We start from the raw sequence: 110,766 nt of genomic DNA on the forward strand, positions 1-110,766 counted from the left end.
CAACCCGGAGAAGATCCTCTACGGGCGTATCCCGGGGTATCACCTATCCTCGCGCGGGCATTCCATGGCGGCGCGGACCGCAGAGTCCTTTCGCGACCATGATGTGACCTACCTGGCGGCCTCGCCGCTGCAGCGCGCCCAAGAGACAGCGCGGCCGATTGCGGAGGCAACGGGGTTGGACGTGGACGTCGATAAGACGCTTATCGAGTCCGGCAACCGCTTCGAGGGCCTGCGCACCAAGGGCCTGCGTTCCGCGCTGTGGAATCCGCGCCGCTGGCCGCTGCTGGTCAATCCGCTGGAGCCATCGTGGGGTGAGCCTTATGAGCGCATCGCCGAGCGCATGCTGGGGTCCATCGAGCGCGCCCGTACCGCCGCGGCCGGCCACGAGGCGATTTTGGTCAGCCACCAGCTGCCCATCGTGATGGTGCAGCGCACTGTGCTCGGCCAGCGTTTGCCGCACGCGCCGTGGAACCGCGAATGCGACTTGGCCTCGGTAACCTCCCTGCTTTTTGAAGACAACCAGGTCACCGATATTTTCTACTCTTCGCCGGCGCAGGAGATTTAATGGCACTACGACGCAAACGCGCTGTTGGCGCGGTGCTGGCGGCAGCGGCCGTGGCACTTGCTGGGTGCGCGCAGGATTCCGATAACGCCCAAAACGCGGTTGCTACCGGCGGTAATTTCGAATTCATCACCCCCGGCGGCGAGAAGGTCATCAATTACGAGGAATCTGAGCGCAAGCCGCTGCGCACGTTCTCCGGCGAGGATGTGCGCGATACGGATAAAACCATCTCCTTGGAAGACTATGATGGCGAAATCGTCGTGCTTAACTCCTGGGGCCAGTGGTGCGCGCCTTGCCGCAGCGAGGCCGATGACCTCCAAGAGATCCACTCCGAGCTGCAAAAGCGCAAGATCGGCACCGTCTTGGGCATCAATGTGCGCGACTATAACCCGCAGGTGTCCAATGACTTCCTCGAAGACAACGGGCTGAAGTATCCCTCCATCTATGATCCGCCGTTTAAGACCGCCGCGGCCCTAGGTGGCGTGCCGACTTCCGTGGTGCCCACCACCATCGTCTTGGATAAACAGCACCGCCCGGCTACGGTCTTTTTGCGTTCCATCACCGCTAAAGATGTGATGGATGTAGTGGACAAGTTAGAAAAGGAATAAATGGACAACGCAGCGAGCTTCGGCAACTCCTTTGCCGAGGCCGTGACCTCCGGCCCACTTATTTTGGGCCTGCTCGCGGCCGCCGTGGCGGGGCTGGTGAGCTTCGCCAGTCCGTGTGTGATCCCGCTGGTCCCCGGCTATATTTCCTACCTGGCCGGCGTGGTAGGCGGTGAGGTTACCTTCGATGGGGAGTTGGGGGTGGGCGTCGGCAAGCGCAGGCAATGGGCCGTGGTACTGGCCGCCGCCTTGTTCATCCTGGGCTTTACCGTGGTTTTCCTGCTGGCGACGGTTTCGGTATTCGGCGCGATTTCCGCGCTGCGGCTCAATGAAGAAATGCTCATGCGGGTAGGCGGCGGCGTGACCATCCTGATGGGTGTGGTCTTCTTGGGCGCGATTCCAGCGCTGCAGAAAGATACCCGCCTGGCGCCGAAGCGCTGGACCACCTGGCTGGGCGCGCCGCTACTCGGCGGGGTATTCGCGCTGGGCTGGACGCCGTGCCTGGGACCAACGCTGGCCGCCATCATTTCCGTATCGGCCGGCACCGAGGGTATGACGGCCGCGCGCGGCGTGCTGCTCATTATCTTTTATTGCCTGGGCCTGGGCCTACCGTTCCTTCTGGTGGCGCTGGGCTCCGCGCGGGCGATGCGCACGATTTCGTGGGCCCGCAAACACTCGCATACCATCCAGATAATCGGCGGCGTGGCCATGATCCTCGTCGGCCTGGCACTGGTAACCGGCCTATGGGGCGAATTTATTAGCCTCATCCGCCAGTGGACCGGCAACTACGGCGCAACCCTTATTTAGGAGAGACGTGAAATATTTCCGCAAAGCCTGGCATTGGCTGACCAGTATGCGCACCGCGCTAGCGCTGCTTTTCTTGCTGGCGCTGGCCGCGATTCCCGGTTCTTTGCTGCCGCAGCGCGATCTCAACGAGCAGAACGTGCAGGACTTTATCGAGTCCAATGGCAACGTGGCGAAGATTTATGACAAGCTGCAGCTTTTCGACGTCTTTTCCTCCGTCTGGTTCCAGGCCATCTTCGTCCTCTTGGCGATTTCCCTGGTTGGCTGCATCCTGCCGCGCTCCTGGGATCACTATAAGGCGTGGAAGACCCCGCCGACGCGCGCGCCAAAGTACCTCCACAAGCTGCCGCTGGCGGCCGAGGGGCACTCGGAAAAGAGCGAGGAAGAGCTATCCGCGGAAATCAAAAAGCGCCTGAAAAAGTGGCGCGTGGCCGAGTACTCCCCGGAGAAGGACCGTGCCGGCGTGCATACCTTCTCCGCGGAGCGCGGCTACGGCCGCGAGCTAGCCAACCTCATTTTCCACGTGGCGCTGGTAGCCATCCTGGTCACGGTTGCCGCCGGCAAGCTGGTCAACTACGAAGGCCAGGTCATCGTGGTCACTGAGTCTGGCTCGCAGGGCGGCGACCAGACCCTGGATCAGTCTACGGAGTTCTGCAATACCTCTACGTCTAACTTTGACTCCTTCCGCGCCGGCCCGCTTTTCGACGGCACCGGGCTCCACCCCTTCTGCCTCATCGCCCATGACTTCGCGGCCGAATACCTGCCGAATGGCCAGGCCGAGATGTTTACCTCCAACGTCTCTTATGCCGAGGGCGAGGACATCTACAAGGATGACTCCGAGTGGAAGGATTATGAACTCAAGGTCAACCATCCGCTGCGCCTGGCGCATAACCGCGTCTATTTGCAGGGCCATGGCTACGCGCCGACGGTCACCGTGGAATGGCCCAATGGGGAAAAGCGCACCCAGACTATTCAGTTCCAGCCGAATGATACGACCTTCTTCCTGTCCTCCGGCGCGATGCGCTTTGACCCGCCGGCCGGCATGCACCCGGACCTCTATGAGCGTCGTCAGAATCAGATCGCCATTCAGGGTCTGTTCGCGCCTACGGCCGAGTGGGCTGGTGAGAACGGCAAGCTGCTGCAGTCTTCGTACCCAGGTTTGCAGGATCCAGCGATGGCCATCGATATCTACCGCGGTGATGCCGGCTTGGATACCGGCACCCCGCAGTCCTTCTTTTCGTTGGATCCGAACCTGGTGCACTCCGGCCAGCTGCGAAAGATTGACCGCGTGAACCTCAACCAGGGTGAGGATGTCACCCTGGACGATGGGACCAAGATCACCTTCAACGGCGCCAGCGAGTTTGCCAATTACCAGGTCTCTTATGACCCCTTCCAGAAGTGGGTTCTGGTTTCCGCACTGGTAATGCTCATCTCCTTGGTGGGTTCGCTGGTGATTAAGCGCCGCCGCGTCTATATCCGCCTGCGGCCGAACGCGGCCGGCGGCACCGATGTGGAGATGGGTGGTCTCGCCCGCACCGACCGCGCCGGTTGGTCGGAGGAGTTCCACGAGCTGCACCGCGCGCTGCTGGAGCTGCCAGACCCAGACGAAGTCGAAGAAGACGAGCTTTATACCGATGATTAGTACGTCGGCCTAGTCCAACAAAAGTTGGACTAGGCCGTTTCGCTGAGTAAGGTAATCAGCACTATCCCCGCACGTGTATTCGCTAGGAGCGTTCATGCAGATTGATCAGAATCTGTCTAATTTCTCGGATATCGCGGTGCAGACCGCCTTTGTGGTGTACTGCGTCGCGCTCTTTTTGTCGCTGTTCTACTACGGCCGCATGCAGGGCATCATCGAGGGCCGCCGCGCCGTGAAGTCCGAGGCCGCGAAGGTCTTGGTGGGGGCGGGCGCTGGGGGCGTCGACAAGCAGAGCTATGCCGGCGAGGTTGCCCAGTCTTCTTCCGGAATCACGGCCGATGAGCTGAAGGAAAAGGAGCGCAAGGCCGATAAACTCGGCGGCATGACCAGCTCGCTGATGTGGGTAGGCATTGCGCTCCACGCCGCGGCGATTGTGCTGCGTGGCCTGGCTACCGGCCGTTTCCCCTTTGGCAACCTATACGAGTACGTGCTGATGGTGAGCTTCGGTGTTCTGCTGGTGGGCAATATTGCCATGCAGCGCAAGGAATGGCGCCCCGTGTGGCCATGGCTGCTCACCCCGGTGTTGGCGCTGATGTTTTATGGCTCCACCAAGCTCTATGCTGAGTCTGCCCCGGTGGTGCCGGCGCTGCAGTCGCACTGGCTGCCCATCCACGTCACCGTGGTGTCCTTGGGCGCGTCCATTGGTATTATTTCCGGCATTGTCTCGCTGCTGACCCTATTCCGGATGGCACAGCCGAAGCATGCCGAGCATGGCTTTTTCGGTGCTGTAGCCCGCCCATTGCCTTCGGCCGCGAAGATTGACCAGCTGGCCTACCGCCTGGCCGTGATCACCCTGCCGACCTTGGGTCTGGGCATCATCTTGGGTGCTATTTGGGCCGAGTCCGCGTGGGGCCGCTTCTGGGGCTGGGACCCGAAGGAAACCGTGTCTTTCGCTACCTGGATCCTTTATGCCGCCTACCTGCACGCGCGTGCAACGCCAGCGTTCCGCAAGGCTGCGCCGTGGATCAATGTCATGGCGATGGCGCTGATGGTGTTCAACCTCTTCTTCATCAACATGGTTGTCTCCGGCCTGCACTCCTATGCGGGGCTGAATTAAATGGCGGAGCATACGAGCCCGCGCCATAAGCTCGGCAAGCCGGCTGGTGATAACGCGGTGATTTTGGGGCTGGGCGCGCAATTTGCGGAACGTCGCCGCGAGTTGGGCATTTTGCAGCAGCAGCTTGCCGACGCCGCCGGTATCTCCCGCTCCACCCTCCACACCATTGAGCACGGGGGCGCGGGCGTGCGGTGGGAAAAGATTACCGCCGTGGCCGAGGCCCTCGGCTTGGAGATGCGCTTCGTGCCGAAGGAATCCTAATCCTTCTCGCCGTCGGTGTCGCGATTGCGGCGCTGGCGGCGTTTTTCTTCCTCTGCCTCCTGTGCGCGGCGTTGCTTGAAGCGCTCCTTTTCTAAGTTCCAGAGGAATTCCTCATCATCGTCGGGGCCCTTGATAGCGCGGGGTTGTTCCACCTCGCGCTTTTTCCATGTGGAGGGCCCGAAGGCCTTCCACACCAAGTAGGCGGCGAGGACAAAGAGTAAAAGGAGGATGATTCGGCCCATGCGTGGAATTCTACCTGCACCGCGTACAATCAACCCCCATGACGCATAACCCTGAGCCACCCAAGCCGGACCCAGAACTGCGCCGCCGTTCGCGGGCGGCGCTGTGGAAGTACGGGCTCGCCCGCGTAGTACTTTTTATCGCCTTGACCGTGGTGATCGAGCTGCTATCTATCGCCATCCGCTTTCCCATCCCGGTGCTCGTCTCGGCGCTGTTGGCGCTCTTCGTGGCGCTGCCGCTATCGATGCTTATCTTTAAAAAGTGGCGCATCGAGGCCACCCAAACGCTGGCCGAGTACTCCGCCCAGCGCAAGGCCCACAAACGCTGGGTCCAGGCGGAGCTAGAAGGGCGCGCCGCGCAGGACTAGACGAGGATGAGTGCGGCGGCCTCGATAATCGCCCACAGGAGCATCGCGCGGCCAGTCAGGCCGAGCACGGGGATAAGCTTTGGTCCTTGAGCGCCGCGATTGACGGTGCGAATGGCACGCAGCGCGAAGGGGAAGTAGACCAAGCCGGCGAGTGCGAGCCAGCTGCTGAAGGCAATGCCAATGGTCAGCAGGAATGGCAGAAGGAGCAGCACCGTAAAGAGCAGGCGTGCCTTCTCGTTTCCGAGGCGTACGGCGAGCGTAATCTTGCCGGTTTCGGCGTCGGAGGGAATATCGCGGATATTATTGACTAAGTTCACCCCGGAGCTCATCGCGCCGATGCCCACGGCCAGCGCGAGGCCCGACCACGACAGGCGGCCAGCTTGGGTGAATTCGGTGCCGAGCACGGCGACGAGCCCGAAGAAGATAAAGACAGCAACCTCGCCGAGCCCGCGATAGCCATATGGATTCTTGCCGCCGGTATAAAACCATGCTCCGGCGATGCACAGCGCGCCGACGAGGATGAGCCACCAGGCATGCGCCGCCAAGGACAACGCGATGCCGGCGAGCCCAGCCACCGCGAAGGCGGCGAAGGCCGCGAGTTTCACCTGCTGCGGACGGGCTAGGCCGCCGCCGGTGAGGCGCTGCGGACCGGTGCGGTCGTCGTCGGTGCCGCGGATGCCATCCGAGTAATCGTTGGCGTAATTGACACCGATGATGAGCGCCCACGCCACCACGAGGGCGAGAAGCGCGCGGCCGAAGTGCGCGCCGTCGGCAGCCGCTGCGGCACCAGTACCAGCGATGACTGGGGCGAAGGCATTAGCCCACGTGTGCGGGCGTGCGCCTTGGAGCCAGTCTTTGGCAGTTGCGGGATAGGCAGAAAGTGACATGTCAGTTATTGTGCCACGCCACCGCGGGCATGCTGTGCACAAGGGACGCACACGGCGGATATATAAAAGCCACGGGTATGGCGGAAGCGCGTCGTACGTACCCAAGAAAGGACGGCTGTGGGCCACACCCGTGACAAAAGTTCAATGCGTTGAACTTTCTTAAAGTTATCATGTGAATCGCTCGCGGGGCAAGGCCTTTACTACGATGAATGTCATGCATTTAAGCGATCTCCCTGAACGTACCCAGGACTACCTCAAAGTCCTGTGGGACCTCTCCGAGCACTCCGGCGGCGCGCCCATCGCGCTCAAGGAGCTGGCGGGGCGATTGAACCAAAAGGTGCCCACGGCGTCGGAAGCCGTAAAGCGTCTCGTTGCCCAAGGGCTGGTGGAACATGAGCGCTACGCTGGCGTTTCGCTGACCCCAGAGGGCCAGGCACTGTCCATGGGCATGGTCCGCCGCCATCGTCTCCTCGAGACCTTCTTGGTCAAAGAGCTGGGGTACACCTGGGACGAGGTTCACGAGGATGCCGATCTCCTCGAGCATGCATGCTCCGATCGCTTCATCGATCGACTCGATCAGCACCTGGGCCATCCTCAGCGCGATCCCCACGGCGATCCCATCCCCGACGCGCAGGGCAGCATCGAGGACCTTGGCACGCTCACGCTTGACGACGTCCCCCTTCACACCCCTGTCACCATCGAGCGGGTATGCGACGGAGACACCGAGCTGTTGCGCTACCTCGACAGCCATGGCGTCGGCCTGGGCGTCGAGGTCGTAGTCGATTCCCGCGTTGCGGGCCTGCTCAACCTGCACGCAGGGGACGAGGAGTTCTCTCTTGCGGAAGTCGCGGCCGCCGACGTGACGGTGCGCGCTAACGAAGTCTAATCAGTTCTTAAAGAGCCCTGCGACACCACGACGGTCCACCTTGCCGGGGCCGGTCAGCGGCATCTCAGCAATGCGGATAATCTCGCGCGGAATCTGCCACCGAGGCAGGTCATCGAGCGCTTCGAGGATGTCGGTGCGCGAGGCCCAGCCGGTGTAAGCTGCGGCGATCATCTGGCCAAGACGTGGATCAGGGATGCCCACCACGCATACACTGTCGACGCCCGGTACCTGCAACAAGAGCTGTTCCAGTTGTTCTGGGTGCAACTTCAACCCGCCCGAGTTGATGATGCTGTCCAGACGTCCAGTGACGGTGAGTTGACCGTGGGCGTCGAGCTCCCCGGCGTCGGAAGTTGCGAACCAGCCACCGACGAAGTCGCGCGATTCCACATTGCGGTAGCCCTGCGCAATGGTCGGCCCGCCCAGGAAAATGCGGTTATCTTCCCCGATGCGCACCTCGGTGCCGGGCAGGGGAGTGCCGTTGTAGACGCAACCGCCCGCAGTCTCCGAGGAGCCATAGGTGGTTACCACGGTGATGTCGAGCTTGCGCGCAGATTCCAATAGCTGGGGATGTGGCGCTGCTCCACCTACCAGGATGGAGTTGAAACGGCGCAGTGCTTGGATGCCGTCCAGCGAATCGAGTGCCTTGTGCAGCTGCATCGGTGTGAGCGCGGTGTACATGCGGTCCTCGGTGTGGGCGAGTTCTTCTGCTGCGCGGGCGAACTCGGTGATGTTAAAGCCTTGGGACAGGTCGAGGCACAGTGGCTCCACACCCGCCACCAACGAACGCACGAGCACCTGGATGCCCGCGATGTGGTGGGCGGGCATGGCCAGTAGCCATTGGCCGGGGCCACCCAGGAAAGAATGGGTGGCATCCGCACTCGCCACCAGGTTAAGCGGGCTTAGCTGCGCACCCTTCGGTGTGCCCGTGGAACCCGAGGTGGACACCACCAAAGCAATGTCCTCAGCAATCGATTCGCCCGCGCGCATGTGGTTGCGCAGCAATTCCGTCCGCGTGCGGTCCGCTGCGGGAAGGGGTAAGAGCGTGGTCTGCCCAGCGATGGCCTTCTCGAGGTCATCCAAAATTCCTGCGGGATTGCGGGGATCGACTGGGAGTGGGGCGAGGATATGAGTCACGAATAATCAGGTTACCCGGGCATATCGCTCGTCCCGGGAGGCGGCGCGCCGGGCGTTTAGAGCAAGGCGCGCAGCCCCATGCTGAGCAAATAGAACACACCCGCCAGCACCGCGATGCAGCCGCCCGCCGACAAACTGAGTGCGGCCGCCAGCCAGAGCCCGCCGCATGCCAGCGCAATGCCCGCGATACCGGCACCGAGCATGAGCTGGGTCGGGCGCTTGATCCACGGCTGCAACGCCGCCGCCGGGGCTACCAGCAGCGCCAGGGACAAGATAGTGCCCACTGCGGGAATCACCACCACCATGGTCACGCTGATAAGCGTGAGGGTAAGCAAGTCATAGCGGCCGGGCTTTCCGCCTTGTGCGCGGAAGGACGTCTGGTCGAAGTAGAAGGAGACTAACGTCCGGCGAAATGCCACCAGCACGCCAAGGCTGACCACCACCAGGGCGCCGACAAACCAGACATCCTGCGCATTGACAGTGGTCAGCGAGCCCACGAGAAAGCTATCCACGTGGATAGGTAGCGGTTGGAACCAGCGCAGCAACAAGATGCCCAGGGAAAATCCCAAGGTGAGCGTCACGCCGGCGGCAGCGGTCGAAGAAATGCCCTCGACGGTACTCAACCACCGCATAAGCCAGGCCAAAGGCAGGCAGAACAGTGCCGCCCCCACCATCAAACCCGTGGAGAGATCCAAGCTCAGAAGGTTGGCCACTACTACACCGAGCACCGCGCCGGGGAAGATTCCGTGCGACAGGCTCTCAGCGAAAAAGACGCGCTTGCCCATGACCATCAAGGTTCCAACTAAGCCAGATAAACATCCCACAGCGATGGCCTCAAGGAGGGGCATCCGCAGGATCTCTGGATCAAGATGAGACAGTCCCATTAGCTAAATACCCCCTTCAAGCCCGCTAGCGGCACGGTGGCAACCAGCATCAAGCTGACGATTGCCTGCGGCGAAATCTGGTGCGTGGTTTGGGACAGCATGATGGCAAATCCAACCACCACTGCCAGCGTGGACAAACCCGCAGCCCAGAAGCACATGCTGCGCGGGGATCCTGCGATCAAGCGCGCCGAGAGGCCTGGAATGACAATAAAACCGATAACCAGCAACACACCCACTGCCGAGCTAGCCGCCACCACGATTAGGCCAACCGCGATATTCGCAATGAGCTCATAAGCCGCCACGTTGATGCCCATGGCGCGGGCCGCTGTGGTATCGAAAGCGACGAGAATCTGCATGCGCCAGGTTGTCAGGATGAGCAGTGCCGCAATCACGCAGAGCGTGACGGAGGTTGCCAGCCTGGACTGCGTGACGTCGAGAAGCCGGCCAAACATGAGGGCCTCCAGCTGCCCGGACTTGTCGCCATAGGCCAAACTGATGACCACGCCGATGCCGTACATAAAGGTCAGCACCACGGCCGTTCCGGCTTCCATATCCAGCTTCTGCGCTGACTGGCCCTGCCCAGAACCCAGAGAAGCCAGCACCAGCACCGTCACCGTGGCCACCGCGGCCGCACCCGGCACGATGCCCGGGATGCCGCCCACGATGAGCCCTACCACGATGCCCGGAAAAACCGAGTGCACGAGGGCTTCCACCGTAAATTCCATGCGGCGGAGATTAACGAGGACGCTAATGGCAGCTCCCGCAATCGATAGGCACAGCAGGAAGAGGAAAGCATTGCGCAGGTACGGGGCGAAGAGAATCTGCTCTATCACAGTCGCGCGCCTTGCTCCATATAGGTTTCCACTGCTTCCTCGGTTCCCATGGTGCGGACCTTGCCGTCGATCACAAACGCCGCCCAGTCGCAGGTGTGCTGCGCCAAGATGGGGTCGTGAGTGGAGACGAGCAGGGCGATTCCTGCTTCCTTGAGATCCGCAATGATCTGAATCAGGATTCGGCGGCTTTCTTGATCAAGCCCGTTGAAGGGTTCGTCGAGAAGCACCAGCTCCGGGGCCGAAACCAACGCGCGCGCGATGAGCACGCGCTGGCGTTGCCCACCCGAGAGCTGGCCAAACCGCGTCTCGGCGAGGTGCTCCATCCCCACTTGTCGCAGGGCATTGAGTACGCAGTCGCGGTAGCTACGCATGCTCGTGCACCTGTGCCACCAGCTCACTGAGGGCAAAAGGCCCATTTCCACGACCTTGTAAGCCGTGACGGGAAAGCTCAGGTCGGAGTCTTGGTACTGCGGGACGTATCCGAGCGAGGCGTCGATGGTGGCCATGCCGCGCAAGGCAGCCAGGCCAGTGATTGCCTTGAGCAGGGTAGATTTGCCCGCGCCGTTGGAACCTAGGAGCGCCACGGCCTCGCCCGCGCGGATCTCAAGGTCAACGTCGGTGAGGATATCCCGGGCGCCATAGCCGCAGGTGGCATTGTGCAGAGTGACTAATGGGGAAGACATAAAGAGCTACTTTCGCTTGGCGACGTCGAATTCCTGCAGCGATTCTGGCAACGGTTGCTGCTTGGAGTCCCAGGCGCTGACCAGGGTGTTGATGTTGTGGACGATGGATCCGATGTAGGTCTCGCCCTCACTGCCTGGCACACCTAGCGAGTCGCCGTACAAAGCGTCGTCGGATGTAACCGCCTTGACGCCTGCGGCGCGGGCGATGGCCTCGATGGACTTCGAGCTGTTGGAATTCTCCGCAAAGATGGCCTTGGCACCGGACTCGCGGACCTTCTTTACCTGCTCATCGATGTGGCTCGAGGTGGCGTCCTGCTGGTGGTTGAAGTCAGACAGTGCGGAGCCGATGAATTTCACGCCATACTCGTTAGAGAAGTAGCCGAAGGCGTCGTGGGAAGAGAAGAGCACGCGGTCTTGCTCAGGAACTGCGGACATGGAATCGCTGGCCCACTTGTCGAGGTCCTCCAACTGGTCGGTGTACTTCTTGCCGGCGGCGGTGAAGGCGTCCTTGGCCTGCGGGGAGGCCTGGGACAACGTGTTGACGATGTTGTCGACCTGAATCTTGGCCTGCTTCGGGGAGGTCCACACGTGCGGGTCGTACTTGAATTCTGGGGCCTCGCCGTCCTCCCCCGGGAAAGGCCACGGGCGCGGGCTCACGTGCTCGATGCCCTCGTCGATGGTGTACTTGCCGTTGCCATCGCCCATACCTTCGCTCTTGACGCCCGAGGTCACGGCCATGACGCCGTGGAAGCCGGAGGAGTCCACGGCTTGGTCGAGGAAGTGCTCGAGGTCGACTCCGTTGACGAACATGTAGTCGGCCTGGGAGAGCGCCTGCATCTGCTGCGGGGTCATCTCGTGCTCGTGGGCGCTGGCGTTGGGGGCGAGCAAACAGGTGAGGTCGAGGGTCACTGGGCCCTCGCCGGAGTTGGTCTCCGCACCCTGGGAGTCGACCTTGTGGAGCTTGAGGCCGCCGGCGGCTACCTGGGTGAGGTAGTCGCAGATCTGGGTAGTCGTGGCCACGGCCTTGACGGTGTCGCCGTCCTTCGGCTTTGCAGCGTCGATGGATTCCTTCGAGGCGCTGCAAGCGGCGAGGCTGGCGCCGAGTGCGAGGGCGCAGGTGCCTGCGAGAATGCGCTGTAGGGGCCGGCGTGGGGTGCTGTGATTTGAGTTCATAATGAACTTCCTTTGTATTAGGAGAAGTGAACTCAACAAACACTAGCACCCTTGAACTAGATTGTTCAACGTAATGAACTTAGGTGGTCCTATCTCTTCCTTAAGCTGCCAAAATTTAAAAATGCCTCTCACTTCAATGAGTGAAGTGAGAGGCTAGGAAGCGGTGGCCTTATTTGGCTACTTTTGCCTTTTTGCTGAAGGGGAGCTGATCCAGGGAGCGTATGCCGGGGCCGGCGGCGAGCATCAGGCCCGCGACGGCGACGGTCCATTCGGAGAACTTTTGCCAGCCCTGGGCGATGAGAATTACGCCCAGGGCGACGCGTGCTGCGAGCATGACGAATGAGTTGCAGAGTTTCATGTTCGACACTTTAAGTATTAACTATGGGTATGTCCACAATTGCTTGAGATGTCTCACTCCGGTCCGAGGGCGTCCCACGCCATTTACTCCGCTACATGTATGGATTGCGCGGGGTGTCCTCCTGATCGAAGGGACGCTCCCCGCTGTCCTGCGCATCCTTGATACGCTTGAGCATCCACACTCGCGAGACGATGACGCCCGCCAGTGCAAGTGTGGCCAAGCCGATGGCGAAAATCCACATCGTGCTAACTCCTGGCTAGTAGTAATACGGGAACTGCTCCCACTGCGGGTCGCGCTTTTCGAGGAATGCTTCTTTGCCCTCGACGGCCTCGTCGGTCATGTACGCCAGGCGGGTCGCCTCGCCGGCGAAGACCTGCTGGCCCATGAGGCCGTCATCGGTCAGGTTGAAAGCGAACTTCAGCATGCGCTGGGCTGTCGGGGACTTGCCGTTGATTTCGCGGCCCATCTGGATTGCGGCGTCTTCCAAGTCGGCGTGATCGACAACCTCATTGACCGCGCCCATCTCATACATCCGCTGGGCATCATAGGTGCGGCCCAAGAAGAAAATCTCGCGGGCGAATTTTTGGCCCACCATCTTGGCTAGGTAGGCCGAGCCATAGCCGGCGTCGAAGGACCCTACGTCCGCGTCCGTCTGCTTGAAGCGCGCCTCCTGGCGGGAGGCGACCGTCATATCGCAGACCACGTGCAGCGAGTGCCCGCCGCCGGCCGCCCAACCATTGACCACGGCGATAACCACCTTGGGCATGGTGCGGATGAGGCGTTGGACCTCGAGGATATGTAGGCGGCCGCCTTCCACCTTCTCGCGGGCGGTGTCCACGGTGGATTCATCCGCGGTGGCGTCATCATGGGCGTGCTCGGTGGCGTAGCGGTACCCGGAGCGGCCGCGAATGCGCTGGTCGCCGCCCGAACAAAAAGCCCAGCCGCCATCCTTGTCGGAAGGACCATTGCCGGTGAGCAAAATCGTTCCCACATCCGGCGTGCGGCGGGCGTGGTCGAGGGCGCGGTAGAGCTCGTCTACGGTATGCGGGCGAAACGCATTGCGCACCTCCGGGCGGTCGAAGGCGATGCGCACGATGCCGTTCTTGCGGCCCTCGCCGTTGAGCCGGTGATAGGTGATATCCGTCAGGTCCTCAAAACCTTCTACGGCATGCCACAATTCCGGGCGGAACGGATTATCGGTGCTGTATTTTTTCTGCTCGCTCATGATGGCCAGCTTAGTGGCAAAAGAAGAATAGTCCCCATTCCCAACCCTCACCCACACACACTGCCCAGCAGGCCGGTAATAATCAATACGCGATACTGCGAGGTTGTTGCCCCGCACAATACCCGTGTACGCCATACCAGCGCGGTACTCCATGCCATGGGGAGACTCGAACTCCCCGCCCCTTAAAGCGCTAAAGGGGGCCAGAGTCCCAGGATTTTCCCCTCCAGGGTGGGGGCCTGCTCGCTGCAGGTGTGTGGGCTACCATCGCGCGCTCTATGCGGCGCGCGACATGACTATCCGTTTTTCAGTTCGGTATTCCAGTTCAGTTGCTGGATGCGGGTATCCAGCTCGCGATACTGCTTAGACAAATCATCGACACGCTTGCGCAGATCCGCCACCGGGATGGTGGAGACAAACTTAATCTCGGTGCGGGAATAGCGGTCCGAGCGGGTGCCCGCCCGCTGCGCCAGGTCGTGGTAGATGCGGCGCTTGCGCAAGAGGCCGTCGCGAAGCGCGAGGGCTTCCATCAAGTTCCTCTTCTCATCAAAGGCGGTGGCGATATTCGTCGCATTAATGGCCTGCACCAGCTCATCGATGCGCCCGGCCACGCCATCGAGCTCGCGCAGCAGCTCCTGCGGATCCTCATCCGGGGTATCGCCCTCCTGCACGCGGGCCACGGTGAGCAACCGCTCGTGCAGGCTATTGAGGCGCTCCTGTGCCTGGGCGCGCTCCGCCAATGCCTCAGCTAGCAGCATAATTCCTCCTTTATTGGTATGGGTTCCCAAAATAGCGCAGAGCGGGGGAGGGGTCAATGGCCGGCGGGCGCTACCATGAAGGCCATGCATATCGATGACGTCCTCGACCGCGCCCACGTAGTCTCCCTCCCGCTCGCCGTGCGTTTCCGCGGCATTACCACCAGGGAAGCCTTGCTCATCGATGGCCCGGCCGGCTGGGGCGAGTTCGCGCCCTTCTTGGAATACGGCCCGGCCGAGTCCGCCGCGTGGCTGCGCGCCGGGCTCGAGGCCGCCTACGAGGGCTTTCCAGAGCCGGTACGCGATTCCATCGAGGTCAACGCCACCATCCCGGCCGTGCCCGCCAGCGAGGTCCCGGCCGTGGTGGAGCGCTACCCCGGCTGCCGCACCTTCAAAATCAAGGTGGCGGAGAAGGGGCACACGCTTGCCGACGACGCCGCTCGCGTCCACGCCGTCCGCGACGCCGTCACCCAACGCGGCGATATCCCCATCCTTCGCGTGGACGCCAACGGCGGCTGGAGCGTCGATGAGGCGGTCGAGGCCGCGCAGATGATGATGCCGCTGGACTATATGGAACAGCCCTGCGCCACCACTGAGGAGCTCGCCCAGGTCCGCGGCCGCCTTATGCGCGCCGGCCTCTTTGTGCGCGTCGCCGCCGATGAATCCATTCGCAAGGTCGCCGACCCGTATCGCGTGGCCGAGTTGCAGGCCGCGGACGTCGCCGTGGTCAAGCCTGCCCCGCTCGGCGGCGTGCGCCGCGTCCTCGAGGTGGCCCAACACCTGCGCCAGCGCCATATGGACATCACGGTGGCTTCTGCGCTCGATACCTCCATCGGCATCAATATGGGCCTGGCGGCCGTCGCCGCTCTCCCGCGCATCTACGACGATGAAGACATCGACGTCACCCCGGCCGCCGCTGGACTTGCCACCGGCTCCCTCTTTGCAGAAGACGTCACCGCGCCGCGCCCGCTTGTCGATGGCCACCTTCCCGCCGATATCCTCGCCCCCGACCCAGACCGCCTGACCGCCCTCGCTGCCCCCGCCGACCGCCGCGATTGGTGGTTCGACCGCCTGCGCGCCTGCTGGCCGCACCTGGACTAGGCTCTAGAGCAAGCTTTGGTGGAACCGCCACGCCGGAGTCGCCAGCGCCCACCGCACCTTTGGCGGACTGCTCTTTAGCCCGCGCACGCTGCGTCGATGCGCCACCGTTCCTTGCACCGTCTCCACCACCAGCTTGAGGTGGTAGTCGGTGCATTCATCTGTAAATTTCAATGGCGCCCACCCATGCTGCACCGCATGATTGGTCTTCCACATCCCGATGAGAAATTCTCGGTGATTATCTTCCGGCGCGTGATAATAAAGCGAGTCCAAGTCCACCACCGTCGTTCCCGCTTCGAAGCCTAGATCCCAGGTATATGGTCCTAATCGAAAATTTGGCACCGGCTTGAGACCCACCCGCCGCATCTCGTGGTACATCCGCTGCTCCCACTTCGAGGCCGTCCCCACCGGCGCCCGCTCCGCCAGCTCGCGAACCGCGTCCCTTTTCTTGCTGATCACCTGCTCTATATCGGCCGCGAACCTCCCCCTTCCGTTGAGCCCGCGATACGCCTGCGCCAGTGCATCCTTCAGCAGCCACTTGCTGCAGTGCTCAAAGCTCAATGCATCTGCTACCGCCTGCGCCGGCAACGCCATCTTTACACCCTTGACCCGATTCGCCGGCACCGGCCGCGACCTCACCGTATGTACCAGATCATCCGCCCGGGCTCGGCAGTTATTATCCACCCGGATCACCGTCGGCAGCTGCACCTCGCATAAGCCATAGGCCGCGAGCGCCGCCGTTCCCGAAAACACCGCATCCGGATAAAGCTGCGCCACCGCGTTGAGCTTATCTTTCGCGCTCGCCTCCGCAGCGACATAACAGTTGCGCCTAAGCCGGAGGAGTCTGCCCTCTGCCACCTCCTTTTCAATTCGATATTGAGTCATTCCTTCTTCGAACAGGTCTTTTCGCGTGTACATAGTCTTTTAGACTGCTGCGTTGAGGAGTCGGTTCCGTGAAACATCAGGGATCACGACTTTCGTCCATACAAACCCCCAAAACCGTCGACGAAATCTCTGGTTTAGATGGACGAAAATCGCGATCGACGGCGGAAATCCAAGATCGAGCTCGCTGCTCAGCCCGCCACCTGTGCGTACGCTAGAGGACATGTCTACTATCAAGGTCCGCGATGCCCACCTGCACAACCTGCGCAACGTCGACGTCGATATGCCCCGCGGCAAACTCGTCGCAGTCACGGGAGTGTCTGGTTCGGGAAAGTCTTCGCTGGCCTTCGGCACGATTCACGGCGAAGGCCAGCGTCGCTACCTTGAATCGGTAGCACCCTTCGCCCGCCGCCTCATTAGCTCGGCCGTCGATCCGCAGGTCAGCCAGGTAGAGGGCCTACCGCCGACGGTCGCGCTGCAGCAATCGACCTCCGGCGGCGGAGCGCGCTCCACGGTAGGTACGGTCTCCGCGCTCTCGAATAGCGTGCGCCTGCTCTATTCGCGCGCCGGGGATAATCCGGAGGGCTTGTACTCGGATTCTTTCTCCCCGAATACCCCGGAGGGAATGTGTCCGCAGTGCCACGGCACGGGCGTGGTCCACGAGCCGACTGAGGACTCGATGGTTCCGGATCCCACCCTTTCCATCGAGGAAGGCGCCATCCAAGCCTGGCCGGGCGCCTGGGCCGGCAAGAATTTCCACGACATCCTGATGAACCTGGGCTATGACCTGGATTCGCCCTGGCAAGAGCTGTCACAGAAAGACCGCGACTGGATTCTTTTTACCGAGGAGCGCCCCGTCGTCACGGTCAAGCCCCTGCGCGGCAAGAACCAGATTCAGCGCAACTATGAGGGCACGTGGCGTTCGGTGGCCAGCTACTTGAATAAGACGCTGGCGGAGACCCAATCGGATACCCTGCGCAAGCGCACCCTGTCCTATATGGAATCGCGCGAGTGCGAAACGTGTGGCGGCCGCCGCCTCAACCCGGCTGCGCTGAAGGTGACCTATGCGGGCATGCCCATTGATGAGCTGGGCGCGCTGCCGCTGGATAGGGTTCACGCGGTGCTGAGCAAGCAGAATCCGGAGGAGAACTCGGCCGAGGATTTGCTGCTGCGGCAGATTCTGCCCGCCTTGACCTCGGCGCTCGAGCTTGGCTTGGCGCACCTGAGCCTGGATCGGCCGACGCAGAGCCTGTCCGGCGGCGAGATGCAGCGTATCCGGCTGGCGGCGCAGCTGCGCTCCGGTCTCTTTGGCGTGGCCTATGTGCTCGATGAGCCCTCGGCCGGCCTGCACCCAGATGAGCGCGACGCCGTGATGGACATGTGCCGCCGCTTCATCGCGGCCGGCAATTCTGTGCTCTTGGTAGAGCATGACATGGATTTGGTCGCGCAGGCGGACTGGCTCGTTGACGTCGGCCCGCTGGCTGGCGAGCGCGGCGGTAACGTCGTCTATTCGGGTCCAGTCGCAGACTACGACGCGGATACCCCCACCGCCCATGCCTTGGCCAATCGCACGCTCGCGCTTGCCGACGACCCCCGCACCCCCTCTTCCCACCTCGCCCTCCGCGGCATCAAAGCCCGCAGCATCGACAATCTGGATGTGGACTTTGGGTTGGGCCAATTCACGGCGGTCGCTGGAGTATCCGGTTCCGGCAAGTCCACCCTGGTCAGTACGGTGCTTGCTGGTCTACTGCGACAGTCCGCTACGGCCGTCTCCGATGAAGAAGAGACCGAGGAGAAGGGCTGGTCCGTAGAGAGCACGGAAGGCTTTGACCAGGTTAAACGCCTGGTACAGATTACACAGAAGCCCATCGGCCGCACCCCGCGCTCCACGCTGGCAACCTATACCGGTCTTTTCGATAATGTCCGCAAACTCTTCGCCTCCACCGACGAGGCCAAGCAACGCGGGTGGACTGTCTCGCGCTTTTCCTACAACGTGAAGCAAGGCCAGTGTCCCACCTGTGGCGGCGCGGGCAAGATCGAAGTGGAGCTGGTCTTTTTGCCAGGCTCGTATACCACCTGCCCAGAGTGCGGTGGTGCCCGCTTCAACGACGAGACCCTCGAGGTGACCTGGCAGGACCGCACCATCGCGGACATTTTGGAGCTCACCGTCGACGAAGCCGCAGAGGTATTCGCCGAAGAAGAGAAGATTTACCGCGCCATCGCCACACTGCAGGCCGTTGGTTTGGGCTACCTTCGCTTGGGCCAAGGCGCACCGGAGCTGTCCGGCGGAGAGGCCCAGCGCATCAAGCTCGCCACGGAGCTGCAGCGTTCTCGTAACTCTCGCCGCGGCCACACGGTCTACCTGCTCGATGAGCCCACCACGGGTCTGCACCCGGCTGATATCGATCTGCTCAATACCGAGCTGCATAAGTTGGCGGATGCGGGGCATACGGTGATCGTCGTTGAGCATGATCTTTCGGTGATGGCACACGCTGACCGCATTATTGAGATGGGCCCAGGCGCCGGTAAAGATGGTGGCCGCATCATCGCGGATGCCACCCCGGCGGAAGTAGCCAAGGAGGATACCGCCACTGGCCGAGCCTTGCGCGCGCGGCAGGCCCACTAAGCAGCGAGTCTTTTCCTCACCCCGTTAGCTATGGGAGAACTCTCTGGGATCTCACAGCAAAATGGGGTAGAGGTAGAAAGCATGACTACTAGAGGCCCCCATCGCGGAAACCAAGGCGATAGAGATGAAACCCGCAGCTGGTCCAGCCCGGCGGATGATGCCACCCGTCAGATTGGACGCGTGCCCGATAGCGCCAGCGGTCCCCGCCGCGACCAGGCACGCCGCGAGCACCCGAAGCAGTACTTTCCGGGGGAGCAGCAGCCGCAGAATGAGACTCGGCAATTTGATGCGGACGCAGCCTACCAACAGGGCTATGGCCAGAGCTATCAGCAGCCGGCTGGTCAGGGACAAGCCTATGGCCAGCAGTACGCGCAGCAGCCTGGATACGAGCCAGTTCCTTCTGACTATGATCCGGACCAGCCGGAAAAGCGGAAAAAGAAGGGCGGCGGTGGCGGTGCCATGGCCGGCGTCTTCGCGGCTATCGCGGTGCTAGCCGTACTGGCTGCGGCCGTGCTGTTTTTCCTGTGGCGCAATGCCGCGGACGAGGCGGATAAGCCGGATCCAGAGCCCGTGACGGAGACACTGACCACGCAGGTTCCCACCACCGTGACCCAGACCGATGAGCCGGATACGCAGGATGAGGATTCAAATAAGCTACCGAAGCTGCCGGATTTCCAAAACGAGCTGCCCTCCGATATTCCGACCGAACTGCCGCCGGAGGTGCAAGACCAGCTGGATAAAGGCGCCGATGTGGACGTAGAGGGCCTCCTCAATGACCTCCTGGGCGGCGGCGAGCAGCCGGCTGGCCAGCAGGGCACTCAGAACTAAGTGCCAAGCACCTGCCCGGTAAGGGAAATGGCGCGCGGGCAGGTAAAATCGGGCGGCATGAATGAATCGATGCAGTTGGCTGAGAAGGTAGCCGCCCAACTGGCGCGCCACCTCACGGATGTCGTTTTGTGCCCTGGTTCGCGCAACGCGCCGCTGTCGTTGGCGCTTTTAGCACGTGATGATATCCGCGTTCACACCCGCCTCGATGAGCGCGGGGGAGCGTTTACCGCCCTAGGCATGGCGCGAGTGCAGCGCCGCCACGTGGGCGTGGTGATGACCTCGGGAACTGCGGTGGCTAATACTCTGCCGGCCGTGGTGGAGGCACACTATTCCCATACGCCGCTGGCCATCATTAGCGCCGATCGGCCAGAGCGTCTGGTAGGCACGGGTGCCTCCCAAACCATCGAGCAACAGGGCATCTTCGGCGTCTATGCGGAGACCACCCAGGTCACCAGCGCAGCTGATCTGGAGGCGATGTCCCAGCGCTTCCGCGCAGACCTGCAAGTACACATCAATGTGGCTTTTGATGCCCCGCTTGTCGACGCCGCTTTGCCCGCCCGCACCTCCGGCGATGGCGTGCTCGAGCCAGCACCGGCCTTTGTGGATCACGGCGAAGTAGCCGTGGACTTGAGCAAGAACACACTGGTCATTGCGGGGGACGAGGCCTGGGAGGTAGAAGGCCTCCAAGACGTACCAACCATCGCAGAGCCAAGCGCGCCAGGCCCGTACCATCCGGTACATCCGGCGGCGGCGCATATCTTCCGCAAGGCGCAGGTCTCCGCGAATGACTATGTGGTCAATACCAAGGTGGAACAGGTCATCGTCGTCGGGCACCCGACGCTGCACCGCAGCGTTTTGGCGCTGATGAATGATCCGGATATTGATCTGGTGGTGCTCTCGCGCACCAAGGACTTCACCAATCAGCGCGGTGAGGACGCACGCCTTGGCACCACCGTCAAGGTCACCGGGGAACCGAGCCGCGAGTGGATGAAGATTTGCGAGGGTGCTACCGACATGGCGGGACAAGCCGTGCGCGAGACTCTTGAGGACGAAGAACTGGGATTTACCGGGCTGCACGTGGCGGCCGCGGTGGGCGATACGCTCTCCGTCAACGACGCCCTGGTCCTTGGCGCCTCGAACCCAGTGCGCGATGCCGCATTAGTGGGCCTGCCCTTCGACGGTGTCGATACGTACTCGCCGCGCGGGGCGGCCGGTATTGACGGAACCATTGCCCAGGCCATCGGCATTTCCTTGGCCACGCAATCGCTGGATCCCACCAATTGGCGTGCCCCACGCGTTATGGCGCTGATGGGCGATGTCACCTTCTTGCATGATGCGAATAGCCTGCTCATCCCAGAAGACCAACCGCGTCCGGAAAACCTCACCATCGTCGTAGCCAATGACAATGGTGGCGGCATCTTCGAAACCCTTGAGCAGGGGGCCGATGCGCTGCGCGCATCGTTTGAGCCGGCGTTTGGGACGCCGCATGGGGTGGACGTCGGCAAGCTGGCAGAAGCCTATGAGGCAGACTACCGCGAGGTCACTACCCCGCAGGAGCTGCTGGATACGCTGGCGGAACTTAAGGAATACTCCACCGGTATCACCATCGTGGAAGCAAAGACCACCCGTGCCACGCGTCGGGCGCTCACTGAGAAGCTGACCGCAAAGGTGGGCCAGTAAGTGGCTTCGCCGCAGCATAAACCGCACGCAGCCGTGGTGCCGCGCTATACGGCTGCGGTCTATCGTCGTCGCCTGCACCAGCTGACGCTGGCGTTGTATCTGGCCGCACTTGTGGGCGTGGTAGGCATGGTCATCGGACCGGCGCTTAATGATCACGCCATCGCCGCCCATCCCGCGCGTGCTCTGGCTACAGTCAAAGACGTGGGAATGCTGCGCACCACGGTGGATTTCCAAGACAGTGAGGGGATTTACCATATCCCGAAGCACGGGCTGCTATATCCCAGCGGCCTGGGGGAGGGGCAGCAGGTGTGGGTGCAATACGCCCTCGATGACCCTGATTTAGTCAAGGTCGAAGGCCGTAAGTGGACGCTGGCTATCATCCCAGCGGCTTCGGTAGGGGTGGTGGCTACACTTATTGCGGCCGCTTTGTGGAAGCTGATTAGCTTCTTTACCCGCCGTGCGGAGAAATAATTAACCAAGATTTTCCGCTAGCTTCACCATTAACTTAAGAAAATAGGTCATTATGGTGGCATGCGTGTTGCGATCGTGGCTGAATCCTTCCTTCCCAATGTCAATGGTGTGACCAACTCAGTGCTGCGCGTTTTGGAGCATCTGCACGAGACGGGGCAGGAGGCCATTGTTATCGCGCCGGGCGCCCGCGAAGGCCAAGAGGAAATTCCGGACTACCTCGGATTCCCCATCTACCGCGTGCCCACCGTGCGCGTGCCGCTGGTGGATTCGCTTCCGGTGGGAGTTCCTACCACGGCCGTGGATGAAGCGCTGCGTGATTTCAAGCCGGATATCATCCACCTAGCTAGCCCCTTCGTACTCGGCGCGGCAGGTGCCTTCTCCGCCCGTCAGCAACGCGTGCCGGCCGTGGCGCTGTACCAGACCGACGTCGCCGGATTCGCCACTAAATACCATGCTTCCGCGCTGGCCTATGGCGTCTGGGAGTGGCTGCGCACCATCCACAACTCCTGCCAGATGACCCTGGCACCGTCTTCTCTGACCATCCGAGATCTGGAAAAGCACCACATCAAAAACGTGCGCCATTGGGGACGCGGCGTGAATGCGGAGCTTTTCCACCCATCCAAGCGCTCTGCTGAGCTGCGCCGCAGCTGGGAGCCGAGTGGAACGAAGAATATCGTCGGCTTCGTTGGCCGTTTGGCTGCGGAAAAGGGCGTGCACCGGTTATCGGCGCTCAACGGACGCGAAGATATCCAGCTGGTTATCGTGGGCGATGGGCCGGAGCGGCCCCTATTGGAAGCCCAGCTTCCTGGGGCCGTGTTTACGGGTGCTCTTTCCGGTGAAGAACTTGCCGCGGCCTATGCTTCTTTGGATGTTTTTGTCCATGCCGGTGAGTTTGAGACCTTCTGCCAGTCCATTCAGGAGGCGCAGGCCTCCGGCGTGCCGACCATTGGGCCGCGTGCCGGTGGTCCGGTAGACCTCATTGAGGAGGGCTATAACGGGCTTTTGTTGGACGTGAAGACCTTTGTGGAAGACCTCCCCAATGCGGTGGATGCGCTGCTCAACCCAGAGATCCATCAGGAGATGCGCGATAATGCCCGCGAGTCCATTTCTTCCAAGACATGGAAGGCGCTGTGCGAGCAGCTCGTGGGCTATTACGAAGAGGTGCTGGAGGATACCCGCCGGGTGCCCCTGACCATTCTGGGGCAGCGCCCGGAGCTGCCGCGGTGGGCGGCTCGTGCCCTCGGCGCCCGCGTGGCCTAAACTGATCATTTGTGTCTAAGGCAGATCTGGATAAAAAGCCCTTCGATGTGGCGCGCATGTTTGACGCCGTGGGCGAGAAGTACGACCTCACTAATACCGTCTTGTCCTTCGGGCAGGACGCGCACTGGCGCAAGCGCACCCGCGAACGACTAAACCTACAACCGGGGGAGAAGGTCCTCGATCTTGCGGCCGGCACCGCCGTATCCACCGTGGAATTGTCCAAGTCCGGTGCGTGGTGCGTGGCGTGTGATTTCTCCCGTGGCATGTTGGCCGCTGGCCGTGAGCGTGACGTACCCAAGGTGGCCGGCGATGGCATGAAGCTGCCGTTTGCGGATAATACTTTTGATGCGGTGACCATCTCTTATGGACTGCGCAATATCCACGACTTTGAGCTCGGGCTGCGTGAAATGGCGCGCGTGACCAAGCCGGGCGGGCGTCTAGCGGTGGCGGAATTTTCCACCCCGGTGGTGCCGATTTTTGGCACCGTGTACAAGGAATACTTAATGCGCCTGCTGCCGCCGGTGGCGCGCGTGGTTTCTTCTAATCCGGATGCCTATATCTACCTCGCGGAGTCCATTCGTGCATGGCCGGGGCAAGAGGAGCTCGCGGCGGCTATCAATCGCAATGGCTGGGCCGAGGCCGGTTGGCAGAACCTTACCTTTGGCATCGTGGCGCTGCACTCGGCGGTCAAGCCCGCCTAGGTGCGGGCCTGAGCCCGCGCCTAGAGGACTGCGGTGGGGGACTATGCCGCGGTGGAATCCCACAGGGGAGTATCGCGGCGGATAGACGATACGGTGCGGCCAGCAGCGCGCCAGGTGCGGGCGATAAGATCGCGGTCGTCGTCAGTAATGAGATTGCCCATGAGGCGTGCGGCGGCCGGCATGAGCATACGGCCGACGGGCCCGCGCAGGGCCAGGGGACCGGCAATCGGTAGGAACTGCGGGTAGGTCAAAAGACGTGCGGCCGTGCGGGCCAGGAGGAAGGATTCGCCGTAGTGTTCGCGCAAGACGGCCGGCCAGGCGAGGGTGAAATCCTTTGGACCGAGTAGATCCACGGCCAGCGCGGCGGTCTCCAAGCCATAATCGATGCCCTCGCCGTTGAGGGGATTAATGCAGGCGGCGGCATCGCCGATAATCATCCAATTGGCGCCGGCCACGTTGGATACCGCGCCACCCATGGGCAATAGGGCAGAGGTGACGTGTTCAATCTCTCCTAGTCCCCACTCGGGGCGTTGTTGGGCGGCGTAGAACTCGAGCAGCTTCTTGGTATTGATCTTGGCGGGGCGCTGCGCGGTCGAGAGTGCGCCAAGGCCGATATTGACCTGGCCAAGCTCAAGGCCGAGCGGGAAGATCCAGCCGTAGCCGGGTTGTACTTTGCCGTCTTCGTCTTTGAGCTCTACGTGGGAATGCATCCAGGGCTCATCGGCATGCGTGGAGGAAGCATAGGAGCGTGCGGCGATTCCATAGACCTCCTCGCGGTGCCAGGTGCGGCCAAGCTTCTTGCCAAAAGTAGAGCGCACGCCATCGGCCACAATGATCCAATTGGCGTGTACGGTGGCTTCGCCCACGCGGAAAGACGTCAGGCGGTTTCCTTCTAATACGGGATCGGTAGCAGGGGTGCCGGTGATAAGGGTGGCGCCGGCGCCTACGGCGGCATCGACAAGCAGGGCATCAAAGCGATAACGCGGCAGGGCCGTACCCACCTGGGAAGGGTAGGTTTTCGGCCACGGCGCGGTAATATCGCCGCCGTATCCGTGCAGCTTCAGACCGCGATTGCGGTAGGAGGCGTTGATCTTAAGGCCTAGCTCATCGAGCTGATGCATCGCGCGTGGGGTGAGCCCGTCACCGCAGGTTTTATCGCGGGGAAATGTCGCGGAATCAATAAGGAGGGTGTCAAAGCCCGCGCGTGCGGCGTGAATCGCGGCGGCGGCACCGGCAGGTCCAGCGCCAATGATGGCGACCTCGACATAGGTTGGGGAATCGATCTGCTCCGACATGAGGACTATCATTGCATGAGTTCGACCCCTCGAGTGTGTTTAGGGGCGCGGATTGGACTACGGTAGGTAATCGATTATCTCTGGCTTTTAGTTGCAAGGAACACTATTTAATGACTCACGGTCAATCGCATGCCACGCACGTGGATCTCGGTGATCCGCAGCTCAACGAGCGCATTGGTGCGGGCATGGAAGCAGTAGAAGACAAGCTGCGCAGTGAAATCGACCGCGGCCAGGACTTCTTAAAGGATAAGGTCAGCCACCTGTCCAAGGCCGGTGGCAAGCGCTTTCGCCCCATGATGGCGCTATTGGCCTCCGAGTATGGTTCGCGTCCGGGCTGCGAAGAGGTTGTTAAGGCCGCCACCGTCGTGGAGATGGTGCATGTGGCCACTCTTTATCATGACGATGTCATGGATGAGGCAGACCGCCGTAGGGGTGTGGAATCCGCGAATTCCCGGTGGAATAATTCCGTGGCCATCCTCGCCGGCGATGCGCTCTTGGCGCATGCCTCCCGCCTGATGAGCGAGCTGGATACCCACACCGTAGGCCACTTTGCCGATACCTTTGAAGAGCTGGTTACCGGCCAGATGCGCGAGACCATCGGCGCGGGCGAGGCTAATGCCGTGGAGCACTATACGGCGGTTATCCGCGAAAAGACTGCCGTGCTCATCGCCTCTGCGGGCTACTTGGGCGCCTATCACTCCGGGGCCTCGGCCGAGCATGCCGCAGCCCTGCACCGCATCGGTGGAGCCATCGGCATGATCTTCCAGATTGTGGACGATGTCATCGACATCTTCTCCGACCCTAAGGAATCCGGCAAGACCCCGGGAACAGACCTGCGTGAGGGCGTATTTACACTGCCGGTTCTCTATGCCTTGGAAGAAGAAGGAGAAGTGGGCGATAAGCTGCGTGAGCTGCTTACTGGGCCGCTGCATTCCGACGCCGAGGTGGAGCGCGCCATTGAGCTCCTGCACCAATCTGGCGGCCGACAGAAGGCGCTGGAGGACATCACTGCCTACCTGCGCACGGTGGAGGAGCAACTCGCCGTGCTACCGGAGAACTCGGCCAGCCAGGCCCTGCGCCAATTGGCGGATTACACCGTGCGCCGCGTGGGCTAGCTGCTTGGCGACGCCCCCTCAATCGCCTTTTTCCCCTTATGCGCTGGCGATTTGTAGGTAGGTGGGTGGTTCGTAGTAAAGTACTTACTCGCACCACACAGTGCATGCCAGGTTGCCCGAGCGGCCAAAGGGAGCGGACTGTAAATCCGCCGGCATTGCCTTCAGAAGTTCGAATCTTCTACCTGGCACAGAATGAACCCCGCAAGCAGATGCTTGCGGGGTTTCGTCGTACCTGCAGTCGTGCTTGATTTCTAGTGGTCGTGGAAACACCTGACATGGGTTAGGTGATTGTGTGGAGTCGAAATGGGTTCCGGATTCTGTTGTTGTGGCGCGGTTTGCGTCGTTGGTTCGGGCTGGTAGTTCAATACGGGCGGCTGCTGGGGTGGTTGGTTTAGCGCGTTCGGTGGCGTATCGGCTTGCTGGTGAGTTGGACTTGCCGCGCAAGCGCCGCAGGACTACTAGCTCGGATGACAGTCAGGAAATAGCTCGCCTGTGGCTGGAAGGTGTGGCACCGATGGATATTGCGCGCCAGCTTTCTATAGGCTCTTCTCCGGTGTACCGCATCGGTATTGAGCTTGGTTTGTGGAAGCGCAATCCATATGGCCGCAAAGCTGCGGCCACAACTGGCCGATGTAGCTATCTGCAACTGCGTGCGGATGCTTTAGGGCGCAAAGATGCAGCTTTAGCCTGTGGCATTCATCCGCGTAATGCTGCTGATATAGACAAAGGTGTCATTAAGCTTTCTACCGGGCGTGTGCCTTTTGTCCCGGCTGGCCCGGATGTGGCGCTGTATAACAGGCTTATGCAGGTAATTGAGTACGTTGATGGTCGCCAAGCAGTTCCAGTCCAGGTTATTCCGCAACAGCGTATCGATAGGCGTATTTCTTCGCGCTACTTGTCGGTAGAAGAGCGCGAGCTCATCTTTGATCTTGACCGGCAAGGCAAAGGCGTACGTGAGATAGCTCGGCGTCTTGCCCGCTCTGCTGGCACTATCAGCAAGGAGCTTAAACGCAACCGGGATGAATTTGGGGTGTATCTTCCCACGTATGAGCACCGTAAATCGGTGTTGCGTAGGTTTAGACCGAAAAAGCGCAAGATTGATGCCAATCCACGTTTGCGCACGGTGGTCTGGGCGATGGTGAAAGATAGGTACTCGCCAGAGCAGATTTCTGGGAGGTTGCGCAGCTGCTATCCCGGTGATGAGACTATGTACGTGTGTCCTGAAACGATTTATCAGTCTTTGTATTTCCAGGCTAAAGGCGAGTTGAAAAAGGAAGTCGCTGCTGCACTGCGTCGCGGTCACGCCCAACGTCGACCTCGTGGCACGCGCAGTGCCCGCAAGCGGTTTGTTGACCCTATGGTGATGATTTCCGACCGCCCAGCAGAAGTAGACGACCGGGCAGTACCAGGTCATTGGGAAGGCGACCTCATTCTAGGCGCGGGTAATAAGTCCGCAATTGGAACGCTAGTAGAGCGAACCACGCGCTATGTCATCTTGCTGCATTTACCGAATGGGCATAGTGCTACCGAAGTAAATGAAGCACTTACAAAAGCGATTGCTACCTTGCCAGATCATCTCAAAGGATCACTTACCTGGGATCAGGGAAGTGAAATGGCCTGCCATAAGGCCTTTTCTGTAGCTACAAACTGTCCCGTGTTTTTCTGCGATCCTGGTTCGCCGTGGCAGCGAGGCACCAATGAAAACACCAATGGACTACTAAGACAGTACTTCCCTAAAGGGACAGACCTCAACGTCCATAGTGCAGCGGACCTAGAATTCGTCGCCATGCAACTCAACCGCCGACCCCGCAAAACCCTGGGCTTTCAAACACCAGCCGAGAAAATGGCCGCACTGATAAACTCAACCGAAACATAGGAAGTGTTTCCACGACCACTAGAATCTGCCGTGAGACGGGTGCTACCGGCAGGACTCCTGTCTGTGGGAGCTTTGAGCCCTGTGGAACACCGCATAGGCACCGACGAGGAATACAGCTAGGAATATCCCCGCGATCGTGAAGTAGAAAAATCCATTTCCTAACCTACGAGAAATATCCGGCAATGAGGTGGAATCCGATCCCGCCAGGGCCTTGGCAATGTATGCCGCATTCAAACCGCCAATGAAATAGCCGAGGCAGAGCAATGATGAAATACCAACTGCAATCTTTAACTCCTCTCATTTTGGCCTTCAGGACCAGCAAACTACACCTTTCTAAGGCGCTGTGTACAAACAGGCGTGCTCGGTAGCCATACCATCAGTCACAGAAAGTCACTGTAGAGATGAAGGTATGGGGTTTAGCGATAGGATATGGGATATGAAGAAGATCCGAACGATGCTGGACGGGGTAAACGAGATTCACCTATTTCAAAGCCAGCGAGTAGCGCAGGCAGCGCAGCAAGCGCATCTGCGCAATCGGACTCGCAGTTATCGGGCGCACCGGAAAATAAACGCAGCGATTTCCCACAGTTGGAGGAGCGCTCCCTGGCGTAAATAGACTTTCTAACCTTGACGACCAAATTGCTGTGTGGGCGCATCAGGGGCCAACTCCGCATCCACAGATAATCAAACAGCACAATGACATTCAGCCGGGCGCAGGCGATCGGATTCTGGAGGACGCTCATGCAGATATTGTCCTCGATAGGAAAGTTACAGCAGAATCTTTCGAGTACGCGATATTTGAATCAAAAGTACGGCTCTTTACGGCCGTAGGTGTCATTTTCGGCGCGCTCATCCTTATACCGGCGATACTCGTTCTTTTTGACCCACCGGAATCGATAGTTGGTACTGCGGCGGTGGGCCTGGCGGCAGCAAGCCCACTAGTCCGCACCCTCATTGGCCCTAAGCAATCTCAGAAGGACCAGTTAGAGAGCGTGGAGCGGGGAGGGGTTTAAATCTCGAAGTAGGCGCGCAGGTCGGCCGCGATGGCATCCAAGCGGTCGGCGTCGGGGGACTCGAGGTAGCACTTGAGCTTCGGTTCCGTGCCGGAGGGGCGTACGATGACGCGGTCATCGTTGTTGGTGAAGAACTTGGAGCCTTGGGCGAATTTCTCTACCTTCGCCACCGGCGAGCCGGCCAGCTCCGTGGGTGGGGTAGAGGCGACCTTGTCCATGGCTTGGGCGATGATTTTGAGGTCATCTACGCGGAAGGTCAGTGGTTGGGTATATAGGGCCCCGACGGTGGCGTAGATGCCCTCCAATCGCTCCAGCAGGGTGGTTCCTGCGGACTTGCATTCGGCTGCGAGGCTGGCGAGCACTACGGAGGTTGCGATGCCATCCTTGTCACGGACAGCGGTGGGATCGGGGCAGAATCCAATGGCTTCCTCGTATCCAAAGGCAAGATCCGGTGTGCGTGCGATCCACTTGAAGCCGGTCAGCGTCTCCTCGTGGCCGAGGCCGTAGTGCGCGGCAATGCGCCCGAGCAGGCGGGAGGAGACGAGGGAATTGGCAAAATTGCCGGTCGCCCCGCGGCGGGCCAGATAGTCGCCCAAAAGGGCGCCAGTTTCATCGCCGGTGAGCTGACGCCACGTGCCGGAAGGAGTGGGCACGGCGGCGGCGCAGCGGTCCGCATCGGGGTCATAAGCGATAAGGATATCGGCGCCGATCTCCTCAGCGTGACGGATACCCAGATCAAGGGCGCCAGGCTCTTCCGGGTTGGGGAAGGAGACGGTAGGGAAATCCGGATCCGGTTGGGCCTGCTCAGGAACCAGCGAGACGCGGAAGCCACAGCGGGTGAGAAGTTCTTTGCCCAAGGCAGCACCAACGCCGTGCATGGCCGTGAGCGCGATGGTGACATCGGAGCTTCCGCCTACGAGTTGTGCCGCGCGGTCGAGGTAGTCGGCGCGGGTATCGACGTTCTCGACATTCGCCGCAGAAAGCGGGATTTCATCGGCATGAGGTGCCGCGGCGATGGCTTCCGCGATTTCGGCATCGGCGGGCGAGATAAGCTGCACGCCTTCTGCCGGGCCGGTGGCAATGCGCCCGCCCAAGTAGACCTTGTAGCCATTATCGGCGGGCGGATTATGTGAGGCGGTAACCATGATGCCAGCATCCGCCTTGAGCTCGCGCACGGTGAAGGCGGTCAGTGGCGTGGGGTTTTGCGCGGGCAAAACCAGGGCCCGGCCGCCGGCCGCGGAGATGACCTGAGCCGCATCGCGCTGGAATTGCGCGGAGCCGTGGCGGGCATCGCACCCAATGGCCACGACTGGGGTATCGACCTGCTGTTTGAGCCAGGTGATGAGCCCGTAGGTGGTGCGGATGACCACGGCGCGGTTCATGCGGGACTCACCCGGACCCACGGCGGCGCGCAGACCCGCGGTGCCAAAGGCCAAGGGGCCGGCGAAGGCGGAGGCGAGCTCGGCGGTATTGCCCTCCTCAATCCAGGCCTTTACCTGGCGGGCTGTGTCCGGATCAGGGTCGTGCTCGGCCCACGTACGGGCGTAGTCATAATCTACGGCGGCGTTCGACATGGACTAGAGCTCCTCGAGGATCTTGGCGGAGGAGGACAGGCCCAAGCGGGTCGCGCCAGCCTCAATCATGGCTAGGGCGTCCTGTGCGGTACGGATGCCGCCAGAGGCTTTCACGCCTAACTTATCGCCTACGGTCTCGCGCATGAGCTTTACGGCATGCACGGAGGCACCGCCGGCCGGGTGGAAACCGGTGGAAGTCTTAACAAAGTCCGCCTGGGCGGCTGCGGCGGCCTTGCAGGCGAGGACAATGGCGTCGTCGGAAAGCGCAGCGGATTCAATGATGACCTTGAGAACCTTGCCTGGGATGGCATCGCGCACGGCCTGGATTTCGGCTTGCAGATCCTCGGCGCGGCCCTCGATAGCTAGCGGGATATTGATGACCATGTCCACTTCTTCGGCGCCATCGGCAACCGCGCGGGCTGCCTCAGCGGCCTTGATCTCCGGCTTTACGGCACCGGAGGGAAAGCCGACGACGGTGGCAATGTGCAGGGAGTCAGGAACCTCGATGGGCAAAGCGGAGGGGGAAACGCATACGGAGTAAGTGCCCAGCTCGGCTGCCTCATTTACCAGGGCGCGGAACTGTTCCGGGGTCGCCTCCGGCTTGAGCAGGGTGTGATCGATGATGGATGCGACGTCGGTGCGGGAAGTCATAATTTTCTCCTTAACGGGCTGGGCGGGATTCGGAACGGGCCATCTTGAGGTCAGAAACTACGTATAGGGCAATGCCAATAGCGGCCACGGCGGCCAGGATCCACAGCACGGTGTTATAGCTGGCGAGGTCCTGGAGCTTGGCGGTATAGGCAATGCCCAGCGGGATGGCGATATTGATGGTCAGGTTATAAAAACCAATGGCGATGCCGGACTTGGCGGCGCTGATATTGCGCAGCGCGGTATTAACCAGCGGCGCGTACATTAGTGAAAAGCCGGAGGCGAAGGCCACGATGGCTGCGATGAGAATAGCGACGTGGAGTTGCACAAAAAGCGCGGCCGTCACCAGTGCGCCGGCAACTAAGGCGAAGGCGGTGTAGATGGTGGCGCGGGAGGATAAAACGGTGCCGATCTTTCCGGAGAAGATGCCGATGAGGATGGCGCAGATATAGCCCGGGATCATCAACAGGGAGGCTTTATCAATATTCATCCCGTGCAGGTCATGCGCCGCAAAAGGCAGCAAGAAGATGAAGCCCATCTGGGTGGAATAGACGAAGAAGACCATGAGGATGGTCCACACGTAGCGGCCGTTGGTGAAAAACTCCGGGGTGACCACGGGATATTTAGCGTGGCCGATGTGGTAGGCAAAGCCCACCACGCCGAGGACAGCCACGATGAGATATATCCAGTTGAACTCCTGCATGAATAAGGTCAGGCCAGTGGCAAAGACGGCGATGAAAAATAGGCCGAGCACATCGAGGTGTCCCTCCACGGCCTCATCTTCTGGCACCAGCTTGATAATCGGCGGGATGGTCAGAATGAGGATGAGCGGGATGAGGAACATCGCCGTCCACGAGACATAGGTGGAAATAAAGCCAGAGGTCAACGCGCCGATGAGCAGGCCGGCCTGGAAGGCGGCGGTGGAAAAGCCCAGGTAGGTCTTTTGATCGGCCTCGCTCAAGTGCTTGGTCACGTAAATGACATAAAGCGTCTCCGCGGCGGCGAGGCCGGCGGTTTGAATGAGGCGACCGGCCAGCACCATGGGCCAGAAGCTAGAAAAGGCGAAGGCTAAGATCGACCCCACGGCAATGAGGACGACGCCGGTGAGCATGAGCTTGCGGATGGAAATGGAATCCGCCAGCGCGGCGTAGACCACGGCCCCGATGCCGATGATGACGCCGGCGAGGGAAGCCTGCAGGGAGGCGGTCTTAACGGAAAGGTCGAGCGCCTGGGCAATCGGCATGGTCATCGTCTTAAAGCCGTTATCAATAACCAGAGAAAAGACGAAGACGAAGAGCAGGATGGGGACGGCAACCTTGGGGTTTAGCGCGGAGCTTGGCCGCTTGTCCTGCGAGGAAGCAGAGGCAGTAGAAGAAGTCACGGGGAAGGCGTCCTTTTAGTCGAGCGCGTTAAGCGGCAGCGCGAGTTCAATCATGGTGTGAAAGGCGGTTTGGCGCTCTTCGGCAGAAAGCTTGGTACCGTGCACGAGGTTGTCGGATACGGTGAAAAGCCCCAGTGCGTCGACGCCGGCTTCGGCCGCGGTGGCATAAAGCGCGGCGGATTCCATCTCTACGCCGAGCACACCCATGTGCGCCCAGCGTTCGTTGACGCTTTGGTCAAAGTTATAAAAGATGTCCGAGCTCAAGATATTGCCCACGTGAATGTGCGCCTGCTGCTTCTCGGCTTCATCGACCAAGGCCTTGAGGAGCTTCCACGAGGCGGTGGGAGCGTAGCTGCCCGGCAGGTTGTACTGGCTCAAGAAATTGGAATCGGTGGAGGCGGAGGAGGCGACGATGACGTCGTGTAGCTCGATGTCTTCTTGCATAGCGCCGATGGAACCGACGCGGATGAGCTTCTTTACGCCGTAGTTGTGGATGAGCTCCCAGGAGTAGATGCCGATGGAGGGAATGCCCATGCCGGTGCCCATGACCGAAACGGGCTTGCCGTTATAGGTGCCGGTAAACCCCAGCATATTGCGCACGCCGTTGAACTGGACAGTGTCTTCCAGGAAATTCTCGGCGATGAATTGTGCGCGCAGTGGGTCGCCGGGCAGCAAGATGGTTTCTGCAATGGGCGCGCCCTGCGGGTTGATGTGTGGGGTGGCAATATCGGTAGCGGACATAGCTTCGCTCCTCGGTATGGGGTGGGGGATTTTACAGACCAAGCTTAAACCCTCAGGACCCCGAGTCAATGGCCGTATTTGCGGCTGGTCAACAACTGTGGAGAGCCTCACTGGACTCAGCCACCAGCATCCGTGCCGAGGTCACTGCACGTAGTAAGCATTGCCACGCTTGCCGACGCCCCTTTTCCCACACCCCCAATCCATATGCCTTCGCTCGGCTGCCGGTACACGGTAAAAAGCGTGGCCGAGCAGTCCGCAGCGGTGGACTGCCATGCCGTTTCTCTAACAGCATTCAAAAGGTGCGAAAAGGCCTCACAAGGTCTATGCATTTTTACGCTCTGACGTGGCGATTTGTGTAAAACGTTGAAAGCAGGTTAGATTATTGGAGTCCGCAACGGAGAGCACAACGAAATAGCGATGTGTTCAACGCTAGGATGTGCCCCCTTAGCTCAGTCGGCAGAGCGTTTCCATGGTAAGGAAAAGGTCGACAGTTCGATTCTGTCAGGGGGCTCCATTCATGTTCGGAGGAAGAAATTCCCCCAAGGTGAATATGGCGGTGTAGCTCAGTGGTAGAGCAAGCGACTCATAATCGCTGTGTCGCGAGTTCAATTCTCGCCATCGCTACCGGGAAAGAAAGGCGCCCGCAGGGCGCTTTTTTATTACCGCGCTGAAGGCTTTGCATCCCCGCCTGGTTTCAGATTGGAACTATGGCTCTGGTAAGGTCTTCAACGCTTGATGCTGAGGCATTAAGGAATAAAAGAATAGGGGCGTGGCGCAATTGGTAGCGCAACGGTCTCCAAAACCGTAGGTTGCAGGTTCGAGTCCTGTCGCCCCTGCACAGTAAACCCCGTCACTTGATATCAGGTGGCGGGGTTTGTTCATGCCAAATCTTCCCGGCGGAGCTTCGCTCGCCGCTTTGCTCGCCGCTGTGCTCGCCCAATGTATCCAAGGCCACGTCTTATTAATGCGGTGGTCAGCTTTTCATGCAGTGCAAGCTTTGCTAGGGTTGACAAAGTTATGGAGGTGCGCGTTAAGCGCCCTATTAGATTTAGTTCCCAAGGAGGGTTAGCTGTGAGCGATGAGCAGCAGCCGAAGAATTCGGGTGCACCGCGCCCGACCGGTAAGCGTCAGCTCTCTGGTGCGGCTACCACGTCCTCCGCGGACTACGCCGATAAGCACGTCGTCCGCGTAGAGGATAAGAATCACGACGACACCCCAGGTGGCGGCGTAGCCGCTTTCCCTGGCGAGGTGGCAACTGAAATGAAGAAAGTGGTGTGGCCGACCGCTAAGGAGATGCTGCAGTACACCCTCATTACTTTTGCGTTCCTCATCGTCCTGACTGTTCTGGTGTGGGGTGTGGACACTCTGGCTGGTCTCGGAGTTGAGCAGATTCTCTCTGATTAGTAAGATATTTCCATAATCTTTTATCCCGCTGTTTCCGCTGAAGGAACGGCGGGATACTTTTTGCCCATACGCGGGCGGGTAGGCTGGTCCTACGCAACGCGCCGAGGAATTTTTGGAGTAAGAATCATGAGCGACGAGAATAACGTCGAAACCGTAGGCACCTCCCTCGAGGAGGCTATGCAGGCCAACGTGCAGGAGCAGGCGGCAGAACATGCTAGCTCCGTTGAAGAAGTACAGCAGGAGGACGCTACCCCAAGCGCGCCCGCAGCAGAAGAAGCAGCAGAGTCCACCGACGCCGCAGCTGAGCCTGCTGAGGCAGCCGAGGCGGAAGCGCCGGCAGAGCCCGCAGCTGCAGCCGACGCTGAGGCCGCAGCTCCAGAGGCTGGCGAGGATGAGTCCGAAGACGCCGCCTACCGCAAGCGCCTGCGTGCGTTTACCCGCGAGCTGAAGAAGCAGCCGGGCCAGTGGTACATCATTCAGTGCTACTCCGGCTACGAAAACAAGGTAAAGACCAACCTGGACATGCGTGCCCAGACCCTCGAGGTGGAGGACTCTATCTTCGAGGTTGTCGTTCCTATTGAGCAGGTGCTCGAGAACAAGGACGGCAAGAAGAAGATTGTGAAGCGCAAGCTGCTGCCGGGCTATGTCTTGGTTCGCGCTGAGCTTAACGACGCCGCTTGGTCCGTCATCCGCGAAACCCCTGGTGTGACCTCCTTCGTGGGCAACGAGGGCAACGCCACCCCGGTTAAGACCCGCGATGTGGCTAAATTCCTGATGCCGAACGAAGCACCGTCCACCAAGGGCGATGCCGCCCCGAATGAGGCCGAGGGCGAGCAGGTCGTGGCCATGCCAGAAAAGGAAGTGGCAAAGAAGTACGCCCACGACTTCGAGGTGGGCGAGGCAGTGACCATCCTGTCCGGCCCGCTGGCCGCAGTCTCCGCCACCATTTCCGAGATCGACCCAGAGACCGGCAAAATGCAGGGACTGGTATCCATCTTTGGCCGCGAGACCCCAGTGGAGTTGTCGCCGACTGAGATCGAGCGCATCTCCTAAAAGTGATTTTGTGCAGGGCGCACGGTGTTCTAAACTGGAACGCCGTGCGCCTTTGGCGTGCGTATAAGAAAAACGTTTCATCCTCCGGTGGCCCACTGAAGGTGAGCATCCGGACGGGATCCCGTTATTCATCGTGGCGGCTATCCCGGTAACACAGGAAAGAGGTAATTCGATGGCTCCTAAGAAGAAGGTATCTGGCTTCATCAAGCTGCAGATCGAGGCAGGCGCCGCTAACCCGGCACCGCCAGTTGGCCCGGCACTGGGTGCCCACGGCGTCAACATTATGGAATTCTGCAAGGCTTATAACGCCGCTACCGAGAACCAGCGTGGCAACGTGGTTCCGGTTGAGATCACCGTCTACGAGGACCGTTCCTTCGACTTCAAGCTGAAGACCCCGCCGGCAGCTAAGCTGCTGCTGAAGGCCGCTGGCATCAAGAAGGGCTCCGGCGTTCCACACACCGACAAGGTCGGCTCTGTGTCTTGGGACCAGTGCAAGGAAATCGCAGAGACCAAGTTTGCGGACCTGAACGCACGTGACATCGAGAACGGCGCTCGCATCATCGCCGGTACCGCCCGCTCCATGGGCATCACCGTTGATGGCGCACCGGAGAAGTAAAAACTTTATGTGGTAGGGCCAGCTACGGCCCGCCGAACACCACACCAATCCAGAAAAGGAATTGTTAAATGAGCACCAAGTCTAAGGCTTATAAGGCCGCTGCGGAACTGGTAGATAAGTCCCGCCTGTACCGTCCGATCGAGGCCACCAAGCTGGCTAAGGAGACCTCCTCCAAGAACTTCGACGCCACCGTTGACGTTGTCTTCCGTTTGGGCGTTGACCCGCGCAAGGCTGACCAGCTGGTTCGCGGCACCGTTTCCCTGCCTAACGGCACCGGTAAGGACGTTCGCGTTGCTGTCTTCGCAGAAGGCGAGAAGGCTACCGCCGCTCAGGAAGCTGGCGCTGACATCGTCGGCACCGCTGAATTGATCGAGCAGATCAACGAGGGCAACATCGATTTCGACGTTGCTATCGCTACCCCGGATCAGATGGCTAAGGTTGGCCGCGTTGCCCGCGTCTTGGGCCCGCGTGGTCTGATGCCGAACCCGAAGACCGGCACCGTTACCGCAGACGTTGCTAAGGCAATCTCTGAGGTTAAGGGCGGCAAGATCTCCTTCCGCGTTGATAAGGCTGCTAACCTGCACGCCATCATCGGTAAGGCTTCCTTCGATGCGGAGAAGCTGGCTGAGAACTACGGCGCCCTCATGGATGAGATCCAGCGCCTGAAGCCTTCTTCCGCTAAGGGCATCTACATCAAGCGCGCTACCATCTCCACCACCTCCGGCCCGGGCATCCCGGTTGACGGCTCCGTGGTTAAGGGCTACACCGAGTAAATCGGTCTAGCGCAGCGCACGAACGAGCGTTAAAGGGGCTACGAGGATATTCCTCGTAGCCCCTTTTTGGTGCCTGGACAGGTGTGTGCGTGGCGCCCGGCCTGGTTGGCCTAGTCCTTGATTTCGGCATAGGCGTCGAGGGCGGTTTGGCGCGATTCCTTTAGGTCCACTATGGGTGGGCCAGACAGCGCGGGTGCCCAGCGGCGCACATAGTCGCCGTCGGGGTCGAAGCGCTTGGCCTGGGTTTCGGGGTTGAAGATGCGGAAAAATGGTGCGGCGTCATCGCCGCAGCCAGCCACCCACTGCCAATTGAAGGGGTTGGAGGCGGCATCGGCATCTACCAACGTATCCCAGAACCATTCCTCGCCCAGGCGCCAGTGGATACCGAGGTTCTTGGTGAGGAAGGATCCCACCACCATCCGTACGCGGTTGTGCATATAGCCGGTGGCCCATAGCTCGCGCATTCCGGCGTCGACAAGCGCAATGCCCGTCGTACCGGACTGCCAGTCTGTCAGGCGTGGGTCATCCCAGGACCAATCGAAGCGGTCGAATTTTTCCCGTACGTTCTCGGTAGCGAGGTTGGGCAGGTGGTAGAGGCGGTGCCAGGCAAAGTCACGCCACAGCAGCTCGGAGTGGAACTTGGCGCACTCCGGCTCCTCGGCCGCGGCGAACCACACCTCGCGCGGGGAGACCTCACCAAAGCGCAGGTGCGGTGAGAGGAGAGAGGTGGCATTAAGCGCGGGGATATCGCGCTCCTTGGCGTAGTTGGCCAGATCCAGCTGCGCCAGGCGCTCCCGCGCACCGGCTTCCCCGGGCGTCCAGTGCTCGGCCAGGGATGCGGCCCACGCCGGCTCGGTGGGCTTGGGCCAGGAACACGCAATGCTTGCCGACGCCCCCATCTCCGGCACCCCCTCCGGCTCATCGCCTGCCACTTGGGAGGACGCGGCCTTGGAGAAGGGGGTAAAGACCTTATAGGGCTGGCCCTGGCCATTGGTGACCTCCCAGGGTTCGACCAGGGTGAAGCCGGGTGAAGAAGTGGCGGTAATGCCACGAGCCGTCAAGTTTTCCTTGACGGCGGCATCAACCTCGCGCAGCGGGCCGTGGTAGCGGCGCGTCCACGTGACGGTAGTGGCGCCGAGTTCGGCGGCTAGGCGGGGGATTTCCACGCGGGCATCACCGGCGACGCGAATGAGCTCCACGCCGTGCTCCGCGAGGTCATGTGCCAGGGCATAAAGGGAGCGCTCGCGCCACCACGTGGTGGCGCCGCCCAACGGGCGGGTGCCCGGATATGCAGGCTCGTCGAGCACGACGGCGACCAAGGGAACGCCTGCAAGCGAGGCGGCTTCGGCCGCGCGGCGAAGGGCCTGGTTATCGTGTAGGCGCAGGTCATCGCGGAACCACATCAGGCAGGTCATGGCGGCTATCCTACGCGGCGAAAACGGGGATTTGGAGAAACCGTGGGTGGGAAGGTAGTGTTTTCCACGAAGTTTGAACGGCCGCTTCAGGCCGAGTCAAAGTTCACCGAAGACCGTTGGTCATCCATTTGGATCGAAGGTTCTCCATCCTAGGAGGCGGCCCACGCAGGAGACACTTTGCGATTATTCGCGGCATTCTCTTATGTCGCGCGCCCTGTGCTCTTGCACGGGGCTTTTGTTATTTCGGGTAACCGAAATGAGGAAAGTCCCGGCGGAATAATAAAAGAGATGTTTTGGAAGGAGGCGAGAGACAATGGCAAACCCAAAGAACACTGCAGACCTGGCAGAGCTGAAGGAGAAGCTGGCTGGCGCTAACTCTGTTGTATTGACCGAGTACCGCGGCCTGACCGTATCCCAGCTGCAGGAGCTGCGTAACGATCTGGGATTTGACGTTGAATACTCCGTCGCCAAGAACACCCTTTTCAAGATCGCTGCCAAGGAAGCTGGCATCGAAGGTCTTGATGATTTGCTGACTGGCCCGACCGCAATTGCGTTCATCAAGGGCGAGGCAGTGGATGCTGCGAAGGTCATCACCAAGTTCGCTGATGACAACAAGGCACTCATCATCAAGGGTGGCTACATGGACGGCAACGCACTGTCTGCCGACCAGGTTGAGGCCATCGCCAAGCTGGACAACCGCGAGACCACCCTCGCAAAGCTGGCTGGCGCTATGAAGGGTTCTATGGCGAAGGCAGCCGCTCTCTTCAACGCTCCTGCAACCAAGGCTGTACGCACCGTCGCAGCTCTGCAGGACAAGAAGGAAGCAGAAGCTTAAGTCGTCACAAAAGACGCACAATTACAACACCGTGTGCGCGGCCTAAATCACACGCAGCGCACACACAACACAGAAAGGACTTGCCATCATGGCTAAGCTCACCAAGGACGAGCTCATTGAAGCTTTCAAGGAAATGACCCTCATCGAACTGTCCGAGTTCGTTAAGGAATTCGAAGAGGTATTCGACGTTGAGGCTGCTGCTCCGGTTGCTGCTGTTGCAGCTGGCGCTCCGGCTGAGGGCGGCGCTGGTGCCGCTGAGGAGAAGACCGAGTTCGACGTCGTTCTGACCGACGCTGGCGCTAAGAAGATTGGCGTTATTAAGGCTGTCCGCGAGATCGTCTCCGGCCTGGGCCTGAAGGAAGCTAAGGAAATGGTCGAGGGTGCTCCTAAGGCTATCCTCGAGGGCGCTTCCAAGGACGACGCTGAGGCTGCTAAGACCAAGCTGGAAGAGGCTGGCGCTTCCGTCGAGCTCAAGTAATTTCACTGAGCTTTACGCTTTCAAATCCCCACTTCTGCCGCTCCGCGCGGTGGGAGCTGGGGATTTCCTCGTTTTGTGTTTGCGAGCGTAGTGCGTGGAGTGCAGCAATGGGCAATAGTGTCAAAGTATGACGCCATGGCGTTGTGGAGTTTAGGAGGGATAGCTTAGAGCGCTTTCACGCAGATGGTAAGGCACCAAGGTATGTACCTCCTGAACTGTGGAAGATCCTGCGCCGCAAACTCATCATGATTGACCGGTCCGTTTCCCTAGCTGATTTAAGGATTCCACCAGCAAATCGTTTGGAGAGGCTGAAAGGGCAGTGGAACGGATTTTATTCCATCCGCGTTAACGCGCAGTGGAGAGTAGTCTTTCGATGGACAGGGAAAGGAGCTGTGGACGTTGACTTCATCGACTAACACAAATGAGGGAGAGGAAGCTTCGGATATCATATCCTTTCCACACCCTGGGGAGGTTCTGCGCGAGGAGTTTCTGGAGCCGCTCGGACTTACTCAATACCGCTTAGCCAGGGATATTTTTAGCTCCAAATCCCAAATTTCAAAGCTGGTCCGTGGACGCATTGGGATTAGTGCGGAAATGGCGCTTCGTCTCTCTGCCTATTTTGGCAATTCGGCGGAGTTTTGGCTGGGACTGCAGGAAGAGTTTGATCTTTGGTGCGCGCGCCAAACCACGGATACTAGCAGTATCGTTGCTTGGAATAAGCACACTGCTTAGAAATCAATCCGGCACGGCGGGGTGGCCTGTAGAAACCAGGAATTTCCGCCAAGGGCTGTAGAATTAGCCCCCATGCTGCCCAAGTCCCGCATTTTTTCCGTCCTGCTCCTAGGCCTCGGTGTCGCGTTGCTCGCCGCTGGTGTTGTGGCGCCGGCATTTTTGGATTTCTCCCCGCGGCTGCCGCTCAACCTGAAAAACAGCACCTGGACATTGCACGATGATTCCGCGGACTCACAGCAGCTGTCTAAGGATGGCGCCAAGCCCTATTCGGGTCCCATGACCTACCAACTCAACATGGATATCCAGGAGCCTTCTGATAAGGAGAAGGCCACCTTGCGCATTGGTGAGACCCGCATGCGTGGCGAGGGCGAAGGCTTAAACGATTTGAGCCAGGCCCAAGTGTGGACCTACCCGGTGGACCGCCTGAGTGGTGAGGCTATGGGGGAGGCTCGGCTTAGCCATACGCTTGCTACGCCTTCGGACACGGTGACGGTAGATGGCTACTGGCTGAAGTTTCCCGCCGATGCGGAAAAGACCAATTACCCAGTCTTTGACCCGACGCTGCGAAAGGCCGTCGATGCGGTCTTTGAAGAAGAGATGACGATGGACGGTCGCACGGTCTACCGTTATCACCAGGAGATTGAGCCGACGAATGTGGCACAGCTCTACGCAGCCGATGGCAATACCACCAGCCTGCCTAAGGAGGACGGCGGAGAGGAACAGGGCTACCTGACCCACTCCGGCAGCCGCGACTTTTACGTGGACCAACAAACCGGCCTGGTAGTGGGCATGGATATGGATATCGATGACTACTACGCGGACCGTGAGGGAGTGGGCCGCGAGCGCGCCTTCGTCTTTAATGGCTCTACTTCTGAGGAGGATCAATCGGCACTGCTGGAGGAGGCGAAGGACTTCCCGCGCGACCACGTAGCGGAGATTATTCGGTGGATTGCAATCGGCCTCGGCGTGGTCTTGGCCCTGCTCGGAATCATTGGCGCACTGGGGCTATTTGGCGGAAAGAATAAGCATGCCCGCCGGCGCGGCCACCACGCGCACAACGGTGGAAGCGCGGTGCCGGTGAGCCGCTAAAAGAGCAGCTAGGAGCCTCAATCGCCGGCGGGGTTGCGGTATAGAGAGATTTTAGTGGTAGGGTGCTCACTGGTTGTCGCGCACATAGTCGTGGCATGGACGCGTTAGCGCCGTGGCGAGCACGAGCTTGCCCCCCCCTAGCGTGGTAGCGACACGTCCCAATTGTGGTGTGTCTTTACATGACAGGTCTTTTCCTATAAGCTATTTCGTTGCGCTGGAATCTGGATCTTCGGTGCACATTTAGCCTTTCAGGCCGGTGATGGCAAAACCGACTTGACAAGGTGATTTTGTGCATTCTGAACCCAGACACTCCACAGCAGACCGAATGCTAGAATTACCAGCGGTTTTGCGGCTCGTCGGCCAGGGCGAGCAGGCAATCCGCGTGAGGTGCTGGAAGGACCCATCTTGGCAGTCTCCCGCCAGACCAAGTCAGTGGCCAATATCCCCGGAGCCCCGAAGCGATACTCGTTTGCAAAAATTAGCGAGCCCATCGCCCTGCCGGGTCTCCTTGACGTACAACTTGATTCTTTTGCTTGGCTCGTCGGCTCGCCGGAATGGCGCGAGCGCGAGCAGGCTGCGCGTGGCGATGATGCCCGCGTAACGAGCGGCCTCGAGGACATCCTCGAAGAGCTCTCGCCGATTGAGGACTACTCGGGCAATATGTCCCTGTCCTTGTCGGAGCCGCGCTTTGAACCGGTGAAAAACACCGTGGATGAGTGCAAGGAAAAGGACATCAACTACTCCGCGCCGCTGTACGTGACCGCAGAGTTTATTAATAACGACACCCAAGAGATTAAGTCGCAGACCGTTTTCATCGGCGATTTCCCGATGATGACGGATATGGGCACGTTCATCGTGAACGGTACCGAGCGCGTCGTCGTCTCTCAGCTGGTGCGCTCCCCGGGCGTGTACTTCGATCGCTCGATCGATAAGTCCACCGAGCGTCCGCTGCACTCCGTGAAGGTTATTCCTTCCCGCGGTGCATGGTTGGAGTTCGACGTCGACAAGCGCGATACCGTTGGCGTGCGCATTGACCGCAAGCGCCGCCAGCCGGTTACCGTGCTGCTTAAGGCACTGGGCTGGAGCGAGGAGCAGATCAAGGATCGCTTCGGCTTCTCCGAGCTTATGATGTCCACCCTGGAATCTGATGGTGTGGCAAATACCGATGAGGCATTGCTGGAGATTTACCGCAAGCAGCGCCCAGGCGAGCAGCCAACCCGTGAATTGGCACAGTCCTTGCTGGATAACTCCTTCTTCCGTGCGAAGCGTTACGACCTGGCAAAGGTCGGCCGCTATAAGGTCAACCGCAAGCTGGGTCTGGGCGGCGACCACGATGGTCTGATGACCCTGACCGAGGAAGACATTGCCGTCACCCTCGAGTACCTGGTCCGCCTGCACGTAGGCGAGCGCGAGATGAAGGCGCCAAACGGCGAGATGATCTCCTTGCACACGGATGACATCGACCACTTTGGTAACCGCCGCCTGCGCACCGTAGGTGAGCTCATCCAGAATCAGGTCCGCGTGGGCCTGTCCCGCATGGAGCGCGTTGTGCGCGAGCGCATGACCACCCAGGACGCGGAGTCCATCACTCCGACCTCCCTGATTAACGTGCGCCCGGTCTCTGCTGCTATCCGCGAGTTCTTCGGCACCTCGCAGCTGTCCCAGTTCATGGACCACAACAACTCGCTGTCCGGCCTGACCCACAAGCGCCGCCTGTCCGCGCTGGGCCCGGGCGGTCTGTCCCGTGAGCGCGCCGGCATTGAGGTGCGAGACGTTCACGCTTCTCACTACGGCCGCATGTGCCCGATTGAGACTCCCGAGGGTCCGAACATTGGCCTGATTGGTGCGCTGGCTTCCTATGCCCGCGTGAATGCCTTTGGCTTCATCGAGACCCCGTACCGCAAGGTTGTGGACGGCAAGATTACCGATCAGGTGGAGTACCTCACCGCCGATGAAGAGGACCGCTTCGCTATTGCTCAGGCTGAGGTCGAGCAGGATGCAGAGGGCAACCTCACTAGCGAGCGCATTGAGGTCCGCCTGAAGGACGGCGATATCGGACTTACCGATGCCTCTGGTGTGGACTACGTTGACGTGTCCCCGCGCCAGATGGTGTCCGTGGGTACCGCCATGATTCCGTTCTTGGAGCACGACGATGCTAACCGTGCCCTGATGGGTGCGAACATGCAGAAGCAGGCCGTGCCGCTGGTTCGCTCCGAGGCTCCGCTGGTAGGTACCGGCATGGAGCAGCGTGCTGCTTATGACGCCGGCGACGTTGTTATCACCCCGAAGGCCGGTGTGGTAGAAAACGTCACCGCTGATGTCATCACCATCATGGATGATGAGGGCCAGCGCGACACCTACATCCTGCGTAAGTTCGAGCGCACCAACCAGGGCACCAACTACAACCAGACCCCGCTGGTTTCTATGGGCGAGCGCGTAGAGGCCGGCCAGGTTCTGGCCGATGGCCCTGGTACCCACAATGGTGAGATGTCCCTCGGCCGCAACCTGCTGGTTGCCTTCATGCCGTGGGAAGGCCACAACTACGAGGACGCCATCATCCTCAACCAGCGCATCGTGGAAGAGGATATCTTGACCTCCGTCCACATCGAGGAGCACGAGATCGATGCTCGCGATACCAAGCTGGGCGCTGAGGAAATCACCCGCGAGATCCCGAACGTTTCGGAAGACGTTTTGAGCGATCTGGACGAGCGCGGCATCATCCGCATCGGTGCCGACGTCCGCGCCGGTGACATCCTGGTGGGTAAGGTCACCCCTAAGGGCGAGACCGAGCTGACCCCGGAGGAGCGCCTGCTGCGCGCCATCTTCGGTGAGAAGGCCCGCGAGGTTCGCGATACCTCCATGAAGGTGCCGCACGGTGAGGTAGGCAAGGTCATTGGCGTTGCCCGCTTCTCCCGCGATGATGATGACGATCTGGCCCCTGGCGTCAACGAGATGATTCGCGTCTACGTGGCCCAGAAGCGCAAGATCCAGGACGGCGATAAGATGGCCGGCCGCCACGGCAACAAGGGTGTTGTGGGCAAGATTCTGCCGCCTGAGGATATGCCGTTTATGGAAGACGGCACCCCGGTAGACATCCTGCTGAACACCCACGGTGTGCCACGTCGTATGAACATCGGCCAGGTCCTCGAGGTTCACCTGGGCTGGTTGGCACACGCCGGTTGGAAGGTCGACACCGAGGATCCGAAGAACGCCGAGCTGCTCAAGACCCTGCCGGAAGAGCTCTATGACGTTCCTGCGGATTCCTTGACCGCGACCCCGGTCTTCGACGGTGCTACCAACCACGAGATCGAGCGCCTGCTGGCTTCCTCCCGTCCTAACCGCGACGGCGATGTGCTGGTGGATGAGCACGGCAAGGCCACGCTTTTCGACGGCCGCTCGGGCGAACCGTACAAGTACCCAATTTCGGTTGGCTACATGTACATGCTCAAGCTGCACCACTTGGTCGATGAGAAGATTCACGCCCGTTCCACCGGTCCTTACTCCATGATTACCCAGCAGCCGCTGGGTGGTAAGGCCCAGTTCGGTGGCCAGCGCTTCGGCGAGATGGAGGTGTGGGCAATGCAGGCATACGGCGCTGCCTACACCCTGCAGGAGCTGCTGACCATCAAGTCCGATGACGTCGTCGGCCGCGTGAAGGTCTACGAAGCCATTGTTAAGGGCGACAATATTCCAGATCCGGGCATCCCTGAGTCCTTCAAGGTGTTGCTCAAGGAGCTGCAGTCCCTGTGCCTGAACGTGGAAGTTCTTTCCACCGACGGCACGCCGATGGAGCTGTCTGGCTCTGATGACGATGACATGGATAGCCCATCGCTTGGCATTAACCTGTCCCGCGATGAGGGTTCCTCCGCTGACATCGCCTAATTAGTTTCTTGGTCCACCGCGGGGTAAGTCCCCGCGGTAGGGCATAAACGTTCCATTCATACAAAGCCATCAATTCCTCGACAACGAGGATGAAAGGGAGACATTACGTGTTTGACGTAAATCTCTTCGACGAGCTCCGCATCGGTCTGGCCACCGCAGACGATATTCGTCGCTGGTCCAAGGGCGAGGTCAAAAAGCCTGAGACCATTAACTACCGCACCCTGAAGCCGGAGAAGGACGGCCTCTTCTGTGAGCGCATCTTCGGCCCCACCCGTGATTGGGAGTGCGCTTGTGGTAAGTACAAGCGCGTCCGCTACAAGGGCATCATCTGTGAGCGCTGTGGCGTTGAGGTCACCAAGTCTAAGGTTCGCCGTGAGCGCATGGGCCACATTGAGCTGGCCGCTCCGGTAACCCACATCTGGTACTTCAAGGGCGTTCCTTCCCGCTTGGGCTACCTGCTGGACCTGGCTCCGAAGGATCTCGAGCGCATCATTTACTTCGCCGCCAATATCATCACCTCCGTGGATGAAGAGGCTCGCCACAACGACCAGTCCACCCTGGAAGCAGAAATGCTCCTGGAGAAGAAGGACGTTGAGGACGATACCGAGTCCGAGATCGCAGAGCGCGTCTCTAAGCTGGAGTCTGACCTGGCTGAGCTGGAAGCAGCTGGTGCCAAGGCAGATGCCCGCAAGAAGGTAAAGAACGCTGCTGATAAGGAAATGCAGCACATCCGCGAGCGCGGCGAGCGCGAAATCGCCCGCCTAGATGAGATTTGGAATACCTTCATCAAGCTGGCTCCGAAGCAGATGATCATCGATGAGACCATCTACGAAGAGCTGGTTGACCGCTACGAGGATTACTTCACCGGCGGCATGGGCGCAGAAGCCATCCAGACCCTGGTCCGCAACTTCGACCTCGAAGCTGAGGCCGAGGAGCTGCGCGAGATCATCAACAATGGCAAGGGCCAGAAGAAGATGCGTGCCCTCAAGCGCCTGAAGGTTGTTGCTGCCTTCCTGCGCTCCGGCAACGATCCGGCCGGCATGGTGCTGGATGCCATCCCGGTTATCCCGCCAGAGCTGCGCCCAATGGTGCAGCTGGACGGCGGACGCTTTGCTACCTCCGACCTGAATGACCTCTACCGCCGCGTGATCAACCGAAATAACCGTTTGAAGCGCATGATCGACCTGGGCGCTCCAGAGATCATCGTGAATAACGAGAAGCGCATGCTGCAGGAGTCTGTGGACGCGCTCTTCGATAACGGCCGCCGCGGCCGTCCGGTTACCGGCCCGGGCAACCGTCCGCTGAAGTCCCTGTCTGACTTGCTCAAGGGCAAGCAGGGCCGTTTCCGCCAGAACTTGCTGGGTAAGCGCGTGGACTACTCCGGCCGTTCCGTTATTATTGTCGGCCCGCAGCTGAAGCTGCACGAGTGTGGTCTGCCGAAGCTCATGGCGCTCGAGCTATTCAAGCCGTTCGTCATGAAGCGCCTGGTAGAAAATGACTACGCCCAGAACATCAAGTCCGCCAAGCGCATGGTTGAGCGCCAGCGCCCAGAGGTGTGGGACGTTCTGGAGCAGGCCATTTCCGAGCACCCAGTGATGCTCAACCGTGCTCCTACGCTGCACCGCCTGGGTATCCAGGCCTTCGAGCCGAAGCTGGTTGAGGGTAAGGCTATTCAGCTGCACCCGCTAGCTTGTGAGGCATTCAACGCCGACTTCGACGGCGACCAAATGGCAGTCCACCTGCCGCTGTCCGCTGAGGCTCAGGCTGAGGCCCGCGTCTTGATGCTGGCGTCCAATAACATTCTGTCCCCGGCATCCGGTAAGCCGCTGGCCATGCCGCGTCTGGACATGGTTACCGGCCTGTACTACCTGACCATGGACAAGTCCGAGGACGAGATCGGTGGCAATGGTCGCTTCCGCGAGGCTGAAGAGGATAAGCCAGCAACCGGCGTTTACTCCTCCTACGCCGAGGCCCTCATGGCCTATGACCGCGGCACCGTTGGCCTGCAGGCCCCGATCAAGGTCCGCATCGATCACCTTCGCCCGCCGGAGGATATTGAGGCAGAGCAGTTCCCGGATGGCTGGACCAAGGGCCAGGCATGGATGGGCTACACCACCATTGGTCGCGTCATGTTCAACGAGCTGCTGCCATGGAACTACCCGTACCTCGAGGGCATCATGGTCCGTAAGGGCGGCGGCTCCGGCAACAAGGTCCTCATCGGTGACGTGGTCAATGACTTGGCCAATAAGTACCCGATGATCACCGTGGCTCAGGTGCTGGACAACATGAAGGACGCCGGCTTCTACTGGGCAACCCGTTCCGGCGTGACCATCACCATGTCCGACGTTCTGGTTCTGCCGAATAAGACCGAGATCCTCGAGTCTTATGAGAAGGAAGCAGAGCGCATCGAGCGCAAGTACTGGGAGCAGGGTGCTCTGACCGAGCGCGAGCGCTACGATCGCCTGGTTGAGCTGTGGAAGGACGCTACCGATACCGTCGGTGAGGCCGTCGAGAACATGTACCCGGACCACAACCCGATTCCGATGATTGTGAAGTCTGGTGCGGCCGGTAACATGCGTCAGATCTGGACGCTGGCCGGTATGAAGGGCATGGTTGTGAACTCGCACGGTGATTACATCACCCGTCCGATTAAGACCTCCTTCCGCGAAGGCCTGTCCGTGCTGGAGTACTTCAACAACTCCCACGGTTCCCGTAAGGGTCTGGCCGATACCGCGCTGCGTACCGCTGACTCCGGCTACCTCACCCGTCGTCTGGTGGACGTGGCCCAAGACGTCATCGTCCGCGAAGAGGACTGTGGCACCCGCCAGGGCGTCCGCGTTCCAATCGGCGAGGAATCCGGCGACAAGGTTGTTCTCTCCGAGCTGTGGGAGACTTCCGCATCCGGCCGCGTTATCGCAACCGACGTCAAGGACGCCAACGGCGAGGTTGTGGCCGAGGCCGGCTCCGATCTCACCGAGGAGCTCACCCAGAAGCTGCTTGACGCTAAGGTCACCGAGGTTAAGGTACGCTCTGTGCTGACCTGCCAGACCCCGGCCGGCGTGTGCGCCAAGTGCTACGGCAAGTCCATGGCTTCCGGCCAGCTTGTCGATATCGGCGAGGCCGTCGGCATCGTGGCTGCGCAGTCCATTGGTGAGCCGGGTACCCAGCTGACCATGCGTACGTTCCACCAGGGTGGTGTCGGTGGCGATATTACCGGCGGTCTGCCGCGTGTTCAGGAGCTCTTCGAGGCCCGTAACCCGAAGAACCGCGCTCCTATCGCCTCCGTAGATGGCACCGTGTCCCTGTCTGACGAGGGCAACTTCTGGACCCTGACCATCACCCCGGATGACGGCTCTGATGACGTGGTTTACGAGAAGCTCTCCAAGCGCCAGGGTCTGGCTCAGGTCCGTCGCCCGATGGAGTCCAACCCGGATGCGATGATTGAGCGCTCCCTCAAGGACGGCGACCACGTGGAGACCGGTGACCGCCTCATGCGCGGTGCGGCCGACCCGCACGACGTGCTCGAGGTTCTCGGCCGCCGTGGCGTGGAGCAGCACCTCATCAATGAGGTTCAGGCTGTGTACCGTACGCAGGGTGTGGCTATCCATGATAAGCACATCGAGATCATCATCCGCCAGATGCTGCGCCGCGGTACCGTCATCGATGCGGGTACCACGGACTTGCTGCCGGGTAACCTGATTGACCTCTCTGAGGCTAAGCAGCTCAACGCTGCTCAGGTTGCTGAGGGCGGCGAGCCGGCTCAGCTGCGCTCGGAGATTATGGGTATTACCAAGGCTTCCTTGGCTACCGAGTCCTGGTTGTCTGCTGCATCGTTCCAGGAGACCACGCGTGTGCTTACCGACGCAGCTATTAATAAGCGCTCCGATAAGCTCATCGGTCTCAAGGAGAACGTGATTATCGGTAAGCTCATTCCGGCTGGTACCGGTATTTCCCGTTACCGCAATATCTCTGTTAAGCCGACTGAGGCTGCGCGCAACGCTGCTTACTCGATTCCGACTTACGGCGATTCTATCTATGGTGATGACGGTTTTGGTGAGTTCACCGGTGCTTCCGTCCCGTTGGATGAGGACTTCACCTTCTAGGTAAAAGCGAGGGCAGCAACGCCGTAAATGCTGCACATAAAGAAGCGTGTCTGGACCCCAGACACGCTTTTTTCATGCGAAAAATCGCGGATAGCTAAGAGAATCTGTATTGATTTCCAAGAAAAATATTTAGCTGATTTATCACCAACTTAAGGTAGCCAAAAATCCAAAGGGCCACTGACTAGGTAAATCTTCCCTATTGCGAGATGTGGACATCGTTAACCACCCATAATAATAAAATTAAATAATTATATCGGTTGTACTGGCCAGCCAATTTCAATAATGTTACAGGTGGAGGACGGCTCGGAATCAGCTAAAAGTCAGTTGTGCGTACGTCTAGGCAAGGAATGAAGGGCATGCTTCTGTTCTCTGTGTTCTCTAATTTTTCATAAGGAAGGCAGTTTCATGAAAATAAAGAGTATTAACGGCGTAACTCGCCGTCGCGGCACTACTATCGCTGCCGCTGCTCTCTCTGTAGCTCTCGTGACTCCATTTGTTCACCCAGTTGTAAATCCGGGGGCCTCGCCGGTTGCTGCTGCTCAGGATGCAGCATCTGCGCAGGATCGCAGTGTTGACTCGAAGGGTACTTCGGAAGCGACTGCAATTCGAGCGGATGGTACTTGGGGTCAGAAGAAGGGCTACCAAGGTAGGGTCTATTTGGATCGTGATAAAACGCCAGATGACCAGGATGATGCTGACGAGGCTATGCCTGGTGTAAAGGTCTTCTTGCAGTATGTTAACGGTAAGGGGCAGGTTTCTCCTATTTACTACACCACCTCGGATTCCGAGGGTAAATTCGTCTTCGACTTGTCCAAGGCACCGAAGGATGGCCTAGGCAATCCGCTCGAATTCAAATTGGCTGGCGATCCGGAGTTTCAAGTCCGCACTTGGGCTGAGAACCCGGACCCTGCAAAGTACACCTTAGCGGCCGGTGGCGACATGTACAGCGGTCGCTTCCATGACCGACTGACCCGTAAATGGGAGAGTTGGGACTTTACAGCCGGCATTAACCGAATTGTCGGTTCTAAGGTCGTATTCCAAGAACGTCCGAACGTAGATGGCTGGCTTGCAAAGCCTGAAGCTGAGTGGACCGAGGCGCCGAGTGCTGATAAGAAGTGGCCAGAGGGTGGTATTTATGGTACCGCACGGGGCAAGGTTTGGTGGGAAAACAATGAGGACAAGGGCACACTTTCCAACCAATACTTTAAGGATTCTTCAGATCGTGCCGCTACTAATGTTAAGGTCGTAGGCTCCTATGTCAACGATGAAGTAGCACGTCAGTTTGACGCTTGGAAGGCCGCAAACAAGAACTACAGTCGTGAACAGTTCCGCGCTGCCCAGAAGGACATCGTTGACAAATATCAGGCTGAGCACGGCAAAGGCTCCCATATCGCAGAGTCCCGCGTAGCTTATGTAAAGGATGACGGTTCCTTCTACCTCCCCTTTGCCGGCTTGTATGGTGTTGACCGCAACAAAAAGGGCAACAAAACCACGGACGAAGAATGGGGCACGCTCGTCTCCGCAAAGGATGAAAAGCATGACAATCTAATGCAGTGGAACGGCACTCTGGGCCAGCGTCACCGCCACATCAGCAAGGACTATATGTACTTGTATCCGGTAGTCGGTGATAACCGTGACCTATGGATGGGTAATTACCAGGACAATATGTTCCAGCCCGCCGATGGTGGAGGCCTAGGTGTGTCGTTGGAGTCAGATAATATTTCTGAACAGAACTTCGCGTTGTTGACTCCGCGCCCGATGCACGACGTCTTCAACTACGACAACACTTCTTCCATCGCAGCTCCTGGTGATACCGCCAAGTCGAAGACTACCGGCCTGGTCCCTAATCAGAAGTATGCTATCGAGTGGTTCGCGGACGGTAAATCCACCGGTAAGGTTTGCACTGTCACCGCTAACAAGCTAGGTGAGTTGGATTCCTGCGACTTCACCGTTCCGAAGGATCTAACCAAGGCAACTGTGTACTCTTCTCAGGTATTCGCTGCCGATGCCGCGGGCAAGCCTACGGGCACACTACTTCTGGCGGATTCCTTCTTGGCAGACCCGACCGGCGTTCGTTATGACGACACCAAGGGCACAGCCAAGGAAAAAGATCTTGAAGCGAAGCCTTCTTTTGACAACCCGAATACTGACGCGGTCGAAGAAAAACCGGAAGGTGCAACCTTTGAGTTCGCGGATCCCGCTGCTGCTGAGAAACTGGGGCTGACTATTGATCCTAAGACCGGCGCAGTTAAATGGCCTGCGGATAAACAGGTTGAAGGCGAAAACGAGGTGCTCGTAAAGGTTACATGGAAACCTGCTGAGGGTGCTGATCCAGTATCGCGAGAAGTTCCTGCGAAGTTTATCCTAGATGCTCCTGCTCCTGCTGCGAAGGATAGTGAGTCTTTTGCGCCTGAGTATAAGGATGGTTCTGGTAAGCCGGGCGAGGATGCCAAGGTTGATGCTCCGAAGTTCACGGACAAGGACGGTAACTCGACCACTGCTCCTGAGGGTACGAAGTTTGCCCCTGGTGATGGTGCGCCTGAGGGTGTGACTGTTAACGAGGATGGTTCCATCAGCGTTAAGGTTCCGGAGGGTGCTAAGCCGGGTGAGAAGATTACTGTTCCGGTTGTTGTGACGTATCCGGATGGTTCTAAGGACACTGTTGATGTAACTGTCACTGTTTCCGAGCCGGATACTAAACCGGAGGTTCCGGATACTAAACCGGAGGTTCCGGATACTGATGGTGACGGAATCCCGGATTCTCAGGATCCGGATATCGATGGTGATGGCGTCAATAACTCTGATGAGAAGGCTGCTGGTACCGATCCGTACAACCCGGATATCGATGGTGATGGCACCAAGGATGGTGATGAGGACGCTGACGGTGATGGTAAGACCAACAAGGAAGAGTCTGACCCAACTGTGGATGAGTCCAAGGACTCTGACGGTGACGGCATCCCGGACATCATCGATAAGGATGATGAGGATGGTCCGAAGGGTGATAAGGACGGCGATGGCATCATCAATTCTGAGGATCCGGATGCTGATGGCGACGGTGTTTCCAATGATGATGAGAAGGAAGCTGGCCTTGATCCGTTGAATCAGGATACCGATGGTGACGGCACCAAGGATGGTGATGAGGACACTGACGGTGATGGTAAGACCAACAAGGACGAGTCTGAGGTTCCTGAGGGTAAGGTAACCGACGAGGACGGTGACGGTCTTGGCGATACCGGTGTTACCGATAAGGATCCGGAAGATGGTAAGGCTGACATCACTGATGGTCCGCAGACCCCGGACACTGATGGTGACGGAATCCCGGATTCTCAGGATCCGGATATCGATGGTGATGGCGTCAATAACTCCGATGAGAAGGCTGCTGGTACCGATCCGTACAACCCGGATACCGATGGTGATGGCACCAAGGATGGTGACGAGGACGCCGACGGTGACGGCAAGACCAACGCTGAGGAGTCTGACCCGTCTGTTGATAAGTCCAAGGACTCTGACGGTGATGGCATCCCGGATATCATCGATAAGGATGACCAGGATGGTCCGAAGGATGATAAGGATAATGACGGCATCATCAATGCTGAGGATCCGGATGCTGATGGCGACGGTGTCTCTAATGATGATGAGAAGGAAGCTGGCCTTGATCCGTTGAATCCGGATACCGATGGTGACGGCACCAAGGATGGTGATGAGGACACTGACGGTGACGATAAGAAGAACAAGGATGAGTCTGAGGTTCCTGAGGGCAAGGTAACCGACGAGGACGGCGACGGTGTTGGCGATACCGGTATTACCGACAAGGATGGCAATGGTAAGGCTGACATCGTCGATAAGCCGGATACTGAGACCCCGGATACGAAGAAGCCGGATTGGAACGATGCGAAGGCCGCTCCAGGTGAGTCTGTTGAGATCGAGAAGGATCCGAATTCTGGTGACGTTGAGTCTGGTACTACCGTTGAGGTCTCTAAGGGGCCGGGTACCGCTGAGATTGATGACAACGGCAAGATCACTGTGAAGCCGAATGAGGATGCTAAGCCTGGCGACAAGATTGTTGTTGAGGTTAAGGATCCTGAAGGCAAGGTAATCGATACCGTTGAGGTCACCGTTGGCGAGCCTAAGGACAAGCCTGGTACCAACGATAAAGATGGCGATGGCATCATCAATTCTGAGGATCCGGATGCTGATGGCGACGGTGTTTCCAATGATGATGAGAAGGAAGCTGGCCTTGATCCGCTGAATCCGGATACCGATGGTGACGGCACCAAGGATGGTGATGAGGACACTGACGGTGACGATAAGAAGAACAAGGATGAGTCTGAGGTTCCTGAGGGCAAGGTAACCGACGAGGACGGCGACGGTGTTGGCGATACCGGTATTACCGACAAGGACGGCAATGGTAAGGCTGACATCGTCGATAAGCCGGATACTGAGACCCCGGATACGAAGAAGCCGGATTGGAACGATGCGAAGGCCGCTCCAGGTGAGTCTGTTGAGATCGAGAAGGATCCGAATTCTGGTGACGTTGAGTCTGGTACTACCGTTGAGGTCTCTAAGGGGCCGGGTACCGCTGAGATTGATGACAACGGCAAGATCACTGTGACCCCGGATGAGGATGCTAAGCCTGGCGACAAGATTGTTGTTGAGGTTAAGGATCCTGAAGGCAAGGTAATCGATACCGTTGAGGTCACCGTTGGCGAGCCTAAGGACAAGCCTGGTTCCAATGATGGCGGTTCCAGCATCCCGTCTGGTTCTTCCAATGTTGATTGGAAGCGTTGTGCACCGGCTGCTGCTGGCGTTGGTTTGCCGCTGCTGTTCCTGCTGCCGATTGGTCTGGCTTCGCAGATGAACATTCCGGGCTTCTCCCCGCTGGTAAAGCAGGTTTCTGCTCAGATTGATGGAATTAACCGTCAGCTGGGTCAGCAGAATACTGCATTGCAGAAGCAGCTGGGTATTTACAATGGCCCGCTTGCAAAGCAGGCTAGCCAGATTGACCTGATGCTGAAGAAGGTTAGCCCGGAGGCTGGCCGTATCGGTGGCGGAGTTGCTCTTGCTGCAGCTGGCGCACTTGCGCTGGGATTGCTTATCAATTCCTGTGCTCCGGGTGCTGGTTCCTCTAGCTCCTCCAAGTAATCGTGGGAGTGGGGCTGCTTTGGGTCCTGCACCTGTGCGCTATGGGAAGGGCGTAATCTTCCCAACCTTTTAGGGAACGGAAATGGCCGTTAGCCCAGTTGAATCCACTAGGATCGCTGGTGCTAACGGCCATTCGTTGTGTTTTGCTAGCTAAAAGATTGATGCTTTGGACCAGACAAATTGGTTGAGTCGCTACGATCATTGAGAGCCTTGCTTCCTGGGGTCCCTAGAGCTTCGCGGAAGTTATTTGTTGCTTGGTTTGTTTTAGGATCGATTGGGTTAGCTGTGTAGGGGGTAGCCCGAGTCGCCTCAGAATGCGGTTTGCCGGATAGTCGGCGGACCAAAGAGTCGGGCCTGCTGCTCCAAAGGAGTCGTGTGTTATGCATTGGGTGGCCGATGGGGGAGGGGAAGCGATGGTGCTTGCTAGTATTAACACAGTCTTTAGTCAGGTGCGTCATCATGGCGAATGCTAAAGAGTGATAATTGTACAGCTCACGGGTGCTTCTTTCTGCACGCAGAAGACAATGTCTTAAAGGCAGGCAGAGGCTGAGATGCCGCCACATGCGCGGTGAACCGTAGAACCTGATCCGGATAATGCCGGCGAGAGGGAGGAAAATAATGTCTACTAATACTACACGTGTGTCCGCTGCCCCGAAGCGCAGTTTGAATTGGCGCGTGGTCGATATCGTGGTTGCATCTGTTCTGGGTGTAGCCTGCGGCTTCGTATTCTTGGGGTGGAACGCAGTGGGCTATGCCTGGTTCCAGGCCATGGATGCTATTACCCCGGGGTTGGGCGGTATTGCGACCGGTATTTGGCTCATTGGTGGCGTGCTGGGTGGCCTTATTATTCGTAAGCCGGGTGCAGCTGTATACGTAGAGGTCCTAGCGGCTACTGTGTCCGCATTTCTGGGCTCCCAGTGGGGCATTGAAACCTTGTACTCCGGCTTGGCACAAGGGCTAGGCGTGGAAATTATCCTGGCTATCTTCTTGTACCGCAAGTTTGGCTTTGGTGTGTCGGTATTAGCTGGCATGGCGGCTGGCTGGGGTGCTTTTATTCTTGAGCTATTCCTTTCCGGTAACTTGGCTCGTTCCTTCGAGTTCCAAATGATTTATTTGGTTACGCTGACTGTCTCCGGTGCTATCCTCGCCGGTGCTTTGGGCTTTTTCGTGGTGAAGGCGCTAGCGAAGACAGGCGCTTTGGATCGCTTCGCCGCAGGCCGTGAACAGCGCGCTTAGGGCGTGTGGGCACTGTGACTGACTTTTCCACTCTGGCGGGAAGGCCCACTAAAATCACCGCTCGCGGTTTTGGCTGGACGCATGCTGGGCGCACCCAGCCAGCACTAGCTGATATTGACTTGGTTATTGAGCCGGGCGAGCGGGTATTGCTCTGCGGTGAATCTGGATCCGGCAAGTCCACATTCCTAGCTGCTATAGCCGGGGTGCTGGGCTCTGATGAAGAGGGAACCCGCACCGGAGAGATCCTCTTGGAAGATTCCACTGGTGTGGTGGAGGAACCGGGACATTCCATTCCCGTAGGGCTGGTGTTGCAAGACCCAGATTCGCAGGTTATCTCAGCTCGAGTGGGAGACGATATTGCTTTCGGCTGCGAGAACCTAGCGTATCCGAGGGAAGAGATTTGGCGCCGCGTAGCCGCGGCCAAGGATCTGGTCGGCCCGTTCGTAGATTTGGATTTCCCCACCGAGCGCCTGTCTGGTGGCCAAAAGCAACGCCTTGCTTTAGTGGGGGTAATCGCTATGGGTGCCGGTGTGGTGCTGCTTGATGAGCCTACTGCCAATCTTGACCCTGCCGGCGCACGCGATGTGGTTCGGGCTGTTTCTGCACTAGTAGAAGAGACTGGGGCTACCCTCGTGGTGGTAGAGCACCAACATTCGGCCTGGGAAGGACTGCTTGACCGTGCCGTGGAAATTGCGCATGGGCGCATCGTGGCCGATGGACCCTTTGAGCAAGTAGCAAAGCGCCGACGTGTCGAAGGGCTCCCGCAGGCCCGCGAGATGGGCGATGGTGCAGCTGGGGAAGGCGACGCTGCACTCTGGAGTAAGGATTTGGTTACTCGCTTCGGCCCACCGCGCACGATTTCTCTTCCGGCGGGCGCTTCGACTGTGATTACAGGTCCCAATGGTGCAGGAAAATCAACATGGTTGATGACCATGGCGGGCTTGCTGCCGGCCATCTCCGGCGAGATCGGAGTGGCAGACTTTGTGCGCCGTGGGGTCAAGGGCCCACCGATTCGGTGGAAGTCTCGTGAGTTGGCAGACCGCATTGGATTCGTATTTCAAAACCCGGAGCACCAGTTCGTTTCTCGCACCGTAGCGGAAGAACTGCGCGTCGCGCCAAAGGTCATGCGAGTAAAGCCGCCGGAAGAGCGAATAGCGCAATTGGTGGAGTCCCTGCGCCTAGAGCACCTTTTGGAAGCTAATCCTTTCACGCTTTCTGGAGGGGAGAAGCGCCGCCTTTCGGTAGCTACTGCCTTGGTAACTTCACCTGAGGTAGTACTTCTTGACGAGCCTACTTTTGGACAAGACCCGCAAACCTTCGTGGAGCTGGTGCGCTTGCTACGCGAGCTAGCCGATGGTGGCACCACCGTTGCCTCCATCACCCACGATCCTTTGTTTATCCAGGCTTTAGGGGATCATCATGTGGAGGTGGATAGTGCCTAACCTTTTGCGCGGAGCCAATCCGCTCACCCGAATGTTTATGATGTTTATCTGGGTCACTCCCATTTTGGCATCCATTGACTGGGTTTCGGCAGCGGTATCGTTAGTGCTTACTCTGATTTTCGCCCCGTTATGCGGGGTATCGTGGGTGCGAGTCTTTAAGGCCGGATGGTTCCTTTTCTTGGTTGCCCCGATTTCTGGCGTTTCAATGCTGCTTTATGGTGAACCCAGCGGCACCGAATACTTCCACTGGTGGCTTATTCATGTCACCGAAAATTCCCTTAGCCTGGCCATCGCTATTACATTGCGCGTCTTTGCCGTAGCTTTGCCCATGGTGGTGCTCGCCCGTGATATCGACCCTACGGAGCTGGGTGATGCTCTCTCGCAGATCTTGAAGCTGCCGTCGCGTTTTGTCATTGGTGCAGTGGCCGGTGTGCGCATGATGACGCTCTTTCAATCTGATTGGCAGTCGCTGGGGATGGCGCGCAGGGCGAGGGGGTTGACGGACGTCGGCAAGCTGAAGCATCTGCTTACTATGTCCTTCGGACTATTGGTCATCGCGTTGCGCCGCGGTGGCAAATTGGCGACGGCCATGGAGGCGCGCGGATTTGGGCGCACTCCACCCAGAGGAGGGGCACGAACGTGGGCGCGTCCCTCCCGGCTGCACGCTCGTGATGGGTGGATTATGACCCTAGGTACTGTCCTCGCTTTTGTACCGGTGGTAGTTTCGGTACTCACTGGGGCCTGGAGATTCTTCGGCCTATAAACCGCGAAAGCAGTGATTGAGCGACCATGGACTTTGATAGCCAACAAGAGCGCCTCTTAGAGGACGTCGTCAAGCTGGCGGCAGCTAGAAAGCGTGCCTTCAAGCCAGTGACCGTGCTTATCGACGGACCTTCGGGCGCCGGGAAAACCTGGACTTCCGCCGCGCTGGCCGAGCGCACCAACTGGCGCGTGGTACACCTCGATGAGTTCTACCCAGGCTGGCACGGCCTGGACAAGGGCTCTGACATGGTGGCAGAGCAGGTATTGCGCACCATGAACCCCGGCTATTGGCGCTGGGATTGGGAGGCGGATACCCCTGGAGACTGGGCTAGCCTCGACGTGCGCGATGACCTCATCGTGGAAGGGGTGGGCTCGGTAACCCCGGCCAATATTGCGGCAGCAAAGGAGAGGGGAACGGTAGTGAGCGTGCTTATCGACGGCCCTCGCGACCAACGCCGCGAACGCGCCATCGCCCGCGAGCCCGACTACGAGCAGTGGTTTGAAACCTGGGAAGCACAGGAAAAGGACTACTTTGCCACCAAGGCTGCTGAGGCTGATTTAGTTTGGGAATGGTCCTAGCAGGAAGAAGGTGCCGATCGCGTTTTGTATAAAGCGTGATCGGTTTGCTAATCTAAACGGCAGTTCACTATGCGTGCCTTGCTGGCGCGCGGTGAAGAGTCTGATCCTTAACAAGGCACCGACCTTGGGAAGAGTTCTGGACATGCGGCAGCGCCCCGGGAAAGAGCGCCCATTTTTGCATGTTTGGTTCTTTTCCTTCGGTAGTGGTGCAATTCGACAGAAAGACTGTTAAATGCCAACTATTCAGCAGCTGGTCCGCAAGGGCCGCCACGATAAGCGTAAAGAGGTTTCCACCGCTGCGCTGAAGGGTTCCCCGCAGCGTCGCGGTGTATGCACCCGCGTGTACACCACCACTCCTAAGAAGCCGAACTCCGCACTGCGTAAGGTTGCTCGTGTTCGCCTGACCACCGGTATTGAGGTTTCCGCCTACATTCCGGGTGAGGGCCACAACCTGCAGGAGCACTCCATGGTCCTCGTTCGCGGCGGCCGTGTGAAGGACCTTCCTGGTGTTCGTTACAAGATTATCCGCGGCGCTCTGGATACCCAGGGTGTCAAGGACCGTAAGCAGGCACGTTCCCGTTACGGCGCAAAGAAGGGACAGTAATAAACAATGCGTAAGAATGCTGCTCCGAAGCGTCCTGTAGTAAAGGACCCGGTATACAACTCCGAGCAGGTCACCATGCTCGTTAACAAGATCCTCCAGGACGGCAAGAAGTCCACCGCTGAGCGTATCGTCTACGGCGCTCTCGAGGCTTGCCGCGAGAAGACCGGTACCGATCCGGTTGGCACCCTGGAGAAGGCACTGGGCAATATCCGCCCAGACCTCGAGGTTCGCTCCCGCCGTGTCGGTGGCGCTACCTACCAGGTGCCGGTTGAGGTTCGCCCTGACCGTGCAAACACCCTGGCACTGCGCTGGATGGTGACCTTCACCCGCCAGCGTCGCGAGAACTCTATGATTGAGCGTCTCGCAAACGAGATCCTGGATGCCTCCAACGGCCTCGGCGCTTCCGTTAAGCGTCGTGAGGATACTCACAAGATGGCTGAGGCTAACCGCGCCTTCGCTCACTACCGCTGGTAATTTCAGCACTCATTTCAATGGCCCAAGCAACGAGAAGCAAGTTTCGCGCTGGCTGCCGGCAGGTTTCCTGCCGCGGCAACACAAAACTACATATCTCTTGCTTGGGTCATTTTTTGCCCTAATGGGTGTGATTTCTGGGCGGTATGCCCGCCCAGTCCAGCGACATCGTGGAGTGTCCAGTACACTGAAGCGATGGAAGTCTAGGCGCATGCGTGCACCTAGGACGGCCAATAGTGGCAAAAATTAAAAGACCTTATCCATGCAGGCGTCATAGCCAGAAACCTGGTCACGGCGTCGACGACTATTAAGTTGGGGTATAAACGTGGCACAAGAAGTGCTTAAGGACCTGAACAAGGTCCGCAACATCGGCATCATGGCCCACATCGATGCTGGTAAGACGACGACCACCGAGCGTATTCTCTTCTACACCGGTATCAACCGTAAGGTGGGCGAGACCCACGACGGTGCTTCCACCACTGACTGGATGGAGCAGGAGAAGGAACGCGGCATCACCATTACCTCCGCTGCCGTGACCTGCTTCTGGAATAACAATCAGATCAACATCATCGACACCCCGGGTCACGTTGACTTCACCGTTGAGGTTGAGCGTTCCCTGCGTGTTCTCGACGGCGCCGTCGCAGTCTTCGACGGCAAGGAAGGCGTTGAGCCGCAGTCCGAGCAGGTGTGGCGTCAGGCAGCTAAGTACGACGTTCCGCGTATCTGCTTCGTCAACAAGATGGACAAGCTGGGCGCTGACTTCTACTTCACCGTTCAGACCATCATCGACCGCCTGGGCGCTAAGCCATTGGTTATGCAGCTGCCTATCGGCGCTGAGGATGACTTCGACGGCGTTGTCGACCTGCTGAACATGCAGGCAATCACCTGGCGCGGCAAGGTCGAGACCGGCGCTGAGCCTACCTACGAGGAAATCCCAGAGGACCTCAAGGACAAGGCTGCAGAGTACCGCGAGAAGCTGGTTGAGACCGTTGCTGAGTCCGACGAAGAGCTCATGGAGAAGTACTTCGGCGGCGAGGAGCTGACCATTGACGAGCTCAAGGCCGGCATCCGTAAGCTCACCATCAACTCCGAGGTTTACCCGGTTTACTGTGGTACTGCATACCGCAACAAGGGTGTGCAGCCACTGCTCGACGCTGTGGTTGACTTCCTGCCAAGCCCGCTGGACGTCGGCGAGGTTATCGGCCACGCGGTAGGAAACGAGGACGAGGAGCTCACCCGTAAGCCTTCCGTTGAGTCTCCGTTCTCCGCACTGGCATTCAAGATTGCTGCTCACCCATTCTTCGGTCAGCTGACCTTCACCCGCGTCTACTCCGGCCAGGTCACCCCGGGTACCGAGGTTATGAACTCCACCAAGGGCAAGAAGGAGCGCATCGGTAAGCTCTTCCAGATGCACGCCAACAAGGAAAACCCTGTTGAGCAGGCAGACGCCGGTAACATTTACGCTGTTATCGGTCTAAAGGAGACCACCACCGGTGACACCCTGTGTGACAAGGATGACCAGATCATCCTTGAGTCCATGGACTTCCCGGATCCGGTTATTAAGGTTTCCATTGAGCCGAAGACCAAGGCTGACCAGGAGAAGCTGGGTACCGCTATCCAGAAGCTGGCTGCTGAGGACCCAACCTTCACCGTCGAGCTGGATGAGGAGACCGGCCAGACCGTTATTGGCGGCATGGGCGAGCTCCACCTTGACGTCCTGGTTGACCGCATGAAGCGCGAGTTCAAGGTCGAGGCAAATATCGGTAACCCGCAGGTTGCTTACCGTGAGACCATCCGCAAGAAGGTTGAGTCCATGGAATACACCCACAAGAAGCAGACCGGTGGTTCCGGTCAGTTCGCAAAGGTTATCTGCACCATCGAGCCGTACAACCCGGACCCAGAAACCCTGGAAGAGGGCGAGTCCGCAACCTACGCATTCGAGAATGCCGTTACCGGTGGCCGCGTTCCGAAGGAATACATTCCTTCCGTTGACGCTGGTATCCAGGACGCTATGCAGTACGGCTACCTGGCAGGCTTCCCGATGGTTAACATCAAGGCCACCCTGGAAGACGGCGCTTACCACGACGTCGACTCCTCCGAGATGGCCTTCAAGCTGGCCGGCTCCCAGGTCTTCAAGGAAGCAATGGCCAAGGCAAAGCCAGTTCTGCTGGAGCCGATGATGGCCGTTGAGGTTGTCACCCCTGAGGAGTACATGGGCACCGTTAACGGTGACATCTCCTCCCGTCGTGGCCAGGTCTTCGCTATGGAGGACCGTTCCGGCGCGAAGGTCGTTAAGGCTAAGGTGCCGCTGTCCGAGATGTTCGGTTACATCGGTGACCTGCGTTCTTCCACCGCTGGCCGCGCAAACTTCACCATGGTCTTCGATTCCTACGCAGAGGTTCCATCCTCCGTGGCTCAGGCCATCATCGAGGAGCGTACCGGTTCCGCTAGCTAATCGTTAGCCCCGTTCCACCCGCGGTTTGTCCGGGCTGGTAATCTTCGCCAGTAGATGCCAGACCCGCCGCGGAGCGGGACAACTGGGCCAGGGTAGCGGCGGGCTGAGTTTGCAGCTTAATCATCTAGGTTGTGAATTGAGCCGGCCGTTACCCTCCCAGGATCCTTTTTAGAAGATTCTTGTCGAGGGAAATGGCCGCGATATTTCGCGGGGTTACCTCCTATAACGGCGGTTTGAAAAAACCGTGACATAAATCTAGGATCGTGTAACTGGCACGTAAAGAAAGCGTCATTAGCGCTTTGCCCCACATACTGTGGGTCGGGTGCCAATGACAACTGTCAACCACGTGGCTGCGAAGGTCGTAGCCACCATATAGTCCAGGAGGACATACAGTGGCAAAGGAGAAGTTCGAGCGTACGAAGCCGCATGTGAACATCGGCACCATCGGACACGTCGACCACGGCAAGACCACCACCACCGCAGCGATCACCAAGGTTCTGGCTGACCAGTACCCTGAGGAGAACCAGGCATTCGCGTTCGACATGATCGACAAGGCTCCTGAGGAGAAGGAGCGCGGTATTACCATCAACATCTCCCACGTTGAGTACTCCACCCCGAAGCGCCACTACGCACACGTTGACGCTCCGGGCCACGCCGACTACATCAAGAACATGATTACCGGCGCTGCTCAGATGGACGGCGCTATCCTGGTTGTTGCTGCAACCGATGGCCCGATGCCGCAGACCCGCGAGCACGTTCTGCTTGCTCGCCAGGTTGGCGTTCCTTACATCCTCGTTGCACTGAACAAGTGCGACATGGTTGATGATGAGGAAATCATCGAGCTCGTTGAGATGGAGATCCGTGAGCTGCTCGCAGAGCAGGACTACGATGAGGAAGCTCCTATCGTTCACATCTCCGCTCTGAAGGCTCTCGAGGGCGATGACAAGTGGGTACAGTCCGTCGTTGAACTGATGGAAGCCTGCGACAACGCTATCCCGGATCCGGAGCGCGCTACCGACCAGCCGTTCCTGATGCCTATCGAGGACATCTTCACCATTACCGGCCGCGGTACCGTTGTTACCGGCCGTGTTGAGCGTGGCCGTCTGAACGTCAACGAGGACGTTGAGATCATCGGTATCCAGGAGAAGTCCCAGACCACCACCGTTACCGGTATCGAGATGTTCCGCAAGATGATGGACTACACCGAGGCTGGCGACAACTGTGGTCTGCTTCTGCGTGGTACCAAGCGTGAGGACGTTGAGCGTGGCCAGGTTGTTATCAAGCCGGGCGCTTACACCCCGCACACCAAGTTCGAGGGCTCCGTCTACGTCCTGAAGAAGGAAGAGGGCGGCCGCCACACCCCGTTCATGAACAACTACCGTCCGCAGTTCTACTTCCGTACCACGGACGTTACCGGTGTTGTTCACCTGCCAGAGGGCACCGAGATGGTTATGCCTGGCGACAACGTTGAGATGTCCGTTGAGCTCATCCAGCCGGTCGCTATGGACGAGGGCCTGCGCTTCGCTATCCGCGAGGGCTCCCGCACCGTCGGCGCTGGCCGCGTTACCAAGGTTATCGACTAATCGATACCCCGTAACCGCTCAGTAGAGCCATAAAGAATCCGCTTCACCTTAGGGTGAGGCGGATTTTTTGATCCCTGGCCACCAAAGCTGCGCGCGGAGCAACCGCTTGTAGTTGATGCCGCACGCTTGGACTTTACGGGCAAAATGAAGCCTCCCGCGGCACTGCCTGTTCGGAATGCCGCGGGAGGCTTTAGCGTATTGCGCTAGAGGCTTTTAGTGCTTTTACTTCTCCCAGCCGATATCTTCCTTGGGGAGGATGGCAAAGCCGTTGGCACCGTAGTTGGCTAGGCCCTTCTTTACGCCGACCATTTGCGGGCCGTTGGCGAAGGGGAGGATACCGTAGTGGCCGAAGGCCTCAGATTCGAGCTTATTGACGCGGTCGATTTGTTCCTCCTTGGTAGGAAGCTTCTGCAGCTCTTCAATCTTCTTATCAAATTCCTTGGTGCCAGTGCTGGACATATTTAGTGTGGAATCGCTGGCGTAGGTCTGGCCAAAGTAGGCGACTCCGAATGGGTCGGAGGAAGTAAAGGCGGACAGGAAGAGATCGAAGTCTCGCTCAGAGGTTACCTTCGAGAACTCGGAAGAGGGGCGCTCTTCAATCTTGAGGTCAACGCCGACGTCCTTGAGCATCTTTTGAAGTGCGGCGGCAAGGGACTTGGATACCTCATCGTCGCCGATGAGGATATAGCGCAGGGATAGCTTTTCGCCGTCTTTAGCAAAGATTCCGTCATCGCCCTGTTGATATCCGGCATCCTCGAGTAGCTTCTTAGATTGCTCGGGGTCGAACTTGATGACGTCCTTGATATTGTCCTTGTAGCCCTCCTGGGTGGAGTAGAGGGTAAGCGAGCCTGGCATCTCTTCTTCGTAGCCCAGGCCGTTGTAGCGGATTTCGGCAAGCTGATCGCGGTCGATGGCGGAGAATACGGCGTGGCGCACGTCCTCATCCTTGAGCAGTGGGGCCTTGGAATTGAGGGTGAGGATGACATTGGCAGGGCGCAACGCTGCACGGATGTCGATGTCATCGCCCATTTCGCCGGCAATCGTGAGGCTATTCTTATCAGCCACACCAGCCGCGTCGATTTCGCCGGCCTGGAATGCGTTGATGGTGGCCTGGGATTCCATGACGCGGAAGCTTACCTTCTTCATCTTTGGCTTATCGCCCCACCACTTTTCGTTGGGCACGAGGCTGAGGGTGCCACCCTTGAAGTCCACATTGTCTACCTTGAATGGACCAGCGCCGTACTGCGGGTTCAGCTTGCCCAGGTAGGCCTTGTCAAACTTCTCTGGGCTATCAATAGCGGGGTGGAGCAGCTGATTGAAGAGACCCTGCCACCACGGGTAGGGGCCATCGAAGGTAATGACCACGTCCTTGTCGGTAGCGCCCTTTTCCACGGAGGTGATGCGCTCAAAACCGTCCGTGGCGTTCACTTGGACGTCCTCGTCCTTGCCGTTGTTAAAGCGCCAGGTATTCTCGAAAGCCTTCCAATCGATAGGCGTGCCGTCGTTGAAGGTGGCATCCTTGTTGATCTTGTAAGTGACGACGGTGTTCTTGCCCTTCTTGTCTTCCTTGGCCTCGTCGATGTAGTCGGGGTTTGGGGTGTAGTTTCCCTCGCCGTCGTATAGCGCCAGCTGTGGGTTGTACCAACCCCATACCGTGCGGGTATCGGTGACCATATTGGCGTGGAAGGTGTTTTGCTGCTCGGTCAGTTCGCCGATGGGGAGGGTGAGCTCGCCGTCGTCCTTGAGCTCGTCGCGGGATTTCTCGTTATAGTCGCCGGCTGGATTGACCTCGATGTCGAGGCCGCCTACGGCCTTATTAGAGCCTCCGCCCGAGTTGGCGGCACAGCCGGTGAGAACCAGCGCTGCAGCAGAGAGGGTGGCTACGGTAGCAATCCGGAAGCGGGTGAACTTTTTCATGGTTGGGTTTCTCCTTGTGTGAGAGGAAGTGAAAGATGTGGCAGCGATTCAGCCGCCGCATTATTTCAGGTGTGAGGATAACTATATAGAACGGGTTGTGTGTGGCGCATCACTTTCGGGAAAGTGGGGACGCATTGGCCGGACGGGGGTCGCGTCGCCTGCGAGCAGCCTCCGGATCCGGAATCGGAATGGCATCTAGGAGCTTCTTGGTGTAATCCGCTTGGGGGTTTTCAAAGACCTCGTCGGTCGGCCCGGATTCCACAAATTGGCCCTTATACATGACAGCCAACCTATCGGAGAGGTGGCGCACCACCGAAAGGTCATGGGCCACGAAAAGGTAGGACAGCCCCAGCCTTCTCTTCAGATCTTCGAGCAAGTTGATGACGCCGGCTTGGATGGAGACGTCGAGCGCGGAGACGGGCTCGTCCAGCACCAAAACCGAGGGATTGGTGGCCAACGCGCGGGCAAGGCCGATGCGCTGGCGCTGTCCGCCGGAGAAGTGGCTAGGAAAGCGGTCAAGCTGGGAGGAATCAAGGCCGACAAGGCCCATGAGCTCATTGATGCGGGCATCCACGTCGCCATCAAAACCGAGGGAATTGAGCGGTTCGGCAATGACCTCGCGAACCGTAAGGCGCGGGTTAAGAGAGCTCATCGGGTCCTGGAAGACAATCTGGATGTCCTTACGGGCCGCGCGGCGCTCGGAGTTGCTCATCCCGGCCGCGTCTTTCCCGTTGAGCACCACCGCGCCATGCTCGGGTTTGAGGTCCATGATTTCCAGCAGGGTGGTGGTCTTACCGCAGCCGGATTCGCCCACGATGGCCATGCATTCACCTTTGCGGATATCGAAGGTGAGACCGTCAACCGCCTTGACCGTTCCTACCCGGCGCTTTACTAATGCGCCCTTGGTGAGCGGGAATTCTTTGCGCAGATCCGTGACTTCTAGGGTGGTGGGGCGTTCATCGCGGGGTATACCAGCCATGACATCATCGGCCAGCTGTGGCGGTTTGAACATGAGATCGCCGCCGATTTTGCGGTCGCGGATTTCGGGTGCGCGCAGGCAGGCGCTCTCGTGGCCCGGGGCATCGTCCAGCGGGCTCAGCGGTGGCTCGCCTTCGGAGCAGGCGGGCTGCGCCACGGGGCAGCGCGGGGCAAATTGGCAGCGCTGCTTGAGGTCCACCAGTACTGGCGGGCTGCCCACGATGGGAGTGAGCGGTTCTTCGGCCGACACATCTGGGCGCGGCGTGGAGCCGAGCAGGCCCACGGTATAAGGCATGCGGGACTGGGAGAAGATGGTATCCACATCGCCGCGCTCCACGGGGCGGCCGGCGTACATGACCATGACATCATCGGCCGTTTCTGCCACCACGCCCATGTCGTGGGTGATCATGATGGTTGCGGCGCCGGTTTCGCGCTGCGCGAGCTTGATGACGTCCAGAATCTGCGCCTGAATGGTCACATCCAACGCGGTCGTGGGCTCATCCGCGATGAGCACGCGCGGATTATTAGCAATCGCGATGGCAATAACGACGCGCTGGCGCATGCCGCCCGAGAACTCGTGTGGGAAGGACTTCAACCGCAGGTGCGGATCGGGGATGCCCACGAGATCGAGCAACTCCGTAGCCTCTTTGAGTGCCTGCTTCTTGCCGACGTCCCTATGGGCCTGAATGGCTTCCACCAACTGCGATCCAATATCGAAAACCGGGGTGAGCGCGGAGAGCGGGTCTTGGAAGATCATTCCAATGCCGTTGCCGCGGATTTCGGACATCTGCTTATCGCTCAGACCGAGCAGCTCGCGGCCTTCGAACTTCACAGATCCGGTGATTTTTGCATAGTCCGGCAGTAGGCCCATGATGGACATGGAGGTTACTGACTTACCGGATCCAGATTCACCCACGATGCCGAGTGTGCGGCCAGGGTAGAGATCAAAATCTACGCCGCGGACCGCGGAGACGGATCCGGCCTCGGACGGGAAGTTAACGCGCAGGTCTTTAACGGACAAGACAGGCGAGGTCATGCTTTGCCTCCGGAATTCGAGTTGGGGTCGAGCGCATCGCGCAGGCCATCGCCGATGAAGGCCATGGACACGGTGAGCAAGGTCAGGGTTGCAGCAGGGAAGTAGAACAGCCACGGGGAGGACTGCACAGCGGCGGTGCCGCCCTGCAGGAGGGTGCCAAGGGAGACGTCGGGAAGCTTGACGCCCAAGCCCAGGAAGGACAGGGCCGTCTCGGAGCCCACGGTGCCTACCACGCCGAAGACGAATTGGATGATAAGAAGCGAGCCAATATTTGGGATGACGTGGCGCACGATGGTCCGCAACTTGGAAACACCCATGTAGCTAGCTGCGCGGACATAGTCTTGCTCGCGCACCGTAAGTGCCAAAGACCAAATCACGCGGGCCTGGTACATCCAGCCAAAGACAATGAGGACTACGATGAGTAGCTTCCAGTCGCCACCAGAATCCGCTACCACCAGCGCAATGAGCAAGAAGGTAGGGATGGACAGCAAAAAGTGGATGACCGCCAGCACCGCCTTTTCGGCTACTCCGCCCCACAGGGCCGCGGCCGATCCGACAAAAGCGGAGATGACCAAGGTGGCCAGTGATACCACGATGGCGATGGTTAGCGACCTTCCCAAGCCGTGAATGGTCTGGGCGTAGAGGTCATTGCCGGTATCATTCGTGCCGAACCAGTGCTCGGGGCTCGGCGGCTCCGAGAGTGCAAGGAAGTCTGGCTCGGTATAGTCCCACTTGGCAAAGAAGCCGCCGAAGAGGGCTGCCAGCATCAAAAAGACCAGGATGATAAGGCCTAGGGTAGCGAGCTTATTGCGGAAGAAGCGGCGCAGGTAGAGCTTGTAACGCGAAGTGCCACGCGGCATCTGCTCTAGGGTGGCAACTTGCTCGGCCTCGGCCGGGGAGAAGGGGTCCCCCGTTGCGGCCTCGCTGTGCGCGGTGATTTCCCCGCGCGGTTCCTGCTTGAAATAGTTGCGGTCTTTAGATGGGGTCATTTAACTCACCCTCACTCGTGGATCAAGCGCAACGACGACCACGTCCGCCAATACCGCGGAAATGGCTGTCATGGCGGCGCCAAAGGCGGCGACGGCTGCTGCACCGTTGACGTCGTTCTTGCTAATGGTTTCGATGAAGTACTGGCCCATGCCGTTCCAGCCAAAGATGCGTTCAGTCATCACCGCACCGGTGAAAATACCCGGAATGGAAAAGGCCACCGAGGTAGCTACCGGAATGATGGAGGTGCGCAGCGCGTGCTTGCGAATGGCTTGCTGGCGGGTCAAGCCCTTAGCGCGAGCGGTGCGTACATAGTCTGCATCCAAGTTATCCAGCAGCAAGGTGCGCTGGGTCATGTGATAGCTGGCGTAGCTAATGAAAACCAGCGAAATAGTGGGAAGAACCAAGTGCTGCGCGGAGTCCATTAGCTTGGGGAAGAAGCCTTCCACATCCAGCGAGTGGGAGCCGACGACATAGAAAATCTTCTTTCCGGTGAGCTCGTTGATCTTGAGCGCGCCCCACACCACAGCGATAGAAGCGACCACCACGTGGGTATTCATTGCGATGATGGAAATGCCCTGCCAGATGCGGTCGCCGGTCTTGTACTGGCGCGAAGCAGTATAAACACCCACGGCCACGCCGATGAGGATGGACAAAATAGTAGAGAGCAAAAGCAGCTGCGCGGAGACCCAGATGCGGTAGCTAATTTCTGAGTTCACCACCTCGCCCACTGGGGATTGGCCCCAGTCCCATTTGGTGAGGATATTGGTCAGCCACGTCCACCAGCGTTCCACTAGCGGGGTATCGGGGCTGAGGTTATAGGGCTCAAGGAGGTTATTGATTTCCTCCGCCGAAAGCGGCGGGCGGCGGCCGATGTAATTGGACCGTGGGTCCAGGAAGTTGGCCGCCAAGAGATAGGCGAGGTTGGTAGCCAAAAAGATCATGAGTAACCAGCCCAAGGTCTTTTTGATCAGATATTTAGTCATAGAGATTCTCCGTGCGCGGTTAAGCAGGAAACGGGGTGCAAGGTGTATCCAACGAGTGAATCGTTGTATGTGACTAATCTAATAATCTGTTATTCAGAGCACAATTAAATTAGCCCCGTGACATAAATCCCCAATAATGTGACAGGTATTAGTGGATGTGGAAAGGGTGGAAAATTGTTAAATAAATACGTCTTGAACAGGCGATATGTGGCTGGAGATTGTTGAACACTTATAGTATTTATTTAATTGAATGAAATTAACTCGGGGGTGAAAATCTTCACTCGGCCCCAGCTGTCTGGCCGGAGCGGGTGCTGGGTAATCTTGGCGGATATGGATGACCCCACCCGCATCGATCCCACCCTTGAGACCCTCCGCCGCGCCTGGGAGGGCCAACCCAACCTCAGTCTTCCCACTTTCTTTGCCATGCTTGCCAATCAAGGCATCGGCTGGGGCGCCACCGACGACGAACTCGTTGCGGAATTGGAGCGCCAAGCGCGCGTTCATCCGCCCTTGCTTCCCTTGGAGGGCGGCCGCATTGCGGCAGGAGAATGGCTTGTGCTTGCCGACGCCCCCACCTACCGCATCACCGCCACCCCCAACCACATCATCGTGCGCCGCCCCGACACCCAGCCTGTGGTGTGGGCCTATGAGTCCATTCGTCCCACGGGCCCAGGCCGCCCATTTACCATTCGGGATACCGAGGGCTTCGAGCACCGCTTTGGCGTGGTTGCCAGCCTCATGCGGTTGAGCACTACGTGCCCGGACCTCAAGGGCCTGAAGCGGCAGGAGTTAGGCGATTTCGTCTTTGTTCTTCGCTTCTCCGGGGCCATTGGCGTTCTTGACCATGGGTTACACCTATTTGCCAAGGAAAATCGCCGCGTTACTCGCCAGGATTATTCTTGGCAGCGAATAGAAAAATGCCGCCCCGGAGAGGAACTGGAAGTGATCCTCGGGGGCGGCGAATCGGCCCGTTTGGGGGCCATTGAAGAGGTCCTAGTGGCAGAGACCCCGAACCCGCTATTCGGATAGGTCCTTCAGTGGTCCCACCTTGCTGAATTGCAGTTTATAAATGGTGTCCAAATCCGCGTCCGGGAAAGCCGCGCGGAAATCGCGTTCATTGGTCTCCACGGCGCCAGTAAGGCGCTCCACCGGGGTATCCGGATTGGCCATGACCATGTACTGCAGGGTAGGGCGGGCGCGGTCATAAGCCACGAGCCGCTCCACGTGCTCGACGCCCTTAATTCCATCCAGATCCTGGGCCACGGCACCGGCAATAGCGTTCATCGACGTCGTAATAGATCCCTTGTCATTAGACGATGCAGACTCCACGTTATTAAAGCGACGGTGGCGCAGGTTAGCTACCACGAGCCACAGGCCTACGATAAGCAGTAGTGCGGAACCACCGGCCAGCGCCCAGACCCACCAGTCATTGTCCGCCAACGTCTTCCATGCATCGTGGTCTACCCACAGGGCTAAATACTTGGCAAACTCCACATTGAAGTGGATAAGGATGGGCCACACGCCCAAAGCGATGAGGATAATTCCCAGCAGGCCAAGCAGGATGCGGTCAAAAGTAGCAAGTTTTCTAGACATTGTTATCCAACTCCGGAATCTTTTCTACAGCTACGGTGACCTGCGGCGGATTCTTCAAGTGGGCCAGGCACTGCGTAACCGCGGTCTCTACTCGGCCTTGCAGTTCGGCATCGTCGGTATCACCATTGACGGTGACCTTAGCGGTCTTTTTATCCGCTGAGGTCTGTGCGGAGGCAACACCCGGCACGCGGCGAGCAGTCGCCGAAGATAGGCGAGCGATATCTACCGGCCGCATCCACATGGACGCCGTATCGGAGGACAGCTGCAGGTGCGTTGTGCGGCGCGTCTTTAGCGCTGCAAATAGGAAGATAAGGCCGACGATAATGGATGCGACACCGGCCCAAATCATCCAGGTCTGCAGCTGCTCAGTGGCGATCAAATTAAGCACTGGCTGTACCCACGATTGGGCATCGGAACCGGAACCTACAAGCCACGTCTCGCGCACGCCGACGACGCCCGCGGCGATCAGAAGCAGCCCTAGAATCACAGCCCACGATCGCGCCGCTGGAGACGCCTTCGGCTGCTGCCCAAAGTGTTCAGGCATGTGCTGTTCAGCCATGGTTGCCTCCTTGTGGGCGGTAGGGGTTTATGGAAATGGCGCGCAACGGCTCCGGCCGTGGCACATCCACGTGCAGTGGGCGAGGGTTGGCCGGGGTGACCTCAATACGTTTGAGTGCTTGTGGTCGAGGGGCTTGTACCTTTCGCGCAGGAACGGACTTAGGGGTCTGCACGCGGCGCGGTGTCCACTCGTGGCGGATCTCGATATCACGCAGCGGCTGTGGCCGAGGAGCTGTCACCTGTACTTTTCGCGACAGCGGGCGAACCTGTCCGCTGGGGACCAGCTTGGCTGGGCGCGGTGCCGCCACGCTGTGAACGTGTACCGGCTTAGGCTCTTTGAGAGGCCGCAGCGCATGTTCACCTGGGGAAGAGATTTCGCGCAGGTGGTGGTCAGGGAGATCAGCAGAGACGCTGCGTACCTCAGCCTCGCGCGGAGTGCTTACGGACCGCACCGCGATGTCGGAGTCCGGGGCGGTGATGCTGCGGACCGGTGCTTTCTGCGGTGTGGCAATGCTGCGTACGTTGACCGACTCGGCAGTGACCGGCTGCCAGACCGGCGAGGGCGTGATGTGCGGCGCGACGGCAGCAGCAACCTGGCGCTGCTCCACTTCTGCCGCTGTTACCCGATTGCCCGGAACGGAACCGCCAACGGTGACATTAACGCGTGTCGTGGAATAACCGGTATGAGCCGCGATGGCTTCTGAAATGGCGGTGCGGGTATGCTCCGCCACCGTAGTAACCGGCGAGGGCCACACCACGCCGATAGTGGCGTTGACCGCCGATACCTCGCGCTCCGAGTCCATTTGGACCGAGACCCGTGGAAAACCGCGGCCGCCGATGCCCGCTAGCTTGGCCTCTATGGCCTTGGTGCCGGGCACGCTAGCAATCGCGGCGGTAACGATGCGTTCCATGGTCCGCAGCGAGATACGCGTGTGGCCCTGAGTGGAACTATCTGTCATTAACCTTGGCCTTTCTCCTTACCAATGAGGCCATTCCACACAGAGGTGAGATCGATACGGCCATCAAAGTGTGCTCCCACGATTCCGCCAATGGCAGCAAGGAGTACGGCGAGCAGGGTCGGACCCCAACCTAGGTGCAAAAAGAAGGCAAGAATAAGGCCGGAAATGATGCCCAAAGTGGTGTAATTTTTCATATCTATTCCTTCGATGGAGCAGCGGATAAGCCATCTACGGCGTCAGAAAACTCAACGTCAATGCGCTGCAGTTCGGGACATGCCCCACGTGCGGCGGACCGGATATCTTCTGCCAAGGCATAAAGGTCCGGCGCCGCGCTGATATCGACGCGGATGTTGATCTGCAGGTGGCGATCATCGCGCGGATTAGGGCGCCGCATGCCGACGATGCGCTCGCCTGGGAGATACAAACTCACCGAACCGAACGAACCACCGTCGAGTGCAGCGACGCCGCGGACCTTCGTGACGGCCTCTGCAATAGCGCGGGCGTGGCTTACCTCGAGCTCGAAATGTGCTCGGGGCTCAGGCATTGGGCTTAGGCCTGACCCTGGTTCAAAGCAGCCTGGTCTTCAGACTCGGACTCATCCTTCGGCAGCTTGACATCGTGAACAACAACGTTGACGCGCTCGACGCTCAGGCCAGTCATGCGCTCTACAGCATTCATGATGTTGCGGCGGATCGCCTCAGCGAGCTCGTGGATGGCCACGCCGTACTCAGCCGTGATTGCAATCTCGATGCGGGCGGAGCCTTCTGCTACCTCTACGTCTACGCCCTGGCGGACGTCCTCGGAAGCACCGAAGGACTCGCGAATATTGCCGATCATGCGGGCGCCGCCGCCACCCAGGGAATCCACGCCGGAAACCTCGCGGGCTGCGATGCCGGCAATCTTGGAGACCACGACATCATCGATGGTGGTGGTGCCGTACTGGGTCTCCAGGTTGTTATTTACCTCGCGCTCCTCGGAAGCCGGAACCTGGTTATCGGTATTTTGTGCAGGAGTCTTGTTTTCAGACATGGGCGTTTGTGCCTTTCTTTATCGAGTGCTGTGAGAAAGCGGTATTCAACTATCTAGGCAGGACAAATTGTCCATAGCCAATGACACCGAGCTTAGATACTTCTCCGGCAATCGTGGGGTGCGGGGCGATAAAATTATCCAAAACGTGATTTTTGGCACGGTTTAGGACGCGGCTTGAAAAACCGCAGCCCAACATGCTTAAATACAAAGGTTGCTTTAACAGGGCAGCGAGAACCGAGATATGGTGCGAGCGACGGACGTCGTCAAGCGCAGTCTCGGGGAGACGCTGAGCTGGTAAAGCGAACATGACACCTTCGTTGTCGCCATGTTTCAGGGGAACTTGAAACATTGACTGGAAGGTCATCCGATCGGGCTAGGTCCGCGTTAGAGCAGTGACACCCCGAGAAGATGGACCGGAGAAGGGGCATGGCAAATAAACAGCGGCAGTAGACGAATTGGACACTCTCCACGTGTAATGCGTGAAAACCGTCCTCTTCACAATACTTTGACTACGGGTCTTGTACCCCGTCGAGAGCACTGCGTTCTGGCACTTGCCATGTACCGCAACTCTTGGTCGCCATGACAGTCAGACCACTGGCGTTGTGTCAGGCCCCCAAGCCCGGACAACGTTATAGAGAAATCGAGAAGCAATTTCCCACCGCTTCACGCCCCGGAAACGCCGGGAATGTGAAAGTGGGGAAGCGAGGAAGAGGATAAGCGTGGCGGGACAAAAAATCCGCATTCGGCTGAAGGCCTATGACCACGAGGCTATCGACGCTTCTGCAAAGAAGATCGTCGAGACCGTTACCCGTACCGGTGCTCGTGTAGTCGGCCCAGTGCCGCTCCCAACCGAGAAGAACGTATACGCAGTTATTCGTTCTCCGCACAAGTACAAGGACTCTCGCGAGCACTTCGAGATGCGCACTCACAAGCGCCTGATCGACATTCTCGACCCAACCCCGAAGACCGTTGATGCTCTTATGCGCATCGATCTTCCGGCAAGCGTCGACGTGAACATCCAGTAAGCGACTTTGGTGGAGAACAAATAATGAGTGAAAACGAGATCAAGGGCATTCTGGGCAAGAAGCTCGGCATGACCCAGGTCTTCGACGAGGACAACCGCGTTGTACCGGTTACCGTCGTCGAGGCAGGGCCATGCGTTGTCACCCAGATTCGCACCCCCGAAACCGATGGCTACAGCGCCATCCAGATCGCCTTTGGCGAAATCGACCCACGCAAGGCCAATAAGCCGGTTGGTGGTCACTTCAAGAAGGCTGGCGTAACCCCGCGCCGTCACGTTGCGGAAATCCGCATGGACGACACCTCTGCTTATGAGGTTGGCCAAGAGGTCAAGGTTGACATCTTCGAGGGCATCACCTTCGTTGACGTCACCGGCAAGACCAAGGGTCACGGCTACGCTGGTGCCATGAAGCGCCACGGCTTCGCAGGCCAGGGCGCAGCTCACGGTAACCAGGCCGCTCACCGCCGCGTTGGTGGCATCGGCGGCGCTGCTACCCCGGGCCGCGTCTTCAAGGGCAAGCGCATGGCTGGTCGTATGGGCCAGGACCGCGTGACCACCCAGAACCTGAAGATTCAGAAAATCGATGCCGAGTCCAACCTGCTGCTCATCAAGGGTGCTATCCCTGGTGCGCGCGGCGGCCTCGTCACCGTTAAGACCGCAGTGAAGGGCGGTGCACACGCATGAGCAACCTCAAGCTAGACGTCCACACTTCCGAGGGTAAGACCAACGGCTCTGTAGACCTGCCTGCTGAAATCTTTGACACCGAGGCATCCATTGCTCTGATGCACCAGGTTGTTAACGCTCAGCTTGCTGCTGCACGCCAGGGCACCCACGCAACCAAGACCCGCGGCGATGTCCGCGGTGGTGGTCGCAAGCCTTTCCGTCAGAAGGGCACCGGCCGTGCACGCCAGGGCTCCATCCGCGCACCGCACTACACCGGTGGCGGCACCGTCCATGGCCCACAGCCGCGCGACTACGCACAGCGCACCCCTAAGAAGATGATCAAGGCTGCTCTCTTCGGTGCACTGTCTGACCGTGCTCGCAACGAGCGCATCCACGTCATCGAAGAGCTCGTACCGGGCCAGAAGCCGTCCACCAAGTCGGCTAAGGCCTTCCTCGAGTCCCTGACCGAGCGCAAGAACGTGCTCCTGGTCATCGGCCGCGAGGACATCAATGCTCGTCGTAGCGCTAATAACCTGCCTAACGTTCAGATCCTGGACGCTGGCCAGCTCAACACCTACGACGTTCTCTACTCCGATGACGTTGTGTTCTCCGTTGAGGCGCTACACACCTTCATCAACCGCGCAACCGGCGCGGATAAGGAGGAGAACTAATGGCTAAGATTTCTAACCCACGCGATATCATCATCGCCCCGGTTGTATCCGAGAAGTCCTACGGTCTGATGGAGCAGAACGTGTACACGTTCTACGTCTCCACGGACTCCAATAAGTCCCAGATTAAAGATGCCGTAGAGCAGATCTTTGACGTCAAGGTCGACTCCGTGAACACCGTGAACCGTGCAGGCAAGCGTAAGCGCACCCGCACCGGTTACGGCCAGCGTAAGTCCACCAAGCGTGCATATGTGACGCTCCGTGAAGGCAGCGACTCCATCGACGTCTTCGGCGGCGGCGCTTAAGCGTCACCGGAGAGCCGAAAGGAAAAGGAAGAATTATGGCTATTCGTAAGTACAAGCCGACAACTCCGGGTCGCCGCGCATCCTCCGTTTCTGAGTTTGACGAGATCACTCGTTCTACTCCGGAGAAGTCCCTGCTGCGCCCGCTGAGCAAGACTGGTGGCCGTAACAACTACGGCCGCATCACCACCCGCCACATCGGCGGTGGCCACAAGCGCCGTTACCGTCTGATCGACTTCCGTCGTAACGACAAGGACGGCATCCCGGCAAAGGTCGCTCACATCGAGTATGACCCGAACCGCACCGCAAACATTGCACTGCTTCACTACGTTGATGGCGAAAAGCGCTACATCATCGCCCCTAAGGGCCTGAAGCAGGGCACCATCGTAGAGTCCGGCCCGAATGCAGATATCAAGGTTGGCAACAACCTGCCTCTGCGTAACATCCCGACCGGTTCTACCATCCACGCTGTTGAGCTCAAGCCGGGCGCTGGCGCTAAGCTGGCTCGCTCCGCTGGTGCTTCTATTCAGCTGCTGGGTAAGGAAGGCAAGTACGCAGTTCTGCGTATGCCGTCTTCCGAAATCCGCCGTGTGGATATCCGCTGCCGCGCCACCGTTGGTGAGGTTGGCAATGCCGAGCAGATGAACATCCGCTGGGGCAAGGCCGGCCGTATGCGTTGGAAGGGCGTTCGCCCGACCGTCCGCGGTGTCGTTATGAACCCGGTTGACCACCCACACGGTGGTGGTGAGGGTAAGACCTCGGGTGGTCGCCACCCTGTGTCCCCATGGGGCCACAAGGAGGGTCGCACCCGCAACCCGAACCGTTACTCCAACAACATGATCGTGCGCCGTCGTCGCCCGAACAAGAAGCGCTAAGAGGAGGTAAACAATGCCACGCAGCCTTAAGAAGGGCCCGTTCGTCGATGAGCACCTCCTCAACAAGGTGGATGCTCAGAACGATGCAGGCACCAAGCAGGTCATCAAGACCTGGTCTCGCCGCTCGACCATTCTCCCCGATTTCATCGGTCACACCTTCGCCGTCCACGACGGCCGCAAGCACGTGCCGGTTTTCATCGAGGACTCCATGGTCGGCCACAAGCTGGGCGAGTTTGCACCAACCAAGACCTTTAAGGGTCACGTCAAGGATGACAAGAAGGGACGTCGATAAGCGATGAGTGAGACCATCACCTCCGCATCCGCCACGGCCCGCTACGTCCGCGTCACCCCGATGAAGGCACGTCGCGTGCTCGATCTGGTCCGCGGCAAGTCCGTAAGCGAAGCCCTGGCTATCCTGAAGTACGCACCGCAGGGTGCTTCCAAGCCAGTTGCTAAGGTCGTTGCTTCTGCAGCTGCTAACGCTGAGAACAACTTCGGCCTCGACCCACGCACCCTGGTCATCTCCGAGGCTTATGCCAACGAGGGTCCGACCATGCGTCGTTTCCAGCCGCGTGCACAGGGTCGTGCATTCATGATTCGTAAGCGCACCAGCCACATCACCGTGGTGGTCGAAAGCCAGCAGGAAGGGGCCAAGTAATGGGCCAGAAGATCCATCCTCACGGCCTACGTTTGGGCATCACTTCCGACTGGAAGACCCACTGGTTCGCCGATAAGGACTACGCGAACTACGTAGCCGAAGACATCAAGATTCGTAACTACCTCAACAAGGGCCTCGAGCGCGCCGGCATTGCCGACGTCGTTATCGAGCGCACCCGCGACCGCGTCCGCGTCGACATTCACACCGCCCGCCCGGGCATCGTGATTGGCCGCCGCGGTGCTGAGGCTGACCGCATCCGCCGCGAGCTGGAAAAGCTCACCGGCAAGATGGTTGCCCTCAACATCCTCGAGGTCAAGCAGGTAGACGCAAACGCAACCCTGGTTGCTCACTCCATCGCGGAGCAGCTGGTTAACCGCGTCGCATTCCGTCGTGCAATGCGCAAGGCTATCCAGTCCGCTATGCGCCAGCCACAGGTTAAGGGCATCAAGATTCTGCTGTCCGGCCGCCTGGGTGGTGCTGAAATGTCCCGCGTTGAGCGTTACCACGAGGGTCGCGTTCCGCTGCACACTCTTCGCGCCGAAATCGATTACGGCACCGCAGAGGCCCACACCACCTTCGGCCGCATTGGCATCAAGGTGTGGATCTACAAGGGTGACGTCGTCGGTGGCGTACGCGAGTCCGAACTGAACGCTCCGGCACAGGGCCGTGGCCGTGACCGCAATGGTCGCTCCCGCCGCGGTGGCCAGCGCCGCCAGCGTGCACAGCAGAAGCAGGAGGGCTAATCCATGCTGATTCCTAAGCGTGTTAAGTACCGCCGTCAGCACCGCCCGAACCGTCGCGGCGTGTCCAAGGGCGGTAACCGCATCAACTTCGGCGATTACGCTATCCAGGCTCTCGAGCCGGCGTACATCACCAACCGTCAGATTGAGGCCGCACGTATTGCCATCAACCGCCACGTCAAGCGTGGTGGCAAGGTGTGGATCAACATCTTCCCGGACCGTCCGTTGACCCAGAAGCCGCTCGGCGTTCGTATGGGTTCCGGTAAGGGCCCGGTCGAGAAGTGGGTGGCTAACGTTAAGCCAGGCCGCGTACTTTTCGAGATGAGCTACCCAACCGAGGCCGTTGCTATTGAGGCTCTGCGCCGTGCAGGCCAGAAGCTTCCTTGCAAGGTCCGCATCATCAAGAAGGAGGACCAGTTCTAATGGCAACCGGTACCCCCGCCCACGAGTTCCGTGAGCTCGACAATGCTGAGCTGCAGTCCCGCCTGAAGGATGCGAAGGAAGAACTGTTCAACCTTCGCTTCCAGAAGGCCACCGGCCAGCTGACCAACAACCGCCGCATCGGCACGGTTAAGCGCGACATTGCCCGCATCTACACCGTTCTGCGCGAGCGCGAGCTGGGCCTGTCCGTTGCTCCGGGAGCTGAGGCTTAATCATGAGTGAGGCTAACGTGACTGATTCCAAGAAGGCACCTACTCCGAAGAAGGAGAAGGTCAAGGGCGCTCCTAAGGTTCGCACCGGCTATGTAGTATCCGACAAGATGAACAAGACCATCGTTGTCGAGCTGGAAGACCGTAAGCAGCACGCCCTGTACGGCAAGATCATGCGTTCTAACAAGAAGGTTAAGGCGCACGACGAGGAAGAAACCGCAGGCATCGGCGATCTCGTACGCATCGCTGAGACCCGCCCGCTGTCCAAGGACAAGCACTTCCGTCTCGTTGAGATCATCGAGAAGGCTAAGTAAAAACTAGCCACAACAAATCCCCCGCTACCGAACCTGGAGTTCGGAGCGGGGGCCTTCGCCGTTTTAAGGCTTCGCTACGGTCGGGCCCGTCCATAAAACCAGTAGGGAACCCACGTGACGGCGGTGGTATCCAGGCCCCACTCATTCACCGCGAGGCCTCGTACGCTCTTTGCTAGCTCCCCCTCGCCAGAAGCCCACACGTACCCCGGCTCCAGCGCACGGCCATAGTCCGCTCTTAGAGCGGCTACGACAGCATCCGCCTCCTGACGCGGTTGGGTATGAATGATGCGCAGGCTGTGTACGCTGGTCTCCCACCGAGTTGCAAGGCCCGGCTCTACCTCGTCCTCGCTGGTTACCACGGCCATAACGTCGGTGGATCGAAGCATCGCCGGGTTATGGTTTTCTTGGTAGGCCAAGATGTGCCGCAGGGCAGGCAGGGCGGATGCATCGGCGACTAGAAGTTGTGCCGCCTCGGTTGGTCGCCACAAGTCGTTGCACGTAAAGAATCCCGCCGTATCGCCGGCTCGTGCGCGGCGAATCCACCGCGAGCCAGGTCCGGAATCGCCGTGGGTGACCACGTCGACATCGACTGTGGCCTCTTCTGAATGGAGCGCGCGGATGGTATACCAGCGCAGGTCCGGCCGCCTCTCCTCGCAAATCGCGCTTACCGCCGAGCGGAGGTTTATGCCGTCGACGGGGAAGGGCCTAAATTCCTGTCCGGCTTGTGGCATGACGAGTCCAAAGAATTCATCGGGTCCGGAGAGGGTGTATGTCCGGAATGCTTCGGCATAAAACGTCAGGCGGTGCAGGCGCGGCCGGATCCGTTTATTAGCGGTCAGAATAACGGGGATGAGTTCGTGTTGACGCATCGTGGCCGATTGTGGGGAAGAGTTCATGGGTCTACTATACTCAGCAATGAGCTAAGGCTTGCCTAAATAACTCTTTGCGGTATAGGGTAAGCGAAGTTATTCTCCTCCTTCTTGAAAGGGTTAGCCTGGTGAAGATTTTCGGCCGTCGTAGTTTGGGTGCAGTAGCAGTGCTTTCTGCCGGAGCCGTAGCCTTAGGAGGCTGCTCCCGCGGTGAAGGCGATGAAACGGCTAAGGCTACTGATGCTTCCAGCGAGCAGCGCGTGGCTAGCCTGGGCCTGGGTGACGCCGACACGCTGCTTGCCCTGGGGATTACTCCTGTGACGGTGGCACCGTGGGGTGCTGAGGGCGATGGCGACCCCTCCGGCGTCGGCCCCTGGGCAGAGAATCTTTTGGGCGATGCAAAGCCTGAGGTGATTTATAACACCGCAACCGGATTCACCGCGGATACCTTTGAGCAGATCACTGCGGCAGACCCCACCCAGATCATTGCGGTGAACCAGGCCGTGGATGCGCATACGAAGGAATCCCTGGAAGACATCGCGCCTACCACCATCAAGCCAGATGGCTATGAAGACTGGCAGGTGCCCTGGGAAAAGCAGGTAGAAACCATCGCAGACGCGGTGGGTAAGGAAGACGAAGGCGATAAGCTTATCGATGACACCAAAAAGGCCTTCGAGGAATTCCGCCGCGAGCACACGGAATTGCAGGATAAATCTGCGGCCATCGTCATGCCTTATGATGGCAAAATTGGCCTCTACACCGAGGAGGACGGGCGCGGACAGTTCATCGAGGATCTTGGCATGGAGATCCCCGATGCCTTGCAGGGCGATGGCAGCAGCTTCTTTGTTGACATTGCCCCAGAAAATTACGTAAAGCTTAACCAGGTTGATTACCTCTTTGTCCTGGACTACAACGGTTCCTCCGAAGCCTTGAAGAAGGATAAGACCTTCCAGGGCCTCGACGTTGTCAAGGACGGTCGCGTGCGTTACCTGGATACGGATACCGGTAATGCCATGAGTATGCCGAATCCGGTCACCATCCCCTGGGCAGTAGATAAGTTTGAAGAGAAGCTGTAATTGTCAGCAACCACGAAAGTCGGCCAAAAAATCCAGACGGATAACACCGCAGATAGTCCTGCCGCCACCGCCACCGGCGCTGCACCGGTAATGACGCGGGCACAGAGTCACAAGCTGCTCCTTGTTGCCCTCATCCTCGCCAGCCTGGTGTTGGCGGTGGCGTCCTTGGCGCTAGGATCCCGCTCGATTCCGCCCGGGGAGGTCATCGCAGCCCTGCACGGAGCAGGGGAGCAGGATATCCACGATATCGTGTGGAACCTGCGCATGCCGCGCACCTTCCTGGCTTATTTCGCCGGCGCGGCCCTTGCTGTGGCCGGTGTACTGGCGCAATCGTGGACCAGAAACCCGCTGGCGGATCCAGGGTTTATTGGCGTTACCGCGGGTGCGTCATTCTTTGTTGCCATAGGCACGGCCATCGGCATTGCTACCTCCACCGGTATGCGGACTACCCTCGCGCTCGCTGGCGCGGGTATTACCACGCTGCTGGTCTTAGCCGTATCGCGGCGGTTTCAGGATCCTCTGACGCTCGTTCTGGTAGGTGCCGGCGTCTCCGCCGCCTTGGGATCGGGCGCGATGATCATCGGCCTTTATTCCACGGACGTCCTCGATAGCATGCGGCGGTGGACCATCGGATCCACCTTTGGCCGCGGCCCAGAAGACGTCGCGATCGCGGGCATAGGGCTTGTTCTCGGCCTAGCGTGTGCGGCGATGGCGGCTAGACCCCTCGACCTTTTGGCTATGGGGGAGGAGTCCTCCCTCGCCTTGGGCGGATCACCCACCACCGCGCGGGTGGGCGCGGCGCTCAGCGTCGTGGTGCTGGCCGGCAGTGCAACGGCGGCAACGGGTCCCATTGCCTTCGTCGGCTTTGCCATTCCCCACACCGTGCGGCGGGTGGTGGGCCCTAGCGTTGCTACCATGCTTTTGCCCTCCGCGTTCTTGGGCGGTTGTGCTGTGCTTGCCGCCGATATCATCGGCCGCCTCATTGTGGGTAACTCGGAGCTGGAGATGTCCATCGTCCTCGCGATAGTGGGTGCACCCTTCCTCATTTGGGGTGCCCACCGCGGCGTGGGCAGAGCGTGGGGGCAATAACGCATGGCCGCAATCAGCACTATTTTACAAGCGCAGCAACGCCGCCGGCACGCGCGCGTGCTCGCTTCCACGTTGGCATTTATCCTTATCGCCCTTATCGCGTACTTAGTATTGTTGGGGCAAGGTTCCGTGGAACTGAGCCCACGGCAAGTCATCGATGTCCTCACCGGCGGCGGTAGCGAGAGCCACATCAGGGTGGTGTGGGACTTGCGCCTGCCGGTTGCTATCGCCACCGTCATCGTGGGCACCGCCCTCGGCCTAGCCGGTTCTTGGACGCAAACCATGGCCCGCAACCCGCTCGCCTCGCCGGATATTTTAGGCGTGACCGGCGGGGCATCAGTGCTGGTGGTCTTGGGTACCGTGCATTCGCGCCCTAGTTTCGCTGAGGACATCCCGGAGTTTTGGTGGCGGGCATGCTTGGCGACGATCGGTGCCCTCCTCGTTGTCCTCCTCCTCGCCGCCCTTGGTGGCATCGGTACGAGCAACCGCATCGTCATCGTCGGTATTGCCTTATCTCTGCTGTTTCAGGCCATCGTGGCGTATTTGATGCGCAGCGCCCAGGTCCTGCGCGCTGCGGAGGCGCAAACGTGGCTTGCGGGATCGACTGGATTTGTGCGCATGGAGGTTATCCTCCCACTTCTGGCCGCATTAGCGCCGTTTCTCGCTATAGGAATCTGGTGCGCGCGGGAGCTGCCGCTGCTTGCCCACGATGATTCCTCCGCAACCACCCTGGGCGTGAATATCTCCCGCCAGCGCGCTCTTCTGCTTATCGCGGCAACCGGTATCAGCGCCGTAGTGGTCTCGGTGGTGGGACCCATTGGGTTTATCGCGCTGCTAGCGCCGCACCTGGCGCGGATGGTGGCGCGCACACCCACGCCATCGCCGCTGGCATCGGCAGCCGCGGGCGCGGCGTTGCTTACCGTGTGCGCCGTCATCGCTGGCGCTATCCCGGTAAACGCGCCGGTGGGTGCGGTTTCCTCGGTCATCGGCGGCTGCGCCTTGGTGATAGTGGTGTGGAATGCGGCCGGGCGCAGCTAAACGTTGCGCCGCGGCACAGCGGGGGAAACGGACAAACACAGCGCCGGATGGTGCTAGACAGTCATACGTGGATGAAGGAAAAGATATGACGAATAATCGGCCTAATCAGCCTAAACAGCCCACGAGCCCGAAACCTCGGTGTAGCCTCCACGCCACCGGCATTCATGCGGGATATAAGGATGGCGAGGATATCCTTGCCGGCGTCGATCTGCACGCCAGCGCCGGCGAAGTCACCACGCTCATTGGGCCCAATGGCTGCGGCAAATCCACGCTGCTGAAAACTCTCTCGAAAATCCTGGCCCCGCGGCAGGGCAGCGTCATGGTCGGGGACGCTGACCTACATGCGATGTCCGCGAAGGATGCCGCGCAGCAGGTGGCGCTGCTGCCACAGCACCCCGTGGCCCCCGATGGGCTGCGGGTAGGCGAGCTGGTCGCGCGCGGGCGTCATCCCTATCAGGGGAGGATGCGCGGCCTTTCCGCTACGGATCGGGAGATTATCGCGCAGGCCTGCGAGGCTACCGACATTGTGGACTTCCTCGATCGTGATATCGCTTCGCTATCGGGTGGGCAGCGCCAGCGCGTCTGGCTGGCGTTGGCACTGGCACAAGATACGCCTGTGCTGCTTCTCGACGAACCCACAACCTTTCTCGACCCCGCCCATGCCATGCGCATGCTGGAGTTGGCACGCGCACAGGCGCAGGCGGGAAAAACAGTGGTTGTAGTCCTGCACGATCTCATGCTGGCGGGCCACTATTCTGATTCCATGGTGGTGATGAAAGCCGGCGATATCATCGCTCGCGGGGCGCCGAAACAAGCGTTGTCCCCGAAGGTATTGGCGCAGGCCTATGGCATCGAGGCTGAAGCCTGGGAGGATCCGCTGGGCGATGCTCCCATCATTGTTCCCCGCCGCGTCGTAGCGGCGCATTAGTGGAAACCTGCCAATAGTGGCTGTGTGCCAGACGCTTTACGTGACCTTTCGTTGTACATCTAGAAAGGAAATTGCCACTACAAAAAGATTGAGCACGCTTCCCGCGCCGAGCAAAAAGGTCCCGATTCGATAGGAGCCTGTGCCGACGGCCGCCATGTTGCCGTAGATATAGACCCAGATGCCCCAGCCGATGAGCAGCACGAGGCCGGCAAGCCCGGAGAGCAGGCGGAGGCTACGAGGGGAGGCGGGGGCGAAGAATTTATAGGCGGCGTCGACAAGCGTGCAAGCCGCAAGCCCCAAACTCAGCCCGCCGGTCAACCAAACAGGAAGTAGAGCGGAGGTGCCAAAGACTACGGGCAGGATAAACGCGAGAAACGCGAGAATAAAGAGCGCGGAGTGCAGCCACAGGGTGCGCTTGGTGTAGGTCATACTGGAAACTGTACTAAGAATTACCCGGCATCCGGGCATTTCAATCTTGTAGGGGCTTCGTTTTCCGTTTACGTGGATCCTGTTTTGACGAAACAAAACTGCGCCGGCCGGGCCGAAGCCCGACCGGCGCAGCCAGTCTCAATTCAGTTTCCTAAATAGCAGGAAGGCTCTCGCTTAAGCGAAGAACTTGCGGCGTGCGGCGAAAGCGCCAGCAGCGACCATTGCAGCTACAGCCAGAGCAGCCAGAGCCTGTGCAACGGAGTTGGAGCCGGTCTCAGCGGACATACCACGTACGGAGTCTGCGGACTCGCCAGCAGCTGGTGCAGATGGAGCGGAAGGAGCCTCAGCCTGGGCAGCGTCGCCCTCAGCGAGCTGACCGCCCTGGGCGATAACTTCGTCCTTGTTAGCGTTCAGCATCTGCTCGGAAGCAGCCTTCTCCTCAGCGGTTGGCTGCTGGTTCTTGCGTGCCTCGTCCTTGACGTAGGTCTTGCCGTCCTGGGACAGGTACCAGGTGATGCCACCGATGATCAGTGCGGCTGGCAGTGCCAACCAAGCCAGCTTCTTCTTGTCGAATTCAGGCTTCGCATCCTCAGAAGGGAATGCCTTTGCGTAGGCATCGCGCATCTCGGCGGTGATCTCTTCATTCACCAGAGCCGGGTCGTTGACATAAACATTGGGATCCTTCAGGCTCTGGTACCACTCGTTGCCCTCTGCGTCCTTCTTCGTAGCTGGAGCAGGGATATCGGCGGTGTCTTGCTGCTCCTCCACGAACTTTTCGGCCTGCTCTGGGGTCAAGCGAACAGGATTGCCTGCGACGGGCTTGGACAGCCAAGAACCGTCTTCCTGCTTGAAGTACTCGACACCATCGACGGTAATCGGATCAGCAGCAACATCGTGGCGTTCAACATCGCTGGCGCCCTCTTCAGCTGGGGTGCCTTCGGTGTCGGTCTCTTCATCCGCGGACGGGGTAGGCATCTCGGTCAGAGGCTTGTCCTCTACCGGATCCGGGATTTGGGCCTGAGCAACAGCTGCGCCGCCAAAGGCGAGTGCGCCGGTCAGTACAGCAGCGGTCAGGGTCTGTGGCAAACGCTTCATGTGTTTCTCCTTCGGGAAATTTGGGAAAGCGCAAAGAAATGTCTTTCGCGACGCAAATAATAGTAGTCACATAATTCGCAGTTGTCACACGGAAACCAGAAGTTAACTGTAATTTTCACGCGTTACAGCTGTGAAAGATCTGATTATTAGAATGAACGTGCGACAGCCTTTACACTGAGGGGCGTTAAAGTGTGATTTATATGTGCAGATTGTGGCGATAATTTTGGAGCATGTGCGTGTCGTTGCATTCGAAATAAGGGGCCAAGGGGTAAGCGGGTGTACTGGCGAAGATAAATGTGGAGGTAGGGGGTGTCGAAAAGCACTAAGCGGCGTTTTGGTATGGGCGCTGGTGTGTGGTTGAATGTATAGGTTGCAAAAGCTGGTCGGCCCGTAGCGGTGCGTTTCCGAACCGCCGGTCCGAGACCCTTCGGCATAGTCCGTTGTCAAGGCTTGAGCATCGCAAGTTTGTAGACCGCGTGCGGCAAGGACGGAAATCTTACCGCACATCAATCCAGGTCAGGAGACCCATAGTGATTCAGCAAGAATCGCGTCTGCGCGTCGCCGACAACTCTGGTGCACGTGAACTGCTGTGCATCCGCGTTCTCGGCGGCTCTGTCCGACGCTCCGCTGGCATCGGCGACGTTATTGTCGCTACTGTCAAGGACGCCGTTCCAGGCGGCAACGTCAAGGAAGGCGACGTAGTTAAGGCAGTTATCGTCCGCGCGAAGAAGGAAACCCGTCGTCCAGACGGCTCCTACATTCGCTTTGACGAGAACGCTGCAGTTGTTCTCAAGGGCGATAGCGAGCCTCGTGGTACCCGTATCTTCGGACCGGTTGCTCGCGAACTTCGTGACAAGCGTTTCATGAAGATCGTTTCTCTCGCACCGGAGGTGATCTAGTCTTATGAAGATCCATAAGGGAGATATGGTGATCGTCATTTCGGGCCCGGATAAGGGCGCGAAGGGCAAGGTCATCGAGGCATACCCAAAGCGTGACAAGGTCCTCGTAGAGGGCGTTAACCGCATCAAGAAGCACGTCGCAAACTCCGCTACCGAGCGTGGCGCCGAGTCCGGCGGAATCGTTACCCAGGAAGCACCGATCCACGTGTCCAACGTTGCGATCGTTGACTCCGAAGGCAACCCGACCCGCGTGGGCTACCGTTTCGACGAGAACGGCAAGAAGGTCCGTATCGCGCGTAGCAACGGGAAGGACATCTAAAAATGAGCGAGAACTACACCCCGCGTCTGAAGACTCGCTACCGCGAGGAAATCCGCAAGACCCTGAATGACGAGTTCAACTACGACAACGTCATGCAGATCCCTGGTGTCACCAAGGTTGTTGTCAACATGGGTGTTGGCGAAGCCGCACGTGACTCCAAGGTCATCAACGGCGCACTCGAGGACCTGACCGCTATTACCGGTCAGAAGCCGCAGCTGCGTCGCGCTAAGAAGTCCATCGCGAACTTCAAGCTTCGTGAGGGCATGCCCATCGGCGCACGCGTTACCCTGCGCGGCGACCGCATGTGGGAGTTCCTGGACCGCCTGCTGACCATCGCGCTGCCACGTATTCGTGACTTCCGCGGTCTGTCTGATCAGCAGTTCGACGGCCACGGCAACTACACCTTCGGCCTGTCCGAGCAGTCCATGTTCTACGAGATCGACATCGACAAGATCGACCGCCCTCGTGGTATGGACATCACCGTCGTTACCACCGCTACTAACGACGACGAGGGCCGCAAGCTCCTGCGCGAGCTCGGCTTCCCGTTCAAGTAAATAGAGCGCTAAGAATTCCCAACTCCCCGGAAGGGGCGTTGGGATTTTCTAGTTTTACCGAGCGCCGCGAATTCCACGGGGCGAAGGCACTGGCTCCTGCCAGTGCGGCTTAGGCGCTTGCGGTCTCGGTATGCGTGGTGCCCTCATACTGCCAGCCGACGACCGCGTTGCGCACCGCCGGCTCCAAAGGGTTGGCAGGTTGAATGCAACTGATGGTGAGAAGACGGCCAGGCATGGGACCCTCGCCCCAAACAGAGGCGTCGTCAGAAAGCCCCTGTTTATCTGGGTCGTGTAAGTCGGTAGCGGTATAGATGAGCCAGTTTTGGCCGGAGTTCTGCGTGCGCACGTAGAGCTTGTCGCCTAAGTGCACCTTGTGCTCGTTGGCGGAGCCATCGTAGAGATTATTAAACACGCCCGGTACGCCCGCCCCAGTATGCCCGGCGATGACCACGATGTCTTGGGCCGTCGTGCCCGGCAGTGAATAAGGGCGGTCTTCGGCAGTGTAGGTGCAGGCCTTATTCATGGAATCCGGATTGATGGCACCGTTGACTACGCGACAGGAGCCGTCCTGAAAATCGGCATGAACCTCAATAGCGGGGATAAAGAGCTCGACGGCAGGTGAAGGATCGATGGCAGGTGCCTCTTCTGCGGTGACCTCATTGGTCTCTAGACCCTCTGGAGGGTTGACCACGCGGTTGATCGTGCTGGCGAGTAACACGGTGGCAACGATGCCGATAACCACGCGAAGGATGCCGGAGGACTTCCACACTTTTTTGATTCGCTCCCACAGGGTGGGTTTGCGGCGGTGTCGGGGAAGTGAGGTGTCCTCAATGCGGCGCGGTGGGCGGCGGCGCTGTTGTTGGCGGGTGCGCGTTTCGGTCTGGCGCCACTGGCGATCAGCATCTGTACGGTCGGATCGCGATGGAACGCTGCGGCGCCCGTTAGCGGGAAGCCGATTCGGTTCCCTCCGCGGCCGGTAGTGGGAATCCATGCGACCTCCGAAGAGAAAATACGGGTAATAGGAAAGTTCTAGCTTACACCGCAGTGTTATGCATACCCGGAATTGACGCGGAATCAGGTGGTCAGGATAAGATTAGAAGGATTTAATTCTCTTTAATTAATGAGGTTGAAATGTCTCTCAATGATGCCGCCAAGGCGGCGGCCGTCAAGAAGGTCACCTTATTAGATGAATCCTTCGCTCGCTTTGCAGTTCGCGCTACCTTGGCGGGTGTGTACCTGTGCATCGGTACCGCCTTTGCCGGTGTGGTAGGCCAGGCCGTCAACGGCGTTGCGCCGGGGATGGGCTCCGTGGCTTTTGCCCTATTTTTCGGCGTGGGCCTGTTCGCTATTCTGCTCTTGGGTGCAGATCTGGCTACCGGCAACATGATGTACATGGTCTATGCCGCCAGCAATAAGCACGTGGCGTGGGGCAAGGCCCTGTACCTGCTGCTTATCACCACCATTTTCAACCTGGTGGGCGCGATCATTTTTGCCGCCATTATGGCGATGTCTGCCAAGTTCGCCGACCTAGATCCCTCGCACCTCTTGGTGACGGTTTCTGAAGGCAAGCTCACCAAGTCCCCGCAAGGCATGTTGGTAGAGGCAATTGCCGCGAACTTCGTGGTCAATATGGGTATCGTGGGAGCCATTTTTGCCAAGGACGCGGCTTCGAAGTTCTTCGTGATTATCCCGATTATCGGCGCCTTCGTGGCGTTGGGTCTGGAACACGTTATTGCGAACTTCTGCCTGTTTAGCATCACGCTTTTCGCGTCCGACCCAGTGCCGGCAACCCTGACTGTTGGCAACGTGGCGCTCAATTGGATCCTGGTGTGGATCGGCAACTTCATCGGCGGCGGCCTTTTGGTTGGCGGAGTATATGCTTGGCTCAACCGCGGCCCAGAGGCCTACCGCGACTAGGCGAGCTCGCCGGAATACACATTAAAGTGGTCGCCGCGAGCAAATCCCACGAGCGCCATGCCGGTCTCGCGGGCCGTTTCCACCGCTAGGGAGGAGGCGGCGCTGACGGCAACCAGCATTCCGAAGCCGGCCATCGCCGCCTTTTGGACGAGCTCAAAGCTGGCGCGCGAGCTCATTACCAAAATGAGATCGTCAGCAGGCAGTCGATCCTCTAGCAGAAGGTGACCGATGACCTTATCGGCGGCATTGTGTCGGCCGATATCTTCGCGGATGACAACCGGTTCACCGGCCAAGGTGAAGGCACCGGCGGCGTGAATGCCGCCGGTCTTTTTAAATTGCTTCTGTTCGGCGCGAAGTGCTTCGGGCAGCTTGGCCACGACATAGGGATCCACCGGCACTTGGGGAATCGGGTAGCGCGTTTGCTTGGTCAACGCCTCGATAGAGGAGGTACCGCAGACGCCGCAGGCAGAAGTTGTGGTGGTCAGGCGCAGATCGCTTAGGTTAAGCACATTCTTTTTCGCTAGATCGACGTCGAGCAAGTTATAAGTATTCATTCCGTCGACGGTGGAGCCGGCGCAGTAGCGGGCCTCCGTGACGTCGCCAAGCGAGGCAATATGGCCTTCCGAATGCAAGAAACCGTGCGCCAGCTCGATGTCATGGCCGGGAGTGCGCATGGTGGTAGTAATGGTCTGGCCGCCCACGCGGATTTCGAGGGGCTCCTCGCCGGCGACAGTATCGGCGCGAGTATCGACCTGCAGGCTTTCTCCCAAACGGACCTTGGTGACGGCGAAGGTGGAATTCTTGCGACCGGCCATTACTGCAGCACCTGCTTTAGGGCGGCAATATTGCTACGTGCTTCGTCTACATCACTAGAAGCGAGGCCGACGAGGAAGGCCGTAAGCGGGGCCGCCGGGCGGGAGCGATTATGTGCAACGTCTTTGGTTAAGTCCAGGATTTCGCGGGTAAGTGCGGTTGCCTCTTGTGGATCGAGGCCAAGGTGACGGGCGGCTTCTTCCAGCCACTCGTGGGCGGATTGGATGGGGTCCTCGTGCGTTTGGGTCATAGCCATCTCCTTATTTATGTTCGTGCTGGTCTTGACTCTAATGACTGGGCGGGACTATTTGGAAAACCCCAGGTTATGGCGTAGCATAGTACCTCGTGCTTGCGCCGAGGCTTCGGCGTGCCTCGATCATTGCGAATTTTGGCACGCTGAGCTGCAGAAAGCGCCGAGCCGTTGCAAGAACTGAACATCAACTTTGTTGTAGGCCCCTCGCCGTAGATAGCGGACCGTTGTCTGAATCAAAGGGTGGCGAGCGCCTCACGGTACTGACCGTGGGGAGCGTGAGTAGCCCGAAATCACACGGAGAACGCTTTGGTGAGCACGGGAACCGCAACGAGAAAGGTACACGGTCACTCATATGACTATGACTGATCCTATTGCCGACATGCTGTCGCGCGTGCGCAACGCAAGTAATGCGCACCATGACACCGTGTCGATGCCTACCTCCAAGCTGAAGGCAAATATTGCTGACATCTTGAAGCAGGAAGGCTACATCGCTGACTACACCGTCGAGGGCCACACCCTGTCCCTCGAGCTGAAGTACAACAACCGCGAGCGCTCCCTGTCTGGCCTGCGTCGCGTGTCTAAGCCGGGTCTGCGTGTGTACGCAAAGTCCACCGAATTGCCGCAGGTTTTGGGCGGCCTGGGCGTGGCTATTATTTCCACGTCCCACGGCGTGCTGACTGACCGTCAGGCTGAGGAGAAGGGCGTAGGCGGAGAAGTTCTCGCCTACGTCTGGTAAAGGGAGGTTTGACACATGTCTCGAGTCGGTCTAGCACCAATCGCCGTACCAAACGGCGTCGAAATCAAGATCAACGGCCAAGACGTTGAGGTTAAGGGCCCAAAGGGCACCCAGAGCGTTAACGTTCCAGAGCCTATCGCCATCAACTTGGAAGACGGCGTACTGTCCGTCTCCCGCCCTGATGACCACCGCAAGAACCGTGCTCTGCACGGTCTGTCCCGCTCCCTGCTGAACAATGCTGTTATCGGCGTGACCGAGGGCTACACCATCAAGATGGAAATCTTCGGTGTCGGCTACCGTGTCCAGCAGAAGGGCAAGGACCTGGAATTCAGCCTGGGCTACTCCCACCCGATCCTCATCGAGGCTCCGGAGGGAATTACCTTCGCAGTGGACGGCGCAACCAAGCTGTCCATTACCGGTATTGACAAGCAACTAGTCGGACAGATCGCCGCTAATATCCGTCGTCTGCGTAAGGACGATCCTTATAAGGGCAAGGGTATTCGCTACGAAGGCGAGCAGATCCGTCGCAAGGTCGGAAAGACGGGTAAGTAAGCAATGGCAAACACTGAAAACACCAAGCGCACTCCAGTCGGCAAGGACATCTCCTCCCGTCGTCGCGAAGCACGCGCACGCCGTCACTTCCGTATCCGTAAGACCCTGCGCGGCACCCCTGAGGCACCGCGCCTGGTTCTTCACCGCTCCTCTCGTCACATGCACGTCCAGGTCATCGATGACCTGGCAGGCCACACCCTGGTCTCCGCATCCTCCATGGAGGCGGACGTTCGTGCACTCGAGGGCGATAAGAAGGCCAAGGCTGCCAAGGTAGGCGAGCTGGTTGCCGAGCGCGCAAAGGCCGCTGGCATCGAGCACGTCGTATTTGACCGCGCAGGCTACAAGTACCACGGCCGCGTCGCTGCGCTGGCTGACGCCGCACGTGAAGGTGGTCTGAAGTTCTAATGATCATCGTCAACGGAAACATCAACGGAAGGAACGCCTAATGTCGGACCGTGAACAGCGTGACGGCGGACGCTCCGCCGAGAACAACAAGAACAACCGCGGTGGCAACGGCCGCCGCAACGATCGTCGTAACCACCAGGACAACGAGCGCGATAAGTACATCGAGCGCGTTGTGACCATCAACCGCGTCTCCAAGACCGTTAAGGGTGGCCGCAACATGTCCTTCACCGCTCTCGTCGTCGTTGGTGACGGCCAGGGTCAGGTTGGCGTTGGCTACGGCAAGGCCAAGGAAGTCCCGGCCGCAATCCAGAAGGGTGCTGAAGAGGCTCGCAAGAACTTCTTCCGCGTTCCGATGATTGCCGGCACCATCACCCACCCGGTTGAGGGTCGCGACGCAGCTGGCATCGTTATGATGAAGCCTGCCGCACCTGGTACCGGTGTTATCGCCGGTGGTGCTGCTCGTCCAGTGCTTGAATGCGCTGGCGTGCAGGACATCCTGTCGAAGTCCCTGGGCTCCGACAATGCACTCAACGTCGTCCGCGCTACCGTGGACGGCCTCAAGCAGCTGGTCCGCCCTGAAGAGGTTGCCGCACGTCGTGGCAAGTCCATCGAAGAGGTCACCCCGGCCCGTATGCTGCGCAAGCGCGCAGGTCAGGAGGCATAAGCAATGGCTCTGAAGATTACACAGGTAAAGGGCCTGGTGGGCACCAAGCCGAACCACCGCAAGAACATTGAGGCTCTCGGCCTCAAACGCATCGGTCAGTCCGTAGTTAAGCAGGACACCCCGATCGTTCGCGGTATGGTTCACAAGGTTCGCCACCTGGTCACCGTCGAAGAAGTGGCAGGGGAGTAAACCATGGCTGATATCATCAAGCTGCACGACCTGCGCCCAACCGCAGGAGCAAATAAGCCTAAGACCCGCGTTGGCCGCGGTGAGGCATCCAAGGGTAAGACCGCTGGTCGCGGTACCAAGGGCACCGGTGCTCGTAAGCAGGTTTCCGCTGCTTTCGAGGGTGGCCAGATGCCGATCCACATGCGTCTGCCTAAGTTGAAGGGCTTCAAGAACCCGAACCACGTTGAGTACCAGGTAGTTAACGTTGCTGACCTGGCTGAGAAGTTCGCAGATGGCGGCGACATCACCGTTGCTGACATCGCAGCTGCTGGCCTGGTCCGCGCTAATAAGCCGGTCAAGGTTCTGGGCAACGGCGACATCAACGTTAAGTTGAACGTCACCGCTGACAAGTTCTCCAAGTCTGCTGTTGAGAAGATTGAGGCTGCTGGCGGTTCCGCCAACACCAAGTAATCTCCTCTAGGTAGATTTCATCCCCCTCTCCGCGCAAGCGGGGCAGGGGGATTTTTCTGCTGTTTTGAGAGAATCGGGCGGGCGCTGGCATGGAATCTGGTTGCCTAGCCTATCCCAGCAATTGGCGTTGGAAATGGTTGACAGGAAACCTTTATTGATAAATTAGGTTCACGGTATGGCCATTTTTATTCACGGCTGTTATAGTGAATCTTAGTTGAAAATCATCTAACGTTAAGGAGACTCTTATGTCGTCTATTTCTTCCCTGCTCGCTACTGCAATCGCAGCCATCATGCCGTTCGCTGGTTCCACCGGCCCTGTTGATGCCCAAGACCAGCTCTCCCAGCCGGAGCCTGCTGAGACCGTACAAACCGCGCCGGCGGAGGCTGGAGATCAGACTCCTCAAGACCAGCAGCCGGGTGCACATGCTGAAAAGGGCCGTATCACCGGCGACAAGGAAGATGTCATCAATGGCGCCGCAGAGGGTTCTGAAAAGGTTGACCCTGGCTTTAACGGTGGCAACCTACACAGCGGCAAGCTAGCCGTACAGCGCGAGTTGGCCCTGGCTACCCAAGAGGCCGGCCACGAGTTCATGAACATTGAGTTCAAGGATGACCACTCTGCCCACCTGACCTTCCCGGAGACCTACAATCCGGAAAAGGATGAGGCGGCCGTCCAGCGTGTCATGGATGCGCTGAAGATCAACGGCTATGACAACATCACCGCTGCATACTAAAGCGCTAACGTCCCAGTTTAGGGCATAAGAAAAGGGTGGACGCTCGTGGAGGGCGTGCCACCCTTTCATGTGTTTTCCACACCAGCCTAGGTGAAGCGCGGTGGAGAAGGATTAGGCCTCGTCTACGGTCTTTTCATACAGGCCGGGGAAGCGGTTATCCGGATCGGTGACTGCCTTAATGGCGGCGGGAAGGTTGCCGCCGTAGAGTTCTTCGAATTTTTCCCGGGAATAGAAGGCTTCGGAGTAAAGGGACTTGTGTCCGCCAAGCTCGTTGACCTTGGATTCAATGACGCGGTTGAAAGCACCATTATTCGGGGCAGAGGGGTCGACGTGGTCGCCTTCCACGCCGGACCAGAAGCCGACGTTGACCCACGTTTGTCCTGGGTGAAGCGGGTAGAGCGGCCATGGGTCCGTGGAGTGGGAGGCGATGTCGCCGGTACCTACAAGTTCGTCCACGCCATCACGCAAGCGAATGGGGCACAGCCAGACCGGTTGTATATCGGAGGCATTAAAGAACCAGTGGAGGAACTCCGGCAGGTTCTCCGGGGTTACCTCGATATCTTGCACCACGCGCTCCGCGCGCGGCTTGCCGTGCGGCTTTTTGATGAAGTTATATTCCAGCTCGTATTTGCGGTCGAGGCGCACCAATTTCCAATAAAAAGAACTGCGGCGCAACTCGCGGGGCCACACCTTGCGCACCTTGGGGTTCTGGGCGCCGAAAGCGCGCGAGCACCAGAACCAGTCGGTATCCCAGCGCCAGATATAGTCGCGGATTGTGAGGCGATCGCGGCGGATCCCAGAGTCGTGCTGGAGGCTGCGGTAATAGATCTTATCCCGCGTGTAATCGGAGGTCGGACCTTCCTCGTCGGTAAAGCGGGCAAAGACAAGGTAGGACTCGTCCTCCGAAAAGACCACGCCGTCGAGCCCGTGGACGGGCTCGCCGCGGTGGGTGTGGGTAGAGGAGACGTCGGCAAGCACGCGGCTTGCCTCCTCCACTGTGTGGAAACGCTCCTCGCGCAGCTCCACATAGGCGGGCACGGGCTCCAGCTCAATCTTTAGACGCACCGCATAGCCCAGCGAGCCATAGGAATTGGGGAAGAGGCGGAAGAGATCGACGTTTTCTTCGCGGGAGCAGGTGAGGATCTCGCCGGTGCCGGTGAGTACATCCATCTCTATTACGGATTCGTGCGGGAGGCCATTGCGGAAGCTGGTGGATTCCACACCCATTCCAGTAACAGCGCCGCCCAAGGTAATGGTCTTCAGCTGTGGCACCACAAACGGCATCAGGCCATGGGGAAGGGTGGCATCGACGAGGTCCTCATAGGTGCACATGCCTTGCACCTCGGCCGTGCGAGCAACCGGATCGACCTCGATGACGCCGCCTAGGCCGGATACGTCTAGGCCCTCTTGCTCCTCGCTGCGGCTGCGGAAAAGATTAGAAGTTTTCTTGGCTAGGCGCACGCGCTTTCCGGCCGGTACGGCACGGAAGCTGGCGAGCAGCTTGTCGACGCCCTCCTGGTGCGCCGCCCACCCCACCGGCTCAATGGGCATGGCATCTACTGGGCGTGGTTGGGCGGCGGCAACGCGTTCGCGCAGATTATCAATGAGTGTCATGGCAAAGCCTCCTTAAAAGCGGCTATCTTCCCACCACCGGCGCTCAGGCACGCCGGCGCGGGAGCCGGCCTCGCCCAGCTTGACGCCGAGGAAGTGGTACAGGTTGATGATATTGCGCTCAAATCCCCACTCTGAACCGGCCATATAAATGCCGTAGAGGCGGGCAGTAGGCAGTCCCACGGTGGCGCAGGCCTCGTCCCAATTTTCCTTCAGGTTCTCGCACCAATCGTGCAGCGTCCGCATGTAGTCAAAGCGCAGTGACTCGGTGTGGATGACCTCAAAGCCATTATCCTGCATGGCCTTGGTGACATTGCCGGAACCGGTGAGCTCGCCATCGGGGAAGATATAGCGGTCAATGAAGCCGCCCTTAGGCGTCTTGTGGTTATCCGGATAGGTGATGTTGTGGTTGAGCATCAGGCCGCCCACCTTCAACTTGCCATGGAGGAACTTGAAGAAGTCATCATAATTTTTTACACCGATGTGCTCGATAATTCCGATGGCGGAGATAGCATCGAAGCCCTCTTCGGTGATATCGCGGTAGTCCATGAAGCGTACTTCCGCTAAGTCTTGGAGGCCTTCCTCCTCAATCTTGCGCTGGCCCCACTCGGCCTGTTCCTTGGATAGGGTGACGCCAATGGACTTCACGCCGCGGCGCGCCGCGTAGCGCACCATGCCGCCCCAGCCACAGCCCACGTCCAAGTGGCGGTCGCCCTCCTGGAGGCGCAGCTTGTCAAAGATGAGGCGGTACTTATTCTCCTGTGCTTCCTCCAAGGTGGCGTCTGGGGAGGGGTAGTAGGCGCAGGTATAGGTCATCGAATCGCCCAAGAAGAGCTCATAAAAGTCATTGCCCACGTCATAGTGATCAGAAATGACATCCGCATCGCGTTGCTTGGAGTGCTTAGACAGGCCATCATGCACCTTGCGGCGCAACCAGGAGGCTCGCTCTACCTCTGGCACCGGCTGGATTTGGAAGGCACCCATCGACGCTAGGGAACGGATAACACGTGCCAGCGTTTTTGCATCCGGCTTGTGGAATTTGTCGTACATGGCATGCAGGGCGTCAAAAATTCCATAGGGATGGGCGGGGTGATCGCCGTACACCGTGATGCCGTCCGTGACATAAGCGCGAGCAAATCCCACGTCGCCGGGGTGGGTAGCAATAAAAGAAAGGCCCTCGAGGCTATTGATAGTTACCTTGTACTGGGCATCCTCGGGTCCGGTTGCGGACCCATCGAAGGCTTCCCAGCGGAAGGGATTGGGGCTAGGGACAAAAACGTCGATGATCTCAGCTACGGTCATCGGCGTGAATTTCTTTTTCATAAGTACTTCTTTCGAAAATAGTTGGTTCACACCAATAACGGCCTCGTGGCACATGGGGCTGTGAGGTCGGAGACTTTACTGGGGGATTGCATGTGTGCAATACCCCCTCATGGTAAACCCCGTAGGCAAAACGCGCGAAAGAACAAGCAATGATGGTCACACTATTGGGTATTAATGTGGCTATGGGGGGCAAGGCTGGTAGGGTTGTGGGGTCATAAGTGTTCAACCGTCCCTGAAAGAAGCCTAAAATTCCCCTTAGCTGTCCGGTTTAAGGGGTGCGGTTTCCTAGGGGCAGATGAGTTTCCACCTCCGTGTATGAGCGCGAAACCCTCCCTAGATTTCGCGTTCGGCAGCGGTAGGCCAGGAGGATTTTGTAGTGTCCGCCATTATCCAGGCTTTTAAGGATGCCGACCTACGTAAGAAGATCATCTTCACCATCGTGATGGTCATTGCGTACCGAGTCGGCGCACAGATCCCGTCCCCGGGTGTTGACTATGCGTCAATTGCTGGCCGCTTGCGCCAGCTGACCGAGCAGTCCGGAGACCTTTACTCCGTCATTAACCTCTTCTCGGGTGGCGCATTGCTGCAGCTGTCGATCTTCGCCATCGGCATCATGCCGTACATTACGGCCTCGATTATCGTGCAGCTGTTGACCGTGGTCATTCCCCGCTTCGAGGAATTGAAGAAGGAAGGCCAGTCCGGTCAGGCGAAGATGACCCAGTACACTCGCTACCTGACCTTGGCGTTGGCGTTGCTACAATCCTCCGGCATCGTCGCACTGGCAGACCGCGAGCAGCTGCTGGGCCAGGGCGTACAGGTCTTGGCAGAAGACCGTAACTTCTTTACCCTCATCGTCCTGGTAATCACCATGACGTCGGGCGCCGTGCTGGTGATGTGGATGGGCGAGCTCATCACCGAAAAGGGCATTGGTAACGGTATGTCCCTGCTCATCTTTGCCGGCATTGCTACCCGCCTGCCTACCGATGGCGTGAGCATCATGCAGAACAACGGCGCACTCGTCTTTGCCATGGTCGTTGCTGGCTTGGTTGTCCTCGTCGTGGGCATCACCTTCATCGAGCAGGGTCAGCGCCGTATCCCGGTCCAGTACGCCAAGCGCATGGTTGGCCGCCGTCAGTACGGTGGTTCCTCCACCTACTTGCCGCTGAAGGTCAACCAGGCCGGCGTTATCCCGGTCATCTTTGCCTCCTCCCTTATCTACATGCCGGTGCTCATTACCCAGATCGTGAACTCTGGCTCCGCCGGTACCCCCGATAACTGGTGGCAGCGCAATGTCATCGCACACCTGCAGGCGCCATCGTCCTGGCAGTACATCGTGCTGTACTTCGTGCTGACTATCTTCTTCGCTTATTTCTACGTTTCGGTTCAGTACGATCCGGCAGAGCAGGCGGATAATATGAAGAAGTATGGTGGCTTCATTCCGGGTATCCGCCCGGGCCGTCCGACCGCGGAGTACCTTGGTTATGTGATGAACCGTCTGCTGTGCGTGGGCGCCCTGTACTTGGCAGTTATCGCCATTTTGCCGAATATCCTCTTGGATCTCGGTGTGGGCCGCACTTCTGCCAGCGGTACCTCCGCCTTTGGCGGTACGGCCATCCTGATTATGGTCTCTGTCGCTTTGACTACGGTCAAGCAGATCGAGTCCCAGCTACTGCAATCCAACTACGAAGGACTACTTAAGTAATGCGTCTTGTACTTCTAGGACCTCCCGGTGCCGGCAAGGGCACCCAGGCAGCTATCCTCAGCGAGAAGCTAAACGTTCCGCATATCTCCACCGGCGACCTCTTCCGCGCCAATATTGGCGAAGGCACTCCGCTGGGCGTGGAAGCAAAGTCTTATATCGATGCAGGCAAGCTGGTACCTACCGACGTCACCGCTCGTATGGTCGAGGATCGCCTCAACCAGGACGATGCCAAGAATGGCTTCCTGCTGGACGGTTTCCCTCGTACTACCGAGCAAGCAGACATCCTGGAAGAGCTGCTGTCCAAGAAGGGCGAGAAGCTCGACGGCGTGCTCAACTTCGAGGTATCTGAGGACGTAGTTGTCGAGCGCATGATGGCTCGCGGCCGCGCCGACGATAACGAGGAAACCATCCGCACCCGTCTCGGTGTGTACCGTGAGGAGACCTTCCCGCTCATTGAGCACTACGGCGATGCCATTATCCCCATCAAGGCCGAAGGCACCGTGGAGGAGATTAACGCCCGTGCGATGGAAGCACTGGGTAAGTAAGCATGGCTTTTCGACGCCGCAGTAAGCGCATCCCCGCCCGTACCCCGGGTGAGCTAGACGCCATGCAGGCCGCCGGCGAGATCGTCGGCAAGGCACTGCAGGAAGTCCGCGCTGCTGCGGCGTCTGGCGTATCTACCCTCGAATTAGATGCAGTGGCCGAACAGACCATTCGCGATGCCGGGGCTTATCCCACTTTCAAGGGCTACGAAGGCTTTCCGGGCTCCATTTGCGCTTCCGTTAATGATGTCATCGTCCACGGAATCCCAGACCAGGAAACTGTGCTCGCCGAAGGTGACCTGGTTTCCATTGATTGTGGTGCCACGCTCGACGGCTGGGTCGGCGATAGCGCATGGTCCTTCGCCGTGGGCAAGCTCGATCCAGATGTCGAGGCCCTCAACAAGGCCACCGAGTGGGTCCTTATGGAAGGCATGCAGGCTATGGTTCCGGGCAATCTGCTTACCGATGTCTCTCATGCCTTAGAGCAAGCCACCCGCCGTGCCGAGGACAAGTTCGGTGTGGAGCTTTTTATCGTCGATGGTTACGGTGGACACGGAATTGGACGCACCATGCATGAGGAACCGTACCTAGCCAACGAAGGCCGGCCCGGGCGCGGCCCGCTGATTCAGGAAGGTTCCGTACTGGCCATCGAACCCATGCTAACTTTGGGCACAGAGGATTCCGCCGTCTTAGAGGATGACTGGACGGTCGTTACCCTCGATGGTTCCTTTGCCGCCCACTGGGAGCATACGGTGGCCGCCACCGCCGATGGTCCCCGTATTCTCACCCGTCGCTACTGACACATATTCCCCAATATTGCCTGTTGTACTAGGCAGATACCCCCCGAAAGGTTTATACTCACAGCCATGTCTAAATTTAGCTTCCGCAAGTTCCGTGCCACGGTCGCAGCGCCCGCAGTCGTTAGCGTGATGGCCTTGAGCGCCACCGTTGCGGCTCCTGCCGCTACTGCCCAGGAGGTTCCTAACCTGGATCAGCTCAGCTCCAAGGCAAACTCTGACCTCGCACAGCTCTCTTCTCAGTCCGGCCTAGATAAGCTCACCGCTGATGCAAAGGCACAGCTGGATAATTTCTACGGCCAGACCCGCGAGCAGGCGTGGAACACCCGCAACCAGATTTTGGACCAGGCGGAGAAGTTCTCTCCTGAGCTGGCTCCTAGCGTTCAGACTGCAGTGGACGGCGCCGTTGAATTCCTCTTCCCAGGCCTGATTGCTCAGAAGAATGAGGAGGCACGCAAAGCTCGTGAGGCTGCGGCCCGCGCTAATGCCGAGCGCGTTGCCGCTGAGAAGGCTCGCTCCGAGGCTGCCGCACGCAAGGCGGAAGCACAGCGCCGCGCTAACGAGTTTGACCGTGGTCCGTGCCCTGCGGACGCCAAGGTGTGTGTTGACTTGAACGGTCGCCGCACCTGGCTGCAGGACGGCGGCAAGGTCTCCTATGTTTCTCCGGCCATGTCGGCTGGCATGCGTGGTCAGGAAACCCCACGCGGCACCTTCCACGTCACCCGCAAGGTAGAGCACGAAATCTCCCGCGAGTTCAATAACGCGCCGATGCCGTACTCCATCTACTTCACCAATAATGGCCACGCCTTCCACTTGGATGACCCGGCCGTTGACTCCAATGGTTGCGTACACCTGCCGCCGGACGCTGCAAAGCGTTACTGGGATAACGTGCAGGTCGGCGATAAGGTATTCATTTACTAAAGCCTCCCGCCACTGCGCTTATTGATTCCCCCGCGCTGGTTCCCCGATAAGGAAGCCGGTGTTGGGGGATTTCTTCGATCTGCCAGTCTTAAAAACTCTGACCGTGGGCACAAGGGTAGGGGAGCGGAGAGGTCCATTATGGGACGTCGGAAAGTGCAGCGGTTTGGAAAACGTGTCGCTGCAGCGTATGCTGTTAAGTCGGTGTATAGCGTCAGTGAGGCTGGCGCGGATACGCCACCGCAGTAGACAACAAACATGCAGGTGACGGCGCACTTGTCCGTCGCCAGAAAAGTAGAGGTTATGGCTAAGGAAGGCGCAATCGAGGTAGAAGGCCGCATTATCGAGCCTTTGCCCAACGCAATGTTCCGTGTCGAGCTCGACAATGGACACAAGGTTCTTGCACATATTTCTGGCAAGATGCGTCAGCACTACATCCGCATCCTCCCAGAGGACCGCGTGGTTGTAGAGCTGTCTCCTTATGACCTGACCCGTGGACGCATCGTCTACCGCTACAAGTAAAAACTGTAAGCCTCCTCACCCAAGGGTGGACCTGTAGGTTCACCCTGTCCACCTCAGGCTACGGTGGCCTGAGCCCACACTGGTAAGTAACCCAAGGATTCCCGGCACGGTCCGGGCGAAGCGTTGCATGGAGTGGGACGGATGGGGAGAAAACCGCCGTAACAACCCGAAAGGACACGCCATATGGCACGTCTAGCTGGTGTTGACCTCCCACGCAATAAGCGTATGGAGGTCGCTCTCACCTACATCTACGGCATCGGTCCAACCCGTGCCAAGGAACTGCTAGAAAAGACTGGCATTTCTCCTGACCTGCGCACTGACAACCTGGATGATGACCAGCTGTCGGCGCTCCGTGACGCAATTGAGGCTACCTGGAAGGTTGAGGGTGACCTCCGCCGTCAGGTTCAGGCTGATATCCGCCGCAAGATTGAAATCGGTAGCTACAAGGGTCTGCGCCACCGTCGTGGCCTGCCTGTACGTGGCCAGCGCACCAAGACCAATGCGCGCACTCGTAAGGGTCCGAAGAAGACGATCGCAGGAAAGAAGAAGTAATTCATGCCTCCAAAGACTCGTTCCGGCGCGCGCCGTTCCGGCCGTCGCGTCGTAAAGAAGAATGTGGCTCTCGGCCACGCATACATCAAGTCCACCTTCAATAACACCATCGTCTCGATCACCGATCAGACCGGTGCTGTTATTTCCTGGGCATCCTCCGGCCACGTTGGCTTCAAGGGCTCCCGTAAGTCCACTCCGTTCGCCGCTCAGATGGCAGCTGAGAACGCTGCCCGTAAGGCAATGGATCACGGCATGAAGAAGGTTGACGTATTCGTCAAGGGTCCAGGCTCCGGCCGTGAGACCGCCATCCGTTCCCTGCAGGCCGCAGGCCTCGAGGTTTCCTCGATCACGGATGCTACCCCACAGCCGCACAACGGCTGCCGTCCGACCAAGCGCCGCAAGGTTTAAGGGAAAGGAAGAGGTAAGAAAATGGCTCGTTACACTGGCCCCGCTACCCGCGTATCCCGCCGTCTTCGCGTCGACTTGGTCGGCGGAGATATGGCATTCGAGCGCCGCCCGTACCCACCGGGACAGGCTGGCCGCAACCGCATCAAGGAATCTGAGTACCTGCTGCAGCTCCAGGAGAAGCAGAAGGCAAAGTACACCTACGGTGTGCTGGAGCGTCAGTTCCGTCGCTACTACGCAGAGGCTAACCGCCTCCCGGGCAAGACCGGCGATAACCTGGTTATCCTGCTCGAGTCCCGCCTGGACAACGTAGTTTACCGTGCAGGTCTGGCACGCACTCGCCGCCAGGCTCGCCAGCTTGTTTCTCACGGTCACTTCACCGTGAACGGCAAGAACATCAACGTTCCTTCCTACAAGGTCACCCAGTACGACATCATCGATGTCCGTGACCGCTCCAAGAAGATGGAATGGTTCGAAGATGCTCAGGACGCCCTCATCGATGCCAACGTACCGGCATGGCTGCAGGTTGTTCCTGATACCCTGCGCATCCTCGTGCACCAGCTGCCCGAGCGCGCTCAGATCGACATTCCGCTGCAGGAGCAGCTCATCGTCGAGCTTTACTCGAAGTAAACTGTTATTCCGCAAGGCCTTTAATGGTCTGGCGGAGAACCAGGAATCTTCAATCCCGAAGATTTTTACCCCTCTACCGGCGTCAAATAGCGGTCGCCGAAAAGGAGAATTGCAATGCTCATTTCCCAGCGTCCTCAACTCACCGAGGAATTCATCGACTCGTCTCGTTCCAAGTTCGTCATCGAACCGCTCGAGCCGGGCTTTGGCTACACCCTCGGTAACTCGCTGCGTCGTACCCTGCTGTCTTCCATTCCGGGTGCAGCAGTAACCTCCATCAAGATCGATGGTGTTCTCCACGAGTTCACCACCATCAACGGTGTGAAGGAAGACGTTTCCGAGATCATCTTGAACATCAAGAGCATGGTGCTTTCTTCCGACTCTGATGAGCCGGTAGTTATGTACCTGAGCAAGGAAGGCCCGGGCGATGTCACCGCGGGCGATATCCAGCCGCCGGCTGGCGTGGAGATCCACAACCCGGATCTGCACATCGCTTCCTTGAATGACACCGCCAAGCTGGACATTGAGCTCGTCGTCGAGCGCGGCCGTGGCTACGTCCCAGCCGCTCCTACCTCCGGTGAGATCGGCCGTATCCCGGTCGACCAGATTTACTCCCCGGTTCTGAAGGTCTCTTATAAGGTCGAAGCAACTCGTGTTGAGCAGCGCACCGACTTTGACAAGCTGACCATCGACGTCGAAACCAAGAACTCGATCTCCGCACGCGATGCGCTGGCTTCCGCCGGTGGCACCCTGGTCGAGCTTTTCGGCCTGGCTCGCGAGCTGAACAACGCTGCCGAAGGCATCGAGATCGGACCCTCCCCGCAGGAGACCGAGTACATCGCTGCTTATGGCATGCCGATCGAGGACCTGAACTTCTCCGTCCGCTCTTATAACTGCCTGAAGCGTCAGGAGATCCACACCGTGGGCGAGCTCGCTGAATGCACCGAGTCCGACCTGCTGGATATCCGCAACTTCGGCCAGAAGTCGATCAATGAGGTAAAGATCAAGCTGGCTAACCTGGGCCTGGCTCTCAAGGACACCCCTGAGGACTTTGACCCGACCCAGCTCGAGGGCTACGACGCAGAAACCGGTGACTTCAAGGACCCGGCTGCTGAGGATTCCGAGTAAAGAACCCCGCTGACTTGCGGCAATTACCTAATTGCCGCGCGCTCAACTTTTACCGCATACGAGGAGTACACAATGCCAACCCCTAAGAAGGGTGCCCGTCTCGGCGGCTCCGCCAAGCAGCAGGCTCACATGCTGAGCAACCTGGCAGCCAGCCTGATCGAGCACGGCGCTATCAAGACCACCGATGCTAAGGCGAAGGTTCTTCGCCCGTACATCGAAAAGATCATCACCAAGGCTAAGTCCGGCACCGTTGCTGACCGCCGCGCAGTGCTGAAGCTCATCCCGCGCAAGGATGTCGTTTCCTACCTGTTCGACGAGGTCGCACCGAAGTTTGAGAACCGTGAGGGTGGCTACACCCGCACCATCAAGCTGGACAACCGCACCGGTGACAATGCCCCGATGTCCCAGATCTCCCTCGTTCTTGAGGAGACCGTGACCTCCGAGGCTAACCGCGCTACCCGCGCTGCTGCTTCTAAGGCCGCCGAGGCTGAGGAAGCTAAGGCAGACGAGGCTGCAGAGACCGAGGCACCTGCTGAGGAGACTGCAGCTGAGGAGTCCGAGGAGAAGTAATTCCCCTTCGGCCTTAGCGCTTTGCCGCCGCCTTTCCCACTTGTGGGAGGGCGGCGGCTTTTTATGTCTGGACTCTTCCAAACGGTGCACGGGGAGCTGGGCCCGGCTCTGGTCGAGGGAAGTGCCTCCGGTAGCATGAATCCCACCATGACTGTTGCAGCATCTACCACCGCAGAAGGGCCGGCTGACGGGTTCGTGCGCCTGCGCTTGGACTTGGCCTATGACGGAACGGATTTCCACGGCTGGGCGAAGCAAAAAGGCGGTCTGCGTACCGTGCAAGGCGTGCTGGAAGAAAAGCTTGCGATGATTGCCCGCGCCGAGGTACCGCTAACGGTCGCCGGCCGGACGGACGCCGGCGTCCATGCGCGTGGCCAGGTCGCCCACGTGGACGTTCCCAAAGAGATGCTGGAACAGCGCTCAGTGGCGGGGGAACCGGGGAAGCTGGTGCGTCGGTTAGCAAAGCTTTTGCCTGAAGACGTGCGGGTACATAGCTGCGAGTTTGCGCCCGCGGGCTTTGATGCGCGTTTCTCGGCCTTGCGCAGGCATTATGTATACCGGATTACTACCAGCCCGCGGGGCGCTTTGCCGACGCGTGCGCGGGATACCGCCGAGTGGATAAAGCCGGTGGATATCGATGCCATGCAGGAGGCCGCCACAGCGTTGGTGGGCCTGCATGACTTCGCGGCTTTCTGCAAAGCTAAGCCGAATGCCACGACCATCCGTGAGCTGCAGGACTTCTCCTGGCGGGATGTTTCAACGCCCGAAGAACCGGAGCTTTTTGAAGCCCGCGTGAGCGCCGATGCGTTTTGCTGGTCGATGGTGCGATCCCTGGTGGGGTGCTGCCTGCGCGTAGGGGAGGGGCGCCGCGATGCCGACTTCGCCGCAGCGCTGCTCCACGAGACCAAACGTTCCTCCAGCATCCCCGTGGCCCCGGCGAAAGGGCTTTCTCTGGTGGCCGTGGATTACCCGGCGGCGGACCAACTGGCCGCCCGCGCCGAGGTTACTCGGGAACGGCGCAGCGCCGACTAGCTTTCCAGGTGGCGGTGGGAGCCCACCTGGGATAGCCTGTGTGCTGGGTGTACACAGACTTTTCGGGGGAAAATCATGGCACGTCCGCTGCCTACTACCAAGGCCCAGGTATCGGGGCATAAATTCTTGCGCCGCCGCGTCGAGCATGGGCTTGTATTAGGCGATATCCGCATGATTCACGATCCATTGGCTAGGCGCCGCAAAGCGCTCCTTTTCGGTGGGGTCGGCGTCGCCTTCCTTGCGGTGGGCTCTGGCATGTTGGCATGGCTGCAGCCGAGCCCGCAGCCGGGTGATGCACCGATTGTGCGCTCGGAGCAGGGCCAGCTCTTTGTGGATGTCAACGACACCTACCACCCCGTCTTTAACTTGGCGTCTGCGCGCATCATCGCCGGTCAGGCTGCCGAGGCGCAGGCGATTGGGGATGAACACCTGCACGAAGCCCTTCTGGGATCCCCGGTAGGGATCGCGGATGCCCCGGGGTACCTTGCGGCTGCCAGCGAGACTCCGCAGCAGCGCTGGGCGGCCTGTTTGGCAGGCAAAGAGGAGTCCACGGAGACGGAGAACCCGACTAGCATCGGCAGCCACCAGGTTGCCGCACAAGAGGTTATCGTTCTTGCCGAGCCCGAGCAGGAAGGCCTGGGGCCGGAGCGCGCCGCATTGGTGGAGACCGAAGGCACGCAGTGGCTTATTACTCAGGACGGCCGGGTGGCGTTGCCTGATCCCTCTAGCACCCAGGGGCGTGTGGTGCGTCGCGCGATTGGTGTGGACGACGGCACCCACGCCTGGCCCATGCCGCCTGAGTTGCTCAATGCTTTTGCGGAGTTGCCTCCGCTGAATTTTCCGGCGCAGCCGCCGGAGGTCGTAGACACTGGCCAGGGGCTATGGGCGCGCACACCCGATGGCGTCGCCGAGCTTACGCCCACGCAGGCGCAGATGCTTATTGGATTAGGCGCCAAGACGGCGACATCCACGGCCCAGGAGATTGCTGCGCTTGCCGACGTCCCCTTAAACCTCAACCTTCCCTCCACCACTTTCCGCTTTGTGAGTCCAGACGATGGTTGGATGTGTGCGAGTAATGAGGGCGGCGGGGAAGTGGTACCTGCTCAAGCGGGTACCGTAGCCTTGGCTGGTGAGGCGGTGGCGCAGCGCTTTGGTGGTCTCAACGGCGGAGGCGTAGGAGTAGATAGCGGTCATGGCTACCACGTGGTTGCACCGACGGGTCAGCGGCACGAGGTCAAGGATAAAGAGACCTTAGAGGCGCTGGGCACTGGTGTAGGCGCGCGGGTGCCCTGGGAGATTCTGCGTTTGCTGCCGGAAGGCTCGGCGCTTAGCCGCGAGCAGGCGCTGCAGGTCAGCTCTTAGACCGTAGCCCGCGCCACGTTGCCCACGCGGCTAGCGCCAACGCCAACCCGCCAAGTACCCATGCACTGCGCATAGGCGCGTGTGATGTGCTCTTTTCGGCGGGGCGGATAGCCATTGCTCGGGTATCTCCGTGCGTGGATGATTCCACGTGGGTGAGCACCGTGAGCGGATCGACGAATCCGTGTCCCGGCTCCGCGGCGTCTTCTAAGCGTTTGCGTAGGGCGGCCGGGCTGTCATCGGGGAAACGCTGCGCCAGTAGGGCCGCCGTGCCGCTGACTACCGGCGCGGCAAAGGAGGTGCCGTGAAATTGGGACGTGCCGTCCGTACCCTCTTTGCCGTCGGCCCATCCGCCGGCGGGATTGAGCGCGAGTGGTACAAAACCTTGCGCGGCCAGTTGTGGGCCATCCGCCGAATTCAGAGAGTAGTCAGCGAGCTCGTGCGAATCCGCTTGGGCGCTTACTGAGAGCACTGTGGGCGAATCTGCTGGAAATACTCGGTCACCCATCTCGCAGCTACCGGAAGAAGCGTTGCCGGATGCGGCAATTACCACGGATCCAGATTCTTCCGCATGTGCTAAAGCACCGTCCAACCGGGAAGTATCAACCAGGGCGGCCACATCCGGCGGGACGCAGGAAACAACGGAGATATTGATGATGCGGGCGCCGGCATCGGCGGCGTCATCAATCGCTTCAGCCAAGGTATCTAGCGAGCCGGTGGTATCGTCTTCTCGCTCTTGGCGATAATGCGCGCTGGTTTGGCGCACAGCGTAGATTTCCGCCCGTGGCGCGATACCAATATCGTGGCCGGCGATGATACCGGCTACGACGGTGCCGTGCAGGTCGCAGTCGCGGTGCGGCTCCGGTTCCTCCGGCGCGATAAGGTCCGCGCCGCCGCTGAGGTGCCGCAGCTGATCGTGGGTAGCCACGCCGGTATCGATAACGGCAACCTTTACGCCCTCCCCGGTGGCAAAGGAGTGCAGACGGGCGCGGTAGTTGAGCTGATCCTCGCTAGGTTGGGGCGAAAGCGGTGAGGAATGCGCGATTGCGCATTCGCGGTCCGGTTCACGCGCGGTCGCATCGGGAGCGGCCACTAATGCCGCAGCACCTAAGGTAGCGGGAAGTATTGCCACAGCCACGCAATCAAGAAGCGCCGAGCTTATCCACAATGTAGTAGGTAGACTGCGCATCATCCGATACCCCTGATGAGCATGAAAACGCCGGTTAGGTGGGCGGCGAGTGGCAAGCTGGCGGCAATTGCTAGGGATTCGATGCGCTCAAACCAAGCGATGGTGGTGGGCTCTAGCCCCGCCACCTTGGACGCCCACAGCGGGGCGCTAATCATAGCGATGAGAACGAGACTGGAAATCAAGGCCGGTGCCCAAGCATGTGCAAGCCCGGAATCTGCTATCGCGTGGGTGGCACAAAGACAAGTAGCCAGGCACGCGGCAATTGCCAAAACCATGAGTGCCCAACTGGCTAGCGCACGACCGTGCCGGGAGGCGTGCATCATTACGGCACCCGCGGAAGTAACACAGAGTGCTTGGACGAAGCCCGCGCCGGAGCCCTCAGTTCCAAAAAGCACTGAAATGTACTCGGTGAGAGAATCAGGCGCGCCATGGGTCGGTGATAGGGCCGGACCACTGCCTGTAAATGAGAGAGCGATGAGCGCCGGAATGAGACAGAGCGACAGGCCGCAGCACATTCCCTCGTAGGCGTTGCTGGCGTGGTACGCGCGGCTATCGACATCCGGCTGGCTAGCATCGGATACCGCAAGATCTTGGCCGGCCGTGGGCAGCTGCGGAACCTTGAGGCCAGCAGTAGCAATGCTCAGTGCAGGGGCAGTGGCCAGCATAATAATGCCGGCGATGATGACACAGGCAGCGGCCGCCGTACCGTGGCTGGCGTGTAGTCCTGCCTTTGGTCCGGGCAGCAGATACCCCAATGCCGCGATGAAGATGAGAGCCGAGACGGTGAGTGCCGCAGAGCTGGTGCGAACCGTGCTTAACCCGGTGACGTGGCAGGCAAGTAGCACGATGAGCAGGGTGAAACAGGCGGTAAATGCGGCAAAAGGCGCCTCATCCAGCGAGGGCGAAATTATCACCCAGCCGCACGCCATGCCGGCCACCAAGCTAAGGTGCACCAGCGACAGGGCACGGATCCACAGGGCGAGTAAAAGCGCTCCTGCGGTCAGCGCCGCCCACGCTGCAAGGGGAAGGGTGCTAACCCAGAGCAAAGCGAAGGCGGCAAGTAGCCCTGCCCACGCCCAAACAACAGGAAGGGCAGCGGTAGTATCCTCCTCGGCCGCGGCGGCAAGCGATTCCGCTGCATCTCGAATCACCGGCGCAGGGCGGCGCTCGCGCGGACTAATAACCAGGATGGCGCCTTCGGTAAGTGGAGTGGCGGCCAGCGGGGCGGTGAGATCGATAGCGCGGCCAGAAACAGTACTGGCGCGCCAGGGCTCGGAAATCGTGGGCGCATCCACC

Annotated in this window: 116 protein-coding genes, 4 tRNA genes and 1 riboswitch (2 of these 121 only partly in view); of the genes, 80 read left to right on the forward strand and 40 right to left on the reverse strand. The window is 59.2% G+C overall.

Going from position 1 to position 110,766, the window contains the following annotated elements:
• From ACLI1L_RS01735 to ACLI1L_RS01760, 6 genes are all read left to right on the forward strand, one after another.
• Positions 1-565, forward strand: partial view of a histidine phosphatase family protein gene (locus ACLI1L_RS01735; protein ID WP_049358713.1) — the 3' portion only. 44 nt of this gene lie to the left of the window's left edge; 565 of the gene's 609 nt are visible here — the last part of the coding sequence; its start codon lies beyond the left edge, outside the window; the stop codon is at positions 563-565.
• Positions 565-1,170 carry a TlpA disulfide reductase family protein gene (locus ACLI1L_RS01740; protein ID WP_411707909.1) on the forward strand — a complete coding sequence of 202 codons (606 nt, stop codon included), beginning with the start codon at positions 565-567 and terminating at the stop codon, positions 1,168-1,170. Before ACLI1L_RS01735 ends, ACLI1L_RS01740 begins: the two co-directional genes overlap by 1 nt.
• Positions 1,171-1,974 (forward strand): cytochrome c biogenesis CcdA family protein, encoded by an 804-nt coding sequence (locus ACLI1L_RS01745; protein ID WP_411707910.1) that lies wholly within the window; start codon positions 1,171-1,173, stop codon positions 1,972-1,974. It abuts the gene before it with no gap.
• Positions 1,975-1,981: 7 nt separating this feature from the next.
• On the forward strand, positions 1,982-3,613 hold the full coding sequence (locus tag ACLI1L_RS01750; protein WP_394286950.1) for a cytochrome c biogenesis protein ResB: 1,632 nt from the start codon (positions 1,982-1,984) through the stop codon (positions 3,611-3,613).
• Between the two features lie 94 nt (positions 3,614-3,707).
• A complete protein-coding gene (ccsB, locus tag ACLI1L_RS01755) occupies positions 3,708-4,727 on the forward strand; it encodes a c-type cytochrome biogenesis protein CcsB (protein ID WP_411707911.1) in 1,020 nt (339 codons plus the stop codon).
• Positions 4,728-4,988 carry a helix-turn-helix domain-containing protein gene (locus tag ACLI1L_RS01760; protein ID WP_049358704.1) on the forward strand — a complete coding sequence of 87 codons (261 nt, stop codon included), beginning with the start codon at positions 4,728-4,730 and terminating at the stop codon, positions 4,986-4,988.
• Here the strand turns inward: ACLI1L_RS01760 and ACLI1L_RS01765 are convergent.
• A complete protein-coding gene (locus tag ACLI1L_RS01765) occupies positions 4,985-5,230 on the reverse strand; it encodes a hypothetical protein (RefSeq protein WP_005322966.1) in 246 nt (81 codons plus the stop codon). The genes ACLI1L_RS01760 and ACLI1L_RS01765 overlap by 4 nt on opposite strands.
• Before the next feature lie 38 nt (positions 5,231-5,268).
• Between ACLI1L_RS01765 and ACLI1L_RS01770 the strand changes: the two genes are divergently transcribed.
• Positions 5,269-5,595 (forward strand): DUF4229 domain-containing protein, encoded by a 327-nt coding sequence (locus ACLI1L_RS01770; protein ID WP_084279006.1) that lies wholly within the window; start codon positions 5,269-5,271, stop codon positions 5,593-5,595.
• On the opposite strand, the gene ACLI1L_RS01775 is transcribed toward ACLI1L_RS01770, so the two are convergent.
• A complete protein-coding gene (locus ACLI1L_RS01775; RefSeq protein ID WP_411707912.1) occupies positions 5,592-6,482 on the reverse strand; it encodes a 1,4-dihydroxy-2-naphthoate polyprenyltransferase in 891 nt (296 codons plus the stop codon). The genes ACLI1L_RS01770 and ACLI1L_RS01775 overlap by 4 nt on opposite strands.
• A 214-nt stretch (positions 6,483-6,696) precedes the next feature.
• Here ACLI1L_RS01775 and ACLI1L_RS01780 point away from each other — a divergent pair, with 214 nt between their 5' ends.
• Positions 6,697-7,368, forward strand: a complete 672-nt coding sequence (locus ACLI1L_RS01780) for a metal-dependent transcriptional regulator (RefSeq protein ID WP_034656208.1) — start codon at positions 6,697-6,699, stop codon at positions 7,366-7,368.
• On the opposite strand, the gene menE is transcribed toward ACLI1L_RS01780, so the two are convergent.
• The 9 genes from menE to ACLI1L_RS01825 form a co-directional block, all read right to left on the reverse strand.
• Complete coding sequence (gene menE, locus ACLI1L_RS01785; RefSeq protein WP_005322961.1) at positions 7,369-8,502, reverse strand: o-succinylbenzoate--CoA ligase; 1,134 nt, start codon at positions 8,500-8,502, stop codon at positions 7,369-7,371.
• 56 nt (positions 8,503-8,558) lie between these two features.
• Entirely contained in the window at positions 8,559-9,386 is an 828-nt protein-coding gene (locus ACLI1L_RS01790; RefSeq protein ID WP_023020499.1) for a metal ABC transporter permease, read from the reverse strand.
• On the reverse strand, positions 9,386-10,219 hold the full coding sequence (locus ACLI1L_RS01795; protein WP_023020500.1) for a metal ABC transporter permease: 834 nt from the start codon (positions 10,217-10,219) through the stop codon (positions 9,386-9,388). The genes ACLI1L_RS01790 and ACLI1L_RS01795 overlap by 1 nt, the downstream gene beginning before the upstream one ends.
• Positions 10,216-10,902, reverse strand: coding sequence for a metal ABC transporter ATP-binding protein (locus ACLI1L_RS01800; protein ID WP_023020501.1), 687 nt, complete (start codon positions 10,900-10,902; stop codon positions 10,216-10,218). Before ACLI1L_RS01800 ends, ACLI1L_RS01795 begins: the two co-directional genes overlap by 4 nt.
• Positions 10,903-10,908: 6 nt before the next feature.
• Positions 10,909-12,075 (reverse strand): metal ABC transporter substrate-binding protein, encoded by a 1,167-nt coding sequence (locus ACLI1L_RS01805; protein ID WP_248099189.1) that lies wholly within the window; start codon positions 12,073-12,075, stop codon positions 10,909-10,911.
• A 169-nt stretch (positions 12,076-12,244) separates the two neighbouring features.
• The gene (locus ACLI1L_RS01810; RefSeq protein ID WP_005322954.1) at positions 12,245-12,433 is read right to left on the reverse strand and encodes a hypothetical protein; all 189 of its coding nucleotides are present in this window, start codon (positions 12,431-12,433) and stop codon (positions 12,245-12,247) included.
• Between the two features lie 91 nt (positions 12,434-12,524).
• Positions 12,525-12,674: a hypothetical protein gene (locus ACLI1L_RS01815; protein WP_005322953.1), complete on the reverse strand. Its 150-nt coding sequence runs from the start codon at positions 12,672-12,674 to the stop codon at positions 12,525-12,527.
• Between the two features lie 15 nt (positions 12,675-12,689).
• Positions 12,690-13,658, reverse strand: coding sequence for a 1,4-dihydroxy-2-naphthoyl-CoA synthase (locus tag ACLI1L_RS01820; RefSeq protein WP_034668262.1), 969 nt, complete (start codon positions 13,656-13,658; stop codon positions 12,690-12,692).
• A 293-nt stretch (positions 13,659-13,951) separates the two neighbouring features.
• The gene (locus tag ACLI1L_RS01825; RefSeq protein WP_005322951.1) at positions 13,952-14,413 is read right to left on the reverse strand and encodes a DIP1984 family protein; all 462 of its coding nucleotides are present in this window, start codon (positions 14,411-14,413) and stop codon (positions 13,952-13,954) included.
• 75 nt (positions 14,414-14,488) lie between these two features.
• Between ACLI1L_RS01825 and ACLI1L_RS01830 the strand changes: the two genes are divergently transcribed.
• Positions 14,489-15,511: an o-succinylbenzoate synthase gene (locus ACLI1L_RS01830; protein ID WP_411707913.1), complete on the forward strand. Its 1,023-nt coding sequence runs from the start codon at positions 14,489-14,491 to the stop codon at positions 15,509-15,511.
• Positions 15,512-15,514: 3 nt separating this feature from the next.
• Here ACLI1L_RS01830 and ACLI1L_RS01835 read toward each other — a convergent pair whose 3' ends face one another.
• On the reverse strand, positions 15,515-16,426 hold the full coding sequence (locus ACLI1L_RS01835) for a hypothetical protein (RefSeq protein ID WP_411707914.1): 912 nt from the start codon (positions 16,424-16,426) through the stop codon (positions 15,515-15,517).
• 187 nt (positions 16,427-16,613) lie between these two features.
• Here ACLI1L_RS01835 and ACLI1L_RS01840 point away from each other — a divergent pair, with 187 nt between their 5' ends.
• The 6 genes from ACLI1L_RS01840 (at position 16,614) to ACLI1L_RS01865 (ending at position 23,956) form a co-directional block, all read left to right on the forward strand.
• Positions 16,614-19,016 carry an excinuclease ABC subunit A gene (locus ACLI1L_RS01840; RefSeq protein ID WP_411707915.1) on the forward strand — a complete coding sequence of 801 codons (2,403 nt, stop codon included), beginning with the start codon at positions 16,614-16,616 and terminating at the stop codon, positions 19,014-19,016.
• A gap of 81 nt (positions 19,017-19,097) precedes the next feature.
• Positions 19,098-19,844 carry a hypothetical protein gene (locus tag ACLI1L_RS01845; RefSeq protein WP_411707916.1) on the forward strand — a complete coding sequence of 249 codons (747 nt, stop codon included), beginning with the start codon at positions 19,098-19,100 and terminating at the stop codon, positions 19,842-19,844.
• A gap of 57 nt (positions 19,845-19,901) precedes the next feature.
• Positions 19,902-21,524: a 2-succinyl-5-enolpyruvyl-6-hydroxy-3-cyclohexene-1-carboxylic-acid synthase gene (gene menD, locus ACLI1L_RS01850; protein ID WP_411707917.1), complete on the forward strand. Its 1,623-nt coding sequence runs from the start codon at positions 19,902-19,904 to the stop codon at positions 21,522-21,524.
• Complete coding sequence (locus ACLI1L_RS01855; RefSeq protein ID WP_086588900.1) at positions 21,525-21,995, forward strand: DUF3592 domain-containing protein; 471 nt, start codon at positions 21,525-21,527, stop codon at positions 21,993-21,995.
• 60 nt (positions 21,996-22,055) lie between these two features.
• Entirely contained in the window at positions 22,056-23,255 is a 1,200-nt protein-coding gene (locus ACLI1L_RS01860) for a glycosyltransferase family 4 protein (protein WP_239208776.1), read from the forward strand.
• Positions 23,256-23,266: 11 nt separating this feature from the next.
• Positions 23,267-23,956, forward strand: a complete 690-nt coding sequence (locus tag ACLI1L_RS01865) for a demethylmenaquinone methyltransferase (RefSeq protein ID WP_023020512.1) — start codon at positions 23,267-23,269, stop codon at positions 23,954-23,956.
• A 41-nt stretch (positions 23,957-23,997) separates the two neighbouring features.
• Here ACLI1L_RS01865 and ACLI1L_RS01870 read toward each other — a convergent pair whose 3' ends face one another.
• Positions 23,998-25,263, reverse strand: a complete 1,266-nt coding sequence (locus tag ACLI1L_RS01870; RefSeq protein ID WP_411707918.1) for a geranylgeranyl reductase family protein — start codon at positions 25,261-25,263, stop codon at positions 23,998-24,000.
• Between the two features lie 98 nt (positions 25,264-25,361).
• On the opposite strand from ACLI1L_RS01870, the gene ACLI1L_RS01875 reads away from it, so the two are divergent.
• The 3 genes from ACLI1L_RS01875 to ACLI1L_RS01885 all read left to right on the forward strand — a co-directional run bounded on the left by ACLI1L_RS01875 (position 25,362) and on the right by ACLI1L_RS01885 (position 28,242).
• A complete protein-coding gene (locus tag ACLI1L_RS01875; RefSeq protein ID WP_086588896.1) occupies positions 25,362-26,366 on the forward strand; it encodes a polyprenyl synthetase family protein in 1,005 nt (334 codons plus the stop codon).
• A gap of 106 nt (positions 26,367-26,472) precedes the next feature.
• Positions 26,473-26,554, forward strand: a tRNA-Tyr gene (locus ACLI1L_RS01880).
• A 614-nt stretch (positions 26,555-27,168) separates the two neighbouring features.
• Complete coding sequence (locus ACLI1L_RS01885; RefSeq protein WP_411708343.1) at positions 27,169-28,242, forward strand: IS30 family transposase; 1,074 nt, start codon at positions 27,169-27,171, stop codon at positions 28,240-28,242.
• A 416-nt stretch (positions 28,243-28,658) separates the two neighbouring features.
• Here ACLI1L_RS01885 and ACLI1L_RS01890 read toward each other — a convergent pair whose 3' ends face one another.
• The 5 genes from ACLI1L_RS01890 to deoD all read right to left on the reverse strand — a co-directional run bounded on the left by ACLI1L_RS01890 (position 28,659) and on the right by deoD (position 33,599).
• Positions 28,659-28,985, reverse strand: coding sequence for a hypothetical protein (locus ACLI1L_RS01890; RefSeq protein ID WP_411707919.1), 327 nt, complete (start codon positions 28,983-28,985; stop codon positions 28,659-28,661).
• A 266-nt stretch (positions 28,986-29,251) separates the two neighbouring features.
• Entirely contained in the window at positions 29,252-30,829 is a 1,578-nt protein-coding gene (locus tag ACLI1L_RS01895; RefSeq protein ID WP_411707920.1) for a phospho-sugar mutase, read from the reverse strand.
• A gap of 3 nt (positions 30,830-30,832) precedes the next feature.
• The gene (gene deoC / locus ACLI1L_RS01900; RefSeq protein WP_411707921.1) at positions 30,833-31,480 is read right to left on the reverse strand and encodes a deoxyribose-phosphate aldolase; all 648 of its coding nucleotides are present in this window, start codon (positions 31,478-31,480) and stop codon (positions 30,833-30,835) included.
• 10 nt (positions 31,481-31,490) lie between these two features.
• Complete coding sequence (locus ACLI1L_RS01905) at positions 31,491-32,780, reverse strand: MFS transporter (protein ID WP_411708344.1); 1,290 nt, start codon at positions 32,778-32,780, stop codon at positions 31,491-31,493.
• Positions 32,781-32,873: 93 nt separating this feature from the next.
• A complete protein-coding gene (gene deoD, locus ACLI1L_RS01910; protein ID WP_411707922.1) occupies positions 32,874-33,599 on the reverse strand; it encodes a purine-nucleoside phosphorylase in 726 nt (241 codons plus the stop codon).
• A 438-nt stretch (positions 33,600-34,037) separates the two neighbouring features.
• Between deoD and ACLI1L_RS01915 the strand changes: the two genes are divergently transcribed.
• From ACLI1L_RS01915 to rplA, 7 genes are all read left to right on the forward strand, one after another.
• Positions 34,038-34,113, forward strand: a tRNA-Thr gene (locus tag ACLI1L_RS01915).
• Positions 34,114-34,151: 38 nt separating this feature from the next.
• Positions 34,152-34,223, forward strand: a tRNA-Met gene (locus ACLI1L_RS01920).
• Between the two features lie 139 nt (positions 34,224-34,362).
• Positions 34,363-34,435 (forward strand) — tRNA-Trp (locus ACLI1L_RS01925).
• A gap of 235 nt (positions 34,436-34,670) precedes the next feature.
• Positions 34,671-35,003, forward strand: coding sequence for a preprotein translocase subunit SecE (gene secE, locus ACLI1L_RS01930; protein WP_394285768.1), 333 nt, complete (start codon positions 34,671-34,673; stop codon positions 35,001-35,003).
• Positions 35,004-35,129: 126 nt separating this feature from the next.
• Positions 35,130-36,056 (forward strand): transcription termination/antitermination protein NusG, encoded by a 927-nt coding sequence (gene nusG, locus ACLI1L_RS01935; protein WP_411707923.1) that lies wholly within the window; start codon positions 35,130-35,132, stop codon positions 36,054-36,056.
• A gap of 172 nt (positions 36,057-36,228) precedes the next feature.
• On the forward strand, positions 36,229-36,672 hold the full coding sequence (gene rplK / locus ACLI1L_RS01940) for a 50S ribosomal protein L11 (RefSeq protein ID WP_005327961.1): 444 nt from the start codon (positions 36,229-36,231) through the stop codon (positions 36,670-36,672).
• Positions 36,673-36,740: 68 nt separating this feature from the next.
• Positions 36,741-37,445 (forward strand): 50S ribosomal protein L1, encoded by a 705-nt coding sequence (rplA, locus tag ACLI1L_RS01945; protein ID WP_049383568.1) that lies wholly within the window; start codon positions 36,741-36,743, stop codon positions 37,443-37,445.
• Between the two features lie 110 nt (positions 37,446-37,555).
• Here the strand turns inward: rplA and ACLI1L_RS01950 are convergent, their stop codons facing one another.
• A complete protein-coding gene (locus tag ACLI1L_RS01950) occupies positions 37,556-38,860 on the reverse strand; it encodes a cryptochrome/photolyase family protein (protein ID WP_411707924.1) in 1,305 nt (434 codons plus the stop codon).
• A gap of 313 nt (positions 38,861-39,173) precedes the next feature.
• On the opposite strand from ACLI1L_RS01950, the gene rplJ reads away from it, so the two are divergent.
• The 16 genes from rplJ (at position 39,174) to tuf (ending at position 64,253) form a co-directional block, all read left to right on the forward strand.
• A complete protein-coding gene (gene rplJ, locus ACLI1L_RS01955; RefSeq protein ID WP_005322886.1) occupies positions 39,174-39,695 on the forward strand; it encodes a 50S ribosomal protein L10 in 522 nt (173 codons plus the stop codon).
• A gap of 88 nt (positions 39,696-39,783) precedes the next feature.
• Complete coding sequence (rplL, locus tag ACLI1L_RS01960; protein WP_005322882.1) at positions 39,784-40,173, forward strand: 50S ribosomal protein L7/L12; 390 nt, start codon at positions 39,784-39,786, stop codon at positions 40,171-40,173.
• A gap of 143 nt (positions 40,174-40,316) precedes the next feature.
• Complete coding sequence (locus ACLI1L_RS01965) at positions 40,317-40,589, forward strand: type II toxin-antitoxin system RelE/ParE family toxin (protein ID WP_411707925.1); 273 nt, start codon at positions 40,317-40,319, stop codon at positions 40,587-40,589.
• The gene (locus tag ACLI1L_RS01970) at positions 40,573-40,905 is read left to right on the forward strand and encodes a HigA family addiction module antitoxin (RefSeq protein ID WP_411707926.1); all 333 of its coding nucleotides are present in this window, start codon (positions 40,573-40,575) and stop codon (positions 40,903-40,905) included. Before ACLI1L_RS01965 ends, ACLI1L_RS01970 begins: the two co-directional genes overlap by 17 nt.
• 72 nt (positions 40,906-40,977) lie before the next feature.
• On the forward strand, positions 40,978-41,994 hold the full coding sequence (locus ACLI1L_RS01975; RefSeq protein ID WP_411707927.1) for a DUF3068 domain-containing protein: 1,017 nt from the start codon (positions 40,978-40,980) through the stop codon (positions 41,992-41,994).
• A gap of 387 nt (positions 41,995-42,381) precedes the next feature.
• Positions 42,382-45,876 carry a DNA-directed RNA polymerase subunit beta gene (locus tag ACLI1L_RS01980; protein WP_086589060.1) on the forward strand — a complete coding sequence of 1,165 codons (3,495 nt, stop codon included), beginning with the start codon at positions 42,382-42,384 and terminating at the stop codon, positions 45,874-45,876.
• Positions 45,877-45,983: 107 nt separating this feature from the next.
• Complete coding sequence (locus ACLI1L_RS01985; RefSeq protein ID WP_411707928.1) at positions 45,984-49,979, forward strand: DNA-directed RNA polymerase subunit beta'; 3,996 nt, start codon at positions 45,984-45,986, stop codon at positions 49,977-49,979.
• 405 nt (positions 49,980-50,384) lie between these two features.
• Complete coding sequence (locus ACLI1L_RS01990) at positions 50,385-55,121, forward strand: Rib/alpha-like domain-containing protein (RefSeq protein ID WP_411707929.1); 4,737 nt, start codon at positions 50,385-50,387, stop codon at positions 55,119-55,121.
• A gap of 484 nt (positions 55,122-55,605) precedes the next feature.
• Positions 55,606-55,749, forward strand: a riboswitch (TPP riboswitch).
• A complete protein-coding gene (locus ACLI1L_RS01995) occupies positions 55,740-56,357 on the forward strand; it encodes an ECF transporter S component (protein ID WP_411707930.1) in 618 nt (205 codons plus the stop codon). It overlaps the preceding riboswitch by 10 nt.
• Before the next feature lie 14 nt (positions 56,358-56,371).
• Positions 56,372-57,799 (forward strand): ABC transporter ATP-binding protein, encoded by a 1,428-nt coding sequence (locus ACLI1L_RS02000; protein WP_411707931.1) that lies wholly within the window; start codon positions 56,372-56,374, stop codon positions 57,797-57,799.
• Positions 57,792-58,562 carry an energy-coupling factor transporter transmembrane component T family protein gene (locus ACLI1L_RS02005; RefSeq protein ID WP_411707932.1) on the forward strand — a complete coding sequence of 257 codons (771 nt, stop codon included), beginning with the start codon at positions 57,792-57,794 and terminating at the stop codon, positions 58,560-58,562. The genes ACLI1L_RS02000 and ACLI1L_RS02005 overlap by 8 nt, the downstream gene beginning before the upstream one ends.
• Positions 58,563-58,588: 26 nt before the next feature.
• Complete coding sequence (locus ACLI1L_RS02010; protein WP_086589063.1) at positions 58,589-59,140, forward strand: hypothetical protein; 552 nt, start codon at positions 58,589-58,591, stop codon at positions 59,138-59,140.
• A gap of 232 nt (positions 59,141-59,372) precedes the next feature.
• Positions 59,373-59,744 carry a 30S ribosomal protein S12 gene (gene rpsL / locus ACLI1L_RS02015; protein ID WP_005322866.1) on the forward strand — a complete coding sequence of 124 codons (372 nt, stop codon included), beginning with the start codon at positions 59,373-59,375 and terminating at the stop codon, positions 59,742-59,744.
• 6 nt (positions 59,745-59,750) lie between these two features.
• Positions 59,751-60,218: a 30S ribosomal protein S7 gene (gene rpsG / locus ACLI1L_RS02020; protein ID WP_005322865.1), complete on the forward strand. Its 468-nt coding sequence runs from the start codon at positions 59,751-59,753 to the stop codon at positions 60,216-60,218.
• Positions 60,219-60,540: 322 nt separating this feature from the next.
• On the forward strand, positions 60,541-62,670 hold the full coding sequence (fusA, locus tag ACLI1L_RS02025; RefSeq protein WP_394285902.1) for an elongation factor G: 2,130 nt from the start codon (positions 60,541-60,543) through the stop codon (positions 62,668-62,670).
• Positions 62,671-63,062: 392 nt separating this feature from the next.
• Entirely contained in the window at positions 63,063-64,253 is a 1,191-nt protein-coding gene (gene tuf, locus ACLI1L_RS02030; RefSeq protein ID WP_023020538.1) for an elongation factor Tu, read from the forward strand.
• 222 nt (positions 64,254-64,475) lie between these two features.
• Here the strand turns inward: tuf and ACLI1L_RS02035 are convergent, their stop codons facing one another.
• From ACLI1L_RS02035 to ACLI1L_RS02050, 4 genes are all read right to left on the reverse strand, one after another.
• Positions 64,476-66,170, reverse strand: a complete 1,695-nt coding sequence (locus ACLI1L_RS02035; RefSeq protein WP_411707933.1) for an ABC transporter family substrate-binding protein — start codon at positions 66,168-66,170, stop codon at positions 64,476-64,478.
• 109 nt (positions 66,171-66,279) lie between these two features.
• On the reverse strand, positions 66,280-68,184 hold the full coding sequence (locus ACLI1L_RS02040) for a dipeptide ABC transporter ATP-binding protein (RefSeq protein ID WP_411707934.1): 1,905 nt from the start codon (positions 68,182-68,184) through the stop codon (positions 66,280-66,282).
• Positions 68,181-69,173: an ABC transporter permease gene (locus tag ACLI1L_RS02045; protein WP_411707935.1), complete on the reverse strand. Its 993-nt coding sequence runs from the start codon at positions 69,171-69,173 to the stop codon at positions 68,181-68,183. The genes ACLI1L_RS02040 and ACLI1L_RS02045 overlap by 4 nt, the downstream gene beginning before the upstream one ends.
• Complete coding sequence (locus ACLI1L_RS02050) at positions 69,174-70,157, reverse strand: ABC transporter permease (RefSeq protein ID WP_411707936.1); 984 nt, start codon at positions 70,155-70,157, stop codon at positions 69,174-69,176.
• A gap of 330 nt (positions 70,158-70,487) precedes the next feature.
• Between ACLI1L_RS02050 and ACLI1L_RS02055 the strand changes: the two genes are divergently transcribed.
• Positions 70,488-71,186 carry a hypothetical protein gene (locus ACLI1L_RS02055; RefSeq protein WP_411707937.1) on the forward strand — a complete coding sequence of 233 codons (699 nt, stop codon included), beginning with the start codon at positions 70,488-70,490 and terminating at the stop codon, positions 71,184-71,186.
• Here ACLI1L_RS02055 and amaP read toward each other — a convergent pair.
• Genes amaP through ACLI1L_RS02090 form a run of 7 tightly spaced genes read right to left on the reverse strand, consistent with a single transcriptional unit; the run spans position 71,175 to position 74,660 of the window.
• A complete protein-coding gene (gene amaP, locus ACLI1L_RS02060) occupies positions 71,175-71,750 on the reverse strand; it encodes an alkaline shock response membrane anchor protein AmaP (RefSeq protein WP_086589070.1) in 576 nt (191 codons plus the stop codon). The two genes, ACLI1L_RS02055 and amaP, sit on opposite strands and share 12 nt — an antisense overlap.
• Positions 71,743-72,309, reverse strand: a complete 567-nt coding sequence (locus ACLI1L_RS02065; protein WP_049358639.1) for a DUF6286 domain-containing protein — start codon at positions 72,307-72,309, stop codon at positions 71,743-71,745. Before ACLI1L_RS02065 ends, amaP begins: the two co-directional genes overlap by 8 nt.
• Positions 72,302-73,267, reverse strand: coding sequence for a lysophospholipase (locus ACLI1L_RS02070; protein WP_394286704.1), 966 nt, complete (start codon positions 73,265-73,267; stop codon positions 72,302-72,304). Before ACLI1L_RS02070 ends, ACLI1L_RS02065 begins: the two co-directional genes overlap by 8 nt.
• Positions 73,267-73,461 (reverse strand): DUF2273 domain-containing protein, encoded by a 195-nt coding sequence (locus tag ACLI1L_RS02075; protein WP_023020546.1) that lies wholly within the window; start codon positions 73,459-73,461, stop codon positions 73,267-73,269. Before ACLI1L_RS02075 ends, ACLI1L_RS02070 begins: the two co-directional genes overlap by 1 nt.
• A 2-nt stretch (positions 73,462-73,463) precedes the next feature.
• On the reverse strand, positions 73,464-73,811 hold the full coding sequence (locus tag ACLI1L_RS02080; protein WP_049358636.1) for a hypothetical protein: 348 nt from the start codon (positions 73,809-73,811) through the stop codon (positions 73,464-73,466).
• Between the two features lie 5 nt (positions 73,812-73,816).
• On the reverse strand, positions 73,817-74,296 hold the full coding sequence (locus ACLI1L_RS02085; protein ID WP_086589073.1) for an Asp23/Gls24 family envelope stress response protein: 480 nt from the start codon (positions 74,294-74,296) through the stop codon (positions 73,817-73,819).
• 49 nt (positions 74,297-74,345) lie between these two features.
• Complete coding sequence (locus tag ACLI1L_RS02090) at positions 74,346-74,660, reverse strand: hypothetical protein (RefSeq protein WP_411707938.1); 315 nt, start codon at positions 74,658-74,660, stop codon at positions 74,346-74,348.
• Positions 74,661-75,015: 355 nt separating this feature from the next.
• On the opposite strand from ACLI1L_RS02090, the gene rpsJ reads away from it, so the two are divergent.
• Genes rpsJ through rpsQ form a run of 11 tightly spaced genes read left to right on the forward strand, consistent with a single transcriptional unit; the run spans position 75,016 to position 80,187 of the window.
• On the forward strand, positions 75,016-75,321 hold the full coding sequence (gene rpsJ / locus ACLI1L_RS02095; RefSeq protein WP_003848085.1) for a 30S ribosomal protein S10: 306 nt from the start codon (positions 75,016-75,018) through the stop codon (positions 75,319-75,321).
• A 23-nt stretch (positions 75,322-75,344) separates the two neighbouring features.
• Positions 75,345-76,001 carry a 50S ribosomal protein L3 gene (gene rplC / locus ACLI1L_RS02100; protein ID WP_023020549.1) on the forward strand — a complete coding sequence of 219 codons (657 nt, stop codon included), beginning with the start codon at positions 75,345-75,347 and terminating at the stop codon, positions 75,999-76,001.
• Positions 75,998-76,651 (forward strand): 50S ribosomal protein L4, encoded by a 654-nt coding sequence (rplD, locus tag ACLI1L_RS02105; RefSeq protein WP_005322847.1) that lies wholly within the window; start codon positions 75,998-76,000, stop codon positions 76,649-76,651. Before rplC ends, rplD begins: the two co-directional genes overlap by 4 nt.
• The gene (rplW, locus tag ACLI1L_RS02110) at positions 76,651-76,953 is read left to right on the forward strand and encodes a 50S ribosomal protein L23 (RefSeq protein WP_023020550.1); all 303 of its coding nucleotides are present in this window, start codon (positions 76,651-76,653) and stop codon (positions 76,951-76,953) included. The genes rplD and rplW overlap by 1 nt, the downstream gene beginning before the upstream one ends.
• A gap of 35 nt (positions 76,954-76,988) precedes the next feature.
• Positions 76,989-77,825: a 50S ribosomal protein L2 gene (gene rplB, locus ACLI1L_RS02115; protein WP_023020551.1), complete on the forward strand. Its 837-nt coding sequence runs from the start codon at positions 76,989-76,991 to the stop codon at positions 77,823-77,825.
• 13 nt (positions 77,826-77,838) lie between these two features.
• Positions 77,839-78,117, forward strand: coding sequence for a 30S ribosomal protein S19 (gene rpsS / locus ACLI1L_RS02120; RefSeq protein ID WP_005276936.1), 279 nt, complete (start codon positions 77,839-77,841; stop codon positions 78,115-78,117).
• A gap of 3 nt (positions 78,118-78,120) precedes the next feature.
• On the forward strand, positions 78,121-78,483 hold the full coding sequence (rplV, locus tag ACLI1L_RS02125) for a 50S ribosomal protein L22 (RefSeq protein ID WP_005276938.1): 363 nt from the start codon (positions 78,121-78,123) through the stop codon (positions 78,481-78,483).
• Positions 78,483-79,226 carry a 30S ribosomal protein S3 gene (gene rpsC, locus ACLI1L_RS02130; RefSeq protein WP_023027807.1) on the forward strand — a complete coding sequence of 248 codons (744 nt, stop codon included), beginning with the start codon at positions 78,483-78,485 and terminating at the stop codon, positions 79,224-79,226. The genes rplV and rpsC overlap by 1 nt, the downstream gene beginning before the upstream one ends.
• Positions 79,227-79,229: 3 nt before the next feature.
• A complete protein-coding gene (gene rplP / locus ACLI1L_RS02135) occupies positions 79,230-79,646 on the forward strand; it encodes a 50S ribosomal protein L16 (RefSeq protein WP_005322843.1) in 417 nt (138 codons plus the stop codon).
• Positions 79,646-79,876 (forward strand): 50S ribosomal protein L29, encoded by a 231-nt coding sequence (gene rpmC / locus ACLI1L_RS02140; RefSeq protein WP_005322842.1) that lies wholly within the window; start codon positions 79,646-79,648, stop codon positions 79,874-79,876. Before rplP ends, rpmC begins: the two co-directional genes overlap by 1 nt.
• A gap of 2 nt (positions 79,877-79,878) precedes the next feature.
• On the forward strand, positions 79,879-80,187 hold the full coding sequence (rpsQ, locus tag ACLI1L_RS02145; RefSeq protein WP_023020554.1) for a 30S ribosomal protein S17: 309 nt from the start codon (positions 79,879-79,881) through the stop codon (positions 80,185-80,187).
• 74 nt (positions 80,188-80,261) lie between these two features.
• Here rpsQ and ACLI1L_RS02150 read toward each other — a convergent pair whose 3' ends face one another.
• On the reverse strand, positions 80,262-81,083 hold the full coding sequence (locus ACLI1L_RS02150) for a siderophore-interacting protein (protein ID WP_411707939.1): 822 nt from the start codon (positions 81,081-81,083) through the stop codon (positions 80,262-80,264).
• Between the two features lie 101 nt (positions 81,084-81,184).
• On the opposite strand from ACLI1L_RS02150, the gene ACLI1L_RS02155 reads away from it, so the two are divergent.
• From ACLI1L_RS02155 to ACLI1L_RS02170, 4 genes are all read left to right on the forward strand, one after another.
• A complete protein-coding gene (locus tag ACLI1L_RS02155) occupies positions 81,185-82,132 on the forward strand; it encodes an ABC transporter substrate-binding protein (RefSeq protein ID WP_411707940.1) in 948 nt (315 codons plus the stop codon).
• On the forward strand, positions 82,133-83,221 hold the full coding sequence (locus ACLI1L_RS02160) for a FecCD family ABC transporter permease (RefSeq protein WP_411707941.1): 1,089 nt from the start codon (positions 82,133-82,135) through the stop codon (positions 83,219-83,221).
• Between the two features lie 3 nt (positions 83,222-83,224).
• Complete coding sequence (locus ACLI1L_RS02165) at positions 83,225-84,259, forward strand: FecCD family ABC transporter permease (RefSeq protein WP_411707942.1); 1,035 nt, start codon at positions 83,225-83,227, stop codon at positions 84,257-84,259.
• Positions 84,260-84,344: 85 nt separating this feature from the next.
• Positions 84,345-85,187: an ABC transporter ATP-binding protein gene (locus ACLI1L_RS02170; protein ID WP_411708345.1), complete on the forward strand. Its 843-nt coding sequence runs from the start codon at positions 84,345-84,347 to the stop codon at positions 85,185-85,187.
• A gap of 36 nt (positions 85,188-85,223) precedes the next feature.
• Here ACLI1L_RS02170 and ACLI1L_RS02175 read toward each other — a convergent pair whose 3' ends face one another.
• Together ACLI1L_RS02175 and ACLI1L_RS02180 are read right to left on the reverse strand one after the other, a co-directional pair.
• Positions 85,224-85,616, reverse strand: a complete 393-nt coding sequence (locus tag ACLI1L_RS02175; protein WP_411707943.1) for a multidrug transporter — start codon at positions 85,614-85,616, stop codon at positions 85,224-85,226.
• Between the two features lie 174 nt (positions 85,617-85,790).
• On the reverse strand, positions 85,791-86,711 hold the full coding sequence (locus ACLI1L_RS02180; RefSeq protein WP_411707944.1) for a hypothetical protein: 921 nt from the start codon (positions 86,709-86,711) through the stop codon (positions 85,791-85,793).
• Positions 86,712-87,241: 530 nt separating this feature from the next.
• On the opposite strand from ACLI1L_RS02180, the gene rplN reads away from it, so the two are divergent.
• From rplN to rplE, 3 genes are read left to right on the forward strand one after another with little or no spacing between them, the layout of a single operon-like run.
• Positions 87,242-87,610: a 50S ribosomal protein L14 gene (gene rplN / locus ACLI1L_RS02185; RefSeq protein WP_005322812.1), complete on the forward strand. Its 369-nt coding sequence runs from the start codon at positions 87,242-87,244 to the stop codon at positions 87,608-87,610.
• 4 nt (positions 87,611-87,614) lie between these two features.
• Positions 87,615-87,929, forward strand: coding sequence for a 50S ribosomal protein L24 (gene rplX, locus ACLI1L_RS02190; RefSeq protein WP_005322810.1), 315 nt, complete (start codon positions 87,615-87,617; stop codon positions 87,927-87,929).
• A 2-nt stretch (positions 87,930-87,931) separates the two neighbouring features.
• Positions 87,932-88,483, forward strand: coding sequence for a 50S ribosomal protein L5 (rplE, locus tag ACLI1L_RS02195; RefSeq protein WP_049358620.1), 552 nt, complete (start codon positions 87,932-87,934; stop codon positions 88,481-88,483).
• A 109-nt stretch (positions 88,484-88,592) separates the two neighbouring features.
• Here rplE and ACLI1L_RS02200 read toward each other — a convergent pair whose 3' ends face one another.
• Positions 88,593-89,474 carry a hypothetical protein gene (locus tag ACLI1L_RS02200; protein ID WP_394286844.1) on the reverse strand — a complete coding sequence of 294 codons (882 nt, stop codon included), beginning with the start codon at positions 89,472-89,474 and terminating at the stop codon, positions 88,593-88,595.
• A 140-nt stretch (positions 89,475-89,614) separates the two neighbouring features.
• Between ACLI1L_RS02200 and ACLI1L_RS02205 the strand changes: the two genes are divergently transcribed.
• On the forward strand, positions 89,615-90,400 hold the full coding sequence (locus ACLI1L_RS02205) for a formate/nitrite transporter family protein (protein WP_394286845.1): 786 nt from the start codon (positions 89,615-89,617) through the stop codon (positions 90,398-90,400).
• Here the strand turns inward: ACLI1L_RS02205 and fdhD are convergent.
• Complete coding sequence (gene fdhD / locus ACLI1L_RS02210; RefSeq protein WP_411707945.1) at positions 90,397-91,215, reverse strand: formate dehydrogenase accessory sulfurtransferase FdhD; 819 nt, start codon at positions 91,213-91,215, stop codon at positions 90,397-90,399. The two genes, ACLI1L_RS02205 and fdhD, sit on opposite strands and share 4 nt — an antisense overlap.
• The gene (locus tag ACLI1L_RS02215; RefSeq protein ID WP_317001288.1) at positions 91,215-91,463 is read right to left on the reverse strand and encodes a DUF6457 domain-containing protein; all 249 of its coding nucleotides are present in this window, start codon (positions 91,461-91,463) and stop codon (positions 91,215-91,217) included. Before ACLI1L_RS02215 ends, fdhD begins: the two co-directional genes overlap by 1 nt.
• A 355-nt stretch (positions 91,464-91,818) precedes the next feature.
• On the opposite strand from ACLI1L_RS02215, the gene rpsH reads away from it, so the two are divergent.
• The 7 genes from rpsH (at position 91,819) to ACLI1L_RS02250 (ending at position 95,196) form a co-directional block, all read left to right on the forward strand.
• Positions 91,819-92,202 carry a 30S ribosomal protein S8 gene (gene rpsH, locus ACLI1L_RS02220; RefSeq protein ID WP_005322799.1) on the forward strand — a complete coding sequence of 128 codons (384 nt, stop codon included), beginning with the start codon at positions 91,819-91,821 and terminating at the stop codon, positions 92,200-92,202.
• Positions 92,203-92,217: 15 nt separating this feature from the next.
• Entirely contained in the window at positions 92,218-92,754 is a 537-nt protein-coding gene (rplF, locus tag ACLI1L_RS02225) for a 50S ribosomal protein L6 (protein WP_086587762.1), read from the forward strand.
• Between the two features lie 3 nt (positions 92,755-92,757).
• Complete coding sequence (gene rplR / locus ACLI1L_RS02230) at positions 92,758-93,159, forward strand: 50S ribosomal protein L18 (RefSeq protein WP_005322788.1); 402 nt, start codon at positions 92,758-92,760, stop codon at positions 93,157-93,159.
• A gap of 40 nt (positions 93,160-93,199) precedes the next feature.
• Positions 93,200-93,823 (forward strand): 30S ribosomal protein S5, encoded by a 624-nt coding sequence (gene rpsE, locus ACLI1L_RS02235; protein WP_023020586.1) that lies wholly within the window; start codon positions 93,200-93,202, stop codon positions 93,821-93,823.
• 3 nt (positions 93,824-93,826) lie between these two features.
• Positions 93,827-94,012: a 50S ribosomal protein L30 gene (gene rpmD, locus ACLI1L_RS02240; RefSeq protein ID WP_023020587.1), complete on the forward strand. Its 186-nt coding sequence runs from the start codon at positions 93,827-93,829 to the stop codon at positions 94,010-94,012.
• A 3-nt stretch (positions 94,013-94,015) separates the two neighbouring features.
• Positions 94,016-94,462 (forward strand): 50S ribosomal protein L15, encoded by a 447-nt coding sequence (gene rplO / locus ACLI1L_RS02245; protein ID WP_005322777.1) that lies wholly within the window; start codon positions 94,016-94,018, stop codon positions 94,460-94,462.
• A gap of 245 nt (positions 94,463-94,707) precedes the next feature.
• Positions 94,708-95,196: a hypothetical protein gene (locus ACLI1L_RS02250; protein ID WP_411707946.1), complete on the forward strand. Its 489-nt coding sequence runs from the start codon at positions 94,708-94,710 to the stop codon at positions 95,194-95,196.
• 111 nt (positions 95,197-95,307) lie between these two features.
• Here the strand turns inward: ACLI1L_RS02250 and ACLI1L_RS02255 are convergent, their stop codons facing one another.
• Together ACLI1L_RS02255 and ACLI1L_RS02260 are read right to left on the reverse strand one after the other, a co-directional pair.
• A complete protein-coding gene (locus ACLI1L_RS02255; protein WP_411707947.1) occupies positions 95,308-96,810 on the reverse strand; it encodes an FAD-binding oxidoreductase in 1,503 nt (500 codons plus the stop codon).
• Positions 96,811-96,822: 12 nt separating this feature from the next.
• Positions 96,823-98,130 (reverse strand): class I SAM-dependent methyltransferase, encoded by a 1,308-nt coding sequence (locus ACLI1L_RS02260; RefSeq protein ID WP_049360586.1) that lies wholly within the window; start codon positions 98,128-98,130, stop codon positions 96,823-96,825.
• A 376-nt stretch (positions 98,131-98,506) separates the two neighbouring features.
• Here ACLI1L_RS02260 and secY point away from each other — a divergent pair, with 376 nt between their 5' ends.
• From secY to eccB, 12 genes are all read left to right on the forward strand, one after another.
• Positions 98,507-99,832, forward strand: a complete 1,326-nt coding sequence (gene secY / locus ACLI1L_RS02265; RefSeq protein ID WP_086587782.1) for a preprotein translocase subunit SecY — start codon at positions 98,507-98,509, stop codon at positions 99,830-99,832.
• Complete coding sequence (locus ACLI1L_RS02270) at positions 99,832-100,377, forward strand: adenylate kinase (protein WP_023020592.1); 546 nt, start codon at positions 99,832-99,834, stop codon at positions 100,375-100,377. Before secY ends, ACLI1L_RS02270 begins: the two co-directional genes overlap by 1 nt.
• Before the next feature lie 2 nt (positions 100,378-100,379).
• Positions 100,380-101,174 (forward strand): type I methionyl aminopeptidase, encoded by a 795-nt coding sequence (gene map / locus ACLI1L_RS02275; protein WP_411707948.1) that lies wholly within the window; start codon positions 100,380-100,382, stop codon positions 101,172-101,174.
• Positions 101,175-101,240: 66 nt separating this feature from the next.
• A complete protein-coding gene (locus ACLI1L_RS02280; protein WP_394286513.1) occupies positions 101,241-102,092 on the forward strand; it encodes a L,D-transpeptidase in 852 nt (283 codons plus the stop codon).
• Positions 102,093-102,392: 300 nt separating this feature from the next.
• A complete protein-coding gene (gene infA, locus ACLI1L_RS02285) occupies positions 102,393-102,611 on the forward strand; it encodes a translation initiation factor IF-1 (RefSeq protein ID WP_004566852.1) in 219 nt (72 codons plus the stop codon).
• Between the two features lie 183 nt (positions 102,612-102,794).
• Positions 102,795-103,163 carry a 30S ribosomal protein S13 gene (gene rpsM / locus ACLI1L_RS02290; protein WP_005322765.1) on the forward strand — a complete coding sequence of 123 codons (369 nt, stop codon included), beginning with the start codon at positions 102,795-102,797 and terminating at the stop codon, positions 103,161-103,163.
• 3 nt (positions 103,164-103,166) lie between these two features.
• On the forward strand, positions 103,167-103,571 hold the full coding sequence (gene rpsK / locus ACLI1L_RS02295; protein WP_005322764.1) for a 30S ribosomal protein S11: 405 nt from the start codon (positions 103,167-103,169) through the stop codon (positions 103,569-103,571).
• A 21-nt stretch (positions 103,572-103,592) separates the two neighbouring features.
• Entirely contained in the window at positions 103,593-104,198 is a 606-nt protein-coding gene (rpsD, locus tag ACLI1L_RS02300; RefSeq protein WP_005322762.1) for a 30S ribosomal protein S4, read from the forward strand.
• A 114-nt stretch (positions 104,199-104,312) separates the two neighbouring features.
• Positions 104,313-105,323: a DNA-directed RNA polymerase subunit alpha gene (locus ACLI1L_RS02305; protein WP_005322760.1), complete on the forward strand. Its 1,011-nt coding sequence runs from the start codon at positions 104,313-104,315 to the stop codon at positions 105,321-105,323.
• 72 nt (positions 105,324-105,395) lie between these two features.
• Positions 105,396-105,893, forward strand: coding sequence for a 50S ribosomal protein L17 (gene rplQ, locus ACLI1L_RS02310; protein WP_023020595.1), 498 nt, complete (start codon positions 105,396-105,398; stop codon positions 105,891-105,893).
• 135 nt (positions 105,894-106,028) lie between these two features.
• Positions 106,029-106,922: a tRNA pseudouridine(38-40) synthase TruA gene (gene truA / locus ACLI1L_RS02315; RefSeq protein ID WP_411708346.1), complete on the forward strand. Its 894-nt coding sequence runs from the start codon at positions 106,029-106,031 to the stop codon at positions 106,920-106,922.
• 75 nt (positions 106,923-106,997) lie between these two features.
• Positions 106,998-108,284, forward strand: coding sequence for a type VII secretion protein EccB (gene eccB, locus ACLI1L_RS02320; RefSeq protein ID WP_411707949.1), 1,287 nt, complete (start codon positions 106,998-107,000; stop codon positions 108,282-108,284).
• On the opposite strand, the gene ACLI1L_RS02325 is transcribed toward eccB, so the two are convergent.
• Both ACLI1L_RS02325 and eccD read right to left on the reverse strand, forming a co-directional pair.
• On the reverse strand, positions 108,274-109,374 hold the full coding sequence (locus ACLI1L_RS02325; RefSeq protein WP_244169506.1) for a S8 family serine peptidase: 1,101 nt from the start codon (positions 109,372-109,374) through the stop codon (positions 108,274-108,276). The two genes, eccB and ACLI1L_RS02325, sit on opposite strands and share 11 nt — an antisense overlap.
• Before the next feature lie 95 nt (positions 109,375-109,469).
• Positions 109,470-110,766, reverse strand: the 3' portion of a protein-coding gene (gene eccD / locus ACLI1L_RS02330; protein ID WP_411707950.1) for a type VII secretion integral membrane protein EccD. The gene runs 131 nt beyond the window's last position; the window shows 1,297 of its 1,428 coding nt (coding positions 132-1,428); its start codon lies beyond the right edge, outside the window; the stop codon is at positions 109,470-109,472.

The organism is Corynebacterium sp. LaCa117 (assembly GCF_046717765.1).
Taxonomy (GTDB): domain Bacteria; phylum Actinomycetota; class Actinomycetes; order Mycobacteriales; family Mycobacteriaceae; genus Corynebacterium; species Corynebacterium kefirresidentii.

What these genes read in the sequence shown, in the direction of transcription:
- rpmC (WP_005322842.1), top strand. Translation starts at nt 79,646, where the DNA reads ATGGCAACCGGTACCCCCGCCCACGAGTTCCGTGAGCTCGACAATGCT.
- rplK (WP_005327961.1), top strand. Translation starts at nt 36,229, where the DNA reads ATGGCTCCTAAGAAGAAGGTATCTGGCTTCATCAAGCTGCAGATCGAG.
- map (WP_411707948.1), top strand. Translation starts at nt 100,380, where the DNA reads ATGGCTTTTCGACGCCGCAGTAAGCGCATCCCCGCCCGTACCCCGGGT.
- rplB (WP_023020551.1), top strand. Translation starts at nt 76,989, where the DNA reads ATGGCTATTCGTAAGTACAAGCCGACAACTCCGGGTCGCCGCGCATCC.
- rpsD (WP_005322762.1), top strand. Translation starts at nt 103,593, where the DNA reads ATGGCTCGTTACACTGGCCCCGCTACCCGCGTATCCCGCCGTCTTCGC.
- ACLI1L_RS02090 (WP_411707938.1), bottom strand. Translation starts at nt 74,660, where the DNA reads ATGACCTTCCAGTCAATGTTTCAAGTTCCCCTGAAACATGGCGACAAC.
- rplJ (WP_005322886.1), top strand. Translation starts at nt 39,174, where the DNA reads ATGGCAAACCCAAAGAACACTGCAGACCTGGCAGAGCTGAAGGAGAAG.
- ACLI1L_RS02200 (WP_394286844.1), bottom strand. Translation starts at nt 89,474, where the DNA reads ATGGATTCCCACTACCGGCCGCGGAGGGAACCGAATCGGCTTCCCGCT.
- ACLI1L_RS01825 (WP_005322951.1), bottom strand. Translation starts at nt 14,413, where the DNA reads ATGCTGCTAGCTGAGGCATTGGCGGAGCGCGCCCAGGCACAGGAGCGC.
- ACLI1L_RS02085 (WP_086589073.1), bottom strand. Translation starts at nt 74,296, where the DNA reads ATGTCTGAAAACAAGACTCCTGCACAAAATACCGATAACCAGGTTCCG.
- rplR (WP_005322788.1), top strand. Translation starts at nt 92,758, where the DNA reads ATGGCAAACACTGAAAACACCAAGCGCACTCCAGTCGGCAAGGACATC.
- rpsH (WP_005322799.1), top strand. Translation starts at nt 91,819, where the DNA reads ATGACTATGACTGATCCTATTGCCGACATGCTGTCGCGCGTGCGCAAC.
- rplX (WP_005322810.1), top strand. Translation starts at nt 87,615, where the DNA reads ATGAAGATCCATAAGGGAGATATGGTGATCGTCATTTCGGGCCCGGAT.
- ACLI1L_RS01800 (WP_023020501.1), bottom strand. Translation starts at nt 10,902, where the DNA reads ATGTCTTCCCCATTAGTCACTCTGCACAATGCCACCTGCGGCTATGGC.
- ACLI1L_RS02180 (WP_411707944.1), bottom strand. Translation starts at nt 86,711, where the DNA reads ATGAAGCGTTTGCCACAGACCCTGACCGCTGCTGTACTGACCGGCGCA.
- ACLI1L_RS02080 (WP_049358636.1), bottom strand. Translation starts at nt 73,811, where the DNA reads ATGCCTGAGCCCCGAGCACATTTCGAGCTCGAGGTAAGCCACGCCCGC.
- ACLI1L_RS02035 (WP_411707933.1), bottom strand. Translation starts at nt 66,170, where the DNA reads ATGAAAAAGTTCACCCGCTTCCGGATTGCTACCGTAGCCACCCTCTCT.
- rplE (WP_049358620.1), top strand. Translation starts at nt 87,932, where the DNA reads ATGAGCGAGAACTACACCCCGCGTCTGAAGACTCGCTACCGCGAGGAA.
- nusG (WP_411707923.1), top strand. Translation starts at nt 35,130, where the DNA reads ATGAGCGACGAGAATAACGTCGAAACCGTAGGCACCTCCCTCGAGGAG.
- ccsB (WP_411707911.1), top strand. Translation starts at nt 3,708, where the DNA reads ATGCAGATTGATCAGAATCTGTCTAATTTCTCGGATATCGCGGTGCAG.
- ACLI1L_RS01745 (WP_411707910.1), top strand. Translation starts at nt 1,171, where the DNA reads ATGGACAACGCAGCGAGCTTCGGCAACTCCTTTGCCGAGGCCGTGACC.
- truA (WP_411708346.1), top strand. Translation starts at nt 106,029, where the DNA reads ATGAATCCCACCATGACTGTTGCAGCATCTACCACCGCAGAAGGGCCG.
- deoC (WP_411707921.1), bottom strand. Translation starts at nt 31,480, where the DNA reads ATGACTTCCCGCACCGACGTCGCATCCATCATCGATCACACCCTGCTC.
- rplO (WP_005322777.1), top strand. Translation starts at nt 94,016, where the DNA reads ATGGCTGATATCATCAAGCTGCACGACCTGCGCCCAACCGCAGGAGCA.
- ACLI1L_RS02165 (WP_411707942.1), top strand. Translation starts at nt 83,225, where the DNA reads ATGGCCGCAATCAGCACTATTTTACAAGCGCAGCAACGCCGCCGGCAC.
- ACLI1L_RS01815 (WP_005322953.1), bottom strand. Translation starts at nt 12,674, where the DNA reads ATGTGGATTTTCGCCATCGGCTTGGCCACACTTGCACTGGCGGGCGTC.
- ACLI1L_RS01810 (WP_005322954.1), bottom strand. Translation starts at nt 12,433, where the DNA reads ATGAAACTCTGCAACTCATTCGTCATGCTCGCAGCACGCGTCGCCCTG.
- infA (WP_004566852.1), top strand. Translation starts at nt 102,393, where the DNA reads ATGGCTAAGGAAGGCGCAATCGAGGTAGAAGGCCGCATTATCGAGCCT.
- ACLI1L_RS02250 (WP_411707946.1), top strand. Translation starts at nt 94,708, where the DNA reads ATGTCGTCTATTTCTTCCCTGCTCGCTACTGCAATCGCAGCCATCATG.
- rpsM (WP_005322765.1), top strand. Translation starts at nt 102,795, where the DNA reads ATGGCACGTCTAGCTGGTGTTGACCTCCCACGCAATAAGCGTATGGAG.
- ACLI1L_RS02075 (WP_023020546.1), bottom strand. Translation starts at nt 73,461, where the DNA reads ATGAAAAATTACACCACTTTGGGCATCATTTCCGGCCTTATTCTTGCC.
- ACLI1L_RS02055 (WP_411707937.1), top strand. Translation starts at nt 70,488, where the DNA reads ATGGATGACCCCACCCGCATCGATCCCACCCTTGAGACCCTCCGCCGC.
- rpmD (WP_023020587.1), top strand. Translation starts at nt 93,827, where the DNA reads ATGGCTCTGAAGATTACACAGGTAAAGGGCCTGGTGGGCACCAAGCCG.
- ACLI1L_RS01990 (WP_411707929.1), top strand. Translation starts at nt 50,385, where the DNA reads ATGAAAATAAAGAGTATTAACGGCGTAACTCGCCGTCGCGGCACTACT.
- ACLI1L_RS01975 (WP_411707927.1), top strand. Translation starts at nt 40,978, where the DNA reads ATGCTGCCCAAGTCCCGCATTTTTTCCGTCCTGCTCCTAGGCCTCGGT.
- rpsQ (WP_023020554.1), top strand. Translation starts at nt 79,879, where the DNA reads ATGAGTGAGGCTAACGTGACTGATTCCAAGAAGGCACCTACTCCGAAG.
- rplF (WP_086587762.1), top strand. Translation starts at nt 92,218, where the DNA reads ATGTCTCGAGTCGGTCTAGCACCAATCGCCGTACCAAACGGCGTCGAA.
- ACLI1L_RS02270 (WP_023020592.1), top strand. Translation starts at nt 99,832, where the DNA reads ATGCGTCTTGTACTTCTAGGACCTCCCGGTGCCGGCAAGGGCACCCAG.
- rplD (WP_005322847.1), top strand. Translation starts at nt 75,998, where the DNA reads ATGAGCAACCTCAAGCTAGACGTCCACACTTCCGAGGGTAAGACCAAC.
- rpsK (WP_005322764.1), top strand. Translation starts at nt 103,167, where the DNA reads ATGCCTCCAAAGACTCGTTCCGGCGCGCGCCGTTCCGGCCGTCGCGTC.
- ACLI1L_RS02260 (WP_049360586.1), bottom strand. Translation starts at nt 98,130, where the DNA reads ATGAAAAAGAAATTCACGCCGATGACCGTAGCTGAGATCATCGACGTT.
- ACLI1L_RS02150 (WP_411707939.1), bottom strand. Translation starts at nt 81,083, where the DNA reads ATGAACTCTTCCCCACAATCGGCCACGATGCGTCAACACGAACTCATC.
- ACLI1L_RS01950 (WP_411707924.1), bottom strand. Translation starts at nt 38,860, where the DNA reads ATGACCTGCCTGATGTGGTTCCGCGATGACCTGCGCCTACACGATAAC.
- ACLI1L_RS01895 (WP_411707920.1), bottom strand. Translation starts at nt 30,829, where the DNA reads ATGTCGAACGCCGCCGTAGATTATGACTACGCCCGTACGTGGGCCGAG.
- menD (WP_411707917.1), top strand. Translation starts at nt 19,902, where the DNA reads ATGAATGAATCGATGCAGTTGGCTGAGAAGGTAGCCGCCCAACTGGCG.
- ACLI1L_RS01760 (WP_049358704.1), top strand. Translation starts at nt 4,728, where the DNA reads ATGGCGGAGCATACGAGCCCGCGCCATAAGCTCGGCAAGCCGGCTGGT.
- rpsG (WP_005322865.1), top strand. Translation starts at nt 59,751, where the DNA reads ATGCGTAAGAATGCTGCTCCGAAGCGTCCTGTAGTAAAGGACCCGGTA.
- rplV (WP_005276938.1), top strand. Translation starts at nt 78,121, where the DNA reads ATGAGTGAGACCATCACCTCCGCATCCGCCACGGCCCGCTACGTCCGC.
- ACLI1L_RS02010 (WP_086589063.1), top strand. Translation starts at nt 58,589, where the DNA reads ATGGACTTTGATAGCCAACAAGAGCGCCTCTTAGAGGACGTCGTCAAG.
- rpsS (WP_005276936.1), top strand. Translation starts at nt 77,839, where the DNA reads ATGCCACGCAGCCTTAAGAAGGGCCCGTTCGTCGATGAGCACCTCCTC.
- ACLI1L_RS01820 (WP_034668262.1), bottom strand. Translation starts at nt 13,658, where the DNA reads ATGAGCGAGCAGAAAAAATACAGCACCGATAATCCGTTCCGCCCGGAA.
- ACLI1L_RS01770 (WP_084279006.1), top strand. Translation starts at nt 5,269, where the DNA reads ATGACGCATAACCCTGAGCCACCCAAGCCGGACCCAGAACTGCGCCGC.
- ACLI1L_RS01870 (WP_411707918.1), bottom strand. Translation starts at nt 25,263, where the DNA reads ATGATAGTCCTCATGTCGGAGCAGATCGATTCCCCAACCTATGTCGAG.
- ACLI1L_RS01875 (WP_086588896.1), top strand. Translation starts at nt 25,362, where the DNA reads ATGACTCACGGTCAATCGCATGCCACGCACGTGGATCTCGGTGATCCG.
- ACLI1L_RS01890 (WP_411707919.1), bottom strand. Translation starts at nt 28,985, where the DNA reads ATGAGCGTCCTCCAGAATCCGATCGCCTGCGCCCGGCTGAATGTCATT.
- rplQ (WP_023020595.1), top strand. Translation starts at nt 105,396, where the DNA reads ATGCCAACCCCTAAGAAGGGTGCCCGTCTCGGCGGCTCCGCCAAGCAG.
- ACLI1L_RS01765 (WP_005322966.1), bottom strand. Translation starts at nt 5,230, where the DNA reads ATGGGCCGAATCATCCTCCTTTTACTCTTTGTCCTCGCCGCCTACTTG.
- fdhD (WP_411707945.1), bottom strand. Translation starts at nt 91,215, where the DNA reads ATGGCCGGTCGCAAGAATTCCACCTTCGCCGTCACCAAGGTCCGTTTG.
- ACLI1L_RS02170 (WP_411708345.1), top strand. Translation starts at nt 84,345, where the DNA reads ATGACGAATAATCGGCCTAATCAGCCTAAACAGCCCACGAGCCCGAAA.
- rplC (WP_023020549.1), top strand. Translation starts at nt 75,345, where the DNA reads ATGAGTGAAAACGAGATCAAGGGCATTCTGGGCAAGAAGCTCGGCATG.
- ACLI1L_RS01995 (WP_411707930.1), top strand. Translation starts at nt 55,740, where the DNA reads ATGTCTACTAATACTACACGTGTGTCCGCTGCCCCGAAGCGCAGTTTG.
- ACLI1L_RS01860 (WP_239208776.1), top strand. Translation starts at nt 22,056, where the DNA reads ATGCGTGTTGCGATCGTGGCTGAATCCTTCCTTCCCAATGTCAATGGT.
- rplA (WP_049383568.1), top strand. Translation starts at nt 36,741, where the DNA reads ATGAGCACCAAGTCTAAGGCTTATAAGGCCGCTGCGGAACTGGTAGAT.
- eccB (WP_411707949.1), top strand. Translation starts at nt 106,998, where the DNA reads ATGGCACGTCCGCTGCCTACTACCAAGGCCCAGGTATCGGGGCATAAA.
- rpsE (WP_023020586.1), top strand. Translation starts at nt 93,200, where the DNA reads ATGTCGGACCGTGAACAGCGTGACGGCGGACGCTCCGCCGAGAACAAC.
- ACLI1L_RS02070 (WP_394286704.1), bottom strand. Translation starts at nt 73,267, where the DNA reads ATGACAGATAGTTCCACTCAGGGCCACACGCGTATCTCGCTGCGGACC.
- ACLI1L_RS01780 (WP_034656208.1), top strand. Translation starts at nt 6,697, where the DNA reads ATGCATTTAAGCGATCTCCCTGAACGTACCCAGGACTACCTCAAAGTC.
- amaP (WP_086589070.1), bottom strand. Translation starts at nt 71,750, where the DNA reads ATGTCTAGAAAACTTGCTACTTTTGACCGCATCCTGCTTGGCCTGCTG.
- ACLI1L_RS01845 (WP_411707916.1), top strand. Translation starts at nt 19,098, where the DNA reads ATGACTACTAGAGGCCCCCATCGCGGAAACCAAGGCGATAGAGATGAA.
- ACLI1L_RS02280 (WP_394286513.1), top strand. Translation starts at nt 101,241, where the DNA reads ATGTCTAAATTTAGCTTCCGCAAGTTCCGTGCCACGGTCGCAGCGCCC.
- ACLI1L_RS02040 (WP_411707934.1), bottom strand. Translation starts at nt 68,184, where the DNA reads ATGACCTCGCCTGTCTTGTCCGTTAAAGACCTGCGCGTTAACTTCCCG.
- ACLI1L_RS01790 (WP_023020499.1), bottom strand. Translation starts at nt 9,386, where the DNA reads ATGGGACTGTCTCATCTTGATCCAGAGATCCTGCGGATGCCCCTCCTT.
- ACLI1L_RS02065 (WP_049358639.1), bottom strand. Translation starts at nt 72,309, where the DNA reads ATGGCTGAACAGCACATGCCTGAACACTTTGGGCAGCAGCCGAAGGCG.
- ACLI1L_RS01775 (WP_411707912.1), bottom strand. Translation starts at nt 6,482, where the DNA reads ATGTCACTTTCTGCCTATCCCGCAACTGCCAAAGACTGGCTCCAAGGC.
- ACLI1L_RS02255 (WP_411707947.1), bottom strand. Translation starts at nt 96,810, where the DNA reads ATGACACTCATTGATAATCTGCGCGAACGCGTTGCCGCCGCCCAACCA.
- rplL (WP_005322882.1), top strand. Translation starts at nt 39,784, where the DNA reads ATGGCTAAGCTCACCAAGGACGAGCTCATTGAAGCTTTCAAGGAAATG.
- rplW (WP_023020550.1), top strand. Translation starts at nt 76,651, where the DNA reads ATGGCTAAGATTTCTAACCCACGCGATATCATCATCGCCCCGGTTGTA.
- ACLI1L_RS01840 (WP_411707915.1), top strand. Translation starts at nt 16,614, where the DNA reads ATGTCTACTATCAAGGTCCGCGATGCCCACCTGCACAACCTGCGCAAC.
- ACLI1L_RS01740 (WP_411707909.1), top strand. Translation starts at nt 565, where the DNA reads ATGGCACTACGACGCAAACGCGCTGTTGGCGCGGTGCTGGCGGCAGCG.
- ACLI1L_RS02215 (WP_317001288.1), bottom strand. Translation starts at nt 91,463, where the DNA reads ATGACCCAAACGCACGAGGACCCCATCCAATCCGCCCACGAGTGGCTG.
- ACLI1L_RS02050 (WP_411707936.1), bottom strand. Translation starts at nt 70,157, where the DNA reads ATGACTAAATATCTGATCAAAAAGACCTTGGGCTGGTTACTCATGATC.
- ACLI1L_RS02175 (WP_411707943.1), bottom strand. Translation starts at nt 85,616, where the DNA reads ATGACCTACACCAAGCGCACCCTGTGGCTGCACTCCGCGCTCTTTATT.
- ACLI1L_RS02205 (WP_394286845.1), top strand. Translation starts at nt 89,615, where the DNA reads ATGTCTCTCAATGATGCCGCCAAGGCGGCGGCCGTCAAGAAGGTCACC.
- ACLI1L_RS01805 (WP_248099189.1), bottom strand. Translation starts at nt 12,075, where the DNA reads ATGAACTCAAATCACAGCACCCCACGCCGGCCCCTACAGCGCATTCTC.
- rpsL (WP_005322866.1), top strand. Translation starts at nt 59,373, where the DNA reads ATGCCAACTATTCAGCAGCTGGTCCGCAAGGGCCGCCACGATAAGCGT.
- ACLI1L_RS01835 (WP_411707914.1), bottom strand. Translation starts at nt 16,426, where the DNA reads ATGTACACGCGAAAAGACCTGTTCGAAGAAGGAATGACTCAATATCGA.
- ACLI1L_RS02045 (WP_411707935.1), bottom strand. Translation starts at nt 69,173, where the DNA reads ATGACCCCATCTAAAGACCGCAACTATTTCAAGCAGGAACCGCGCGGG.
- ACLI1L_RS02305 (WP_005322760.1), top strand. Translation starts at nt 104,313, where the DNA reads ATGCTCATTTCCCAGCGTCCTCAACTCACCGAGGAATTCATCGACTCG.
- deoD (WP_411707922.1), bottom strand. Translation starts at nt 33,599, where the DNA reads ATGTCCGCTACCGATATTGCCACCCCACACATCAACCCGCAGGGCGCG.
- ACLI1L_RS01830 (WP_411707913.1), top strand. Translation starts at nt 14,489, where the DNA reads ATGAAGGCCATGCATATCGATGACGTCCTCGACCGCGCCCACGTAGTC.
- ACLI1L_RS01885 (WP_411708343.1), top strand. Translation starts at nt 27,169, where the DNA reads ATGCAGGTAATTGAGTACGTTGATGGTCGCCAAGCAGTTCCAGTCCAG.
- rplP (WP_005322843.1), top strand. Translation starts at nt 79,230, where the DNA reads ATGCTGATTCCTAAGCGTGTTAAGTACCGCCGTCAGCACCGCCCGAAC.
- rpsC (WP_023027807.1), top strand. Translation starts at nt 78,483, where the DNA reads ATGGGCCAGAAGATCCATCCTCACGGCCTACGTTTGGGCATCACTTCC.